A 110,237-nucleotide genomic window follows, 5' to 3' on the forward strand; every position below is an offset into this window, starting at 1 on the left:
TCAAAACACATGGATAGATTGCGCCGCAAGCGAAGCCCAGTGGAATACATAGCAGTAACACCGCTATATCACTGGAAAGCTGGGCGATGATTACGGTTATAGAAGGAATTGCTACTATTGCACCAATTAGTATTTGGTAAGCATGTTTAGCGTTATGGCCTACTAATACTCGCGATGGAATCATAACAATCCAAAACAGACTTAAGGCATATTTTCCTAAAGCAGATTTAAATTCATTAGCAAATAGAGTATCTACAAAGAAAGCAAATCCATTTTCATATCCAACATAAATACACATAACAACACAAAGCATGATGATTCCGGCCAGAATAAATGGACCAGCGGACGTAAATTCTTCCGTAGTGGTATCTGCCAATTCTCTGAATTCATTATTAGATGCAACTATGTCTATCAGTGCAGCAGCACTGGCTACACATAGAAAGACAAATAATATTTTCCAACTAAATCCCATATTCAAATACGCAGCAACAACTAGAGGCGCTACAAATGCGCCCAATGCATACATAGATGTGAGATAGCCTATTTTTTTGTGGTAACTGATAGGATAGTAGTCAGCAAGAGCTGCAATGGAAATAAACTGGAGGGCACTTGTAGTGAGTCCTAAAAAGAAGACTCCACCTACAAAGAGCACCTTCGATGTCAAAAGGCCAATCAGTAAAGCTGCTATCACTTGTATGGAAAGCAGGATTTTGATACATTTCAATTTATTAGTTTTATCTGCCCATGCACCAAGCAGTATCGGCGCAAGCATCGTGGCAAATAGCTCTACAGAGGCAAATAACCCCTTGGTTGTTGTAGATAAATCGTATGTATTTCCTATATTTAATAAACTGGCCTGATAACCTCCAGCTTCAAATCCATTGATAAAGATAATAAAAAAGAATACCAACCATAAAAAATCATTTCGATCTTTAGTTCTCATACTCAACACATCCCCAATAAAAGCTATAAAACGATACTAGAAAAGTATATCAAGAGAATGTGTCTATTTTGGGTGGTACTATAGTGTGTTTGCTCGATCAGCAATATTTTTTTGGAAGTTGATGACGTCGTGGTCGTAAGGTGTATCCATGAATGCTGATTTAATCATGAAATCAGCGGATGCCTTGTTGACTGCGATAGGAATGTCGTAAACCTGAGCGATTCGCATCAGCGCCTTTACATCTGGATCGTGTGGCTGAGCTGTGAGAGGGTCTGAGAAGAATACGATTAAATCGATTCTGCCTTCTACAACCTTTGCTCCGATTTGCTGATCACCGCCAAGAGGGCCTGAGTTGTAGCCTCTAACAGGAAGGCCTGTTTTGTCGGAAATCATTCTGGCTGTGGTTCCTGTACCGCATAAGAAATGATTCTTAAGAATTTCTTTGTTGTCCTCACACCACTGAATAAGAAGTGGCTTCTTTCCATCGTGAGCGATAAGAGCAATGTTTTTCTGTTTCCCAATAGTAAGTGTAATTTTATCTTCCATAAAAACCTCCAGTCATTATTTTTGCTAGTGTTATTTTAATGTTTGGGGAGGGATATCACAAGTGAAAAATTCCATTTGACGTAACCTAATTGGCTTGCTATGATATGCCTTATGAAATATAAAGCAATAGCACTAGATTTAGACGGAACTCTTTTAAATAGTAAAAAAGAGGTTAGTAACAAAAACAAAGAAATAATAATGAAAGCTGCAAAGGCAGGAGTAAAGATTATACTTGCATCTGGCCGTCCAGTACCAGGCATTAAAAAGATTGCAAAGCAGCTTCACCTGGAAGAGGTAGGAGGATACATACTGGCGTATAACGGTGGTATGATTATCGATTGCAAGACTGGAGAGGTTGTCCGCAGAGAAACTATTCCTGAAAAGTACTATACAGATATTCTTCGTTGCGCAAACAAATTCAATGTTGCCACACTTACATATGATTCAGAAGGCATCATTTCAAACGACGAGAATAATCAGTACGTGCAGCTGGAATCAAAAATCAATAACATTCCAATCAGACAGGTATTCCACCTGGATGAGGAAGCACAGCTTGATCCACCTGTTAAGTTTTTATGCGTGGGTGATCACAAGGTTCTTAGAAATGTAGAAGCAAAGCTTAATGAAAAGTTTAATGGCACTGTTAATGTTTTCTTCTCAGAGCCATTTTTCCTAGAGATAATGCCACAAGGAATTGAAAAGGCATCATCTCTAGAAATATTGTTAGGAAGTCTTGGCATTGATCGCAAGCATCTGATTGCCTGCGGCGATGGTTTCAACGACATTCCTATGATGCGTTACGCAGGTCTTTCGGTGGCCATGGCAAATGCACAGGATGAGACCAAGGAATGGGCTGATTATATTGCACCATCCAATGATGAAGATGGAGTAGCAGTAGCAATCGAAAAATTCATCGAGCTGAATTAATCGTTCTGCCACACCTCTTCAGCAATCTCTTTTACTAGCTTCAGCTTAGCCCACTGTTCTTCTTCGGTAAGCTTGTTGCCGATTTCGCAGGAAGCAAAGCCACACTGTGGGCTCAAAGCTAGACGCTCAAGTGGAATATATTTTGCTGCTTCGTAAATACGTTTTTTGATAGATTCTTTATCTTCAAGCTGAGGACGCTTTGTTGTAATAAGTCCCAGTACCACCTTCTTACCAGAAGATACCTTTGCAAGAGGAGCAAATCCACCAGAGCGAGCATCATCGTATTCAAGGAACAAAGCATCCACATTTTCTTTTGCAAATACATAGTCAGCAACTGTGTCGTATGGGCCACTTGTAAAGAAAGTAGAGTGGTAGTTTCCTCGGCAGATGTGTGATGTGATTGTCATATCTGCAGGCTTGTTTTCAAGTGCCAGATTATTAACTTCAAGAAGCTGTCGCTTCACTTCTTCAATATCAATTCCAAGGCTAGCATATCTCTGCTTTGCAGCAGTGCCGACAATAGCACCCCAAGTACAATCATCAAACTGAAGATTACGGCAACCAGCATCGTAGAATTGTTTAATAACATCCTGATAAGCAGCCGCAATATCATGAATCAATTCATCATTGTTAGCATAGAATTTTCTGGTAGATTCAAAGTTTACAGGAACAATCATCTGCTGGAAGGTCTGCGCAGGGGCAGGGATAGTATATTTCGCAACTGTATTTTCATCCTCAAATTGTTTTAAGAATTTATAATACTCAACAAATGGATGAGCCTTTGCTTTGATTTTGCCTACAAGGTAAGTGTCATCAAGCAAAGCGAGCTCGCCATCAAAATCAACTCCGCCGCCTGTGTTTTCATGGGCAACTCCCTCGAATCCCCACATAAAATCAAGGTGCCAGAATGATCTTCTGAACTCGCCATCGGTGATTACATGAAAACCAAGCTCTTTCTGCTTAGCAACTACCTTTGTAATTTCCTCATCAACCACCTTGTTGAATTCATCCTCGCTGATTTTGCCAGCTAAGAAATCAGCCTTTGCATCCTTAAGGGCCTGTGGGCGTAGAAAGCTTCCTACAAAATCGTATCTGTATGGTGTCTTAACATTACTCATTTTCTTATTCTCCTTTTGATTACTATAAAATATTGCGCAACGTTCATTAACTTATGTTGAGGATTATAGGCCTAGTTGATTAGTAGGTAAAATATAAAAAATAGCGGCTCAGCCATAGAAAAAATCTATTAAGAAAGTTATAATCATAAATAAATCTATTAACAATTATGAAGGGGCAATATTTGGAAAGGTTAGAAAATGACTTTAAAACAGCTTAGATACGTAGTAGAAGTAGCAGAAATAGGAAATATTACAGAAGCAGCAAAAAGGCTGTTTATCGCACAGCCAAGCTTAACATCTGCAATCAGGGAATTGGAAAATGAATATCACATCACCATATTCAACCGTTCCAATAAAGGAATAGAAATAACTCCAGAGGGAGATGAATTCTTAGGATACGCCAGACAGGTGCTGGAGCAAACAAATCTTATAGAAGAGAAGTACACAGGAGCTGGCCACAGCAAGCAGCGTTTTTGCGTATCAGCCCAGCATTATTCATTTGTAGTGGAAGCATTTGTTGAGTTGTTGAAGCAGTATGGTGGGGACAAATATGAGTTTCATATGAGAGAGACTCAGACCTACGATATTATCGAGGATGTGGCAAGGCTTAGAAGTGAAATAGGTATTCTGTATCTGAACAAATTCAACGAAACTGTCATAAAGAAAACTTTACGCGACAATGGCCTGGTATTTCATTCTTTATTTAAGGCGAAACCACATGTCTTCATTGGAAAGAACAGTCCACTTGCAAGGAAGAAAGCGCTGACGCTAGATGATTTGAAGGACTATCCGCGCCTTTCCTATGAGCAGGGAAGCCACAACTCCTTTTATTTTTCAGAGGAAATACTTAGCACCATCGATAGTGACAAGGAAATAATTGTAAGAGATAGAGCGACCCTATTTAACCTTCTAATCGGCCTTAACGGATATACCATATGCAGCGGTGTTATCAGTGAAGAATTAAATGGACCAAGCATCATCGCAAAGCCACTAAAGGTGGATGACTATATGGAGATTGGCTACATACTTCCTAATAATGTGCCACAGTCTCAGTTGACAAAAAACTACATTGAAATGCTTATGAAGTATACTAAATCTTAAGAAAAATGGAGAAAGAGCCAGTTCCTATAAAATACATAGCAACTGGCTCTTTTCGAATGTTATCAATCAATAAGTATGTTAACAGATATCTTGCAAAGGTCTATGGGTTTGGCATATCATGTCGATTTGAAGACATAAATGGTATACTTACATGAGAATACAACAAGGGGGATAGTAATGCTTAGAATTGCAATAGTAGAAGATGAAAAGGCTTGTCAGGCTAGCTTGATAGAGCATTTATCTAGATATGAGAAGGAACATGCAGACAATTTTATCGTCAGAACTTTTTTTGATGGAATTGATATCTTGGATGATTATACTTCAGAATACGATTTGATTTTCTTGGATATTCATATGAAGTATCAAGATGGAATGACTACGGCAAAAAAAATTAGAGAGCTTGATGATAGCGTAATCATTGTTTTTATCACAGCTCTTGCACAATATGCCATTGATGGATACAAGGTCAACGCATTAGATTTTATACTGAAGCCGGTGGTATATGAGCAATTCCAAGGAACCATGGACAAGGTTTTAAAGACTGCTGACAAATATCAAAAGAGCAAGGAACTAATTGTCGCAGAAGATGGAGCCAAAAGAAAAATAGATACAGAGGATGTCTATTACATAGAGGTAGTTGGGCATACTATTGTTATTCATAGTAAATCTGGCATCTTTGAAACTAGAAGTAAAAGTTTAAAAGCCATAGCGGAAGATTTAAAAGAATACGGATTTGTTCAAAGTGGACAATCCCATCTTATTAATCTTAAATATGTGGATAGAATAAAAGGTGATGTGGTTACTGTGGCAGGAGATGAGCTTTTTCTTAGCCGAAGCAGAAAAAAGGAATTCATCACAGCCTTTGGTGATTATGTAGGAATGGAGATATAGCTATGGATAATTCTTTCAATGTTGGATATCTTCTGGAAATGCTAATACCTGTTTTGGGAATATGTAGTGTACTTAATAAAAAGAAATATCCATTGATAAGAGGTGCGGCTTGTGTTTGTTTGGGGCTTCTTCTTGACGTTGCCATGACAGGAGTGCTTATGCTGTTTGGATATGAGGGGGCAGATTATTCGGATATAACTCCATCTACATATATAATCCTTTTGTTTTGGTTTATGGCGATATGGATAGCGGTGATATTTGGAATATATTTTGCTACAGAGGTAAATTTTCACGAGGCAATCTATCTGTTTGCAATTAGCTATTGTATTGAGCATATTTTTTACTGTATAAGAGAACTCTTTGATTATTGCACAGACGGCAGGATACCGGATAATCAACCAATACTATATACCGGCTGTCTTATAGGCTCTTTTATAATGGCTTATTTTTGGTTTGCTAAATCTACAGTAGTTGATGGCAAATATTTGATAGAGACTCTTTCTGCTACATCTGCCACAGTTGTAATTTTGCTTGTGGTTTGGTTTTTAAGCATTATTTCGAGTTTTAATAATATTGGCCATATCCATGCTGTGTATGCTATTTTAGCAAGTCTGTTTATTCTGATAAATCAAAGAGCTCAGCTTATCAATGAAAAAGAAAGAAGAGCATTTAGAATTAAAGAGCAGCTTTGGAAAGATACTCAGGTGAGATATCAGTTTTCAAAGGATGCCATGGCAGTAGTTAATCAACATTATCATGATATGAAACATCAGATTAATGCTTTGGCCAATATGGAAAGTGATGAGAAAAGACGAGGCATTCTATCTGAGATGGAAAACGACATAGCCATATATGATGCTGTAGTTCGCACAGGTAACGATCTTCTAGATACGGTTTTGACTGAAAAAAAGCTGATATGCCATAGCAAAGAAATAAGGATGAGCTGCATGGCGGATGGCGAGCAGCTCAAGTTTATGGATGAAATCGATTTGTACACATTGCTTGGTAATGCTTTAGACAATGCAATTGAAGCAAATGAAAAGATTTTAGATAGAGCCAAGAGATGGATATCAGTGCAGATTCAAAATAAAAAAGGGATTGTTCTGGTAGAAATCATTAATCCATACACGGGTACAATTAAAATGCAGCATGGCTTGCCTATCACATCTAAAAGTGACAAGTTAAGCCATGGATATGGCACCCAAAGTATCAAAGCTATTGTAGAAAAATATGATGGCAATTTAACTATTAAAACTGAAAATGATAAGTATTTACTTAGAATTATTTTTTCTGAGTAGAGATGCAGATTATGACAAAAAATGTGCAGGCTGTGACAAGGCCTGCATTTTTTTTAATGATTTTGTTATTCTCTCGATAAAGTTATCAATCGGGGTACGCCCCTAGAAAAGGAGAATGCAAATGAGCAAGGGAAGAAAAATTATTGGAACATGCATCCGCTCAATTCTTATTATCGTATTTGCGATTATAATTGTAGCGGTTAACAGCATCTTACCAAACTATGCCAGAATGGTAGACAGCATGCTGGGAGGCATTAACACAAAAATCGATAATTCGGATGTTGATACTACAGGTCTTGACTTGCAGTATAACAAAGCGGATTATGATGCAGATTCTATTAAGACTGCAGAGGCAGATCTTCATCAGAGAATTGCAGATGAAGGAACAATACTGCTTGAAAATGAGGATGGTTTTTTACCTCAGACAGCTGATGCTACATTTAGTTTCTTTAGTGTGAATTCAGCAACAGTAGCAGCAAATGATAGTATGATGGGTGGTAGAAGTCTTGCTGATATTTTTGATTCGGCAAATGTATCTATCAATAAGACGCTTTTTGATTACTACAAAGAGCAGTCTGAAAATTATGGTTTGGGGGCTGGTTCTATATCATTTGGTGATGGTGAGGATTTTTCGATAAATGAAGTACCACTTTCTGAACTTCAAGCCAATGATGAGGTAATGAATTCAATCAAAGATACAGTTCCTGTTTACTTCTTAAAGAGAGTAGCAGGTGAGGGAAGAGATATGCCTCGTTCTATGTACAATCATGCGGATAATGCGCAGGACCAGGCAAAAACATATCTTGAGCCAGACAGCACAGAGCTTGAAATCATCTCATATTTGAATGACAACTTTGATGGAGTTATTCTTGTGAGCAATTCAAATGCTGCACTTGATCTTGATTTTGTTAAAGATTATCCAAATATCAAGGCTGTAATCTCAGCAACAGCAATTGAGTCATTGCCTTATATTTTAACAGGTCAGGTTAATCCTTCAGGTAGAACAGTTGATACTTTTGCTGCAAATCCACTTGAATCACCAGCTGCTATGAACTTTGGTGATTATCAGTATTCTGATTCAAACGGTGACCTCACAAAGTACAACTATGTTACTTACGAAGAGGGAATCTACGTTGGATATAAGTACTATGAAACCAGATACGAGGATGTAACTCTAGGTCGTGAAAACGCTGGGGATTTTGACTACGATTCTGAAGTTGTTTATCCATTTGGATACGGATTGTCTTACACCACATTTGAATGGTCCGATATGAAGACATCATGGGATGGAGATACTTGTAACATTGAAATCACAGTTACTAACACAGGTGATGTGGCTGGTAAGGATGTAGTTGAAATCTATGCCCAGAGTCCATACACAGATTATGATATTGAAAATGGTGTAGAAAAGGCATCTGTTCAGCTTGTAGCATACGATAAGACAAATGAGCTTGCAGCAGGCGAGTCACAGACAATGTCACTTAGCTTCGATAAGTCTCAGTTAAAGGCATACGATGCTAATAACGCAAAGACTTATATATTTGATGCTGGTGATTACTATATTACTGCAGCAAAGAATGCACATGAGGCAGTAAATAATATAATCAATACAAAACTTGAGGATACAACAGATGAACCTACATCTGAGTTTGTATCAGTTTACACACCTGATATTACAGAGGTTGATACTGTTACATATTCAAAGGATAGCTATTCAGGTGAAGAAATCACTAATCAGCTTGATGATGCTAAAGGAGATGCTACATACATTACTAGAAACGATTGGGTAGGAACATTCCCTACACACGATGGTACAGCAAGTGCTCAGATAAGCACTTGGGGAAATGAAATCAATGGAGATGACGGTGCATCTTATACATATACTAAGACTGCATCTGATGATTTGATAGCCCAGTTAGATAGCTTTGATTCAGGAACTACAGTTGATCCTGAAACACTTTCTGATACTGAAATTGTTTACGACAAAGATAATGGCCTTAAGCTTATAGATATGCGTGGTCTGGATTATGATGACCCACTATGGGAAGATTTATTGGATGAGCTTTCAGCTGATGAAATCTACAATGCAATCGGCGTAAGCGGATATGGAATCGAGTATATCAAATCAATTGAAAAGCCATTTAATATCGATGCTGATACAGCAGCAGGACTTATCTACGGTGGTACAAGTGCAATGTTCCCAAGCGCCATGACTATGGCTCAATGCTGGAATCCATCACTTGCATTGGAATACGGCACAATGATTGGTAATGAAGGCTTACTAGGTGGAGCTGATGGTTGGTATGCACCATCAATGAACATTCACCGCACTCCATTCTCAGGAAGAAATGGTGAGTATTATTCAGAGGATGCATTCCTTTCTGGTACAGTTGCTTCTAATGAGGTAATGGGTGCAGCTTCTAAGGGAATGTATACATATATTAAGCATTTCGCATTTAACGACCAGGAGAATCACCGCGGTGATAGAGATGGTCAGTACAGTATTGCAACATGGCTTAACGAGCAAAGCGCTCGTGAGATTTACCTTCTTCCATTTGAAATGTGCATGAAGGCAGGAGATGTTACTCTCAATTATGTTGAAAAACAGGATGATGGTTCTTATGCAAATGCATCTAAGGAAATCAGAGCATCACAGGCAGTAATGACATCATTCAACAGAGTTGGTGCTACATGGGCAGGTGGCGATTACGGTCTTATCACAGGTATCCTCAGAAACGAGTGGGCTTTTGATGGTCTTGTTATGACAGATAATGCCAATACTGGTGTATTCATGGATGGTTACCAGATGACAGAGGCAGGAGCAGATGTGAAGCTTACCTCACTTCCTTCAGCGGCCAGATATGATTTTGATAAAAATGATGCTGCAACATACTATTATGCAAGACAAGCTATGCATCATATGCTTTATACTATTGCTAACTCAAAGGCAATGAATGGGGCAATGCCAGGAAGTCATATTAAAGATGGCACAAGAATCACAACTCACATTATGCGCGTTGTAACTGTTGTATTTGTTCTTCTTATTCTTCTTGAGATTTACAAGATATTTAGACTCTTTAAGCCTACTGCAAAAAAGCTAGCAAAGCTTCAGGCTAAGGCAGAGAAGAGAGCAGCAAAGAAAGCTAAATAATATTGTGCACTATAATTTTAAACTATCAGTGAACTATCTGTGAAAACGCGAAAATGTCAGAAAATAAATGCTATAGTAAGTGATGTAGTCACTATGCTAAGGAGGGGCTTTTACTATGGCAGGAGAAGCAAAGAAGAGGGGTAGTTTAAAAACAATACTTGTTGGAGTTGTAATGGCATCTGTAATGCTTTCTGCAGCTATTGTTTCGGTATTTTCTATTATCAATACCGTAAACACAAACAATACTCAGGTTGAAGTTTACAGATCGAGACTTGTTGAGGATGTTAAGCTTAAATTAAAGCATGAGACAGAAGAAGCAATGAGTATCTGTGCGGTTATGTATGGCAGATACCAGAATGGCGAAATGACACTGGCAGAGGCTGAAAAGGAGTCGGCTGATATTATTCGCGAGCTTAGATATGATGATGGAAATGGATATTTCTGGGTTGATACATCAAAAGGTGTCAACGTAGTTCTTTTGGGTAGAGATACAGAGGGACAGTCTAGATGGGATCTTACAGATTCTTCTGGAAACAAGTTCATTCAGCAGATGATTGAAAATGGTTTGCAAGAAGGTGGTGGCTATACCGAGCTTATGTTTGCAAAGCCAAATGAGACTGAAGAGCTTCCAAAAATCAACTATACAGCGTACTATGAGCCATTTGATTGGGTAATGGGTACTGGTGTATGGGTTGACGATTTGGATGTAGTAGTTGCTGAGTATCAGGCACACGCTCATGAAGCGCTGATGAAGAGCATCATAGAAACTGTAGTAATCATGCTAGTCCTTGTTATTATAGGTTCTGTTGCAGCCTTCCTGGCAGGAGGCAAAATTACACAGCCTATTACTAAAGCAGCTAATCAGATGATTCGAATGTCTAATAGAGACTTTACAGAAAATGAGGCGATGGAAGAGGTTCGAAAGTTGAAGAGCCATAATAATGAAATTGGCGCAATATCTGAGGCTTTGGATATGATGCATGAAAATATTCGTGATTTGATGATTCAGATTTCCGATACAACATCATCAGTTGCATCAGCATCAGAGGAGCTTTCTGCATCCGCTTCGCAGTCAGCTGAGGCTAGTGAGATGGTTGCAACTTCTTGTACAAATGTTGCAAACTCATGCTCAGGCCAGATTAGTGCAGTAACAGATGCTAGCTCAGAGACAGATTCATTTGTTACAAACATGAAGGAGTTCAAGGAAGCAATTAATCGTTCTTCTGAAATGATTAAGTCTACAAATGAAGCTGCTATCAACGGAGCAGCAGATATGACTAATGCAACAGATATGATGAACACAATCAAGGATTCAGTTGAAAACTCTGCAAGAGTAGTAGATGACCTTGGTGAGAGATTAAAGAGTATTGATGAATTCGTTGTAACAATCGCAGAAATCGCAAGCCAGACAAATCTTCTTTCATTGAACGCTTCAATTGAGGCTGCTCGTGCAGGAGAGATGGGTAAAGGATTTGCAGTTGTTGCTAGTGAAATTTCGAAGCTTGCTGATGAATCAAATCAGGCAGCTCAGAAGATTAACGAGCTTATTGCAGCTATCATGAACAATTCAAGAGAAGCTGTAGAGGCTATGAAACAGGGCGCTGAAGAGGTTATCAATGGTTCTGAGCTTGTAAACGAAGCTGGCGAAACATTCAATAATATTGTAAATATGGTTAACTCTATTTCTGAGGAATCCAATACAATGAGCACCATCGTAGAACAGCTTTCCGGTGGAACAGATACCATTGCAAAGAATATTCATGACATAGAGCAGATGAGTATTTCAGTTGCAGATGAGACTTCAAATGTATCGGCTGCATCGCAGGAGCAGACTGCATCATCTTACGAGGTTGCACAGGCTTCTGACCGTCTTGCGGGTAATGCACAAGAACTACAGGATTTCGTTGCACAATTCTCTTTATAATAGATATGTATATTTTAAGGCAGCTAGTTCACTCTAGCTGCCTTTTCTAGATTTAGTATTAATTTGTCTTTTAGTATACAAATTGTTGTGAAAAAGTGGTAAACTAAATTCAGGATAATACGCATAGAAGGGAGAAGTTTATGCAAAACGAATATAATGGAAAACCTATTTTTAGGCATCGTTATGTAAGCATGGACGAGGAATCCATTCGTGAGGAGATTAATAGACTTCAGGGAGAAATCTACGCTATGCAGCGAACTCTGGAGCTCTTTGGTCATGACAATAATGAAATCAAACAACAGGTAGCTGATAATCAAGAGAAGAACGAGAAATTACTTAAGTCTTTAGAGGTAAAAGTTAATGACCTGAAGGATTCACTGGACTATGGCACACCTTTGAAAAAGCAATTGGATAGTGTCACCAAGGATTTTTCAGCTAAAATAGAAGAGGTGTACAATGCTGACAGATTAAAAAAGCAAGAGAAAGGCATGTCCACTTTGACAAGTCTTACCATTATAAATACTGTTCTTTTGATTGTTCTAATAGGACTAGTTGGATATTCAATATTATTTATTTAACTTGGAGTAAATGATTTATGAATTGGGTTGCAGTTAATATTTGTGTTATTATTGTAGGCATTTCTGCTCTTGTAGGTTTGCCTTTCTACTTTAAAAGAAAGAACGCTTTGCAGGCGGCAAGAGAAGAATTTGAATACTATCTTAAGTTGATGGTGCAAATGGACAAACAGTACGCACCACATGTGAGATTACTTACAAACAATCTTAATACAATTAATTATTGGTTAAAGACAGGCAGGGATCCTAGCGAGAGTGAAGAGGATTCAGAAAAGGCGGAAAAAGAAAACAGATTCTTTGCTGGTCTGATGAATCCTGTAGAAGCCAAAAAATGGAAGGATGCCGTTAAAAAAGCAAAAGAGGATGACGAAGAGGACCTTGAAATGAAGTCGCTTCGTGTAAATGAATTCGAGGTTACTGGTATGGAGCCTTCGGATGTAGATCAAGCTAGCATGAAGTTTTGGTACTCTACCGATTTTGGAGAGAACATTTTCTACTGCGTTACTCCAAATGCACTCACAAAGCATCTATATAAGAATGTTTTGTTTTTTACTACAGCTAGACCAAGCAATATACCTTTAGTATATCCATACAAGTACGAGGGTGCCCAGATGCTTTCTTTATACAAGCATCCTGCTCAGACAGTTTGGTTTTTACAGAACTGGAAACTTATCAGAGAGGGGCTTGAAGGGGCAGGAGCTGATACTGTAGCTCTTGATGAGAGCATCACAAACGAATTTGATTTATAAGAGGATTTTAAATGGGAACAAAGGCTGAACAAGAGAAATTCACCAAAGAATTTCTTGAGAGAAAACCTAATAGATGTTCAAAATGCAAAGGTCGTATCCGCTATATCGGAGGAGGCCGATATGAATGTTTTGATTGTGGCAATCAGGAGATCGATGATTTCGGCAGAGTCAAGGAATATATCGATGAGCATGGTGCCACACCAGCTATTATTATTTCAGAACACACTGGCGTGCCAGTTGATATTATCAATGGTATGCTTCGCCAGGGCCGCTTGGAGATTCCAGAGGGAAGCCCTGTATATGTGCAGTGCGAAAGCTGTGGCTGTAGCATCCGCTACGGACGCTATTGTCCAGATTGCATTCGTTCTCGTACCAACAGCCTCAAGGGTGTTTTCTTCAACCCGGAGGTAGGAGAAAAGCCTCAGCGCGAGGTAAAGAAGGAAGATGGCCGCATGCACTTCCTAAAGTTTGACAAATAAATAGAAGACATTTAATAAAGCTAGCATGTAGTCGTAACATGCTAGCTTTTTATTAATTGGAATACTTTAGTCTGCTAATGCGTTACCGTGCTGTGCTGACAAATGTCCGCAAATGGTGTACAATCCATCCTGTTGCAAAAGATATAATCGCAAATAAATTAATTCAAAACAGGTGTGAAATGAAGCAGATATTAAAGACAGCATTGATTGTAGTACTTGGAAATTTTATTTATGCCTTGGGAGTTGCTTTTTTTATTGAGCCATCTGGCTTAATTACTGGCGGCGGCACCGGTATAGCATTGTTCTTTCACCATATGCTTGGTTGGAAGGTCCCTCATGTGGTATTTGTAATAAACACATGTCTATTCCTTATCGGATGGAAGGTGATGGGGCGCAGGTTTGCGGCCAATTCATTACTTTCAACTTTCTGTTTTCCAGTAGAACTTCATATAGCGGAAATACTTGCAGTTTATTTTAGGCCTACTGATGATATAGTGCTTTGCACTGTGTTTGGTGGACTTTTAATAGGTGTCAGCCTGGGAATAGTTATTCGTACAGGCGCATCCACTGGCGGAATGGATATTCCACCTATAGTTCTAAACAAGTTCTTTGGAACCCCTATTTCAGGTGCTATGTGGGTATTTGATATTTGCATTTTAGTATTGCAGGCTTTATTTACAGAAAAGACTTTAGTGCTTTATGGAATAATCCTTGTAATTATATATACAAACACTCTTGATAGAATGCTTATCCTTGGAAAGGCAAGAACTCAGATTAAGGTTGTCAGCAAGAAAAGCGATGATATTCGTAGAGCAATTCTTCAGGATATCGACCGTGGTGTTACTGTGATGTATGGTCGTACAGGCTACCTTGGCAAGGATACCGAAATCACTCTTTCAATTGTAACAGCAAGAGAGCTTGCAAAGACAGAACAGCTTGTTCATGAAATTGATCCAGAAGCATTTATTATTGTAAGTCGTGTTTCAGAAGTTAAAGGAAGAGGCTTTACAGAGCAAAAGAAATATTTATAATCATCTGATTATTATCAAATAATTAATATCATATTGTTGAAAGATAACATGTGGATAACTCATCAAATTTTATGATAAATTTTGGAGAGTTATCCACATTTTTTATGCAATAGCAAAATTTAGCCTCTAAATCCAAAATGGAATGCAAGTATACTTGCAAGATTCTTTCTGAGAACTCTTTACCATGCTAAAGAGTTTTGCTACAATCAAAAAGATAAAAATGGAGTTTAAGGAGAGAAAAATGCCAGTATTTGATTTTGCACAGGAAGAAAAAGACAACAGCGAGGCAGTGAAGACATACACTACTTTTCAATCTGATGAGCCTCAGGCCAGTCCAGAAAAGCCTATTATTATAATTGAAGATAAGGACGGCAAGCTGAGCCATCATGTAAATGGTGTGTTTACAAATCCTATTGCTAGAAGCAGCTTTGAAGCTGAGCTTGCAGATGGGGTTATTTCAAAGGATATATTGCGAGTGGATTCTCGTTTTGTCAGCTTGATTGGATGGCTTGGAGAGAATCACATTCCAGTTAGACTTTCCGGTGCAAACACTGAGGATGGCTATGCAGTTTATAAAATTCGTGAGACATCAACAGGAAACGGAAAACTATCATCAGAGGATGGTTTCCTACAGTTTATGATGGAACGTCTTTTTGCGTCCAATCCACCTTCAGAGGAAGAGCTGGATGAGGAGGATGCAGAAGACGGGGATGATATGAAGCTTACCAGCATTCAGTCTATCACCGATTTTATCACCTGCGCTGGCAGAACATTTCCTGACAATATTCGCCTTTGGGCTAGAAGAAATCTGGCTGTAGCAAAATCTGCTGAGGTTACAATTGAGGAGAGACGTCATGCTCAAAGAGCTCTTTCAATCATGACAAGCATCCAGTGGAAGAGTGATTATTTTGAGGCTATTGATCCGGTTGAGGCAAGACGAATTCTTGATGAGGAATTGTATGGTCTTGAATCAGTGAAGCAGCGAATTATGGAGACTGTAATTCAGGTTAACCGTACTCATACCTTGCCAAGCTATGGCTTGCTTTTGTGTGGGCCAGCTGGAGTTGGTAAATCTCAAATCGCATATGCGGTAGCACGTATTCTGAAATTGCCATGGACAACTCTTGATATGAGTTCAATCAATGATCCTGAGCAGCTTACTGGTAGCTCGCGAATTTATTCTAATGCTAAGCCAGGCATCATTATGGAAGCTTTTGCAAATTCCGGCACAAGCAACCTGGTGTTTATCATTAATGAGTTGGACAAAGCAAATTCCGGCAAGGGCAACGGCAATCCAGCGGATGTGCTTTTGACCCTTCTTGATAACCTTGGTTTCACAGATAATTATATGGAATGTATGATTCCAACTATGGGTGTTTATCCAATCGCTACAGCAAATGTTAAGGCTGATATTTCTGCACCACTTATGTCCAGATTTGCAGTAATTGATATTCCGGATTATACAGTGGAGGAGAAGAAAGAAATCTTCCGCAGATTCTCATTGCCAAAGGTTTTAAAGCGAATTGGAATGAGCCCAGAAGAGTGTCAGGTAACAGAAGACGGACTTGATGCTGTTATGGAAAAGTTTGTAATTTCAACAGGAATCAGAAACGTAGAACAGGCCGCAGAGCACCTTGCAGCAAACGCTTTATATCAGATAGAAGTTGATGGTGTAAAATCAGTAGTATTTAATAGAGAAATGGTTGAAAAACTTTGTTAAATGGGGTTTACAAAGTCTTGTTTTTTATGTTATGTTTTTTATGTAAAATTCAAACAATTAATTCAAATTAAAGAAAGGAGAACAGCTATGGATAAATCAGACAGTCATGGGCGATTATGCTGCGACGAGACATTTTTTATACATATGATTAGCTGTTCTTTTTGTTAATATCAAAAGAGCTTTGTTTTCATGTAAGTAAGGAATGTCATCGTCATTTAAATCAGACATGACATTCTTTTTTTATAGCGGAGAAAGTAACATGGAAACAAAGGATTTATTAGAGGACATCAAGTTACAAGAAATCATCGACCTGCTACGTTCTAATATCAGCGCGGAGGAGCTTATGGAGGCTCTGGACGATTATCATGAAAATGATATCGCTGAAGCGTATGAGGCGCTGGAGCCAGAGGACCGTAGAAGGTTGTTCGATATCTTGGGAGCTGAGCGTCTATCAGAGATTTTCCCTTATATTGAAGATGTAGGTGAATATTTAGCAGAGATTACACCAGAGCAGGCTGCTGACGTCCTGGAAAACATGGATGCCGATGATGCGGTTGATGCTTTGGAAGATATCGAGGATGAGGAAGAGAGAGAGAAGCTCATCGCCCTCATGGATAAGGATGCATCTGCCGATGTACGACTGATTAATTCTTACGATGAGGATGAAATCGGTAGCATGATGACTACCAACTTCATCGTTATCGCAAAGAACTTCACTGTTAAGCAGGCAATGCGTTCGCTGATTTCTCAGTCAAAGGACAACGACAACATCAACACTATTTATGTTGAGGACGAGGACAAGAAATACTACGGTGCTATCGAGCTTCGTGATCTTATTTTAGCTCGCGATTACACCCCATTGGACGATATCATCAGTCATAGCTATCCAAGCGTAAAAGCGGATGCCATGATTGCAGATACAATCGAAGATTTAAAGGATTACGCTGAGGATTCTATTCCAGTTCTTAATCCAAACGACGAAATCATTGGTGTTATCACATCTCAGGATATCATCGAAGCCGTAGATGATGAGATGGGTGAAGACTACGCTAAGTTGGCTGGTTTGACTGCAGAGGAAGATTTAAATGAGAGCTTGCCAGAGAGTATCAAAAAGCGTATTCCATGGCTATTGCTTTTACTTGGCCTTGGTCTTGTAACAAGCTCAGTTATCGGTATTTTTGATAAAGTAGTTGCATCTGTTGCAATTGTTGTTGTGTTCCAGTCATTGATTCTTGATATGGCAGGAAACGTTGGAACACAGTCACTGGCTGTTACCATTCGTGTGCTTATGGACGAGGAGATTTCTGGACTTGAAAAGGCTAAATTCGTTCTCAAGGAAATGCGTGTAGGTGGTACAAACGGATTGATTCTTGGTGTGTTGGCATTATTCTTCATAGCCGTATATTTACATGTATTTAAAGGCTATATTTGGTTTGCTGCCTTTAGAGTATCAAGTATCGTAGGATTTTCACTTTTTATTGCTATGATAGTATCAAGCTTTATCGGAACTATCATTCCAATTTTCTTCCACAAAATTAAAGTGGATCCAGCAGTTGCTTCAGGTCCACTTATCACAACAGTAAACGATTTGGTTGCTGTTGTTACATATTATGGTTTAGCTGGATTATTATTAGTTGGACATATTTAATTGTCTACGGGGGTGCTTATGAAGGTATTAAATTTCGGCTCACTTAATTTAGATTATACCTATCAGGTTCCACACATTGTCAGGGAAGGAGAGACTATTTCTTCTAACGATGTTCAGATGCATTTGGGAGGAAAGGGCTTCAACCAATCTGTGGCGTTAGCCAGAGCAGGAGTGCCTGTTTACCATGCAGGTTTGGTAGGAGAGGAAGGTCTGGATTTTTATGATGCATGCCAGGAATGCGGCATCAAAACTGACTATATCAAAACTGTAACCGGCAGATGTGGCCATACCATCATTCAGGTGGATGATGAGGGCCAAAACAGCATAGTTTTATTTGGCGGTGCAAATCAAAAGAACACAAAAGAATACGTGGATGAAGTTCTAAAGAACTTTGAAACAGGTGACATACTTCTTCTTCAAAATGAGGTAAATGAGCTACCATATATAATTGATCAGGCCTTTGCGAAAGGAATGACCATTGTTTTAAATCCATCACCTATGAATGAAATAATAGATGAATGCGATTTGGGCAAGGTTTCCATATTTGTTTTGAACGAGACAGAGGGCCAGCAGCTGACAGGGCAGACAACACCTACCACAATAGTTGCTGCAATGGAAGCAAGCTTTGCTAATGCAAAAATCGTTCTGACCCTTGGAAAGGGCGGTTCTATTTTCCACCACGGAGATGAGGAATTGTATCAAGCAGCTTTTGATGTGGATACAGTCGATACCACAGCGGCAGGCGATACATTTACAGGATATTTAATTGCTGGAATTCTTAAAAAACAGCCTATGAGAGATGTGCTTGTGAATGCATCTAAGGCAGCTGCTCTTGCAGTTAAAAAACAGGGAGCCGCACAGTCAATTCCATTTATGTCAGAGGTAGAATTATTCAATATGTAATGATAAAACTGGTGCTTTCGGGTGCCAGTTTTTTTATTTGGGACAGTTCTAGATGTGGTGTCTATTTTCACAAAGTTTACATACTTTAGCACAAAATATTGTAGAACTTAGTGCTTAATTGGTATAAAATTAGATTATACAAATTAATAAAGGAGCGTGACCCTATGAAGAAAAACTACGTACTCGACACAAACATCTTGATTCACTGCCCTACAGCACTTTTTGGTTTTGATGACAACAATGTCCTCATTACTACGACAACGTTGCAAGAGCTTGATTCAAAGAAAACTGCTTTTGCGGAAGTGGGCTATGGCGCCAGAGAGAGCATTCGAAACATCGAATCTGTTGAAGGTGATTATGTTAAGGGGGTTACGATGCCAAATGGCGGTACTTTTATCATCGCCAAAGAATCTGAATTTGAAAAGCTGATTCCAGCTGAGTTTTCTCTTGATAGGCCTGACAATAGAATAATCAACTGTGTACTAGGAATTGCAAAGCAATCTGAGCTTGAAACTATTCTGGTTACAAATGATATATCCATGAGAATTAATGCTACAATGTGTGGCTGCGTTGTACAGGGCTATCACAACGAAATGATTCTTGATAATGAGAATTACACAGGTAGAAGGGATATCACTCCAGAAGATATCGAAAGTCCTTTTAATAAGGGCTTTATAGAAAATGAATTTGGAATTTGCAAGGATGGAAGCAATTCTGCTCTTTATACATTTAAGACAGATGGATGGCACCTATTAAAGGATAGAGATTTTTATACACCTTATTGTCAGCCAAGAAACGTAGGTCAGCGATTTGCATTGTATGCGCTATTAGCAAGCCCAGATGTACTTCCACTTGTTATTTTGAAAGGTAGTGCAGGTACTGCTAAGACATTTCTTGCGCTGGCAGCAGGACTTCAGGGTTATTATCATAACGGATACGATCGAATCATGATTACTAGAAGTAATACACTATCTGACAATGATTTAGGTTTCCTTCCTGGTGATTTGGAAGAAAAAATGACTCCTTTAATTGCACCGTTCATGGATAACCTGCAGGTTCTTTTGAAGGGACAAAACGAGGAGAAAGAGCAAATTAAGATTCAAATAGAGGATATGTTTGAAACAGGTATCCTTGAGATTTGTTCATTGGCTTATATGAGAGGACGTTCGCTTGTTAATTCATATATTATTGTAGACGAAGCTCAAAACTGTACAATTGGCCAGATTTTGGAAATCATCACAAGAGCTGGCAAGGGGTCAAAGGTAGTTCTTCTTGGGGATCCTGATCAGATTGATTCTCCAAAGCTTGACAGAAAGAACAACGGTCTTACATTTGCGGCAGAAAGAATGAAGGGCTCAACACTATGTGCTCAAATCACTTTCGAAGAAAGTGAAACTGTTCGTAGCCCACTTGCTGCAGAGGGCGCAAAGAGACTGGTAGTTAAATAGTTTACTATTTCTTTTGTTACAATAAATCCTCCTTTCAAGATGGGATTCCCCAAGGGTGCTTGGGGGATCCTATTTTTGTATTTCTAAAGCAAATGTAAAGAATTCTAAAATCTTTACTGTACTACTTGATATAATACAGAGAATGTGTATACTGAACTTAAACATAGTTTTAGAGTTTTAGGTAATGCGGAGGAACGATTAATGAAAAAGAGAATAGCTATGCTTGCAATCTGTGCAGTTACAGTCACATCTATGTTGGCTTGTGCAAAAGATACAGATTCACAGGATTCAGATACATCAGAGGTTACAGAACAGACACAGGAGGAAGAGAATACAGAAAAAGAGTATTCTAGCGCTTCAGCACCAGAAATCGCATATACATCTGTCAAGGCCGAGGGCTATGATTATTTTGAAGGCCAGGTACAGTGCCTTGAGATTACAGATAACGATCATCCAGAGCTTAAGGCAGCTATCGATGATTATTTCTCAGGCGTAGTATCAAACTTTAATGCTGGCATTGATAGCATGAACGAAGATGCTAAACAGCAGAATGAAGAAATGGGTGACGAAGGATACGAAATGAAGTATTCTGATAATATCACAGTAGATATACAGCGCCGTGATAATAAAGTCCTTAGCTTCATTCTTAATGATTACACATACATGGGAGGTGCTCATGGCGGTGGTACATTTACAGGCGTTAGCTTCGATGTAGGAACAGGCGAGCAAATCACTTTAGATGACCTTGGTGATGCAGATTCTATCAGAGATACATCTAAGGAATACATATTAAACGCAATAGCAACATCTTCAGAAGAGGCTAGAGCAAACCTGTATGAAGATGATGTAATTGATTATAAAGAAGTAATCAATGAGCAGTTTTCAAATGGATATCAGCCAGAATTTTATTTAGATGATGTAGGAATAACATTTGTTTTCCAACAGTATGATATTGCACCATATGCAGCAGGTATGATTTCATTTACTGTTCCTTATTCCGAGTACGATGAAATTGCCGACAGATATACTCCACTTGAAGGTGCGTCATATGCAATTAGTCTTTCTAATGCAGGACTTAATAGCAGTGTTGATTTTGATGGTGATGGTGAGCTTGAAAACATCAGCGTAGTTAACACTTGGGATGAAGAATCTGACAAGAACTACTATATTTTAAGAGTAGACGATGAAGAGCTGAAAGAGGAGTCCGGCAATGGAAGCTGGATTACAGGATATTTCATTCACAATGATGAAGGTAATTTTGTTCTTCTTGTAAATGATGGAATCAGCGTAGATTTGTATGAAGTTTCAAATGGAATCGAAGCAAAAGGACATATGGATACGACACTTTACATAGAGGAAGTCACAGATTCAGGCTTTACACTTGGTGAGCATTTCTATGACGATAACAATGTAGGTTATTGGGATAACGAAGAACAGTACGGATTTGATTTTTAATAGCTAAATAAGGAGGGGGTTATGCGAAAAAGATTATTGACACTGGTAGTTGTAGGTATGATGCTGTTTGCTACATCCTGCGGTGGTGCAGATTCTAGCGGTACAACCGAATTTGCAGCTACCGAATCAAAGTCATCTGGATATGATAGCTTTGGCTTAACCGACAGTGGGGATTACGAGGCCTATGAAGAGACTGGTTACGCTAACGAGAGTGATAGTGAAGTAGATGTAGATTTAGAGGAATATGATACCAGTCGCAAGCTAATATACACATCATATATTAGTCTTGAGTCAAAGAGCTTTGACGATGATGTGGCTGCTATCAAGGAGCTTGTGAGCGCTAACGGAGGCTATTTCGAAAGCACTTCATCATATGGTAATGAGGAATATGGCAGCAGGAGTGCAAGCTTTACAGCACGTATTCCATCTGACAAATATGATTCATTTATGAGCAGTGTAGGTGAGGTTGGCTCGCTTGCATCTAAGAGCGAAAGTGTTGATGATATCACATCAAGCTATGTGGATGTACAGGCTAGACTAAAAAGCTTAAATACAAAGTTAGAACGCTTGCAGGAGCTTGAGGAGCAGGCTGAGAATCTGGAGGATTTACTGGAAATCGAAGACCGCATCAATGAGGTTCAGTATCAGATTGAAAGCTACACAGCTCAAAAGAAAGCTTATGATGACCAGATAGATTACAGTACAGTTTCTATCGATATTACTGAAGTTGCTACATATAGCGAAGTAAAAGCAGATACTGCGTGGAATCGTTTTGTGGAGGCTTTTAGTAGCTCATTTGCAGGATTTGTAGCTTTTATTCAGTGGGTGATTATTGCGATTATTTATCTTTTACCATATCTTCTTATTGCTGGAGTTATTCTTATTATTGTTTTAGTGGTAAGGAAGAATAAAGGTAAAGGAAAATTGTTCAAGAAAAAGGATAAGAAGACAGACCAAAGCTAAATAGGAATTAATGGAAGAGGACTATTAATAGTCCTCTTTTTTTGTTATAATACAGTAGTTTGATAGGTGATATTCTGCCACTAGTGCAGATTTCTTTATATTATTAGGAGGCAACATGAGAATAGGTACAGGTTATGATGTACATAAGCTTGTGGAGGGCCGCGATTTAATCATAGGTGGTGTTAAAATCGAGCATACACTTGGTCTTTTAGGTCACTCCGATGCAGATGTACTTTTACATGCAATATCAGATGCTGTTCTTGGAGCGGCAGGGCTTAAGGATATAGGGGCACATTTCCCAGACACTGATCCTAAATACAAGGGAGCTGATTCCCAGAAGCTTTTAGAAGAGGTTCGTGAGCTTGTTATGGACGAAGGTTATGTAGTTGGAAATGTGGATGCCACAGTTATTGCGCAAGCACCAAAGCTTCGACCATTCATTGACCAGATGGAAGAAAATGTAGCCAGGTGTCTTGGTATAGATGTTTCCCAGGTTAATATCAAAGCTACTACAGAGGAGCATTTAGGCTTCACAGGAAGAGAAGAAGGCATCAGCGCTCAGGCAGTCTGTTTACTATACGAATTTTATGATGGAAGCAATGTAGTGATGGACACAGGACGTAGCTGCGAAGGATGCGCAGGATGCAAAAGAGGAGAATAGTAATGGCAGGAAAATTTACATTTTACAATACTTTAGATAGACAGGTTGAGGAGTTTAAGTCAAACGAAGAGGGCAAGGTTAGCATGTACACATGCGGCCCTACAGTTTATCATTTCGCACATATCGGAAATATCCGTACATACATCATGCAGGATGCTCTTATTAAGTCATTAGAGTACGCAGGATACGATGTTCGCCGTGTTATGAACATCACTGATGTTGGACATCTTTCATCTGATGCAGATACAGGTGAGGACAAGATGGTAGCTGGCGCAAAGCGTGAGCACAAGACAGTTATGGAGATTGCAAAGTTCTACACAGATGCTTTCTTTAAGGATTTCGATGCAGTTGGAAATAAGCGTCCAGATGTTATCGAGCCGGCAACAAACTGCATTCCAGAGTTCATCCACATGGTAGAGGTCCTTCTTGAAAAGGGCTATGCATATGTAGCTGGTGGAAATGTTTACTTTGATACTAGCAAGCTTCAGGATTATTACGTATTCTCTTCATCAGTTGAAAAGGAAGCCCTTGAGGTTGGCGTTCGTGACGACGTAGAAGAGGATGTTAATAAGAAAAACAAGACTGACTTCGTTCTTTGGTTTACAAAGTCTAAGTTCGAGGATCAGGCTCTTAAGTGGGACAGCCCATGGGGCGTTGGTTACCCAGGATGGCACATTGAGTGCTCATGCATTTCAATGAAGCACCTTGGTGAATATATTGATATCCACTGTGGTGGTGTTGATAATATCTTCCCACATCATACAAACGAAATTGCTCAGTCAGAGGCATATCTTGGTCACAAGTGGTGCAATTACTGGTTCCACAGCAATCACCTTAATGACCAGTCAGGTAAGATGTCAAAGTCAAAGGGCGCAATCCTTACAGTTTCTGTACTTCAGGAAAAGGGATATGACCCACTTGTATACAGATTATTCTGCTTACAGTCACACTATCGTAAGCCACTTGTATTCTCTTGGGAGAATTTGGACAACACAGTTCAGGCTTACAACAAGCTTGTAAAGCGTGTTTCAGAGCTCAAGAATGATGGGGCAGTTGATGAGGCTGTTAAGGCTGAGTACGAGGCAAAGTTCCTTGAGGCAGTATCAAACGACTTAAATACATCAATGGCTATCACAGTTCTTTATGATGCTCTCAAGGCAGATACAAACGATGCAACAAAGCTTGCTCTTGTAGAGAGCTTCGATAAAGTTTTATCACTTGATTTGATTGGACATGCGAAGGCTTTAGCAGATGATGCAACATCTGTTGATGCAGAGCTTGAGGCATTCATCAATGATGCAATTGCTCGCCGTGCAGAAGCAAAGAAAGCAAAGGATTTTGCTACAGCAGATGCAATCAGAGCAGAGCTTTTAGAAAAAGGTGTAGAGATTAAGGATACTCGTGAGGGAGTAGTATGGCAGTTGATTTAAACAGCTATTTTAATGAACAGTTTGGCATAGAACAAAAGGATATTCGCACATATTCGCCTCTTACCCTTGCGTACATTGGCGATGCAGTGTTTGATATCATCATTCGTTCTATCCTTGTAAATAAGGGCAATACGCCCGTTAACAAGCTTCACCAAAGGGCAAGTCAGGTAGTCAAGGCTCAGACCCAGGCTGCTATGGTATTGGCCCTTATGGACCAGCTTACAGAAGCAGAGTCTGACTGGTATCGCCGTGGCCGCAATTCCAAGCCTCACACAAAGGCAAAGAATGCATCCACAATGGACTACCTGGAGGCTACAGGCTTTGAAGCGGTGCTTGGATACCTTTATCTCACAGGAGATATGGACCGTATATGTGAGCTTGTGACACGCGGTGTGGAAGCCGTGGAGTTGGATATTCTATAATTGTAGTTATTAGAAAGAGTGAGTTTTTGCAGATAACAATCTATTAGGTTTCTGGAAGAGACGTTCTAGTCGATGGAAGAAATCTAATGATTGTGATTGTAGCAAAAACGTAGGTTTTAGAAAAATGGAAGAAAGTAGAATTGTAGAAGGCCGTAATGCTGTATTAGAGGCCTTTAGATCTGGAAAAACTATCGATAAGTTGTTTGTTTTGGAAGGCTGCAAGGATGGCCCAATCCAGACAATACTTAGAGAAGCAAAGAAGAGCAAAGACACAGTTATCAGCTTTGTTAAGAAGGAGCGCTTAGATCAGCTTTCAGAGACTGGCAAGCATCAGGGTGTTCTTGCATATGCTGCTAGCTATGACTATGTTGAGCTTGATGAAATCATGGAGAGAGCAAAGGCTAAAGGCGAGGCTCCATTCCTTATCATCCTTGATAACATCGAGGATCCACACAACCTTGGAGCAATCATTCGTACTGCAAACCAGGTTGGTGCTCACGGCGTAGTTATTCCAAAGCACAGAGCAGTTGGTCTTACAGCAACAGTTGCAAAGGCTTCAGCTGGTGCTATCAACTACACACCAGTAGCAAAGGTTACAAACATCAGCAAGACAATGGAAGAGCTCAAGGAGCAGGGAATGTGGTTTGTATGTGCCGATATGGGTGGCACAACAATGTACGACCTTAATCTTACAGGTTCAATCGGTCTTGTAATTGGAAATGAAGGACATGGGGTTTCTGACTTAGTTAAAAAGAACTGTGACATGATTGCATCAATTCCTATGTTTGGTGATATCGATTCACTTAATGCATCAGTTGCTTGTGGAGTTTTAGCTTATGAAATCGTTAGACAAAGAATACAGTAATTTATCGGACGAAGAGTTAATCATAAAATATCGGGATGGCGATCAAGCCATCCTGAATTTTATATGTGAAAAGTATAAGCCTCTCGTTTTAAAGAATTCCAAAAAGTACTTTTTGGTTGGCGGAGAAAACGAGGATCTTATTCAAGAGGGAATGATAGGGCTTTTCAGCGCTATTGGCGACTATGATATTTCCTCGGATGTTACATTCTTCCATTTTGCGCAGATGTGTATTGATCGCCAGATGATTAAGGCTATCGAGGCCAGCAATCGTAAAAAGCATTCGCCATTAAACGCCTATGTTTCACTTTATGATGAGGATGGCTCGGAGAGAGAAGAGCCTGCATTTACTACCGATGATCCTGCCGAGATTGTTATCGAAGCAGAGGAAAATCTTGACCTTATAGACAGACTGAAAAAAGCCTTGTCTCCTATGGAAAAGCAAGTCTTTGAGTTATATATGCAGGATTATGACTATAGAGAAATAGCTGCAAAATTGGGAAAAACGGAGAAGTCCGTAGACAACACCTTGACCCGTATAAAGGCCAAGGCGCGTGGAATTTAATATAGAATACCTTTGGTGTAGATCTCGTATAGTTCGGGGTCTACATTTTCTTTTATGCTGTCATATACTGGTGTGGCTGCTTCACGAATCTGCTCACGAATATCATCGGAAAGAGGAATGATTTCTGTACCACTTTCTTCGATAGTAGCGATTCTTGATGCAATACGGTCATCAGATTGCTGACGGGCATATTCTGTAGCGATTGTAGCAGCCTGACTAATTATTTCTTGCTGCTCAGGTGTCAGGGTGTTCATAAACTCATCACTGGCTACAAGGGAGATTAAATGAGGCAGGTGATTGGTTTCAACAACATAATCCTGCTGCTCATATAATCTGTTTGAAACAATAACTTCATATGGGTTTTCCTGAGCATCAATTGTGCCTTGCTGTAATCCAATGTATACCTCGGAGAAAGTCATTGGAGTAGGAGAGGCTGAAAGGCATTTCCAAAAGGCTAAGTGATATGAGTTTTCCATTGTTCTGATTTTTTGTCCCTTGAAGTCTGAGAGGGAATATACAGGAGAGTTTGTAGTCATGACTCTGAAGCCCTGATCAGCGTATCCAAGTAATTGATAACCGCCTTCTACATAAACTTCTGATATTTTATCCATAAATTCAGGATTATCTACCTTTTCTCGGACATCATCGATTGTGCTGAAAAGACATGGCATATCGAATATAGCAACATCAGGAAGGAATGTTACCTGAGGTGCTGTGTTTTGTACGATAAAAGGAATATCACCATCTTTGCAGGATTCCAGTAACTCTCTATCGCCACCTAAAACGCTGTTAGGATACACCTGGATAACCATTTGGCCATCACTAAGCTCGTATACTTCTTCAGCGAATTTTTCAGCATATATCTGAGTGACTGTATCCTCTGGGCTGGATGTGCCAAGAGGCCAAGCGTAAGTCTGGGTTTCAGATACAGCTGTGGATTTTCCGCAAGATGTAAATGATAAAACAATCATTAATGATGTTGATAAAGCTAGTAGTTGTTTAAATCTCATATTGTTTCTCCTGATACGGTTTATAAAAGAACTAAGCTGATGGCTGGAATGAATGTGATAAGTAACAAAGCAACTAAGAACATTAAAATCATAGGCATTGCCTTCTTAGCAATATCCATAACAGGCACATCTGTAAGTGAACTTGCAACGAAAAGATTTACACCAATTGGAGGTGTTACAAATCCAATTGCAAGGTTAACAACCATCATAATACCGAAGTGAACGCCATCCATGCCTACAGCCTGAACTATAGGAAGCAGGATAGGAGATAAAATAAGGATGGCAGGAGTTGTATCCATAACCATTCCTACAATGAGAAGGAATAGGTTGATTACAAGTAAAAGGATAATCTTGTTTGTAAAATTATCCAGAATATATCCGCTTACAAGCTGTGGTACCTGCATTAATGTAAGCACTCGTGAGAATGCAGTTGATGCAGCAAGAATGAAAAGGATTGGTGCGTAAGTTTTCATTGCTTCCACAAAAATATTCCATATATCGGAAATGCGAATTGTCTTGTAAACAAATAAGCTGACTACCAATGCATAAAATACTGAGATAACGGCAGCTTCTGTAGGTGATGCTATGCCGGCATAAATACATCCAAGTACGATGATTGGACTAAGTATTGCAAAGAAGCTGTCTTTGAAGATTTTTCCAAATCCCTTTGCATGAAGTGCGTCGATTTCAGCGTTAATCTTTTCTTTATCTTCACCACAGCATTTGCAGTGAATGTAAGCGTAAAGCATTAAAAGTGCACTTATAAGGATTCCAGGAATGATACCTGCAATAAACAGGTTGCCTACTGATTCGCCTGAAGCCATTGCATACATAATAAAAGGAATACTAGGTGGAATGATAACACCAAGTCCACCGGCAACAGCGACAATTGCTGTAGAAAACTTTTTATCATATCCCATATTAAGTAGGAGAGGGATAGTCATGGAGCCAACGGCAGCAACTGTAGCAGGTGCAGAACCGGAAATAGCACCATAGAAAAGACATGTGATGATTACAGCACATGGAACGCCTGCAGTTTTCTTACCAATAAAATACGAGAACACGTCAAATAACTTTTTGGAAATCTGACCATGAGCCATAATGATTCCTGATAAAACAAACATTGGAACTGCAAGAAGAGGGAAGCTGTCGATACCGCCCACCATGGAACGGATTACATAGCTTGCACTTGCAGTAAATGAAGGATCAAATGCTCCTGGAAGAACAGCAACTATACCAAGTGAGATTGATACAGGAATGGCTATAATTAAGCAAATTACAAAAAGAATAAGTACAGTGATTGCGCTCATGCTTAATTTCCTCCTTCCTTGTTGCTGGTATTGTCATGTTCGAGTATTTCTTTATTAAAGTTTTCCTGTGAAAGGAGATTACTCATAGAATTCTTGAGATTTGCACGTCTTTCAAGCTCTGCCAAGTGAGATGGCCAATCCTTGAGCTCTTCCTGATGGATGACATTATGCCACTCTAAAAACCATCTTTCCAAGATTCGGATAGCACATAGTGTGAAGCACACAAGTGGAGCTGACTGTACGTAATACATAGGAATTCCGCAGGCAGGAGAAACCTGACCGCTTTCTATAGTTGCCATAAGGTATCTGTAGGCAAAAGGTATTAAATATACAAAGAAAACAAATTCTACTGTAAGATTTAATACTTTAACGGATGCCTTTTTTCTTGGCTTGAGATTTCGGATGAACTGGTCGATTTTAATTGAAATACATTTTTTGGTGCATAAGCTTACACTGAAAAATGCTGACCAGATAAATAGATATCTAGTGATTTCTTCTGACCAAGAGAGAGAAGCGCCTAGAATGTAGCGGCAGAAAATCTGAATGCCCATAATGACACTCATTGCAATAAGAAGAACGACCATGATGAATTCTTCAAGGTATTCATCTACAAAGAAAAAAATACGTTTGATTCCAGTCATATAATGGTACCCCTTTGGCTAGTTTGTATGATATAAGTATAAACATTATGAAATACTTTAGCAAAGTAAAGTTAAAATAATTCAGAATATTTACACTAAATTCTTAAAATTAAAGGGCAATTTGTGCTAAGCACAAACCGCCCTTATAAGACTTAATAATTACATTGAACCATGTATAAGATTAAGTATTGTAGAAAGGTCTGATGCGTTCATCTGGCCTGGTGCAGAAGCCTTTCCAACAGCACCGAATGTGAGAGCAGAGCCGAATGCTTCGCCGCAAAGACGGCTAACAAGTCCTGTGCCTGCCATAGACATTGTGATGATTGGACAATCTGCATAATTGCTTGCCATTTCTTCTGTTGCAGCAAGGAGTGTAACTACATCCTTTTTGCAAGTAGGCATAACAGCAATCTTTGGGATATCTGCGCCAAGTTCCTGCATTTTACGAAGACGAGAAACGATATCGTCCTTGTCAGGAGTCTTGTCGAAGTCATGATTAGAAGCTACAACCTTTACTCCGTTTGCATGAGCACTAGCAACAATATCCTTAACAATATCATCACCTGTGAAAACTTCTACATCAACTAAATCTACCATACCAGTTGCAGCTGCATTCTTATTAAGTGTAGCGTAAGCATCTTTCTCGATAGATTTTTCTCCACCTTCGTTGCTTGTTCTGAAAGTGAAGAGGAGAGGTGTGTCACCAAGAGCAGCTCTTAAATCCTTAAGAACGTCCTCAACCTTTGAAAAATCAAATACATCATCAAACCAGTCAACACGCCATTCAACTACATCATGTGCAACGCCGTTGAATGAAGCAGCTGCTGCGAGGATGTCTTCTTTTGTTTTTCCAACGATGGGAACGCAAATCTTTGGTACACCTTCGCCAATAACAACATTTCTAACTTTTACTGTATTCATATTATTTTCCTCTGTTTTATGAATTTGCCTCTACCATCTTAGTGTATCTAAGATTTACAAATAATCCAAGTAATACGCCAACAGCTGTAAGTACAATGTTCATAACCATAACGCCTGATGGTGTCATCTGTGAAGCAGCTGTAAGGATAGTGTAGTTGCAAAGTGATGAAGCAATCATTACAAGTGCTGTAACTGTACCCTTAATCTTAGGGAAGAGCATGTTACATACTGATGTAGCAATCTGAAGAAGTCCGCCGGCACCAGCCCAACCGATAACGAATGCTGCAACCTTACATAATCCAACTGAAGGAGCTGAAAGAACTAAAATCAATGTTACAAGGCAGATAACTGGGTATGCAACGATGAAACGAACGTCCTTAATCTTACGTGTAAGAAGAGCAGTAACGATAAGAGCAAGGATTGTACCCATTGAGTAGTATGTCTGCATGATTGAAGGATCTTCCCAACCAACATTTGTCTTAGCAAAGTTCTGTGCACAGTTAAGCCATAACTGGAATGTACCTGTACATGTGAAACCGATAAGAATCATAGCAACTGACTCGATAGAGAAGTGAGTGTGCTTTAAGCTATCGATAAGACCTTCCTTCTTTTCAGCTGCAGCTGCATCTGAATCTGGAAGTGGAAGGATAAGGATAAGTACAAGTAATACGATGTAAGCAACGCCGCAAACATAGAAGAGTCTGTTGTAAGAAACAAGACCTGCTGCGTTTGTTGCAACTGTCATTCCAAGGAAGAATGGAAGTAACATCTGTGAAATAGCGATAAAGAACTTAATTCCCATTGTAGCTACACCAGGAGCATCGCTGATAATCTCAGCAACAGCTGGGTAAATACCAGTATCAAGGAATGAGTTTGCAATACCACCAACGATAGCACATACGTAAGCAATCTGATAACCACCGTTAACGCCAGCATTGAATGCCATAGCAAGACCGATGAGGTAGATAGCATATGAAGCTCCACCGATCATAACTGAAATACGACGACCTAACTTATCAGAAAGAGGTCCAGCGAATGGAAGAGCAATAAGTCTACCAAGACCAAGTGCTGCTGAAATAGCAGTGATTGACATTACCTCTACGCCCCAACTTGTTGCAAGAGCTTCCTTAATTACTGATTGTCCTAAGATTGAGCAACCAACTCCGTGAATAAAGTAATTCAAATAAAGAATTAAAGCTGCTGGAAAATATTTCTTGTTCATATTTTTCTCCTTAAATTTACTCGTACTTAATTCCAAGTACTTCTTTCATGTGTTCGATTGGCATTTCTTTGCCTGTCCAAAGCTTGAATGCTGCAGCGCCCTGGAATAACATCATTCCAAAACCGTTCATTCTCTTACATCCAACTTCCTCAGCCATCTCAAGGAACTTTGTCTTAGCTGGTGCGTAAACTGTATCAGTTACGATAAGGTCTGGACGAAGATATGAAGTATCTGGTAACCATGTCTGTCCTTCAAGTGGCTTCATACCCATACCTGTTGCGTTTGCAAGAAGGTAAGAATCAGCGATTTCTCTTCTAAGAGCATCAAGGTCTGCTAAGTCATAAAGTGTAGCCTTGCAGTTTGTTCTCTCGTTGATTTTGTTAACTGTTTCCTGAGCGTTATCCCAGAAAGCATCCTTTACGTTGAAGATAGACATTTCTTTAACGCCATCAAGTGCAGCCTGGATCTGGATAGCAGTACCAGCACCGCCGCAACCAACGATTGTCATTTTCTTTCCGATAACATCGATATCGTAGTCCTTAAGTGACTGCATGTAACCGATACCGTCTGTGATGTGACCTGTAAGAACACCGTTCTCATTTACGATTGTGTTTACAGCTCCGCAAAGCTCAGCAGCAGGAGATAACTTATCAAGATACTTACCTACTACAGTCTTGTTAGGCATAGAAACGTTTGAGCCTACAAGCTTAAGTGCTCTGATACCTTTTACAGCATCCTCGAGTGTGCTATTATCTACCTCAAATGCGAGATAAGCATAATCGAGACCAAGATATGCAAATGCTTCATTGTGCATAGCTGGTGAGCTTGAGTGTCTGATTGGATAAGCCATAAGTCCGATAAGCTCTGTGTGTCCTGTAATTCTTTCTGCCATAATTTTAATTCCTCCATAAATTCTTTAAGATTTTGCATGCCCTTTGTTAAAATCTTAACAGTCTTTATACATATATTTTAATGTGTATTACTGTATAATTCCAATACTTCTATTGCATATTATTAATAGCTTTTAGCTATCAATTGTGGTAAAATTGATAATAAGTAATAAAAATACAACAATTATATTGTGCAAAACGGAGAGAGGAGAACTATGACTCTAAATCAAATGATGTATTTTTATGAGGCCGCTAGATTACAGCATTTCAATCAGGCTGCAGAAAAGCTTCATATATCAGAACCATCCCTTAGCCGCTCAATAAATGCCCTTGAATCAGAGCTGGGAGTAGTCTTATTTGAAAGAACTGGACGAAACGTAGTTCTGACCAAAACAGGAGATATTTTTTACGAGCACGTTGATAGAATTCTAAATGAAATCAACTTGGCTGATCGAAAAATGCATCAATTGACAGGTTCAGGAGGGCATATTGATTTAGCATATGTGGCTCCACTTGCTGGTTCGTTTATTCCGAATGTTTGTAGAGCTTTCCTATTAGAAGATAAAAATAGCGAAGTAACATTCAATTTCCATCAGGATATCACTTCTAAAAATATAGAAGGTTTAAAGTCGGGTAACTACGATATTATATTTGGTTCCTTTGTGAAGGATGAGCCAAATATAAAGTTTATTCCTATATTACAACAGGAACTTGTAGTAATCATTCCTAAGGGACACCCATTAGCAGAAAACGATACAGTGGATGCATCAATCTTTGAAGAATATCCTGTTTTGGGGTACACACGCAAATCAGGCTTAGGTCGTTTGACCAGGGACTTCTTTTTGCAGAATAAGGTTGAGCCTAACTTTATCTGTGAATCACCTGATGAAAATGGTATAGCAGCCCTTGTTGCAGCTAACTTTGGAATAGCCCTTGTTGCGGATGTAGATAGTATTCACAGAGATGACGTTATAATAAAGAAGCTTTCCACAGAATATAGTCTTTCACACACTGTTTATATGGCATATATGAAAGGAAGATATCAGATGCCTGCCGTAAAACGTATGATTGACTTCATATTGGTACATTCTATGCACTAATTAATTACAAAAAATGAATTGGATTTTGATATTAAAGCGGGATTATACTTTTCTTATAAAAAAGGAAAGCATGCCCGCTTTTCATCTTGACAGCTCTTATCACGTAAATTTTGTTTGTAAATAGGAGCATTCTATAATGAGAAATAAGTATCCACACATTTTTGAACCACTTACAATTCGTCGTATGACACTTAAGAATCGTATCATGATGACACCAATGGGAACTAACTACGGTGATCAGAATGGCGAGATGACATTTGTTCATATTGATTACTATGAGCAGAGAGCTAAGGGTGGTACAGGATTATTAATGGTTGAAAATGCTAGTGTCTTTTCACCACAGGGTTCTAATGGTACAACCCAGCTTCGAATCGATCATGACAATTTCATTCCACGTTTGTATTACTTTACAGAGAGAATGCATAAGCATGGCGCTTGTGTAGGTATTCAGATTAACCACGCTGGTGCATCAGCTGTTTCTGCTCGTACAGGAGAGCAGCCTGTATCTGCATCAGATATCCCTTCAAAGGCAGGCGGAGAGATTCCACGTCCGCTTGAGAAGGAAGAAATCTACAATATTGTAAAGAAATATGGTGAGGCAGCAAAGCGTGCACAGACAGCCGGTTTTGACTGTGTTGAAATTCATGCTGGTCACTCATATCTTTTGAGCCAGTTCCTTTCACCTACTACTAACAAGCGTACAGATGAGTTTGGCGGATCACCAGAGAATCGCGCTAGATTTACAAAGCTTGTTGTAGAAGAAGTAAGAAAGCAGGTAGGACCATTCTTCCCAATTTTTGTCCGTATTAGTGCTGATGAGTTTGTTGAGGGAGGAAACACACTAGAGGACGCAATTGAGTATTTACAGTACTTCCAGGAAGAAGTAGACGTATTTGACGTTTCTGCTGGTCTTAATAGTTCTATTCAGTTCCAGATTGATGCAAACTATCTTCCAGATGGATGGCGTTCATACATGGCAAAGGCTGTTAAGGAAAAATATGGCAAGCCATGTGTGACAATGGGAAATATTCGTGATCCTAAGGTCGCTGAGGAAATTCTTGAAAGAGGAGATGCTGATATCATCGGTATGGGCCGTGGTCTTATCGCAGATCCTAACTGGGTAAATAAAGTAGAGTTCAACCGTGAGGATGAGCTTCGTAAGTGTATTTCATGTAACGTAGGTTGTGCAGGCCACAGAATTGGTCTTAACCTTCCAATTCGTTGTACAGTAAACCCAGCTGTTAACGCTAATGACGAATACTACAAGAGAAAGGTTAACAAGCCTTGCAACGTTGTAGTTATCGGTGGTGGTACAGCAGGTCTTGAAGCTGCTTGTACAGCTGCAGAGGTTGGATGTACAACATTCCTTCTTGAGAAGAAGGCAGAGCTTGGCGGTCTTTCTGTTCAGATTTCAAAGATTCCTGACAAGAAGAGACTTGCTGATTTCCCTAAGTACATGATTAACCGTGCTAGCAAATTAAGAAATCTCTTCATATTTAAGAACAACGATACTACAGTTGATCAGATTAAGAGCTTGAATCCTGATATCATCGTAAATGCTACAGGTTCAAACCCTACATTACCACCTATCAAGGGATTATTAGACCTTGTTGATAAGGATGATTCAAATGTAGCTACAGTTATTAAGATGATTGAGCGTCTTGATACATATCCAGCGGATATGACAGGTAAGAAGGTTGCTGTTGTTGGTGGCGGTGCTGTAGGTCTTGATGTTATGGAATACTTCACAGAAAGAGGTGCTGAAGTTACTATCATCGAGATGTTACCTATTATTGGTAACGGACTTGATCCAATCACAAAGTGCGATACAGCTGCAAAGATGGCTAAGTACAATGTTCGTCAGATGACAAATACAGCACTTCAGGAAGTATGCAACGACAAGTTTATCGTTAAGAATCCAGAAGGCGAAATCGAAAACATTGACTTTGATTTAGGATTCATCTGCCTTGGTATGCGCTCTAACACACCTATCATCGATGAGTTAAATACTGCATTTGAAGACACAAATGTTGAGATTTACAATATTGGTGATTCTAAGCGTGCTCGTCGTATTATCGAAGGTACAGAAGAAGGTCGTGATATTATCAAGGTTCTTGAGAGACATGATTTTCTTTAAGATTTAACTTCCTTATTAATTTAATCTAAAATTTATTTATCAGACAGAAGGAAAAAGTGGTTTCTTTCTGTCTGATTTTTTAGTATGATACTATTCAAAACAAAGTATCAAAGGGGAATAAGACATGGAACAGCTCAAAATGTTAAGAGAGCATCTTGCTCAGAACGACGAAATTATTCTTAATGCACTGCTTATGAGAAATGCCATTGTTGAGGAAATTATGGCATACAAAGAAGAGAATGGTTTACAGATTTTACAGCCAGAACAGGACGAAAAAAGAGACCGCTGGTTAGACAAGAGCTTGGAAGGGAAACGTCACGGCAAGGAAGTAAAGGACATTTACAGTTCGATTGTAAAAAATGCTAAGCGTATTCAAGCTAGACACTTGTTCAATTACAATATTGTACTTATTGGATTTATGGGAGCAGGTAAAACTACAATCTCTGATTATTTGAGCACATGCTTTGCCATGGAAGTGGTAGAGATGGATCAGGTTATTTCTGATAGAGAGGGCATGTCTATTTCTGATATTTTTGAGGTATATGGAGAAGAGCACTTCAGAAATGCCGAGACAAACCTGTTGAAGGAAATGCAGTCAAAGCGTAATGTTGTAATTTCATGTGGTGGTGGTACACCAATGCGTGATGTAAATGTTCAGGAAATGAAGAAGAATGGACGTGTTGTTCTTTTAACCGCAAAGCCAGAGACAATCCTTGAGAGAGTAAAGGATAGCCACGATAGACCTCTTATCGAAAATAATAAGAGCGTTGAATTTATAGAAGAGTTGATGCTTAAAAGAAGAGAGAAATATGTTGCTGCAGCTGATATCATAATTGAAACTGATGGTAAGTCAGAGTTGGAAATTTGCGAGGAACTTGTTAATTCTCTTTTAAAATTAGATAACGATTAAGAAAAAGCCTGAAGCTTTATCTCAATGGATAAGCTTCAGGCTTTCTGTTTTTAAATACATAATATTCATGGAAGCCACAATCATTTAATAAGTCAGGTAGCTTATCAAAATCTGCAGCAACATCCTCAGGAGTATGTGCGTCGGCACCGAGTGTAATCATTTTACCGCCCAATTCTTTGTATCTTTTGATAATAGATGGAGCAGGATTGGGAGCACCCATTCCTTTTCTGAATGCGGCAGTGTTTACCTCCAATGCCTTATCTAGCTTTATAATTTGCTGAAGGATGGCATCAATGATTTCTGCATATGGTTGATGTGTGTTGTGCTTTGTCTCCTGGTTACGTGCATATCTAAATGCGTAATCCAAATGACCAACTGTATCAAAATTCGTAAATGCGGTAATGTTCTCAAGAATAGATTCGTAATAGCGGTTTAGCAAAGCGCTTTCTGTATCACGTTCCCAAAAGCTGTCGAAGTATGGGTCCCATTTATCCACAAGGTGAGTACTTCCTATTATGAAGTCATATGGATGAGCATTAACAGCTTCATTGCATTTATCAGCAACATGTGGCTGAATGCCAACCTCTAGTCCATTCAATATGGTAAATTTATCAGTTGATTCCTGCTTGGCAAGTTTGTGCAGGGTAGGATAGTAGTTCTCTAAATCTAAATCGAAGAATCCAAACTGCTTAGGATAGTCGATATCTAAATGGTCTGTAAAAGTAATACCTAGCAGGCCTTTTGATTTTGCAGAGTTTATCATATCAATAGGAGAAGCGTCGGAGTCTCCTGAAAAATTACAGTGCATGTGATTGTCCCAAAACATTGTTGTAGCCTCCTTTGTATAAGTAACTAAATATTAATTGATGATACTGGCAGGCGCAAGAAATATTGTTTGAAAATACAAATAATATAAGTACATTGAGAAAATTTTAACAATATTTCAATTTGGGGTTGAATTATAGATTGATGTTGTATAAAATAAAGTGCATACGGGGCTCTTTGAGAGCTTCAAAGAAAATTTTAAAAGAATCTTTAGGAGGATTTAAAAATGGCAGTAAGAGTAGCAATCAACGGTTTTGGCCGTATCGGACGTCTTGCATTCCGTCAGATGTTCGGAGCAGAAGGTTACGAAGTAGTAGCAATCAACGACTTAACTAGCCCAAAGATGTTAGCACATCTTTTAAAGTATGATTCATCACAGGGAAAGTATGAGCATGCAGATGAGGTTTCTTGCACAGATGATTCAATCATCGTTTGCGGTAAGGAAATCAAGATCTATGCATTCCCAGATGCAAACAATTGCCCATGGGGTGACCTTAAGGTTGACGTAGTTCTTGAGTGCTCAGGATTCTACACATCAAAGGAAAAGGCACAGGCTCATATCAATGCAGGTGCTAGAAAGGTTGTTATCTCTGCACCAGCAGGAAACGATCTTCCTACAATCGTTTACAATACAAACCATGAGACACTTAAGGCTTCTGATACAATCATTTCAGCAGCTTCATGTACAACAAACTGCTTAGCACCAATGGCTGACGCACTTAACAAGTACGCTCCAATCCAGTCTGGTATCATGGTAACAATCCACGCTTACACAGGTGATCAGATGACACTTGATGGCCCACAGAGAAAGGGTGATCTTCGTCGTTCACGTGCAGCAGCAGTTAACATCGTTCCTAACTCAACAGGTGCAGCAAAGGCTATCGGTCTTGTTATCCCAGAGCTTAACGGAAAGCTTATCGGATCTGCTCAGCGTGTTCCTACACCAACAGGTTCTACAACAATCCTTACAGCAGTTGTAAACAAGAAGGACGTTACAGTTGAGGGTATCAACGCAGCTATGAAGGCAGCAGCTAACGAGTCATTCGGTTACAACGAGGATGAAATCGTTTCTTCAGATATCGTAGGTATGAGATTTGGTTCTCTCTTCGATGCTACACAGACAATGGTTTCTAAGGTTTCTGATGATCAGTACGAAGTACAGGTTGTTTCTTGGTATGATAACGAGAACAGCTACACATCTCAGATGGTTCGTACTATTAAGTACTTCTCAGAGTTAGCATAAAAATTGTCTATTTACTCATATGCGTCGTTGCATTTCGCTTGCAGTACTTAGTACAGCTTCGCTTATGCGCCTTGCCTATGAGCAAATATCCTAATTTTTAGGTTTCAACAGTCCAGTCCTATTATGGACTGGGCTGTTTTTAATTATATGGAGGATAAAATTATGGCATTAAATAAGAAGACAGTAGATGACATTAATGTTAAGGGTCGTCGTGTACTTGTTCGTTGCGATTTCAACGTACCTCTTAAGGCTGGTGAAATCACAGATGATACACGTATCAAGGCAGCTCTTCCTACAATCAACAAGCTTATTGCTGATGGTGGAAAGGTTATTCTTTGCTCACATCTTGGAAAGGTAAAGAATGGTCCTAACGAGGGCGAGTCACTTGCTCCAGTTGCAAAGCGTCTTTCAGAGAAGCTTGGTAAGGAAGTAACATTCGTTTCTGATTACAACGTAACAGGCGAAGCTGCTACAAAGGCAGTTGAGGCTATGAAGGAAGGAGATGTAGTTCTTCTTCAGAATACTCGTTTCCGTGGCGAGGAAGAGACAAAGAACGGTGAGGCATTCTCTAAGGAGCTTGCTGATCTTGCAGATGATTATGTATGCGATGCTTTCGGTTCATCACACAGAGCTCACGCTTCTGTAGCTGGTGTTACAAAGTTCATCACAGCTAAGGGTGGTTCAAACGTAGTTGGATACCTTATGCAGAAGGAAATCGACTTCCTTGGCAACGCTGTTGAGAATCCTGTACGTCCATTCGTAGCAATTCTTGGTGGTGCAAAGGTAGCTGATAAGCTTAACGTTATCAACAACCTTCTTGAGAAGTGTGACACACTTATCATCGGTGGTGGTATGTCTTACACATTCCAGAAGGCTATGGGTTACGAAATCGGTAAGTCACTTTGCGACGATACAAAGCTTGATTACTGTAAGGAAATGCTTGAGAAGGCTAAGAGCATGGGCAAGGAAATTCTCCTTCCACTTGATGCTGTTACAATCGCAGGCTTCCCAGATCCAATCGACGCTCCAGTAGAGTGCGAGACATATGATACAGAGAACATGCCAGCTGACAGAGAGGGTTGCGATATCGGACCTAAGACAGTTGCTCTTTTCTCTGAGAAGGTTAAGACAGCTAAGACAGTTCTTTGGAACGGACCAATGGGTCTTTTCGAGAACCCAGCACTTGCTGTAGGTACAGAAGCAGTTGCTAAGGCACTTGCTGAGACAGATGCTACAACAATCATCGGTGGTGGTGATTCAGCAGCAGCTGTTAACCAGATGGGATTCGCTGACAAGATGAGCCACATCTCTACAGGTGGTGGAGCATCACTTGAGTTCCTTGAGGGTAAGGAGCTTCCAGGCGTTTACGCAGCAGATGATAAATAAGAAAAGAGGAAATTAAAATGGCAAGAAGAAGAATTATTGCCGGCAACTGGAAGATGAACATGACACCTTCTGAGGCTGTAAAGCTTGTTGCTGAGCTTAAGGATTTAGTAAAGAACGATGATGTAGACGTAGTATATTGCGTACCTGCAATCGATATCGTTCCTGTAGTAGAGGCTGTAAAGGGCACAAACGTAAACGTTGGTGCTGAGAACTTCTACATTGAGGATAAGGGTGCTTTCACAGGCGAGATTTCAGCTCCTATGCTTGTAGATGCTGGTGTTAAGTACGTTATCATGGGTCACTCTGAGAGACGTGACATCTTTGGTGAGAATGATATTCTTATCAACGCTAAGGTTAAGAAGGCATTTGCTGCTGGTCTTACACCAATCCTTTGCTGTGGTGAGTCACTTGCACTTCGCAAGGCTGGCACATACAAGGAGTGGATCGAGCGTCAGATTACTTGGGATCTTTCAGGCGTTACAGCTGACCAGGTAAAGAACCTTGTTATCGCTTACGAGCCAATCTGGGCTATCGGTACAGGTGAGACAGCTACAGCTGATCAGGCAGAAGAAGTTTGTGCATTCATCCGTGAGCTTATTGCTAAGCTTTATGATGGTGCTACAGCAGAGGCTGTTCGTATTCAGTACGGCGGATCTATGAATGCTTCTAACGCAGCTGAGCTTCTTAGCAAGCCAAACATTGATGGTGGTCTTATCGGCGGTGCTTCACTTAAGCCAGACTTCGGTAAAATCGTTAATGCTTAATAAAATCGGGTTTTAGGAAAGACTTTGTTGAAATTGTCAATTATAAGTAGTAAAAACTCCTAAAGTTTTACATGCGCACCAGTTTCTGGTGCGCTATTTTTGTTTTAAATAAGTTCATTTTATGATATAATTTGCGCTGATGGACGTTTTGTCCTTGGAGGAATTTATGAAACGAAAATTTCGTTTATACTTTATGCTAGGCCTTTGCTCACTTTCACTTATTGCCTGCGGCAAGAAAGAGGAAGAGGAAGTAGAGGATACAGTAGATACTACTGAACAGGTCGCATTTGACGACGTGGAAGTTGAGGACTACACAGTTCTTTCATATAGTGAGCTTGAAGTTCTTGCATATGAGGACGACACTGACGCACAGGTTATGCTTGGCCGTATGCTAGAGTACGGCACAGAGGATGTTAAGCAGGATTTTGCTGAGGCAATTTCCTGGTATCAAATGGCATCTGATTCAGGAAATGTTGACGGTACATGTGCACTTGGTTATTTCTATTTAACAGGCACAGGTGTTGAGCAGGATTTAGAAAAAGCAGAGGAGCTTTTTGATACTGCCATTGAGGGTGGCTCAGATAATGCTTACGTTGGCAAGGCCAGAGTTATAATGGCTTCATTACCAGAAGCATTTTTCACTGATGAATCTGATGAGGATATCGATATCACTGACACAGAAGAATCAGAAGAAGTAGAAATATCCACAGAAGACGAAGAAAAAGCAGAAGAAGCTTACGATTACATATACAAGGCACAGATTGCCGGAGATATAGATGGTACATACTATCTAGGTTATGCATATGAGCATGGTATTGGCATTGCTCAGGATTACAAAAAGGCTTTTGATTACTATTCAAGAGTTACCAAATCAGACAGCACAGATTTAGCAGATCAATATGCTATCAATCTTGCGAATACAGCAGTTGGTCTTCTTTACGTAGAAGGCAATGGAGTAGAAGCAGATACAGAAAAGGCTATCGAGTATTTTACAGCTGCTTCTGACAACGGCTATGCTAAGGCTAGCTATTACCTAGGCCAGATTTATGAAAATGGCTTAGATGTAGATAGAGATTATGAAAAAGCGATGGAGTATTATCTTATCGCGGCAGATGCAGACTACGCACCAGCACTTAACCAGATTGGTTACATGTATTACAATGGATTTGGTGTAGATGTAGATTTTGCATCGGCAGTTTATTACCAAAAGCTTGCAGCATTGCAGGGTTATGCAATTGCTCAGGTTAATTTAGGTTTTCTTTATGAAAACGGGTACGGGGTTGAGAGGAATTTGGAAACAGCTTTGTCGTATTATGAAATGGCGGCTGATTCGGGTTATGAAGGCGCTATGGAGGCTGTTGTCCGAGTAAAGGCACAGATTAATGAAGAAATGTAACTTTTGCATAGCGATAGTTACGGTTGTTATCTCTTTACTAACAGGATGCGGACACAAAACAATTGAGGTTGATACCGTAAATCTTGAAGCTAGCGAGCCGGAAATCATTGAGATTGCGGATTTGACGGACGCGTGGGATACGATTTTAAACAATAGTACAATCGAGTTTATAGGAGGTCATCCTATAGACGAGTCTTTTCTTGCGATGATTACATCTGAATATGGTGAGGATGTAATAGAGGAAATTGCAAGTTATGCAAATTTCCAAACGCCAGAAATTTGGTATCAACTTACTGGCAAGAGTATTCATGTACTTTGGTACGAGTATTGTATGGATACAGGCTTGCAGAGTTATTCCTATGACAAAACATACGTAATAGATAAGCCAGTCTATGGAGACATAGTTCTTGATTTTACCGGCGATTTGTCATTTGCAGAAGGAATAGCTACAACAGAATTTATGGACAGCCAAATTAATGGAATAGAAGATTGCTTTTCGGCAGATTTGTTAGAAGAAATGCGAGAAGCTGATATTCTTCTTGTTAATAATGAGTTTGCCTATACAAATAGAGGGGCTCCTCTTGCTGGAAAGGCATATACATTTAAAGCAGATCCAAGTCGAGTTTCTTTGCTCGAAGAGCTTGGAGTTGACGCAGTTAGTGTGGCCAACAATCATGTCTATGACTATGATGAAATTGGATTTTTAGATACATTAAATACCCTAAATTTACAAGGCATTCCTTATGTAGGGGCCGGAGTTAATCTTGAGGAAGCCAAAAAGCCGATATACTTTATTGTCGGTGGCAGAAAGATAGCCATTGTGGCAGCTACTCAAATAGAAAGAACTCTTAATTACACAAAGGAAGCTACAGGCGTTACGCCAGGTGTTATGAAATGCTTGCACCCGGAAGCTTTTTGTGAAACTATATCAGAGGCGAAAGCAAATGCAGATTATGTTATTGTTTTTCCTCATTGGGGTACAGAAGGCACTGCCAATTATGGTGGTGATCAGATGGCACTTGCTCGAGCATTTGTGGAGGCTGGTGCAGATGTAATAATAGGAGGGCATACACATTGCCTTCAAACAATTGAGTATATGGATGATGTTCCTATCTACTACAGCTTGGGCAACTATTGGTTCTCTACAACCAGCAACATGCCAACATCATACGATACAGGATTAGCACAGATTCGTATAAAACAAGATGGAAGTGTAGATTCTTACTTTATTCCATGTAATTTTAACGCAGGAGTTACAAGCCTGCTTGGTTCAGAAGATATGGCTTACAGCAATATCATAGATGGTCTGAATTCCTTATCATCATCAGCAAAGATTGATAAGGACGGACGTATTAGTAAAAAATAAATAGTTTTTTCTGGCGTTTGCCAGATATAAGGAGGATTTACTATGAGTAAGAAACCTGTAGTACTTATGGTTCTCGATGGATATGGTCTTAATGACAATCCAAAGGGAAATGCCATTGCAATGGCAAAGACACCTGTTATGGACAAACTTATGGCTGAATGTCCATTCGTAGCAGGTCAAGCATCTGGAATGTTTGTTGGACTTCCAGACGGACAGATGGGTAACTCAGAAGTTGGACATATGAACATCGGCGCAGGCCGCATTATTTACCAGGATTTAACACGTATTACAAAAGCTATCAATGACGGCGAGTTCTTCGAGAACAAGGTTTTACTTGAAGCTATCGACAATGCTAAAAAGACTGGCGGAGACATTCATCTTTGGGGTCTTCTTTCAGACGGTGGTGTACATAGCCACATCGAGCACCTTTACGGTATGCTTGAGATGTGCAAGAAGAACGGCCTTACAAATGTATTCGTTCACGCATTCCTTGATGGACGTGATACTCCACCAGCTTCTGGTAAGGATTTCTTAGCAGCACTTCAGTCAAAGATGGACGAAATCGGAGTTGGTAAGATTGCATCACTTTCTGGTCGTTACTACGCAATGGACCGTGATAACAACTGGGATCGTGTTGAGAAGGCTTACAATTCACTTGTTAAGGGTGAAGGCGTTCAGGCTACTTCAGTACCTGATGCTATGCAGGCATCTTATGATGATGGTGTAACTGATGAGTTCGTTCTTCCTACAGTTATTACAGATGCTGATGGAAAGCCTCTTTCAGTTGTTAAGAATGGCGATTCAGTTGTATTCTTTAACTTCCGTCCAGACCGTGCTCGTGAAATTACTAGAGCATTCTGTGATGACAAGTTCACAGGCTTCGATAGAGAGTTCTTAAATCTCTATTATGCTTGCTTCAAGGATTACGATGAGACAATCCCTAACAAGCACATTGCTTTCGAAAAGGAGAGCATTTCAAATACATTCGGTGAGTTCTTAGCTAACAATGGTTTAAAGCAGCTTAGACTTGCTGAGACAGAAAAATACGCACACGTTACATTCTTCTTCAACGGTGGTGTTGAGGAGCCTAACAAGGACGAGGAAAGAATCCTTGTAAACTCTCCAAAGGATGTAGCTACATATGACCTTAAGCCTGAAATGTCGGCACCAGAGGTTGGAGCAAAGCTTGTAGATGCTATTAAGTCTAACAAGTACGATGTTATCGTTATCAACTTTGCTAACCCAGACATGGTTGGTCATACTGGCGTCATAGAGGCAGCTGTTGCAGCTGTAGAGCGTGTTGACTCACTTGTAGGTGAAGCCGTAGAGGCAGTTAAGGAGATGGATGGAGCATTATTCATCTGTGCTGACCACGGTAATGCAGAAAAGATGATTGATTATGAGACAGGAGAGCCACACACAGCTCACACAACAAATCCTGTTCCATTTATCTTAGTTAACTACGATAGTGACTATACACTCCGCGAGGGCGGTGCTCTTTGTGATATCGCTCCTACACTTATCGAGATCATGGGTCTTGAGCAGCCAAAGGAGATGACTGGAAAGTCACTTTTAGTTAGAAAGTAGTCATTAGCCCCCTCAGGGGGCGACATGATTATAAATAAAATAGAATAAAAAGAGAGAGGATTTGATTATGAAACCAATTAAAGAAGGAAAAGTAAGAGAAGTATACGATAATGGCGATAGCATTATTATGGTAGCAACAGATCGTATATCTGCATTCGATGTAATTCTCAAAAACAAAATTGTCAACAAGGGTGCAGTGCTTACACAGATGTCTAAGTTCTGGTTTGAACTTACAAAAGACATTGTTCCAAATCACATGCTTTCAACTGATGTAAAAGACATGCCAGAGTTCTTCCAGAACGATGAGTATAAGGGCAAGTCAATGATGTGCAAGAAGCTTACAATGCTTCCAATCGAGTGCATCGTACGTGGTTACATCACAGGCTCTGGATGGGCCAGCTACAAAGAGAACGGTACTGTTTGTGGCATTAAACTTCCAGAAGGGTTAAAGGAATCAGATAAACTTCCTGAACCTATCTATACTCCTTCTACTAAAGCTGAAATTGGTGATCATGATGAAAATATCTCTTTCGAGCGTTCCATTGAAGTTCTTGAAAAGGAATTCCCTGGTCATGGCTTAGAATACGCAACTGCACTTCGTGATAACACAATCGCTCTTTATAAGAAGTGTGCAGATTATGCACTTACTAAGGGCATTATTATTGCTGATACAAAGTTTGAGTTCGGTCTTGATGAGGATGGTAACATTGTTTTAGCAGATGAGATGCTTACTCCAGATAGCTCACGTTTCTGGCCACTTGAGGGTTATGAAGCAGGTCATGGACAGCCATCATTTGATAAGCAGTTCGTACGTGATTGGCTTAAGGCTAATCCAGATTCAGATTACCTTCTTCCACAGGATGTTATCGATAAGACAATCGACAAATATCTTGAAGCTTACAAGCTATTAACTGGCAAAGCACTTGAAGTGTAAAATACCTTATAGCGTAGATTATGTATTAGGAGATTTTATGACAGATTTGAAAGTAAAGGACATGCCATGGGACGATTTGCACGAGGAGTGCGGCGTCTTTGCTATGTACGATTTTGACGGTGGAGATGTTGCCTCCTCGATTTATTATGGCCTTTTTGCCTTGCAGCACAGAGGACAGGAGAGTTGTGGTATTGCAGTATCTGACACTAATGGTCCAAAACGCAATTTTGCCCTTCACAAAGATATGGGATTAGTAAATGAAGTATTCAATCAGGAAATACTTGAGGGCATGCACGGAGATATTGGTGTAGGACATACTCGTTATTCTACAGCAGGCTCTTCTACAAGAGAGAACGCACAGCCACTTGTTTTATCTTATATAAAGGGTATTCTTGGAATGGCCCACAATGGTAACCTAATCAATGCAGAGGAGCTTAGAGATGAGCTTTCTATGACAGGTGCCATTTTCCAAACAACAATCGATTCAGAAACAATCGCATATCTTATTGCAAGAGAGCGTTTAAAAAGTGCAACAGTTGAGGAAGCGGTTGCAAGAGCTTGTGACAAAATCAAAGGAGCATATTCACTTGTTGTTATGTCACCTAGAAAGCTTATTGCTGCCCGTGATCCTCAGGGATTCAGACCACTTTGCATTGGAAAACGTGATAATGCATATGTAATTGCATCAGAGACATGTGCTCTTGATACAATCGGTGCTGAATACATCAGAGATGTAGAGCCAGGAGAAATCGTAACTATTTCACCTGAGTTTGGTATCAAATCTGATAAGAGCAGATGTATTGATAAGAGTAATCATGGTAGATGCATTTTCGAATATATCTATTTTGCCAGACCAGATAGTATTATTGATGGGCAGTCTGTATATGATGCTCGTATCAGAGCTGGTCGATTCTTGGCACAGGATTCACCAGTTGAAGCTGACCTTGTAGTTGGTGTTCCAGAATCTGGAAATGCAGCTGCACAGGGATATTCATTAGAATCAGGTATTCCATACGGAACAGCATTTATCAAGAACAGCTATGTAGGACGTACTTTCATAAAGCCTAAGCAGGCAAGCAGACAGTCGTCAGTACAGGTAAAACTTAATGCTCTTAAAGAAGTAGTTAAGGGCAAACGAATTATCATGATTGATGATTCAATTGTACGAGGCACTACATCAGATCGTATTGTAAAGATGCTTCGTGATGCTGGGGCTACAGAAGTACATGTTCGTATTTCATCACCACCATTTTTGTGGCCTTGCTACTTTGGTACTGATGTGCCATGTCGCGAGCAGCTTATTGCCTACAATCATTCAGTAGATGAAATAAAGGATATCATCGGAGCCGATTCGTTAGCGTACCTTGACTTCAATCGTCTTCCACAGATGGTAGATGGTCTCGAAATCTGTCACGGATGCTTCGATGGCGAATACCCAATGGAGCCACCAACTGAAGATATACGTGGTGAATATGAGAAGTAATAAGGAGGGACCCATTTATGGGAGGAGCCTTATTACCACGACGCACCCATCCCGAAGGGATATATGATGGTGCGTCTTCCCGATTGATATTTTGATAGAGGAGAATTAATTTATGTCAGATACAAGCAGATATACAAGCCCACTTAGCGAGAGATATGCAAGCAAGGAGATGCAGTACATCTTTTCACAGGATAAGAAGTTTTCAACCTGGAGAAGACTTTGGATTGCCCTTGCAGAAACTGAGATGGAGTTAGGTCTTTCACAGGATGGAAAGCCAGTTATCACTCAGGATATGATTGATGAGATGAAGCAGCACATTGAGGATATCAATTATGATGTTGCAAAGGCTCGTGAGAAAGAGGTTAGACATGATGTAATGAGTCATGTATATGCATACGGACAGCAGTGCCCAAAGGCAGCAGGTATTATTCACCTTGGCGCTACAAGCTGCTATGTTGGTGACAACACTGATATCATCATTATGAGAGATGCTTTACAGCTTATTCGTACAAAGCTTGTGAATGTTATTGCTGAGCTTGCAGCATTCGCTGACAAGTACAAGGCACAGCCTACACTTGCATTTACACATTTTCAGCCTGCACAGCCAACCACAGTTGGTAAGCGTGCAACACTTTGGCTTAACGAGTTTGTAATGGATCTTGAGGATCTTGATTATGTACTTTCTACTCTTAAGCTTCTTGGCTCAAAGGGTACAACTGGTACACAGGCTAGTTTCCTTGAGCTCTTCAACGGAGACAATGAGACAATTGACAAGATTGATCCAATGATAGCTGAGAAGATGGGATTCAAGGCATGCTATCCAGTTTCAGGTCAGACATATTCTAGAAAGGTAGATACTAGAGTTTGCAATATCTTAGCAGGTATTGCAGCATCTGCTCACAAGATGTCAAACGATATTCGTTTGCTTCAGCATCTTAAGGAAGTAGAGGAACCATTCGAGAAGAGTCAGATTGGTTCTTCAGCTATGGCTTACAAGCGTAACCCAATGCGTTCAGAGCGTATTGCATCACTTTCTCGTTATGTAATGATTGATGCACTTAACCCTGCAATCACATCAGCGACTCAGTGGTTTGAACGTACACTTGATGATTCAGCAAACAAGCGTCTTTCTATTGCTGAGGGCTTCCTTGCAACAGATGGTGTTCTTGATCTTTGCTTGAACGTAGTAGATGGTCTTGTTGTATATGACAAGGTTATTACAAAGCGTCTTATGTCTGAGCTTCCATTCATGGCTACAGAAAACATTATGATGGATGCTGTTAAGCTTGGTGGAAATAGACAGGAGCTTCACGAGAAGATTCGTACACTTTCTATGGAGGCAGGCAAGAACGTTAAGGTAGAGGGTAAGGACAATAACCTTCTTGAACTTATTGCTGCTGACGATGAATTCCCAATGGGACTTGAGGAACTTGAGGCTACTATGGAGCCTGCAAGATACGTAGGACGTAGCCCACGTCAGGTTGAGGTTTACCTTCGTGATGTTATCAATCCTATTCTTGAGGCAAACAAAGAAGTACTTGGTGTAAAAGCTGAGATTAACGTATAAACGATATGATTATTAGAGCTCACATATGTGGGCTCTTTTTTTTCACTTACATTTCACATAGATGTCAGATAGACGTAATATTCATGTTCTACAGTACTATAGACTAAAAATAAAGGAGAATATGCGAAAATGATAACTGTAGAACATCTATCGAAACGCTATGGTGATGTACTTGCCGTAGATGATTTGTCATTTACCATCGAAGATGGTCATATTTATGGCTTCCTTGGACCAAACGGTGCAGGTAAATCTACTACACTAAATATTATAACTGGCTGTCTCGCTGCAACCAGTGGTGATATTAAAATAGACGGACATGATATTTATGAGGAGGAGAAGGAAGCGAAAAAGCTTATTGGCTACCTTCCTGAAATCCCACCTCTTTATGTTGAACAGACTCCAAGAGAATATCTAAAGTTTGTAGCAGAGGCAAAGGGGATAGCAAAAGCGGAGCTGGAGTCAGAAATAGACAGAGTAATACAAGAAACCCATATCGAAGAGATGCAAAACAGACTTATAAAGCATCTTTCTAAAGGATATAGACAAAGAGTCGGTATAGCTCAGGCACTCCTTGGAAATCCTTCTGTAATTATTCTAGATGAGCCAACAGTTGGCTTGGATCCAATGCAGATTATTGAGATTAGAGATCTTATATCTGAGCTAGGAAAGAAACATACAGTAATTCTTAGTTCTCATATTCTTTCTGAGATACAAGCGATTTGTGAAAAGGTACTTATTATCTACAAGGGAAAGCTTGTGGTATACGATGACATAACAAATCTTGGCAAGTCATTGTCATCCGAAAATGAAATTGAAATCATGACAGAAGCTACAGAAGAAAAAGTGTCAGAAGTGATTAATCACATTGATGCCATCTCTAGCTTTCAGCAGACAGAGAATTTTGAAAAGTATCATTGCTATAAGTTATCTACTGCAATGGAAAATCCTTATGAAGTATGTGAACTTGTATTTAGAGCTTTTGTTGCCAATTCAATTCCACTTGTAAAGCTCAATCCAGTTCAGACATCACTTGAAGATATCTTTATCGAACTGACTTCTTCTGAACAGGATAGTGAGTTAGAAGAGATGGATTCAGACTACGAAGAATATGAAGAAGAGGAGGAAGAGTAAGATGGTGGCAGTATTAAAGCACGAGTTGTCATTGTATTATCACAGCCTTACAGGGTATGTTTTTGGCGCCTTCCTACTTGCCTTTACAGGAATAGGAGCACTTATATATAACATCAATGCATCGGTGGCGAATTTTGAGTACGTATTAAGCTTTATCCAAATTGTATTTATTATCATTGTTCCAATACTTACTATGAGGATAATAGCAGATGAGAAGAAGCAGAAAACAGACCAGCTTCTATATTCATTGCCTATTAGCACAACAGAAATTGTGGCAGGTAAGTTTATGGCACTTCTTGTAGTTTTTGTAGTGCCTATGATTTTTATCTGCGCCTATCCATTAATTTTTTCTATGTACGGAGAGGTATATTTGCCAACAAGCTATGGTACTATATTTGCTTTTATATTTTTAGGACTTGCCCTTATCAGCATAGGAATGTTTATATCTTCATTGACAGAGTCCCAGGGAATGGCAGCAGGTATCTGCGTTGTTGTAATGCTATTTAACTATTACTGTACAACGCTTGCTGACGCAGTATCATCATCTGCAGTTGGTTCTGTAATTACGATAGTAGTAATAATGATAATCCTTGGCCTTATTATCCGATACATGACAAAGTCTGATGTGATGGGATATGGCTTTTCATTTATTACATGCTTAGTTGCAATCATCCTTTTCTTTGCAAAGCCAGAGTTACTTGAGGACTTGCTTCCAAAGGTAATGAATCAGATTTCATTATTTGAAAGATTTACTATGTTTTACAATGGCGTGTTCGATTTGACTGCAATAGTTTATTACATAAGTATCATAGCCTTCTTCTTGTTCTTATGTGTGCAATCATTAGAGAAGAGGAGGTATAACGGATAATGAAGATTAAGAAACCTGATTTTAAAAAGTTTATAGATAAAAATAAACAGCAATTAAATACTAAGTCTGCCAAAATCGGTGGTTACAGTTTTGTTATTTCCGTTATAGTTCTTGCTATTGTAATTGCTATAAATGTGTTTATGTCATTACTACCAGCCACAGTTACTCAGTATGATATATCAGCTGCACAGCTATATTCCCTTACATCTTCAAGTAAGGCGGTAGTTGGTAACTTGGAGGACGACGTTACTATCTACTGGATATGTCAGTCTGGCCAGGAGTCGACAGTTATAGAAAAGCTATTGGATGTTTACGATTCCCTTTCAGATAAACTTACAGTAGAAAAGAAAGACCCAGATACTTATCCAACATTTGCGTCTAACTATACATCAGAAACTGTTACAAATAATTCTTTGATTGTAGTATCAGGGGACAAGAGTAGATATATAAGCTATGAATCAATGTATGAGGTAGACAGTAGCTCTTACTATACAACAGGTTCTGTCTCTCAGTCCTTTGATGGTGAGAGCCAGATTACAACAGCAATTGATTATGTAGTATCGGATGAGCTTCCACAGGTTTACGTCCTGACAGGACACGGTGAGGCGGATATGTCTACAACTATGGAATCTGCTCTTGAAAGCGGCAATATGGAGACAACAGAGTTCTCATTACTTAATGAGGATGAAATACCTGAGGATGCTGATGTAATCCTAATCAATTCCCCTTCAAGCGACTTATCTGAAGAAGAGGTAACAATACTTGAAGAATACATCGATAATGGTGGTCATATTGTAGTGCTTTCTGGTACACAGCAGGAGGGTGAGCTTACAAACTTTGAGACCTTGTTAGCCTATGTAGGTGTATCTATGACAGATGGTATTGTCATAGATACAAACAGAGATAATTATGCATTTGATTATCCATATTTCCTTCTTCCAACAATTGAGTCTTCTGATATTACAGATGCACTCATAGAGGAGAATAGTAATGTAATTATGCCAATTGCAGCAGGTTTAACTATCGATAATGCAGCAGGCGCATATACAGTAACATCACTTCTTGATACATCTTCTTCAGCATATTCAAAGGCTGCAGGCTACGATATCAGCACATATGAGAAAGAAGATGGGGATGTTGATGGACCATTCTCACTTGCAATTGCAGCAGAAAACAGCAATGATGGTTCACTTGTATGGATTGCTTCTGACTACTTGTTAGAGGACCAGTACAACTCTTATTCATCAGGTGCAAATGAGGACTTCTTCATGAACGCTATGTCATGGAAGATGACTGATACAGAATCACTTTCTATCAGATCAAAGTCACTTGATTACAACTATCTGACAATCAGTGCTTCAGCAGCAACACTTCTTAAGGTAATTATGATTGGTGTATTACCAGTAGGATACTTACTATATGGAATCGATGAAGTGGTAAGACGAAGAAAGGTTAGCCTGGAATAGGGAGGATTAGCAAATGAAAAGAGGAAAAACACTGCTTATTCTATGTGCCATTCTGGTTATTGCAATTGTGGCCATCATAGTTGAAAAGGCAGTAAAGCAGCATATAGATACGGTAAATACTATAGACGAAGAGGTATTTACAATTGATGAGGATGACCTGACACAGGTAGAGGTAGAGTATAACGATGATAGTGTGACACTTGTTCAGAATGATTCCACATGGCAGATTTCAGATGATACCGATTTTCCTGTAGATCAGGATTACGTAGCTGATATGCTTTCTTATTTTGAATCGGTGCACGCAAGCTTTATTATCGATGACGTAGAGAATTACGCTCAGTATGGATTGGATAGTCCAGAGGCTACCATTACATTTTCTACTGCAGATGGAGACAGCGTTATCACATTCGGTGATTTCTCTACAATCGATGAAAAGCGATATATCTGCGTCGATAAAAAGAGCGTATATCTTATAGATGAGGACATCCTTCAATATGTATCAGGCAGCCAGGACGATTTCCTTGATAGAGATGAAGTCTATGACTACTCACAGATAACATCAGTTGTTGTAGCTGGTGATGGGGAAGCTAATGTTGTATATGACCCTGATGGTGAATACACATATACAGATGACTATGATTTCTATTATGTTGATGGAGATGACTATAGTCCTGTATCAGAGTCTAAGGTTACATCATTTGTAGAGAAGCTTTCATCTATGGATTTAACAGAGTATGAAACTTACAAGGCAACTGATGATGACTTAGCAGATTACGGATTAGATAATCCAACACTTACAGTGACAATTACTGGTGAGATTCCTGCAGATGATTCAGAGGAGGAATCTGATGATGCAGCAGTTGAGTCACAGACACAGACGATTTATTTTGCCAAGGCAGATGATGCCGATACAGCATATCTTTACTTTGAAGGCTCTACTATCGTATATGCAATAACAGCAGATGATTATGATGATATAGCTGATGTTAGCTACGGAACACTTCGACCTACAGAGGTTGTTTCTATAGATTGGACAAATGTGGCACAGCTTTCAGTAGATATTGATGATGAGACTTACATTGTAAATGTTGAGTATGATGAGAAGGATGGAAATACTTATACAGTTGATGACGAGACAGTAGATTTTGTTACAGCAACATCTCTTATCGATAGTTTATCTTTGACAGAAGTTGGAGATGATTACAGTAAGGGAACAGAAGAGTTGGCATTTGCTATCACTCTTAACGATGAAGATGCTACTGTGGTCAATGTTGTTCTTTATCAGTATGATGGCGACTCATGTGTGGTTGCTGTGGATGGCAAGACTGTTGGTCTTTGCAGCAGGACATCAATGTCTTCACTTCGTGAGGAAATCACAAGCTCTATTTTAAATAAGGGCAAGGAAGTGGAAGAGACAGAAGAGGATTCTACAACAGATGATTAACAACAGATTATAATTATTAAAATTATGTAAAGAAAATGGTTTTCAGATGATTCTGGAAACCATTTTTTGTATACTGTTTTTAAAAGTCATAGTTTACATAAGGAGGAAGTATATGCTGAAAAGGTTCTGGTCATCACTGGATAAGAAGTATGCAAAGATATGTTTATATGCAAGTGTAACTGTAATAGTAACGCTGATAGTGGTATGTCTTTTGTACTGGACCACAGGTTTTTGGTCTAGACTATGGACTATATTTACTGCAGTATTAAAGCCATTGGTTGTAGGTGGAATAATAAGCTTTCTGCTTTCTCCTATTGTGGATAGAATCGAAGGATTATTCAGCAGGAAAAAGACTCACAAGTGGGATAGACCGGTTGCTATTTTACTGAGCTTTGTAATTGTGCTTGCTGTTATTGCGTGTATTTTAATCATACTTATTCTTACCATTTACAAGAACATTTCAGCTATTAACTTTGAATCCCTTTTATCAATTGCAGATTTAGTTCAGAGCGATGTGAAAAGCTTGATTTCTACTATAGAGGAGCAGTTGAAAAATATTGGTATTTCCATGAATCAGCTTGGTGGATATGTAACAGGCTTTTTAAGTGGTGTGAAGAATGTTGTTACAACCTTGTTCTTTGGATGCATTTTCTCTGTTTATTTCATGATTGATGGAGCAAGAATCAATAGATACTGGAAGAGAGCATTTAGAATCATCACAAGCAAAAAGGAAGAAGAGCGATTTGAAAGATTCTGGAATGATGCGGATAGAATCTTTTCAGGATATCTTAGAGGCCAATTTATAGATGCATTGTTGGTTTCAGTAATCACTGGGGTTGTATTTTTAATTCTAGGCATCCCTGATGCTTTATTAATTGCATTATTGGTAGGTATTGGAAATCTCATTCCTTATGTGGGACCAATTGTAGGCTACGGGTCTCTTTTATTGATTTGTATTCCACAGCAGGCATTTACGGAGCTTATCTCTGGAATGATAGCCCTTGTTGTAATAATGATTATAGATGGCAATGTAATTAATCCTCGCCTGCTTAGCTCAAATATTAAAATACATCCACTGCTTGTGGTTGCCGCATTGATAGGTGGAAGTGCTTTGGGAGGATTTGTTGGAATGCTTGTTGCAGTTCCTGTAGCAGCTCTTTTAAAACTGGAATTTGACCGCTTTTTAAAGGATAAAGAAAAAGACGCTTTTTAAGTACAAAATTATGAAAAACTTTATTGCATTAAAGTGCTGAATGCAGTAAAATCTTTTCTAGATTGTGTCGGGTGGCAAGAGTCGGCATTTTCTGAACGACATATTCTGAAAGGAGATTTTGTAATGAATTTTAAGAGTAGTTATTTACAGCGTGTCTATGACGGACTTGAGTCTAGAAACGCAGAGCAGAAGGAATTCCTTCAGGCAGTTAGCGAGGTTTTAGAGTCTTTAGAGCCAGTTGTAGCTGCAAATCCAAAGCTTGAGGAGCTTGGCGTTATTGAGCGTATCGTTGAGCCAGAGCGTATTATCCAGTTCAGAGTATCTTGGGTTGATGATCAGGGCAAGGTTCAGGTAAACCGTGGATACAGAGTTCAGTTTAATTCAGCCATCGGACCATACAAGGGAGGTCTTAGACTTCACCCTTCAGTAAACTTATCAGTTATTAAGTTCTTAGGCTTCGAGCAGATTTTCAAGAACTCACTTACAACACTTCCAATCGGTGGTGGTAAAGGTGGTTCTGACTTCGATCCTAAGGGCAAGTCAGATATGGAAATCATGAGATTCTGTCAGTCATTCATGACAGAGCTTGCAAAGCACATCGGTGCTGATACAGACGTTCCAGCTGGTGATATCGGTGTAGGTGCTCGTGAAATCGGTTATATGTATGGTCAGTACAAGAGACTTCGCAACGAGTTCACAGGCGTTCTTACAGGTAAGGGACTTTCTTACGGCGGTTCACTTGCTCGTACACAGGCAACAGGTTACGGCGTATGCTACTTCACACAGGAAATGCTTAAGTCTACAAAGGGCGAGTCATTCGAGGGTAAGACAGTAGCTGTTTCAGGTGCTGGTAACGTTGCTATCTACGCTATCGAAAAGGCATATCAGCTTGGCGCTAAGCCAGTTACATGTTCAGATTCTACAGGTTGGATTTATGATCCAGAGGGAATCGACCTTGACCTTCTTAAGGAAATCAAGGAAGTTAAGAGAGCACGTCTTTCTGAGTACGCTGCAGCTAGACCATCAGCTGAGTACCACGAGAAGAAGAACGGCGAGCACGGTGTATGGCAGTACAAGGTAGACATCGCTCTTCCATGTGCTACACAGAACGAGCTTAACGAAGAAGATGCAAAGATGCTTATCGCTAACGGCGTTACAGCAGTAGCAGAAGGTGCTAACATGCCTTCAACTCCAGAAGCTGTTGCAGCATTCCAGGCAGCTGGCGTTCTCTTTGGACCAGCTAAGGCTGCAAATGCAGGTGGTGTTGCTACATCAGCTCTTGAGATGTCACAGAACTCTGAGAGACTTCACTGGACATTCGAAGAAGTTGATTCTAAGCTTAAGGGAATCATGGAAGGAATCTTCCACGCATGTGATGATGCTTCTAAGAAGTACGGTATGGAAGGCAACTTCGTTGCTGGTGCTAACATCGCAGGCTTCGAAAAAGTAGCTGACGCTATGATGGCACAGGGTATCGCTTACTAAATTATAACTTAAATCAAAAATTATTTTGATTTAAGTTATACTGGAGCAGCTTTTGCCGAAGGCAAATATCCAATAGCTGCGACTGTCCTTGTTTATTAAAAAAGCTAGTCATGAGTATTCATGGCTAGCTTTTACTTTACGTTTTAATCTATTTTACGGTCTTCGATTGGAATGTATTTTTTGTGTGGGCATACTGTCATGTATGCAGGACGCATGATTTTGCCCTTGTGGCAAACTTCTTCCATGCGGTGAGCACTCCAACCAGCGATACGTGCGATGGCGAAAATAGGAGTGAAGAGCTCTCCTGGAATGCCAAGCATCTGATAAACGAAGCCTGAGTAGAAATCCACGTTTGGTGAAACACCTTTGTAAATCTTGCGCTCCTCGGCGATTATCTTTGGAGCAAGACGAGCGACTGTTTCGTAGAGGTTGTATTCCTTTTCCATGCCTTTTTCAACGGCAAGCTTTTCTACGAAAGAGTGGAAGGTGATGGCACGAGGATCAGATACTGAGTAAATAGCATGTCCCATACCATAGATAAGACCTGCGTTATCAAATGCTTCACCGTGAAGTAAGGCACGCAAGTATGTGCTAACTTCTTCTTCGTCTTCCCAATTATTAAGATGAGCTTTCATATCTTCAAACATGCGGACAACTTTGATGTTGGCACCACCGTGCTTTGGTCCCTTAAGAGAACCTAAAGCAGCTGCAATAGCAGCGTATGTATCTGTACCAGATGATGATACCAAGTGAGTGGTGAATGTAGAGTTGTTACCACCACCGTGCTCCATATGAAGAATAAGAGCAACATCAAGAAGCTTTGCCTCAAGTGGAGTGAACTTGCTATCAGGTCTCAGACAATGAAGAATATTCTCTGCAGTAGAGTATTCTGGCTTTGGCTGATGAATGATTAATGATGCGTCGTTGTAGTAATAGTCGTAGGCAGCATAGCTGTATACTGATAACAATGGGAAGCTGGCAATCAACTGCAAACATTGTCTAAGAACGTTTGGTTCAGATGTATCGTCTGCCTTCTCATCATTTGAATATAAAGCAAGTACTGATCTTGCAAGTGAGTTCATCATATCTTTAGATGGGCTCTTCATAATCATATCTCTTACGAAGTTTGGTGGAAGAGAGCGATAGCTTGCAAGAAGAGCTTTGAATTCTTCTAATTGTTCTTTGGTTGGGAGAGTGCCAAACAATAATAAGTATGTGCACTCTTCAAATCCGAAGTGCTGCTCTAATGGAAGATTTTTAACTAAATCTTGAACATTGTAGCCTCTATAAAAAAGCTGACCATCACAAGGAACTTCTTTTCCGTCTACAAATTTCTTTGAGTTAACCTCAGATATTTCTGTAATACCTACAAGTACACCCTTACCATTAAGATCACGAAGACCTCTTTTGACATCGTAGGTCGTATATAAATCAGGATCTATATATGAGGATTTTTTCGAAAGCTCCGCAAGCTTTTCAAGCTCTGGAGTAATCTCGCTGAAATTATCAATTGCCATAAACATTTTCCTCCTTGTTTTTATCGGGTTCAGTTTCACACTTTAGTTTACTAAACTGTCTTTTATAACTCAAGGTTTATTGTGACATTTTTTTCAACAAGATTTCAAGAAAATATAGGCATATTTAAGAAAAAATTAATACATGGCAATCTGCCAAAAAATATCTCAGAAAATTGTATAGATTTGAAAACAATTTTTGCTCAAAAAGATTGACTTTATTTTAACAAAAATTTAAAATGATAATCAGCGAAAATTAGTTTTTATCCAATAAACAAATTGGGGGGACTAATAATTTAAATTAGAAAAGTGAGGTAAGACAGATGGCTAATGTTGATTTGACAAAGTATGGTATCACAGGGGCAACAGAAGTTGTATATAACCCATCATACGAGCAGTTGTTTGAAGACGAGACAAAATCAGATCTTACAGGCTACGAAGTAGGTAAGGTTACAGAGCTTGGCGCTGTAAATGTTATGACAGGTATTTATACAGGTCGTTCACCTAAAGACAAATTTATCGTAATGGATGAGACATCAAAGGATACAGTATGGTGGACAACACCAGAATATCCTAACGACAACCACCCAGCTTCAGAGGAAGCTTGGAAGGCATGTAAGGAACTTGCAGTTAAGGAACTTTCTAATAAGAAACTCTACGTTGTAGATGGTTTCTGTGGAGCTAACAAGGACACACGTCTTGCGGTTAGATTTATTATGGAAGTTGCTTGGCAGGCACACTTTGTAAAGAACATGTTCATCCGTCCTACAGAGGAAGAGCTTGCAAACTTTGAGCCAGATTTCATCGTTTACAATGCATCAAAGGCTAAGGTTGAGAACTTCAAGGAGCTTGGACTTAACTCTGAGACAGCAGTTCTTTTCAACGTAACAAGCAAAGAGCAGGTTATTCTTAATACATGGTATGGTGGAGAGATGAAGAAGGGTCTCTTCTCTATGCAGAACTACTTCCTTCCACTTAAGGGCATGGCTTCAATGCACTGCTCAGCTAACACAGATATGGATGGAAAGCACACAGCTATTTTCTTCGGTCTTTCTGGTACAGGTAAGACTACACTTTCTACAGATCCAAAGCGTCTCCTTATTGGTGATGATGAGCATGGTTGGGATGACAACGGTGTATTCAACCTTGAGGGTGGATGCTATGCAAAGGTTATCGGACTTGACAAAGAGTCTGAGCCAGATATCTACAACGCAATCAAGAGAAATGCTCTTCTTGAGAACGTTACAGTTGCTGATGATGGCAAGATTGATTTTGATGACAAGAGCGTTACAGAGAACACTCGTGTATCTTACCCAATCGAGTTCATCGACAAGATTGCACAGAAGGTAAACAAGGTTTCTTCTGGTCCAGATGCTGACAATGTTATCTTCCTTTCAGCAGATGCATTCGGAGTACTTCCTCCAGTATCTATTCTTACACCAGAGCAGACTAAGTATTACTTCCTTTCAGGATTTACAGCTAAGCTTGCTGGTACAGAGCGTGGTATCACAGAGCCAACACCTACATTCTCAGCTTGCTTCGGACAGGCATTCCTTGAGTTACATCCTACAAAGTACGCTGAGGAGCTTGTTAAGAAGATGGAGAAGTCTGGTGCAAAGGCTTACCTTGTTAACACAGGTTGGAACGGAACAGGCAAGAGAATCTCTATCAAAGATACAAGAGGTATCATCGATGCAATCCTTTCTGGCGATGTTCTTAAGGCACCTACAAAGAAGATTCCATTCTTCGATTTCGAGGTACCAACAGAGCTTCCAGGAGTTGATCCAGCAATCCTTGATCCTAGAGATACATATGCAAATGCTTCTGAGTGGGAAGAGAAGGCTAAGGACTTAGCTGCACGTTTCCAGAAGAACTTCAAGAAGTATGAGACAAACGAAGCTGGTAAGGCACTTGTTTCTGCAGGTCCACAGTTATAGAATATAATCTATATTTAATAAACAAAGGTCCAGAGTTAAAAAACACTCTGGACCTCTTTTTGTGAAAAATCAGTTCTTTATTTTATCACAAATCTGTTGTAATATAATTTCAGGTAGTAAACATACCGACTTTATTTCTAACCTGGGATGTACGATTTAACTTATCCTTTTTGAACCTACATTTACTTTAAACGGAATGCCTATATTTCTAATTGGCTGTCAGGCCTTCATTGCGCAGAGGAAGACAAAAAATTAGTTGCGGCGATCCACCTAGCTAGAGCTAGGAGTCAATTGATAGGCCCGGCACTCTGGGTTAGATTCTTTAGAATTTAAAACACCTTGTGTATCACAAGGTGTTTTTTATTTTGCGTTTAAACTACTCCCTGTCATCAATGAGATTGAGTGCAGCTCCCTGACCCCTTGCGGGCCGTGGCCCCCTGGCTCCCCCTGGGACGATTTCGCGAATATTATAGTTTTTCTTAGCACAAGAGGTGAACATACAGCAGGTGTCTTATTGAGGGATGAACTTTTTCTGAATCTGTATAGGATGGGACGGACACTTCATAACTACAAATATGGATTCAAAAAGCTATGGTACCTTGGGTTCATATTACATTCGTTAAGCAGAACTTAAAAAGAGATATTTGTATAGATGAGCACCGTGGCACATTCAACGTCCTGTTTCAAGTGACCACTGCTGCCGCCGTCCTAGCGGCAGCTGCTCATCTATATCAAATATCTCTTTTTGTTCTACTAAACTCATTCCAAAATCACCCAAAGGTTACCATAGTTTTTTGAATCCATATATATACCAAGAGCTGAGTGTCCGTCCTTATACATACAGATTCAGAAAATGTACAGACCTGCAAAAGACTCCTGCAAGTAATGTATGTGAACCTTGTGCTTAGAAAAACATAATATTCATGCGATGTCCCAGGGGGAGCCAGGGGGCCACGGCCCGCAAGGGGTCAGGGAGCTGGAGCCATTGTGTGGAAATGACAGGGAGTAGTTTAAATACATATTAACCTCTTTTAAAAGGGGCGCGGGTTTGGTAAAATTTGGGATTAAGAGGAGATTATTATGTGGACTTTTTTAGGTTATGGAAAGACATATTTAGATAAATGCGGAAGGGATAATATCGGTGCCTATGCGGCGCAGACGGCATATTTTATGATTATGTCGGCTATTCCTTTTATGATGCTTTTGGTTTGGATTGCAGGTTATGTGCCTTCCATAAATGAGTACATGAATGAGCTTGTTTTTGATGTGCTTCCAGAAACATTTCTGCCATATATGGAAAGGGTTATCAGGCTTGTTACACAGGCGTCAGTTGGTGCTATTTCTATTTCTGCGGTGATGGCAATCTGGTCATCAGGAAAAGCTTTTCAGAATCTTATGGTAGGCCTTAATCAGGTGAACAAAATAGAAGAGACTAGAAATTGGTTCGGAAGAAGATTAAGAGCAGTTTTTTATACTCTTGTTTTGTTGTTTGTGATTGTTGTAATCATGCTTATGCTTGTATTTACACAAAAGCTTCAGTACTATGCTAAAAACTATTATGGTTTCCTTGCATATGTAGTTGGTATTCGTCCGTTATTCAGAGGGATATTTGTATTTATCTTTTTGGTTATCGTATTTACGTTTTTATTTACCGTGTTACCAAATAAAAACCTTACATTCTTTAGTCAGCTGCCAGGAGGTATTATTTGTGCCGCTAGTTGGTATGTATTCAGTATGCTGCTTGCTATATGGGTTAAGATATTCAATAACTTTTCAATGTATGGCGCCTTTGCAACTATGATGATGTTTATGTTCTGGCTGTATTTTTGTATGTATTTCATGCTGATGGCTGCTGAGGCAAATGTTTTCTTCAAAGAAGCATTTGGATTGGCGTGGGATAATTTTATAAGGAAAATTAAAGAAGGATCTTTATAAAAAAGAAGGACAGTGATTAATCACTGTCCCTTTCTTTTTATTCGTCCATTTGGAATTGATTTACAATGTCTGTTAAAGCGTCGATAGCCTGCTTTGTGTCGCCGACCTTGTCGTTTACATCCACTGTACCATTTACAATATTTGTTGTTTTCTCTGCAATGTCGTATACGCCGTTTGCAGATTCATTTACTGTCGCGTTGATGTGTTCGATTGTTTCTGAAATGTGAGCAATAGAACCTGTAAGCTGTTCAACACCCTCGCTGATTGAGCTCATGCTAGAGTGGAATACTTCTGCGTCAGCGTAGTACTGTTCGGATACCTTACTGAATCCTTCGTAATCAACCAATACGTTTTCCTCAAGGAAAGTAGTGGTTTCTTCGAGGCAGTTTGACATGTCTGCTACAGCATTATTTACTGCGGATACAATATTATCGATGTTTGACACAGCATCGCTGGTTTGATTTGCAAGATTTCCGATTTCTGTAGCTACAACTGAGAAACCGCGTCCTGCATCACCAGCACGGGCAGCTTCAATGGAAGCGTTAAGTGCTAGAAGAGAAGTCTGAGACGAAATCTGCATGATTGTGCTTGTAAGCTCGTTTATCTTTTCTACAGCCTTTGCATTTTCCATAGCTGTGTTAGTTTGCTGTCTAACATTGTTGTAAGTTTCTTTTGTCTTGTTTGAAGCTTGAATTGTGGAAGCTTGTAACTGCTGGGCTCTAGACATAATATCCTGAGAAAGGTTAGCGCCGTACTGAGCCATAGAATCAATGCTTGCAGCTTCATCTTTAATAGTAATTACATTCTGATTAATTTCATCTGTAGCAGCAGAAGTTTCTTCCATAGATGCTGCAATTTCCTGTGTAGTAGCAGAGTTGTCGGAGCACATTGTGTTAACATTATTGGCTGTTGATGTGAGTCCGTCTACATTATCATTGATACGACTTTCTGTATCAGTGATGTTTACAACCATATCTCTAAGGGAATTGCGCATAAGGCTAACTGAACGAGTGATTTCACCTATTTCGTCCTTTCGTTTCATAAGCGCATCGGCATTACCTGTCTTTCTGAAATCAAGATGGGCTGTATGGTCAATAATGTCAGTAATAGTTGCAAGTGGGCTAAGCATTGTTCTAATAAGGATAAAGAACAATACTGCAGACGCAATAATTACTATAATAAGTAGTAATGACATAGCTGAAATAAGCTTGTTAACTGGAGCCATAATTAAATCATAGTCACCAGTTACAACAACAATATTTCCTGCGGCAGTAAAAGCGTAGCCTGCATAATGCTTAGTTCCTTCATAATTATATTTGAGAGAACCACTTCCAATTTCTTCTGGAGTCTCACCAGCCTGAATTCGCGCTACTAAATCATCGATTGCTGTGTTATCGATTGGATTGCCAATCTTATCTAAGGTTGGGTGATATAGCATTAAGCCTTCATTGGATACATAGTAAGCATAAGAACCGTCAACACCAGTGATGTTGACTGTGCCTAATGCCACATCAAGAGTATCGAACATAGATTGCTTCTTTTCAGTAGGGTAAGATTTTAGCTGAGAAATAAGATATTTTTCAACTACGATACCATTTAAATCGCTATAACCTTCAATAGTAGTGTTGTGAGCTGTAGTTTCCATTGTAGTGTTAATTGCAATGGCTGCCACCTCTGCAAGGTTTTGTGTGTAGTTATCGTAGGTATTTGTTAGAGTAGACCTTGAGTTGTTAAGAGTGAGGATTCCAATCACGCTCAAAATAACCGTAAGAGCAGTGATAATAGTTAGAACCATTTTAAAAACCATTGAATGAACAAAGGAAAACCTTTTTGTTGACTTTTTCATTTTACATTCCTCCTAAAAACAGTAAACAATTCGGAATTATAGCACAAAACAAAATAGAAATAAATTATATTGTGTGAAATATAACGCTTTTTGTAATAGAATTTTTTTATAATAGATTTTTGCTTATAAGGTGTATTTATGCTATTATCTATTGGAAAAATAAGATTTAGTTTTAAGGATTTATCATGAAAGTAAAGGATTTTGATTACGATCTTCCTGAGGAGCTTATCGCTCAGGATCCACTTGAAAAAAGAAGTAATTCAAGGCTTATGGTCTTGGATAAAAATACTGGAGAAACATTTCATCGTCATTTCTATGACATCAAAGATTATTTAAAGCCAGGTGATTGCCTGGTTATCAATAACACAAAAGTTATCCCAGCAAGATTATATGGTGCCAGAGTTGGTTCTGGCGGAAAAGTTGAGATTCTCCTTTTGAAGCGCATTAGCGACAATCAGTGGGAGTGTCTTGTAAAGCCAGGCAAAAAGGCTCGTCCAGGAATGGAAATATCATTTGGCGATGGACTTTTAATGGGTAAGATTATCGATATCGTTGATGAGGGTAATCGTATTATTGAGTTTTCATATGAGGGAATATTTGAGGAGATTCTCGACAAATTAGGAGAGATGCCACTTCCACCATACATTACTCATAAGCTTCAGGACAGGGACAGATATCAGACTGTCTATGCTAAGTACGATGGCTCGGCAGCTGCTCCTACAGCAGGCCTTCACTTCACACCGGAGCTTCTTGATGAAGTGAGAGCTATGGGGGTTAAGATTGCTGAGGTTACTCTTCATGTAGGTCTCGGTACATTCCGTCCTGTAAAAGAGGAGGAAGTTCTTGAGCATCATATGCATTCTGAGTACTATGAGCTCAATCAGGAAGCCTGCGATATTATTAATGAAACAAAGGCTAACGGAGGCAGAATTATTTCTGTTGGAACAACAAGTACACGTACACTTGAGTCTGCAGCTGAGGCAGGAAAGCCTCTTACACCAAAGAGCGGTTGGACTCAGATTTTCATTTATCCTGGATACGAGTTTAAGGTAATAGATGGACTTATCACTAATTTCCATCTTCCACAGTCAACACTTATCATGCTTGTTTCGGCTTTAGCAGGCAGAGAGCATGTGCTTAAAGCATACGAAGAAGCAGTTCAGGAAAGATACAGATTTTTCTCTTTTGGAGATGCGATGTTAATTACAGATTTATCTAAATAATTAAGCGCATTTTCCTTGAATTCAAGAGAAATAAAAGCTAAAATTTTGATTTAGTAGTATTGGCCACAGGCCAAAATTTAGTTTACGGAGGAAGCCATGATAGATATCATATCTGAATTGAGCACAAAGTTTGAAGAAGAGCTTCAGAACATCAAAAATTCTGAAGAACTTGAAAATATACGTGTTTCATACTTAGGTAAAAAAGGTAGTGTTACAGCTGCAATGAAGGAAATGGGCAAGCTTTCTGTTGAAGAAAAGAAAGAGTTTGGCCAGAAGATTAACGTATTAAAAAATACTGTTGCTGACAAGATTGCTGAAAAGAAAGAAGAAATCGCAGCACTTGAGCTCCAAAAGGAAATTGACAAGGTTCCTGAGTTTGATATTTCACTTCCAGAGCATTTTGAGCAGGGAAGTTATCATCCAATCACACTTGTACAGCGTCAGTGCGAAACTATCTTTAAGTCTATGGGCTTTACTGTTGAGGATTATAGCGAAGTAGTTACTGATTATGAGTGTTTCGAATCTGTAAATATTCCAAAGTATCACCCAGCTCGTGATATGCAGGATACATATTATCTTGAAAATGGACAGCTTCTTAAGTCTCAGACAACAGCTGCACAGAACGCTATCTATAAAAAGTATCGTAAGCAGCTTATCGAGGATGGTACACCTATCAAGGCTATCTTCCCAGGACGTTGCTTCAGAAACGAGGCTACAGATGCTTGCCACGAAAACACATTCTTCCAGATGGAAGGTGTTATGGTTGGAAAGGATATCTCTATTTCAAACCTTATCTACTTCATGAAGACAATGCTTTCAGAAGTATTTAGACGTGATATAAAGGTTCGTCTTCGTCCAGGATTCTTCCCATTTGTGGAGCCTGGTTTCGAGCTTGATATCAACTGCCTTAACTGTGGCGGTAAGGGCTGCCCATCATGCAAGCACTCTGGATGGCTTGAGCTTTGCCCATGCGGTATGGTTCATCCAAAGGTTCTTGAAGAGGGTGGTATCGATCCTGACAAGTACACTGGCTTTGCTTTTGGACTTGGTCTTACAAGACTTGCAATGATGAAATACGGAATTAAAGACATTCGTGATCTGAACAGCGGAAATCTTTCAAGCTTAGCTCAGTTCACTGATGATGAGCAGTAAGGGAGGACTATAACCATGTTTATTTCAATGAATTGGATCTCTGATTTCGTTGACCTTGAAGGTCTCGACAAGATGGAGCTTATTTCAAAGTTCTCTCTTGCAACAGCAGAGGTTGAAAATGATATTTTCCATAAAGGCGAGGATTTATCTGGAGTTGTTGTTGCTGAAATCAAGTCAGTAGAGGAGCATCCAGAGTCTAAGAAACTCCACCTTCTTAAGGTAGATGCTGGAGATGGCAAGCTTACAGATGTTGTCTGTGGTGCACCTAATGTACGCGTTGGTATGAAGACTGCTTTTGCTAAGGTGGGAGCACAGATTGGCGACATCACAATCGCTCCAAGACCACTTGCTGGTTATGATTCATTCGGAATGTGCTGTTCTGAAAAGGAAATTGGCATTTCTGATAACAATGACGGTATCATGGATATTCTTGATGATGCTCCAAACGGAACAGATATCAAGGATTTATATGAAATCGATGATATTATTTTTGAGGTTGATAACAAGTCACTTACAAACCGTCCTGACCTTTGGGGTCACTACGGAATTGCAAGAGAGTTTGCTACAATTGCAAAGCGTCCTCTTAAGGAGCTTCCTACACTTGACCTTAGCAAATATGACAATCTTGAAAAGATTGATTTAAAAATCGAAGATGAGCTCTGCCAGAGATATTCATCATTAAAGGTAGAGAATATTAATACAAATGTTGCTCCTGTTAACATGCGAATCAGACTTTTCTACTGTGGCATGAGAGCAATCAACCTTCTTGCAGACCTTACAAATTACATCATGCTTGAAATGGGACAGCCTATGCATGCATTTGATTCACGTAAGGTTGAAAAGATTCGTATCAAGAGATTTGATAAGCCTTTCACTTTCACAACTCTTGATGGCATTGAAAGAAATATCGACGAGAACACTCTTATGATTTGCAACGACAACACACCTGTTGCTATTGCTGGTATCATGGGTGGTCTTGATTCTGAAATTGTAGAAGATACAACTACACTTACTCTTGAATCAGCTACATTCAATGCAGCTTCTATTAGAAAGAGTGCAGTTCGTCTTTCTCACAGAACAGATGCTTCAGCTCGTTATGAAAAGAGCCTTGATCCAGAGATGACTACAGTAGCTATCGCTCGTTTTATGAAGCTTCTTTCTGATATTGATGATGGTGTAAAGGTTGTATCCGCACTTACAGATGAATATGCATTCCATTATCCACAGGTATCTCTTGATTTTGACAAGGATTTTGTGGATAAGTATACAGGAATTGAAATCAGTGATGAGCATATTGTGGATACACTTACATCACTCGGTTTTGGCGTTTCTCAGGATGGAGCAAACTTCCATGTTGAGGTTCCTTCATATCGTGCTACAAAGGACATCAGTCTTAAGGCGGATATTATTGAGGAAATCACACGTATCTACGGATATGATAACTTTGAACTTTCTACAACAAATGCGCCTCTTTACCCAGTACGCATGGCTGAGGACAAAAATGTAGAAGATAGAATTAAGGATATCCTTGTTAAGAGATTCCAGCTTCATGAGGTTCATTCATATGTATGGCAGTATGCTGATGAGTACAAGAAGCTTGGTATGGAAGTAGAGGAGAACATTAAGCTTGCTAACTCTACAAACCCTAATATCGAAACACTTCGTCGCTCAATTATTCCTACACAGCTTTGCCAGGTAAACTACAACACTGGTTATGCTACTGACTTTGGTATTTTCGAGGTTGGTCGTGTAGTTGAAGGCTTAAAAGAAGATGGCCTTTGTGATGAGCACAAGAAGCTTTGCATTACATTATTCTCAAAGACAAAGTCACTTGAGACTCTTTACTTTGAGCTTCGCGATATGATTGCTGAGACAATTGCTGATGTTAGACATAAGTCTCTTACATACAAGAAGCTTGAGGCTACTCATTCATATGAACATCCAAAGAATCTTTACAGCTTAGTTCTTGATGATGTAGTAATCGGTGAGATGGGCGTTGCACATCCACTTGTTTCAAAGAAAATTGATAAGAAGGCTGCTATCGTATTTGCGGAAATCGATGTTGAAGCACTTGCTGATATCAAGCAGGAGAACATTTCATATGTTGAGCCTTCAAAATATCCTTCAATTGAAGTAGATTTATCATTTGTAGCAGAGAAATTTTCTGAGATAAATGATACAATAAAAGAGAGCGCACAGGATATATTGAAAAAGGTAGGAGTTGCCGATGTATATTCTGATAGCACTGGAAAGTCGATTACAGTTAGACTTCTCTTTGGTGATGATGAGAGAACTCTTACACATGACGAAGTACAGAAGGTAGTCGATGATATAATTGAAAAGCTTAAGAACAAAGGTATTAATCTTAAGATGTAATCTACAAAATAAGATTGGGAGGTCAGGAGCATGGAAGAGAAGAGAAAAAATAAGCGTTTGGATATTGACGTAAAGGTTGAAATCGAACGTATCGATGAGGCCAACATTACCACCGTTAAATACATGGAGGTAGAAGTTACCAATATCTCAAAGACTGGTTTAGCTTTTAGAGTAAAAGACGTTGAATTTGAGGATGGAGCATGCTTTGATGCTAGAATTCAGATTTGGACAAAAGAAACAATCGATACAGTGTTCAAGGTTGTTCGTGTAAATAAGCTTGAAGACGGCATGTATGAGTATGGATGTATCTTTGTTGGAATGACAGATACTGATGCACTCAAGATTGAAATCTATCAGTTATTTAGCAACGCAGAGTAATTATTAACAGGGAGAATTGCTGTGAATACAAGTATTATTTTCCCTAATTTGCATATTACATTAGATAATGTTGGAAAAGGATTCTATATTGGATCCTTTTTCATTGCTTTTTACGGAGTTATTATCGCAATTGGTATGCTGGTTGGGGTAGGTTTTATTTTAAAAGAGGCAAAACGAGTTGGATTTGATGAAGATTCATTTCTAGATATTTGCATTATCACTATTATAGTGGGCGTTATCGGTGCTCGTATTTATTATGTTATATTCGCCTGGGATTACTACAAGGACAATCCTATTAGTGCACTCAATATCAGGCAGGGCGGTCTTGCAATTTATGGTGGTGTGCTTGCTGGTATAGCTTGTGTGTATATCCTTTCTAAAAGAAAGAAGCTTGATTTTCTCAAGGTAATGGATGTAGCTATCTTTGGCGTAATCATCGGCCAGATTTTTGGTAGATGGGGCAATTTCTTTAATAGAGAAGTTTTTGGTCAATACACAGATGGCTTGTTTGCAATGTTACTTCCTATCGATGCAATTCGTTCGCAGAGCGATGTGACTGCTGAAATGCTTGCTAATCTGGTGCAGATTGATGGTGTTACTTATATAAGTGTTCATCCAACATTTTTGTATGAGTCATTGTGGAATCTTGCCTTATTAATCTTTTTACTGCTTACTAGAAAAAAGAAAACATTTAATGGTTATGTATTCTTTACATACCTCATAGTATATGGTGCTGGTCGTTTCTGGATAGAAGGAGTTAGAACAGACCAGCTTAAGCTCTGGGGAACAAATCTTGCAGTATCTCAGCTTATAGCTGCTGTATGTATTGTTCTTGGTAGTGGATTGTTTTTTTACTATAAAAAGAATCATCCACTTTCCACCCCACAGGAGATAAATTTATAAGAAATTGTATTTTTTTAAAGACATTGGAGTTTCCAATGTCTTTTTTTATGCCTTTTTTTATCAAAAATTGCACTTTTTGTGGTCTGGCCCTCCACCTTATACCACATATAGAAAATGCCGAAAAACATTGATTTTTCACGGTTTTTGGGTTGCGCAATAAGGAAAAATAGTATAAAATGTATTTAAAAGTGGAGGAAAGTGGAAGAAAAGTGTCACAAAGTGGTGGAAAGGAGGAACGGCTTTCATGTTCATGGGTGAATACAGTCACAATATAGACGCGAAGAACCGTCTTATTATGCCTGCAAAGTTTCGTGAACAGTTGGGAGAGCACTTCGTAGCCACTAAGGGACTTGATGGATGCTTGTTCGTTTATCCTATGAGCGAATGGAAAACCATCGAAGAAAAATTTAGAGAGATTCCACTTACCACCAAAGATGCTAGAAAGTTCTCTCGTTTCTTCTTCGCAGGAGCGGCAGAATGCGATATCGACAAACAGGGAAGAGTACTTATTCCTGGTAATCTTAAGGAATACGCAGGAATTGATAAGGAAGTTGTTTCTGTTGGTGTCTTGAACCGAATTGAAATCTGGTCTAAGGAGAGATGGACAGATGAAGGCACTTACGATGATATGGATGAGATAGCAGAACACATGGCTGAGCTTGGCCTTGGAATTTAGGAGTCAAATGGAATTTAATCATTATTCAGTTCTCTTAAATGAGACAATTGATAATTTAAATATTAAGCCTGACGGAATCTACGTTGATGGAACGCTGGGAGGTGGCGGTCATTCTTATGAAATAGCAAAACGCCTCACCACTGGTCATCTTTACGGATTTGATCAGGATACAGATGCTCTTAAAGCAGCTGGTGAAAGACTTAAAGAGTTTGGTGACAAAGTCACTAGAATTCATAGCAACTATGAATTCATGAAAGAAAAGCTTTTAGAGCAGGGCGTCACAAAGGTAGACGGAATCATGCTTGACCTTGGAGTATCAAGCTTCCAGCTTGATGAAGCAGACAGAGGATTCACCTACAGAGTTGACGATGCACCACTTGATATGAGAATGGACAAGGATAATCCTATGACGGCAGCTGATATAGTTAATACTTATTCAGCTGAGGATTTGACCAGAGTCCTGTTTACATATGGCGAGGAAAAATTTTCCAAGCAAATTGTTAAAAACATTATTAAACAGCGAGAAATCGCACCAATACTTACAGCCGGACAGTTAAATAAAATAATAGCTGAAAGTATTCCGAAGAAGGCTCAGGTAGGTCAGGGTCATCCTTCTAAAAGAACCTACCAGGCACTTCGAATTGAGCTCAACAGAGAGCTTACTGTTTTAGAAGACCACATCGATGACATGATCGATTTGCTTAATCCAGATGGAAGGTTATGCATCATCACTTTCCATTCGCTGGAAGATAGAATCACGAAAGTGGCATTTAAAAGAAATGAAGATCCGTGCACATGTCCAAAGGATTTTCCTGTATGTGTATGTGGTAAGAAATCAAAAGGTAAGGTGGTTACGAGAAAGCCAATCTTACCTAGTGAGAAGGAGCTGGAAGAGAATTCCAGATCAAAGAGCGCAAAGCTCAGGGTTTTTGAGAGAAAAGATAGCTAATCGGATAAGACAAAAGTAATGGGGAATAATGCTAGTTTTAATTGCGAGAATGAGGAGTTAGAGAATGCAACAGTTACAGACATATTATTACAACCAGGGAAATGCAGTACGCAAGGAAGTTGATCCTTACGCACAGCCATATCGTCCAGTTCGTGTTTTACCTACAAGAGAGCAGCGCGAGCGTGAGAAGCGCGAGGATGCTATCCGTCGCCAGAAGATTACAGACAGAAAACGCGCAGCAGCCCTTAGAAAGAACAGATTATTAACTGGTTATATGATTGTAGCAGTTATGTTAACATGTGTTATGCTTGTTGGATATGTAGCATTACAGACAAACGTTACTACTAGAATGAGCAGAATCGCAGATTTAGAGAACGAGCTTTCAACATTAAACGCTGACAACAGCGCAGCAGAGAGCAGAATTGCAACAACTACCAATCTTTCAGATATTAAGGATAAAGCCATAAATGACCTTGGTATGGTGTATGCAACTAGCAGCCAAATAGTGTATTATAGTGTAGATGGTTCGGACTACATGAGTCAGTACCAGGATATTCCATAAGAATAGAGATACAAAATGGCTGAGAATAAAAGACGAAGAGTAAAACCGAATAATAAGATTTTAAAAAGAATGCAACGCAAGCTCTGGGTAGTATTTGGAATTGTTTGTATTCTTTTTGTCGTTCTGATAGGCAGAGTAATGTACATTCAGCACACTAGTGGTGATAAATACGAAAAAATCGTTCTTGCTCAGCAGGATTACGATAGTACAACTATCCCTTTTCAGCGAGGCAATATTATTGATGCAAGAGGAACAGTTCTTGCCACCAGCGTAGATGTTTACAATGTAATTCTGGATTGTAAGGTGCTTAACGCAAATGAGGATGCTATCAGTACTACAATCAGTGCTATTACAGAATGTTTCGACGAAATAGATGCGGATACAGTTAAAACACAGCTTACAGACAATCCGACATCTCAGTATTATATCCTTGCTAAGAAAGTTTCCTATGAAGAGATGGCAGCTTTCGAAGAGCTCAAAACAACAGAGTCATACAAAGGCAAGGTTTTTGGTATTTGGTTTGAAAAGGAATACATCAGGCAGTATCCATATGGCAGCTTGGCTGCAGCTACAATCGGATATGCCAGTGGTGGTAATGTAGGCGTTATCGGTCTGGAAAATAAATATTCCAGTGTTCTTAATGGAGTTAATGGTCGTACCTATGGCTATTTAAATTCTGATAGCAATCTTGAACAGACTACGATAGATGCTACAAATGGTAATAACATTGTTCTTTCCCTGGATGTTAATATCCAGACAATAGTCGAGAAGGCTGTTGCAGATTGGAACAATGAAACAATGACTGCTTACAATGCGGAGCATCCTGATGAGCCAGAATCATTTGGATCTAAACACACGGCAGTGCTTGTTATGAATCCAAACAATGGCGAGATTCTTGCCATGGCTCAGTATCCAACATTCGATTTGAACAATCCTAGAGATTTGACAGGTTATTATTCAGACGAAGATTTGGAAGTGATGACTACAGATGAAAAGATGGATGCATTGAACCAAATCTGGCAGAACTTCTGTATCACATACACATACGAACCAGGTTCTACTTTCAAGCCTTTCACTGTTGCAATGGGACTTGAGACTGGCGCTCTTACAGGAGATGAGACATACTTCTGTGATGGTGGAGAGATGATTACAGGCTATCCAAAGATTGTAAAGTGCGTTGCTTACAACAGTGGTGGACATGGAACTCAGACTATTGCAGATGCCCTTTCAAATTCTTGCAACGATGCATTGATGCAGATGGTTAGAGTTATAGGCCCAGAGACTTTTGCTGATTACCAGTCAATCTTTGGATTTGGTCAAAAGACTGGTATCGATCTTACAGGTGAGGCTAGCACAGCAGGTCTTATCTATAGCGAAGAGGATTTAAATTCATCTATCAACCTTGCAACAAATTCATTCGGCCAGAACTTTAATACTACAATGGTTCAGTTGGCAAGTGGCTTTAGTTCGCTTATCAATGGTGGATATCTCTATGAACCTCACCTTGTTACAAAGATTACCGACCCTAACGGTAATACAGTAGAAGAGGTTGAACCTACTATTTTAAAGAGAACTATTTCAGAGGAGACTGGTGATCTTATTAAGAGCTACCTTGAGTACGTAGTTTCTGATGGTACAGGAAAGACTGCTGGTGTTGATGGTTATCGCATTGGTGGTAAGACAGGTACTGCTGAGAAACTTCCTCGTGGTAACCACAAATATTTAGTTTCATTCATTGGTTTTGCACCTGCGGATAATCCACAGGTTGTAGTATATGTAATTGTTGATGAACCTGGAGTTGGCGCTGTTGGTAATAATCAGGCCCACAGTAGTTTCGCTCAGCAGATTTGTCATAATATTTTTGAACAGATTCTTCCTTACATGGGAATCGAATCTTCTTTGACAGAGGAAGAGGAGGCTGCAGCTGCAGCTAGTCTTACTGAAGCTGCTCAGGCAACAGGAGACGAAGGTGGAACAGAGGATACACCAGAAGGCTCAGAATCTACAGCAGATCCTGCAGAGACTCCCGAAGTCGAAGAAGAACAACAATAGAGAATTTTTAGAGAATTAAAGTTAGAGAATTGGAGTTTTATTATGTTAGAAGTTTTTTTACCAATGTTGGTATCTTTTGTTATTGTGCTTATTTTAGGACCAATATGCATGCCTGTTTTAAGACGCCTTAAGATGGGAAATACAGAAAGAGAGTATATCAAAGAGCACAAGGTAAAAAATGGAACACCTTCTATGGGTGGAATTATGATTCTTATTGCGTTTGCAATTGTAGGACTTTACTATGCACCAAAGGCACCTCATATTTATCCAGTGGTATTGTTGACATTAGGGTTTGGTGTTTTAGGCTTCGTTGATGATTTATTAAAAGCCCTCAAGAAAAGCTCAGACGGCTTAAAGGCTTGGCAGAAAATGCTTGGTCAAATCGGTCTTACTACTTGCTTCGCCGTATATATGGTTAAGTTTTCAGATGTTTCACTTGAGCTCAGAATTCCAGTTACAGGAGCATTTGTTGACATCAGTTGGGTTGCTATCGCACTTTTATATCTTGCAGTTCTTGGTACAGTAAATGGTGCTAACTTTACAGATGGCATGGATGGTCTTGCTACATCTGTAACTCTTGCAATTGCAGCATTCTTTGGAATTGCTTCAGTACAGCTTTATTCAGATATCACACCAGCAATAGCTGCCATGATTGGTGCATTGTTTGGTTTTTTAATGTTTAATGTTCATCCAGCAAAAATCTTTATGGGTGACACAGGTTCTTTAGCACTTGGTGCTTTTGTTGCAAGCTGCGCTTATATGCTTCAGATGCCTATTTTTATTATTATTGTTGCTATTATCTATTTAGTAGAAGTTCTATCTGTAATTCTTCAGGTAGGTTATTTCAAGCTTACTCATGGTAAAAGAATATTTAGAATGGCTCCAATTCATCATCACTATGAATTAGGTGGCTGGTCTGAAGTAAAGGTAGTTGCTGTATTTACTACCGTTACTATTTTCTTGTGCGTGCTTGCATATTACATGGTCTAAAGGGATGGGGAAGAGTTTATGGTAAGAGAACAAGAGCTGGTTGCTTCCAGAAAAGAAGCAAAGCGGCGTAAGAAAATTAAAAAGCTATTAAACTTTGACTATACGCTTTTATTAATCATAATATTCATCCTTGCATTAGGACTGGTTATGCTTTACAGCACTTCAGCTTATGCTGCATCTTTGAAAAGAGGAGATTCGGCATATTATCTTAAGCGTCAGATGTTTGCCTCTGGCTTAGGATTTGTAGGTATGTTTTTTTCTACAAAGATAGACTACCGTAGATGGTCTCATTTTGTTTGGCCATTTTATATTGGTTCAATGGTTCTTTGCGTCATGGTTATCTTTGTAGGTACAACAATCAATGGTCAGGCACGTTGGCTTAGCATTGGTGGACTTTCAGTTCAGCCATCGGAGATTGCGAAGGTTGCAGTTATTTTGCTTTTGGCCAATGTAATAGACAGAGCTCCGAAAGCTCAAAGAACATTTGAAGGTTCCATCAAGACTATGTGTCTTGTCCTTCCAATTTTCGCAGTAGTTGCTTATAACAACCTTTCTACAGCTATTATCATTATGGGTATTTCTTTCATAATGGTATTTATTGCATCTCCAAAGTTTTGGTACTTTGTGGGGGCAGCTGCAGGAGGAGTTTTACTCATTATTTTATATATTTCATTAGCAAGTTATCGTTCTGATCGTGTTGCCACATGGCTTCATCCTGAGGATTATGTTACAGGTTCTGGTTTCCAGACACTTCAGGGACTTTATGCTATTGGTAGCGGCGGTCTTTTTGGAAAGGGCTTAGGAGAGAGTATGCAAAAGTACATTGTTCCAGAAGCCCAAAACGATATGATTTTTTCTATCATTTGCGAAGAGCTAGGTGTATTTGGAGCTGTTTGTATTATTCTTCTTTATATTTTGCTCCTGTACAGACTTTTATATATTGCCAATCATTCAAAGGACATGTTTGGTTCTTACATTTGTATTGGTATTATGAGTCATATTGCTCTTCAAGTTATTTTAAATCTTGCCGTTGTTACAAATTCAATACCTAACACAGGTGTTATTTTGCCTTTGATTAGTTATGGTGGTACATCGGTAGCTATTCTTTTAACAGAGTTGGGATTGGCGCTTAGCGTATCAAAGAATATGGAATTCGAAGGTGATGAAGATGTCTAGACGCCGTAAAAACAGAAAAAGCCATGTACTGGCTATTATTGAGATTTTATTTTCGTTGATATTACTGTTGGTGATACTTGGCGTTTTAGCCTATTTCTTATGTCCTTTAACTGATGTAGCAGTAGAAGGAACTGATTTGTACACTTCAGATCAGATTTCAGAATATATTTTAGATGACAAGTACTCAACTAATACGATATATGCATTTTTAAAAAACAAGCTGTTTCCAAAGGGAGACGCTGAGTTTATTGAGTCATTTGATGTAAAAATTACAGGAATGCATAGTATTACAATTGTTTGTAATGAAAAGCCAATCTTAGGCTACATTAGCGAAGAAGATGGCAATTATATATATTTCAACTACGATGGTTCCATTACAGAAATCAGTGCAAGCTATATTGACCGAGGATATATGCAGGTAGAAGGTGTTACCTGCGAGAAACCAGAAGTAGGAATGACACTCCCTATCGGTGATGATCAAATAGGATATCTTACATCGCTGATAAAGATTCTTCAAAAAAATGATATTATGCCTAATGTGGTTTCATATGATGAAAATAGCCACATTACGCTTAAATATGACACATACAATATTTCACTGGGAAGTAGTGTTTACCTGGAAGAGAAGATAGACCGCGCATTAAAGATTCTTCCACAAATCGAAGGTTTGCAAGGTACACTACATCTTGAGAATTACTCAACCCAAAACACAGATATTGTATTCGAAAAAGATACTGAGGTGGTCGAATAAAATGCAATTTTTGGTAAAAAACAGTTGCGAAATAAGGTGAAAAACTATAATATGTTATTAGTGTACAAGTATAGTATGCTTTTTTGGTATTAGAGATTTTCGACCTCCCTTCGAGGTTTAATAAAAGGAGGATATGGTTTTGATTAACATTACGACTGACGAGACAGGGGCTCCTGTCAGAATCATTGTTGTTGGTGTCGGCGGAGCTGGCAACAATGCAGTAAAGCGTATGGTTGAAGAGGGTATTGGGGGAGTTGAGTTCATTGGAATCAACACTGATAAGCAGGCACTTGATTTATGTAAAGCGCCTACTCTTTTAGCTATAGGTGAGAAGACTACAGGTGGAAAGGGTGCTGGTGCTAACCCAGAGGTTGGCATGCGTTCTGCAGAGGAGAGTGCAGAGGATATTTCTGCAGCTATCAAGGGCGCAGATATGGTATTCGTTACTTGTGGTATGGGTGGCGGCACTGGTACAGGTGCAGCTCCAGTTGTTGCTAAAATTGCAAAGGAGCAGGGTATCCTTACTGTAGGTATCGTTACAAAGCCTTTCCAGTTTGAAGGAAAGCCACGTATGAACAATGCCTTAAATGGTATTGAGAGATTAAAAGAAAATGTTGATACACTTATCGTAATTCCTAACCAGAAGCTTGTTGAAATTACAAACAAGAGCATGGGAATCGGTGAGAGCTTCCGTATTGCAGATCAGGTACTTCACCAGTCTGTACAGGGTATCACAGATCTTATCACAAAGAATTCGCTTATTAACCTTGACTTCGCTGATGTTCAGACAGTTATGAAGGACAAGGGTCTTGCACATATTGGTATCGGTTCAGCTAAGGGTGACGAAAAAGCTCTTGAGGCTGTTAAGCAGGCTGTTGCTTCACCTCTTCTTGAGACAAGCATTCAGGGTGCTACTGATGTCATCGTCAACATCTGTGGTGATGTTGGACTTAACGACACATCAGAGGCTACATCTTATGTTCAGGATATGACTGGTGCTGACGCTAACATCATCCTCGGTGTTACAGAAGATGACACAATGGACGATGAAGTTACAGTTACAGTTATCGCTACTGGACTTGGCGAGCCAAACACAGCTACAACAGGCGCATTCCGCAGCTCAACAGGTATGGTTTATGGCTCACAGCCTAGACAGTCAAGCGCTGACTTACTTGCAGGCATGAGAGGAGCAGCTGCTCCAGCTAGCCAGTCAGGTGTTACAAATACACCTCCTGTAGTTAACAGACCTGTTACACCTACACCTGTTGCTACAACTCCAATTCAGCGTCCAACAGCTCCAACTGTACCTACAGAGAGCACTGTACCTGAATTAAACATCAAAATGCCAGACTTCATGAATTCAATCAAAAAATAATAATCAAACCTTACAGGCACTGCATTACGCAGTGCCTTTTTTATTACCCGTACGCCCCAAGTCAACCCCAACCAGGTCTACATTCCATCCCTCCATAGCCTAATCATTCTAGTGACTTCCTACTTTATGTAGTAACCGAGCGCCCTTACTTATTTACTTGCATCGTCTGCGGATTATGTTTTTCTAAGCATCACGTGTCGCATTTTTTATGGTGCGTGTTCTTTAAATTCTTTGCACTTCTAACACCACAGTAGGTAGAATGGGCAGACACACACTATTTATAAGTATTAATCTCCGCAACAAGCTTAGGAATAATTGCCGCGACATTTGTAGTGAGCCTAGAAAAATAGAAGCAGGTTTTGTTAAGTTTATATACGGGTTGCCATGGACGGCAACCCGAGCCTGATAGTGAAATGGACTGAACTTGAAGGCGGTATATAAAATTACAAAACCTGCTTCGTTATTTTCCTTGGCAAACGGAGTATGAGCGCAATTATCCTAAGCCTTGTGCGGAGATTAATATGTAGACTTTATGTGTCTGCCCTCTACCTACAGTGGCTTCGAAGTGCAAAACCAATTAAAGGACACGCACTTAATGCTCCCTTGTGATGCTAAGAAAAACTATAATCCTTGCGCTGTCGGCGTAAATAAGTAAGTGCGCTCGGTTACATAAAGTAGGAGGTCATATACCTATATTGCTATGGAGGGATGGAAATTTTTTGTGAAAGGGGTTGACATACTTCGACAGTCGTAGTATATTTACTACATCAAACGTACTACGACAGACGTAGTACGGCAGACATAGTACGATAGACGTAGGAGGATTATATGGGTGAAATAAGTAGTGATGTAATTAGAGGCTACAATGACACCATGATACTTTCCATTCTTATGAAGGAGCCTTCTTATGGTTATGAGATTTCTAAGCAGATAAAGAGTATTTCGGAAGAGAAATATGTTATTAAAGAAACGACTCTGTATTCGGCTTTTACCAGAATGGAAAAGAATGGTTTTATCGAATCATTTGTGGCTGATCCAGATCCTGAAGGGAATGGAAAGAAAAGGACCTATTATAGAATCACGGATAAAGGTAAAGAGTATTACATTGATAAATGTGATGAGTGGGAGCTTACAAAAGAAGTAGTTGAAAAGTTTATTTCAAAATAGGAGAGAAGATATGGAAACAATTAAGAGCTATTTAGATGCAATGTTTAGTAGTATGCCAAATACTCCTGAGGTTAAGAAAGCAAAGGCTGAGCTTTTTTCAATGATGGAGGATAAGTATAACGAGCTTATTGCAGAGGGTGTTAGTGAGAATACTGCTGTTGGTACAGTAATCTCAGAGTTTGGTAATCTTGATGAGTTGGCTGAGGATTTAGGGCTTACTAAAGAGGTTGAGGAAGTTCACGAGAGAGAGCAGCAGCCTAAGAGATTTGTTTCAATGGATGAGGCTATTGAGTTTATTAAGGCTGAGAAAAAGAGAGCTCTTCTTGTTGCAACAGGTGTTTTGCTTTGTATCACATGCGTTTGCTGGCCAATAGTTTCAGATTCAGTTTTTGGTTTTATGGATATGGAGAATTATGCCGTAGCTATGATGTTTGTATGGATTGCAGTTGGCGTGGGATTGTTCATTTATAGTAGTTTTGTTAGTTCTGATTTCGCTTTTCTTAGAAAAGAGCCATGCCAGATGGACATGGCCACAACAGATTTGATTAAGGAAAAGAAAGCTGAGTTTAAGCCTATTACAGCAGCTGCAATAACACTCGGATGTGCTTTGTGCATATGCGCTGTTGTGCCGGTTATTATTTTTGATTTCGATATATTTGCATACTTCATATTTATCATGGTTGGTATAGGTGTATGGTTGTTTGTATATTCTGGAATTATTAATGGTAGCTTTGATACTTTGTTGGATGCAGGCAATGTTGTTCGCAAAGACAGAAATTCAAATGGAAATGAGGAAGATGTGGAATATGTAAGCAAAGGTGCAAAGATTCTTATGGAATCATATTGGTCAATAGTTACATGCTTATATCTTATTATCAGTTTCACAACTTTTAATTGGGGTTCTACATGGATAATTTGGGTTATAGCAGCAATTGCTCATAAAGTATTTAAGATAGCACTTGTAAAGGAGGATTAAGAAATGACTACAAAGAAATTTCAGTTAATAATATGGATTTTTACTCTGATTATTGTTGTTGGCTCTTGCATTATTCGATTTGCTCCTTTTTCAAGTGGTCGTAGTGAAGAGTCAGAATATGATTTTTCTAAATACAGTGTAGCAACTGTAAAAGTGGATGCAGATGCCGCAGATTTATATATTGAATATGGTGATGAGTTTAAGGTAAATACAAACTATCAAAAGAATGTTGAACCAAAGGTTACATTGGAAGACGAATGTTTAACAATCGAGCAGAAATATTCTGTTAACGTAAGAAATCTGAAAGATTGCTACATCAAAATTACTTTACCTAAGGGTACAGTGATTGACACAGCTGATATTACTGCTAGCGCAGGAGATATTGATATTGACGGAGTTAACTTCGATACATTGAAGATTGATGCTGATGCTGGGGATATCGATATCAATGAGGTTACTGCAAATGACTTTGTTATAGAAGCAGATGCAGGTGATATAGATGTTAGTAAATCTGTTTTTGACACAGTAAAGGTAACCACAGATGCAGGGGCTGTAGAAATGGAAGATGTTACTGCAACAAATGGCACATTTGATGCCGATATGGGAAGCATTGATATTGACGGAGATTTTGAAAAGATTACAGCTAGCTGTGAGATGGGAGACATTGATATTACAGTTCCTGATGCAAATAAAGTAGATTTTGATTTAGATTGTGAGCTTGGTAGCATCAAAGTAAATGGATCTAGATGGAAAAATTAGTTGTTGACAACAGAATTGCAGAATGGTAGTATTACTTCAACACAATAAAGTAATAAACCGATGAGGGGGAGGAGTACCTCTTTGTGATTCATAGGAGAGAGCCGCGATGGTGGGATGCGGTATGATAGCAATTTGGGAATGGACTCCTGAGGGCGTGAGGAAATGACTTTGGTCAGAGTATTGCACGACGTAAGGCATACGTTAGTTGCCAGGGATATGATGGTATCCTGTTAAGCGCATAGGATTATCCTATGAATTCAAGGTGGCACCGCGGAAAAGAATTTTCGTCCTTGATGGAAACTATTAATGGTTTCTGTCAGGGACTTTTTTTATTTCCCAAGTTTCTGACAGAAGGGAAGGAGATTACGAGATGATTAAAGAAGCGATTGAGAAAATTGTTAACAAGGGGGACCTTACATACGAGGAAGCCTACACTGTAATGAATGAGATTATGAATGGTGAAAGCTCACCAACACAGAACGCAGCATTTTTGGCAGCCCTTTCTACAAAAAGTGCAAGAGCGGAGACAACTGATGAAATTGCTGGTTGTGCTGCTGCTATGAGAGAGCATGCTACAAAGGTTGAAACAGGAATGGAAGTATTTGAAATCGTTGGAACAGGTGGAGACAATGCACATAGCTTCAACATTTCAACAACATCAGCACTAGTGGCAGCGGCCGGTGGAATGAAGGTAGCAAAGCATGGAAACAGAGCGGCCTCTTCACTATGTGGTACAGCTGATTGCTTGGAAGCATTGGGAGTTAACATTAGCCAGGACCCAGAAAAGTGCGTAGAACTTCTTAAGGAAGTAGGCATGTGTTTCTTCTTTGCTCAGAAGTATCACACATCAATGAAATACGTAGGGGCAATTAGAAAAGAGCTTGGATTTAGAACAGTATTTAATATCCTGGGACCTCTTACAAATCCAGCTGTTCCAACAATGCAGTTGCTTGGAGTTTACGACGAATATTTAGTTGAGCCACTTGCGCAGGTACTTATCAACCTTGGAGTTAAGCGTGGCATGGTAGTTTATGGTCAGGACAAACTTGATGAGATTTCTTTAAGCAGTCCAACAAAGATTTGTGAGATTAGAGATGGATGGTATAAAACTTACATCATTGAGCCAGAGGATTTTGGATTTGAAAAATGCGCTAAAGAAGATTTGAGGGGTGGTACTCCAGAAGAAAATGCAAAGATTACAAGGGACATTCTAAATGGAGTAAAGGGACATAAAAGAAATGCAGTTCTTCTTAATGCAGGAGCAGCTCTTTACATCGGTGGAAAAGCTGAATGCTTTAAAGCTGGAGTAGAGCTTGCAGGAGAAATAATTGATTCTGGAAAAGCACTTGAGACATTGGAGAAATTCATACTATTAAGCAACAAGATTGCAGAGGACAATAGCGATGAACATACTGGAGCAGTTAGCGGAGCATGCTAGGTTTCGTGTTGAAGAAAATAAAAAGAATAAGTCACTTGAAGAAATAAAAGCAGAAGCATTAACTCTTCCAAAGGGAGCGTTTGAATTTGAAAAAGCATTGGCAATGCCAGGTATGAGCTTCATTTGTGAGTGCAAAAAGGCATCCCCTTCAAAGGGAATCATAGCTGAGAAATTCGACTATTTGGATATAGCCAGGGCATATGAAGAAGCAGGAGCTGATTGCATATCTGTTTTGACTGAACCAAAGTGGTTTTTGGGAAGTGACAAGTATCTAGAGGATATCGCAAATGCGGTTTCAATTCCGATTATAAGAAAAGATTTCACTGTAGATGAGTACATGATATACGAGGCAAAGGTATTAGGTGCTAGCGCTGTACTTCTAATCTGTAGCATCCTGACAGAAGAGCAAATCAAAGATTATATTCGTATATGCGATAGTCTTGGAATCAGTGCTTTGGTGGAGGCCCATGATGATGCGGAAGTAAAGATGGCAGCGAGTGCAGGGGCTAGAATAATAGGTGTAAACAACAGAAATCTTAAGGATTTTTCAGTAGATACGGGAAATAGCAGGAGATTAAAAGCACTTGTAGATGACAAGGTGATATTTGTATCAGAGAGTGGAATTAAAACAGCAGAGGATATATTCCAACTTAAAGAAGCAGGTGTTGATGCAGTTTTAATTGGTGAAACACTTATGAAAGCAACTGACAAGAAGGGAAAGCTTAAAGAATTAAGAGGTGATGAAGATGACAACAATTAAACTATGTGGTCTTACAAGAGAAGAAGATATCATAAAGGCAAATGAGCTTAAGCCTGAGTATGTTGGATTTGTTTTTTGTGAGAAAAGCAAAAGAAACGTTAGTCGAAAGCAGGCAAAAAAGTTAAAGAGTATGTTAAATCCTGAAATAAAAGCTGTAGGTGTATTTGTTGATGCACCAGAGCAGGAAGTTGAAAGCTTATTTGAGGAAAACATAATTGATGTGGCTCAGCTTCATGGAAATGAGGATGAAGACTACATTAAATCACTTATGGATAACAATATTCCTGTTATCAAAACTTTCAAGGTTACATCTGCAGAGGAGCTTATAAAGGCAGAAAAGTCCAGCGCAGACATGATTATGTTTGATGCAGGAAATGGAGAGGGTAATCGAATCAAGGATTTAAATCTTCTCACCTATATAGATAGACCTTTTATTCTTGCAGGTGGATTAAACCAGGAGAACGTTGCTGAAGCAATTGATACTGTAAAACCATATGGCGTTGATGTTAGCTCTGGTATTGAGACAGATCATCTTAAAGATGGATACAAAATGGATCAATTCGTAAAAGCGGTAAGAGAGGATGTAGTTCCAGCAAAGAGCAAAGGTAGATTTGGTGTTCACGGTGGCCAGTATATTCCAGAGACTCTTATGAATGCGGTTATGGAGCTTGAGGAAGCTTACAATCACTACAAGGATGATCCAGAGTTTAACAGAGAGTTGAAGGAGCTTCTTGATGAGTATGCGGGAAGACCAAGCCTTTTATACTACGCAAAGAAGATGACTGAAGACCTAGGCGGAGCCAAAATCTATCTTAAGCGTGAGGATCTAAATCATACTGGAAGCCACAAAATTAACAATGTATTGGGACAGGCTCTTCTTGCTAAAAAGATGGGCAAGACAAGACTCATTGCAGAAACAGGAGCTGGACAGCATGGTGTGGCAACCGCCACAGCTGCGGCACTTCTTGGAATGGAGTGCGTTGTATTTATGGGCAAGGAAGATACTGAGCGTCAGGCACTTAATGTATATAGAATGAGACTTCTTGGAGCAGAAGTTATCCCTGTAACAAGCGGTACTGCCACATTGAAGGATGCAGTTTCAGAGGCCATGAGAGAATGGACAACACGTATTGATGATACTCATTATTGTCTTGGTTCAGTAATGGGACCTCATCCATTTCCTACAATTGTTAGAGATTTCCAGGCAGTTATTTCCAGGGAAAGCAGAGCTCAGATTCTTGAGAAAGAGGGAAGACTTCCAGATGCTGTTATTGCTTGCGTAGGTGGTGGAAGCAATGCTATTGGAAGCTTTTATCACTATATCAATGACAAGGACGTGGAGTTGATAGGCTGTGAGGCAGCAGGTAGAGGAATAGATACATTTGAAACAGCTGCAACAGTAAATACAGGAAAAGTTGGTATTTTCCATGGTATGAAATCATATTTCTGCCAGGATGAATATGGTCAGATTGCTCCTGTATATTCTATTTCTGCAGGCCTTGATTATCCTGGTGTTGGTCCAGAGCATGCTTATCTGCACGATATTGGACGTGCAAAATATGTACCAGTTACTGATGATGAGGCTGTTGATGCTTTCGAGTATATTGCAAAGACAGAGGGAATAATTGCTGCTATAGAGTCAAGTCACGCTATCGCATATGCGAAGAAGCTTGCTCCAACAATGAGAAAAGACCAGATTATTATAGTTACCGTTTCAGGTAGAGGTGATAAGGATTGCGCAGCAATCGCACGTTACAGAGGGGAGGATATCCATGAGTAAGATTTCAGAAGCATTCAAAAACAAAAAAGCATTTATTCCATTCATTACATGTGGAGATCCTGATTTAGAGACAACAAAAGAAATAATCAAGGAGCTTGAGATAAACGGCGCAGACTTGATTGAACTTGGAATACCTTTTTCTGATCCAACTGCTGAAGGTCCTGTAATACAGGGTGCAAATATTAGAGCTTTGAAGAATAAAATCACAACAGATGATGTATTTGAAATGGTAAGAGAGGTCAGAAAGGAAGTGAAGATTCCGCTTTGCTTTATGACTTATGCAAATGTTGTTTTTTCTTATGGTTCAGACAGATTTTTTGGAAAGTGCCAGGAGGTTGGAATTGATGGCATCATCCTTCCGGATGTTCCTTTCGAAGAGAAGGAAGAGTTTGAAGGAGTGGCATCTGAATATGGCGTAGACTTTATATCGATGGTTGCACCTACTTCTGAGGATAGAATTGATATGATTACGAAAGAAGCAAAGGGATTTATCTATATTGTTTCCAGCCTTGGGGTGACAGGTACAAGAAGCGAGCTTAATGAAGGCATCAAAACAGTAGTTGATAGAGTTAGAAAAAACACAGATGTACCTTGTGCGGTAGGATTTGGTATATCAACTCCAGAGCAGGCTGCCAAGATGGCTGATATATCGGATGGAGCCATTGTTGGTTCTGCAATTGTTAGAGTTGTAGAGGAGTACGGTAAAGAGGCTCCAAAACATGTGGGAGAGTTTGTTAAGTCAATGAAGGAGGCATATCATGCATCCTAGTTTAGAGCAGGTTAAAGAACTTGCGAAAAGTGGTGATTACAGAAGGATTCCTGTAATGATAGAAATGCTTTCCGATAGTTTCACACCAATAGAAATGGTACGAATACTGAAAGCTGCCAGTCATCAGTGTTATTTATTGGAGAGTGCAAGTCAGACAGAAACCTGGGGAAGATATTCGTTTCTTGGATTCAATCCTAATTTAGAGGTGACCTGTCAAGACGGACACCTTTTTATAAAGGAAAATAAGGGAGACAGTAAAGTCTTAATTCAGGAAAAAACAGTAGCACATCCAGGTGAAACACTACGTGAAATTATTAGGATGTATAAAAGTCCAGTGTTATCGGATTTTCCAACTTTTACAGGTGGATTAGTAGGTTATTTTTCATACGATTACATCAAATATGCTGAGCCAAAGCTAAAGCTTGAAAATCATGGAGAAGACGATTTTAAAGATATGGATTTGATGCTTTTTAACGATGTAATTGTATTTGATAATTTCAAGCAAAAAATCTATTTGATTACAGGTGTTATGTTAGATGAATCTGATAATCTAGAAAGCCTATATAACGAAGCAAATGAGCGACTTGAAAATATAAGGAACCTATTGATAAGTGGGACAAAGGAAAAGTTTGAGCCACTATCCCTTTTATCAGAAATAAAGCCAAAGTTTACATCAGAAGAGTATGGAGAGATGGTAAAAAAGGCAAAGAATTACATAAAAGAAGGTGATATTTTTCAGGTTGTTCTTTCAAATCCCCTTACGGCAAAAGCAAAGGGAAGTCTGTTTGATACATACCGTCTTCTAAGAGCCAGCAATCCATCTCCATATATGTTTTATTTTTCAAGTGATGATATCGAAATTGCTGGTGCATCGCCAGAGACACTGGTCAAGGTAGAACAAAAGCAGGTGAGCACATTTCCTCTTGCTGGAACAAGACCAAGAGGGAAAAATCAGGCAGAGGACATAGCTCTTGAAAAAGAGCTTTTGGCAGATGATAAGGAACGTGCAGAACATAATATGCTTGTTGATTTAGGTAGAAATGACATTGGAAAAATTAGCAGTATTGGTTCTGTAAATGTTGAAAAATATATGGAAATAGAAAGGTATTCCCATGTAATGCATATAGGTTCCACAGTTGTTGGACACCTGGCAGATGATAAGGATGCTATTGATGCAGTAGATGCGATTTTGCCAGCGGGAACCTTATCTGGTGCGCCAAAGTTTAGAGCCTGCCAGATAATCGAAGAGCTAGAACAGAGCAAACGTGGCATATACGGAGGCGCCCTTGGCTATATAGATTTCTCGGGAAATTTGGATGTGTGCATAGCAATAAGACTTGTATATAAAAAGAACGATAAAATTTGTATTCGTTCAGGAGCAGGCATTGTCTATGATTCAGTTCCAGAAAACGAAGCAATTGAATGCATCAATAAGGCAAAGGCTGTAGTAAATGCTGTTAGCCTGGCCGAGGGAGGTTTGGCATGATTTTACTAATAGATAACTATGATAGTTTTTCATACAATCTTTTTCAGCTGGTAGGGGAAATTGAGCCAGATATTAAGGTTTGCCGAAATGATGAAATTCGTATTTCCGATATTGAAAAACTAAATCCTAGCCATATTATTATTTCACCGGGACCAGGTAAGCCTAGTGAAGCCGGAATTTGCGAGGAGATTGTCACCCATTTTGCAGGAAAGATACCAATTCTGGGGGTGTGTTTGGGACATCAGGCTATCTGCGAAGCCTTTGGCGCAAATGTTACCTATGCAAAAGAATTAATGCATGGTAAACAATCAAAGGTTCAGGTTGACAATAGCTGCAAGTTATTTAAGGGGCTTCCAGATACAGTGGATGTTGCTAGATATCACTCGTTAGCTGCAGATAAAGACTCTTTACCAGAGATGCTTAAAGCCGTTGCAATCACTAAAGATGGGGAGATTATGGCTGTTGCTCATAAGGAATATGAAGTATATGGATTGCAGTTTCATCCAGAATCAATTTTGACTTCTAATGGAAAAAATATGATTGAAAACTTCATTGCTTAATGCAGATTGTCAACCTCAACTATATATATGGTTGACAATGAGCTGGTGTTTTGATATTGTTATTCAGGTGAAAAAATTAAAGTATTACAGGGAGGCAATATGGATAACACAAGCACATTAACAACAAAAGAATCAGCATTTAAAACACTTGATATTGCATATATTGCTCTTGGAGCAGCACTTATTGCAGTATGCTCATGGATTAGCATTCCTACAACAGTGCCATTTACTCTACAGACATTTGCAGTATTTGCTATGCTTTCCCTTCTTGGGGGCAAGAGAGGAACACTCTCAGTATTGGTTTACATTTTAATCGGAGCAGTAGGTGCTCCAGTATTTGCTGGTTTTTCGGGGGGAATTGGTGTAGTTCTTGGTTCAACAGGTGGCTATATTATTGGTTTCTTGCTTACAGGTCTTGTATACATTGTGGCTACTAAGCTCTTCAAGAAGACACTTGTAGTTGAAATCGTAGCACTTGTCATTGGACTTGCAGCTTGCTATGCACTTGGAACAGTATGGTTCATGGTTGTTTACTCTAGGGATGCTGGTGCAATTGGGGCAATGACAGCACTTTCATGGTGTGTTTTCCCATTCATCATTCCTGATTTAGTAAAGCTTGCACTTGCACTTGTACTTGCAAGAAGAGTTAGACCAGTAATTAAATAAGTTATGAAATAAATTTGGGTTGAAATCCTTTCTAAAAAAAGGTATATTATTGCGTAACGAAGACAAAGGCGTCTGCTATAGGTTTAGCAGGCGCTTTTTCTAAAATTAGCAATAGTAGTGCATTAAAGCTACAAAAATGCTAAAATAATTTCTGTGTTTATTAACACAGTTTTCAGGAAGGAGATTTTGAAATGAAGAAAAAGTCACTAGCATTATTAATGGCATTTGCAACAATGTTTGCAATGGTTGGATGTGGAAACGCATCAGGACAGGGCGCAACTGAACAAGGTGCAGATGCTGCTACTAGTTCAGATAAGAAATGGGTTATCGCTACAGATACTTCATTCAAGCCATTTGAGTACACAGATGACAATGGGGATTTCGTAGGTATTGATGTAGATATCCTTGCAGCTATCGCTGAGGATCAGGGATTCGATTATGAGCTTAAGTCTCTTGGATGGGATGCTTCAATTGCAGCATGCCAGGCAGGACAGGCTGATGGAATGATTGCAGGTGCTTCTATTACAGATGAAAGAAAGGCATCTGGATGGGTTTTCTCTGATGGATATTATGATGCAAATCAGTCTATGGCTGTAGAGGCATCATCTGATATTACAGGTTTTGAAGATTTAAAGGGACAGTCAGTTGCAGTTAAGACAGGTACAATGAGTGCTTCTTATGCTGAGAGCCTTTCAAGTGAGTATGGCTTCACTGTTACATACTTTGAGGATTCTCCTACAATGTATCAGGCAGTTGTAGGTGGTCAGGTTGCAGCTTGCTTCGATGACACTCCAATTATGGCTTCAAATATTAAAGATACTGGTATCTCAATGAAGATTCTTGAGAACACTGGTAACGATCCTGCTGAATACGGATTTGCAATTTTCAACTCAGACAACCAGGAGCTTATTGATATGTTTAATGCAGGTCTTGCAAATATCAAGGCAAACGGCACATACGATGAAATCATTGCAAAGTACTTAGGCGAATAGTATTAGATTAAAGGGGCAGGGGTTTACCTGCCCTTATTATTTATAAAACCAGTTAGAAAGGGTTTATTATTTATGTTAACTATTATTTCAGTTTATGGTCCTATGCTTCTAATTGCTATGGGCAGAACATTGCTTCTTGCATTACTAGGCTTATTCTTTGCCTGCATTATCGGTATGCTTTTCGGTATTATGGGTGTAGTTAAGAACAGAGTAAGCAATGTAATCTCACAGATTTTCGTTGATGTAATCAGAGGAGTTCCGATGATTGTATTAGCCTTCTTTGTATATTTTGGTATTCCATACTTATTTAATACCATCATTGGAGGTTTCTCTGTTAGTTTGACAGCGCTTCAGGCAGGTACAATCTGTCTTGCTTTAAACTGTGGTGCTTATATGGCAGAAATTATTAGAGCAGGTATTCAGTCTGTTGATAAAGGTCAGATGGAAGCTGCCAGATCTCTTGGTCTTACATATGGACAGGCTATGCGCAAGGTCGTATTACCTCAGGCCATCAAGACAATGATTCCTACATTCATTAATCAGTTCATTATTACACTTAAGGATACATCAATTCTTTCAGTTATCGGTTTCCCAGAACTTGTTAACACAGCAAAGAACGTACAGGCAAACACATTCATGTCATTCCAGACATGGGCTATAGTTGGTGTTATGTATCTTATAGTTATTACAATCCTTTCACGTAGTGCAAAGGTTCTTGAAAGGAGATTAAACGTTGGCAGATAAAGAAATTAAAATCAGTGTTAAAAATCTTAAGAAGTGCTATGGCGACTTAGAGGTATTAAAGGATATCTCCACAGATGTTACTAAGGGCGAGGTTGTTTGTGTAATTGGTCCTTCAGGCTCTGGTAAGTCTACATTCTTACGTTGCTTAAATAGACTTGAGACTGTTACTGCAGGCTCAATTGTTGTTGACGGAAACAACATCACAGATAAACATATCAATATCAATAAAGTTAGAGAAAATATTGGAATGGTATTCCAGCATTTCAACCTTTTCAATAACCTAAACATACTTGATAACCTTACACTTGCTCCAGTTCAGCTTAAGAAGTGTTCTAAGGCTGAGGCAGAGGAGCGTGCTAAAAAGATGCTTGCAAAGGTTGGTCTTGAAGACAAGGCATCAAGCTTCCCTAGTCAGCTTTCAGGTGGACAGAAGCAGCGTGTTGCTATCGCTCGTGCACTTTGCATGGAGCCAGATATTATGCTTTTCGATGAGCCAACATCAGCTCTTGATCCAGAAATGGTAGGAGAGGTTCTTCAGGTTATGAAGGATTTGGCTGCAGATGGTATGACAATGGTTATTGTTACTCATGAGATGGGATTTGCTAGAGAAGTAGCAGATAGAGTAATTTTTATGGATGGTGGCTACATCATTGAGGAGGGCATACCTTCAGAGGTATTGCTTAATCCAAAGGAAGCTAGAACCATCGATTTCTTAAATAAAGTATTATAAGAGGGGCGTATGAAAAACATAATTACAATCAGCCGTCAGTTTGGTGCTGGCGGCGGAACAATCGGTAAAGAGGTAGCTGAGCGTTTAGGCTACTATTACTGTGATAAGGATATGATTATCAGAGCAGCAATCGAATCAGGTAATCTTAGTCCTGAAGAAGTTAGATACTTTGATGAGAAGGTACCAAGAGAGTTTGGCTTGGGACAGAGTCTATTTGACTTCTACAATAAGCCACTTGATGAGCGTCTTTACAATGCTCAAAAGGAAGCAATCAGAAAGGTTGCTGAAAAAGGCAATTGTGTAATAGTCGGCAGAAATGCCAACATCATTCTTAAGGAATTTGATCATTCTCTTCATGTATTCGTTTCAGGTACAGAGCATTTCCGTGTTAAGCGAATGATGGAGAAAATGCCAGGCACCACAGAGGAAAAGGTTCGTGAGGAGCTTCACAATGTGGACAAGGCAAGAAAGAAATACTGCAAGCACTACACTGGAACAGAATTCGGCAATGCTGAGTTTTATGATTTGTGCTTAAAGAGCTCAACACTTGGGCTTGAAAAATGCGTTGATATCATTTGTGATACAGCGAAGTTTTAATATTGTTTAATAGACAAAGGCGTCTGCTAATAAATAGCAGGCGCCTATTTTTATGGAGATTATTATGAAACCTATTATTGGACTAATACCTTTATATGATGATGAAAAGGATAGCTATTGGATGCTGCCTGGATATTTGAAGGCAATTGAAAAATCTGGAGGAGTGCCTATAGTTCTTCCTTTTTCGCAGGATAAAGAAGAGCTTGCAGTCGCTTATGGATTATGTGATGGAATCTTGTTTACTGGAGGACATGATGTTAATCCTACAATTTATGGTCAGGTCATATCAGATAAGTGCGGAATATCTTGTGAAACAAGAGATGTAATGGAAGGATTTTTGTTAGATTTATGCGTATCTGACAATAAGCCATTACTAGGAATCTGCAGAGGATTACAGTTCATAAATGCTCATCTAGGAGGGACTCTTTATCAGGATTTGCCTACAGAGTATAAAAGTGATGTAGAGCATCATATGAAGCCACCTTATGATAATGTGATTCACAATATTGACGTAAGAGGAAATACCAAATTGGCGAACATTATTGGTGCAGGTGTACATGGAGTTAATAGCTATCATCACCAAGCAATTAAAGAGTTGGCAGATGGACTTGATGCTATGGCAATATCAGAGGATGGCCTGGTGGAATCTATAGCAATCAAAAATCAGAAATTCGCAATTGCGGTACAATGGCATCCAGAATTTTCATATGACAGTAGTGATGACAGTAAAAAGATTATGAAGGCTTTTGTAGATTCATGTATGTAAGAGAACAATTTATGAATAAAACAGCAAAAATCCCCAAAATTGGGATGAGAATAATTAAATCGGCAGTAGCAGTTTTTATATGCTTTTTGATTGATGATTTGAGGAATGAGGCTGGTATAGTTTTTTACTCACAGCTTTCAGCTTTATGGTGTATGCAGGCTAATAAGAAAAACACTATAAAAAATGCAAAGCAAAGGTTCATAGGCACTATTATTGGTACTATTTTTGGCTTTATATATATAGTTGTTAAAATAAATCTGCTTAGGAATTTTAATCTTGACTATGATTACATAGCGGCAGCAGTAATTTCAGTAATGATTGTTGTAATAATATATACAACAGTTCTGGTGAATAAAAAACAAGCATCATATTTCTCATGTGTGGTTTTTTTAAGTATTGCTGTAAACCATATAGGAGATATGCAACCATATCTATTTGTTTGGAATAGGTTTCTTGATACTGCAATTGGAATATTAGTTGGAGTAGGTGTGAATTTGTTGATTAATATAAAAGGAAGGGAACAATATGACTGATGGATTTATTAAAGTTGCAAGTGCAACATGTGATATAAAAGTAGCGGATACAAAACATAATGCAGATGCGATTGTTGAAAAGATAAAGGAGGCTACAGATGGAGGTGTAAAAATTATCTGTTTTCCTGAACTTTGTGTTACAGGATATACCTGTGGAGACTTATTTTTGCAGGATAACCTACTTAGAGGTGCAAAGGAGGCTGTTGAACATATAGCTTATGCAACTAAACATTTAGACATAGTGGCTATTGTGGGACTTCCTTGTGTTATCAATCAAAAGTTATATAACATTGCAGTTGTAATCAATCATGGAGAAGTGCTTGGTGGAACTGCAAAACAGAACTTGCCTAACTATAATGAATTTTACGAATTGAGACATTTCACTGCAGCAGATTGTGATTTTAAGGAAGAAGTATCTTTTGGTAAAGGGAAGTCTTCGTATATTTGTTGTAATCAGATTTTTTCTATTGAGGACATGCCTAATTTGAAATTTGGCATTGAAATCTGCGAAGATCTTTGGGTTGCAGACACTCCGTCTGTTAGATTAGCAGAAAACGGGGCTACAATTATTTTTAATCTATCGGCTAGCGACGAGGTTATAGGAAAGAGAGATTATAGAAAAAATTTGATAAAAGCTAAATCTGGCAGTTTGTGTTGTGGATACGTATATGCGGATGCCGGAATTGGAGAATCCACTCAGGACATGGTTTTTGCCGGACATAATATTATTGTCGAAAATGGTACTGTTCTAGCTGAATCGGAACTATTTGAAAACGATATGATTATTGCAGATATAGATGTAGATAAGCTTGTTTATGAAAGAAGGAGAATGAATACCTTTAAGGCTGGTGTGAGGGCTGAAGAAATCAAATGTGTTTTAGCAAAAACTAATACTGTACTAGAGCATACGACCACAAAGCTTCCATTTGTGCCAGCTGAACAAAGTAATCTAAACAATCGATGTAAAGAAATCCTTACAATGCAATCTGTAGGACTTGCCACACGAATAAAGCATATTGGTTGTAAAGATGTTGTGATTGGGCTATCTGGAGGATTGGATTCTACTTTAGCTCTTATAGTAGCAGTCCATGCATTTGACAGATTAGGGTTAGATAGGTCTGGTATTAGAGCTATAACCATGCCGTGCTTTGGAACTACGGATAGGACATACAATAATGCTTGTAAGCTGGCTTTAGAGTATCGCACATCCCTTGAGGAGATTAATATTAAGGACAGTGTATTGCAACATTTCAAGGATATAGGTCAGAGTGAGAACATTCACGATGTAACCTATGAGAACTCCCAGGCTAGGGAACGTACACAAATTTTAATGGATAAGGCTAATATGTACGGAGGAATCGTTGTTGGAACAGGGGACCTATCTGAGCTTGCTCTTGGATGGGCCACTTACAATGGAGACCATATGTCCATGTATGCAGTAAATGCATCTATTCCAAAGACTCTCGTAAGATGGTTGGTTGATTATGAATCAAGAAATGCAACTGATAATCTTAGAATGATTCTTAATGATATATTAGATACACCTGTAAGTCCTGAATTACTTCCACCCGATGAGAAGGGGAATATTGCACAGAGGACAGAAGATTTAGTAGGACCATATGAACTGCACGACTTTTTCCTATATTACATGTTACGTTTCGGCTTCACTCCTAAGAAGATATATAGACTTGCAACTTTTTCTTTTGCAGAGGACTATAGCAAGGAGTTTATACTTAAGTGGATGAAGACCTTCTATAGGAGATTCTTTAGCCAGCAGTTTAAAAGAAGCTGTATGCCAGATGCACCTAAAGTGGGAACAGTTACCCTTTCCCCAAGGGGCGATTTCAGAATGCCAAGTGATGCAAGCTATAGTATTTGGATGAAGGAGTTAGAGGAGATATAATAAGTGAATAAATACCAGTAGTTAAATCTAGACTAAGCTTTTTAAAAGGTGTATTCTATATTCCTAAGAAAAAGGAGATAAATCATTGAGTAGGAACATACTTATTATTAATACTGGCGGAACTTTGTCTTCGGTAATGAAGGAAAGTGGTCTGGCACCAGGACTTTCCACACAGGATATGAAACGTGAATTGCACGTGGTGTCAGGTGATATTAATTTTGAAATAGAAGATTTTATGGCTGTTGATAGTGCCAATATTTTCCCTGAGGATTGGAGTAAGTTGGCTGAGCATATTGGTGGTATACGTAATGACTATGATGGCATTGTTGTAATCCACGGAACAGATACACTTGCATATACATCTTCTATGCTTTCTTTTATGCTTCAAAACATAAATATTCCGGTTGTAATTACTGGCTCACAGCTTTCTATTACAAATCCAATTGCAGATGCTATGGAAAATTTACGCTGTGCCATCCATATGGCAGCAAGTGGCAGAGCAGGAGTGTTTGTTGCATTCAATCGCAAGGTAATGCTTGGCTGTCGTGCTTCAAAGGTTCGTTCTCTTAGCTTTGATGCTTTTGAGAGCATCAACTATCCCAATGTAGCTGAAATCAGCTCACTAGGAATGAATATTGATGACAGCACAATCCCTGTTAGAAACGGTGTATTCCATTTGGAAAACAATTATTCTACAGAAGTTTGTATGCTGAAAATGTTCCCAGGCATTCATAGAAGCCTTGTTGAATCAATTGCGGCGCAGGGATATAAGGGACTTTACATTGAGGCATTCGGAATCGGTGGCATGCCATTTTTGAAGCATGATTTTATCAGCACAATCGAGAAGGTTATTGCTGATGGTATGACTGTTGTAGTTGGTACTCAGTGTAGATACGAAGGCTCAAAGATGGATGTTTATGAGACTGGTAAAAGAGCTCTTGAAAGTGGTGTACTCCAGGCTCAGGACATGACCAGTGAAGCAGCTCTTACAAAGCTAATGTGGATTCTTGGAAAGACTAGCAATCCATCTGAAATAAAGGATTATTTTTCTCTAAATATTGCAGGTGAGCTTAAAAACTATTAGGAGATTTTTAATGAATCTATTTGATATTATCGGACCGGTTATGGTAGGTCCATCCAGCTCTCATACAGCAGGAGCAGCCAAAATTGGAAATGTCTGCAATAAACTTATGGCAGAAAAGATAGAAAGTGCTGAGATTTATTTGCATGGCTCTTTTGCAGAAACAGGCAAAGGACATGGTACTGACAAGGCTATCGTTGGCGGCTTGATAGGAATGGCATGTGATGATGAAAGGCTACCAGAAAGCTTTGATGTAGCGCAGGAGATGGGATTTAAATTCACAATTCAGGCAGCTGACTTGGGAGATGTTCATCCAAACACAGCAAAGGTAATTATGCATGGAGTGTCAGGCCATAGCTTAGAGGTAGTGGCATCATCTATTGGTGGCGGACGTATTCAGGTAGTTATGCTTGATGGTGTGAAGGCCAACTTCTCTGGAGAAAGCCCTACACTTATAGTTCATAATGTTGATAAGCCAGGATATATTACTGAGGTTACAAGGCTTCTTGGCATAGAACATATTAATATTGCTACTATGCAGCTCTATCGTAAAAAGCGTGGTGGAGAAGCTGTTATGGTAATTGAGTGTGATGAGTGTGTACCAGAGAGCACAATCAAGGAATTAGAAAAACTAGAAGGTATTATGAAGGTTTCATATTACTGTCCAGAGTAGAGGATTATAGATGTTTGATTCAGTAGAAGAGATTTGTAAATTAGAAGAGAATAGCGGAGTTCCTTTCTGGAAGATAGTTCAGCAGGACGATTGCAAAGAACGCGCAGTTTCAGAGGAAGAATCCTTTGAAAACATGAAGCGCATGTACACGGCAATGAAGGAGTCTGCTCTTAATTACGACAAGACAGTTAAAAGTAACAGTGGTTTAGTAGGTGGTGAAGCAGGTCTTCTTAGAGAATACCTTGATGGAGGCAATGCTTTAGTAGGAGACTTTGCAGGACGTGTTATGGAATTGGCTCTTCGTGTTGCTGAGGGGAATGCATGTATGAAGCGAATTGTAGCTGCACCTACTGCCGGTTCATGTGGTGTAGTACCAGCTGTGTTCATTGCTACTCAGGAAAAGCTTGGCCTTTCAGATGATAAAATGACAGAAGCACTTTTTGTTGCGGCAGGCTTTGGTGAGGTAATAGCAGCCAGAGCATCACTTGCCGGTGCTGAAGGTGGCTGTCAGGCGGAAATCGGAGCAGCCAGCTCAATGGCAGCAGCAGGACTTGTATATCTTCGTGGTGGAAGTGGAAGAAATAGTGCAAACGCTGCAGCACTTGCTCTTAAAAATCTTCTGGGACTAGCTTGCGATCCTGTTGCAGGCCTGGTAGAGGTTCCATGTGTTAAACGAAATGTTTGTGGTGCTATGAATGCAGTTACATCAGCAGAGCTTACTATGGCTGGTATTGAAAGTCGAATTCCTGCAGATGAAGTGTTTGATGCTATGAGTGCTGTAGGTAAAGACATGAATCCTAATATAAAGGAAACTGGTAAAGGTGGAGTCGCTGGAACAGCAACTGGACAGAAAATTAAGGATGCTTTAGTGCATTAAATTGAAAAAGTGCTTGCATTATCTTTTAAATAGTTGTATATTTTTTCTCAGGACAAAGGCGTCTAAAGAAATTCCCTTATGGGGAGTCTCTTTAGATGCCTTTTCTTTTTTTGTTTATTAAAACTACTATGTGGAAGGAGTAGCTAACATGGGTAATCAAATGCAAGGTCTTTACGACCCATCTTTTGAGCATGACAACTGTGGTATAGGTGCAGTTGTATCTATTAAGGGAATCAAGACCCATCAGACTGTGTCAGATGCATTAAAGATTGTAGAAAACTTGGAGCATCGAGCTGGCAAGGATGCATCAGGTGAGACTGGCGATGGTGTTGGAATTCTTCTTCAGATTTCTCATAAATTTTTCAAGAAGGTTTGTGAAAAAGAAAAGATTGCAATCGGCAATGAGCGAGAATATGGAATTGGTATGTTTTTCTTCCCTCAGGATGAGTTGAAGAGAAAACAGGCAATGAAGATGTTTGAAATCATTGTTGAGAAGGAAGGACTTGAGTTCTTAGGATGGCGTAAAGTTCCTACTAAATCTGAAATATTAGGAAAGATGGCCTTAGACTGTATGCCATATATCTGCCAGGCATTTATCAAAAAACCATCAGATTGTGAAAAGGGATTGGCTTTTGATAGAAGGCTTTATGTGGCAAGACGTGTATTTGAACAGACAGCAGAGGATACTTATGTAGCATCTCTTTCTAGTAGAACTATTGTATATAAGGGAATGTTCCTTGTTAATCAGCTTAGACTGTTTTTCGAAGATCTTGAGGATCCAGATTACGAGTCTGCAATTGCAACAGTACATTCACGTTTCTCAACCAATACAAATCCATCATGGGAGAGAGCACATCCAAACAGATTTATAGTTCACAATGGTGAGATTAATACTATCAAGGGTAACGCAGATAAAATGCTTTCCCGTGAGGAGACAATGGTATCTCAGGTACTTGAGCCAGAAATGTCAAAGATTACACCAGTTTGTAATCAGGCAGGATCCGACTCTGCAATGCTTGATAATGCGTTAGAGTTTTTGGTAATGAATGGCATGCCACTTCCTCTTGCGGTAATGATTACTATTCCTGAGCCTTGGTATAAAAATAAGGCTATGGACCAGGCAAGACGAGATTTCTATCAGTACTATTCAACAATGATGGAGCCATGGGATGGCCCAGCGTCTATCCTGTTTTCTGATGGCGATATTATGGGTGCTGTCCTTGATAGAAATGGTCTTCGTCCAAGCCGCTATTATATTACAAACGACGATTATCTAATTCTTTCTTCAGAAGTTGGTGTACTTCCTGTTGAGGAGGAGAGAATAGTTAAGAAGGATAGACTTCGTCCAGGAAAAATGCTTCTTGTTGATACTGTAGCAGGTAAGCTTATTGATGATGCAAAGCTAAAGGAGAAATATGCTAACAGCCAGCCTTATGGTCAGTGGCTTGATGCAAATCTTGCTCATTTAGCTGATATCAAGATTCCTAACGAGCCTGTTCCTAAGCATTCACAGGAAGAGCGTGACAGACTTCAGAAGGCATTTGGATATGGATATGGTGAGGTGAAGGAATCAATCCTTCCAATGGCTCTTAATGGTGTGGAAAGCACAGCTGCTATGGGTATTGATACTCCTCTTGCAGTTCTTTCAAATCAGCATCAGCCATTATTTAACTACTTCAAGCAGCTTTTTGCACAGGTAACAAATCCACCTATCGATTCAATCCGTGAGGAGATTGTTACAGCCACAACTGTATACATCGGTACAGCTGGCAATGTATTGGAGGAAAAAGAAGAAAACTGCAATATGTTGCAGATTAACAACCCTATTCTTACAGTTACCGATTTAATGAAGATTAAATCTATGAAGGTACCAGGACTAAAGGCAGAAACTGTACCTATCACATATTACAAAAATACATCTTTGGCTAAGGCTATCGAGCACTTGTATGTAGAGGTGGATAGAGTAAATAGAGAGGGTGCAAATATTATCATCCTATCTGATAGAGGTGTGGATGAGAATCATGTTGCAATTCCATCACTTCTTGCAGTAGCAGCAGTGCAGCATCATTTGGTTCAGACCAAAAAGAGAACAAGCCTTTCACTTATTCTCGAGTCGGGCGAGCCAAGAGAGGTGCATCATTTTGCAACCTTGCTTGGTTACGGTGCATCTGCAATCAATCCATACCTTGCCCAGGAAACAATCGAAGAGCTTGTGGAGAAGGGCCAGTTGCAGAAGGATGTACATGCGGCCATTGATTCATACAACGAGGCTATTATTACAGGCATCATTAAGATAGCATCAAAGATGGGTATTTCTACAGTACAGTCATATCAAGGTGCAAAGATATTTGAGGCAATAGGAATCAGCTCAGATGTAATCGATAAGTATTTCACTGGCACAATCAGCCGTATTGGTGGAATCACTATTGAGGATATTCAGGCTGATGTGGAAAGACAGCATTCTATGGCCTTTGATCCACTTGGATTGTCTGTAGATAAGACACTTGATTCGAAGGGTGTACATAAGATGAGATCGGGAGCTGAGGAACACTTATATAATCCTGCTACCATTCATTTGCTTCAGCTTGCTACAAGAACAGGTGACTATAACACATTCAAAGAGTATACAGCTTTAATTAACGATGAAGGTGCAGTTCGAAATCTTCGTGGCCTTATAGACTTTAAATACCCTAAGAAGGGAATCAGCATCGATGAAGTTGAGTCAGTAGATTCAATTGTAAAGAGATTTAAAACTGGTGCTATGAGTTACGGCTCGATTTCTAAGGAAGCCCATGAGACAATGGCTATCGCCATGAATATGCTTCACGGAAAATCAAATTCTGGTGAAGGTGGTGAAGAGGAAGCTAGATATGAGGTTGGTCCTGATGGTCTTAACCGTTGCTCTGCTATTAAGCAGGTTGCATCAGGTCGATTTGGTGTTACAAGCAAATACCTGGTATCTGCAAAGGAAATACAGATTAAAATGGCTCAGGGTGCAAAGCCAGGTGAAGGTGGACATCTACCAGGAAAGAAGGTATATCCATGGATAGCAAAGACTCGTCTTTCTACACCGGGTGTAGCTCTTATTTCGCCACCACCTCATCACGATATTTATTCAATCGAAGATTTGGCTGAGCTCATATATGATTTAAAGAATGCCAACAAGGATGCACGTATATCAGTAAAGCTTGTATCAGAGGCAGGAGTAGGTACAATTGCCAGCGGTGTAGCCAAGGCAGGAGCTCAGGTTATCCTTATCTCTGGATACGACGGTGGTACAGGTGCAGCTCCTAAGTCATCTATTCATAATGCAGGACTTCCATGGGAATTAGGTTTGGCTGAAGCACATCAGACACTTGCACAGAATGGATTGCGCAATAAGGTTGTTATCGAGACAGATGGTAAGCTTATGAGCGGCCGTGACGTTGCTATTGCCTGTGCACTTGGAGCAGAAGAATTTGGCTTTGCTACAGCACCACTTGTAACTATGGGATGTGTAATGATGAGAGTATGTAACTTGGATACTTGTCCTGTTGGTGTTGCAACTCAGAACCCAGAGCTTAGAAAGAGATTTACAGGTAAGCCAGAATACGTGGTTAACTTTATGCGCTTTATAGCTCAGGAGCTACGTGAATACATGGCAGAGCTTGGATGCAAAACTGTTGATGAGCTTTGTGGTAGATATGATTTGCTTACTCTTAAGAATGTGGCTGGAAGTGGACGAAGAGAAAAGGTAGATTTATCTGCTGTAATCTCTAATCCAAATCCTTATGAGAAGATTGAATATGATAAAAAGAATGTATTCAACTTTGAGTTAGAAAAGACACTTGATGAAAAGGTTCTTCTTAAAAAGCTTAAGAGTGCGGTAGCCTCTGGAAAGAAGGGAGAGGTAAGTCTTGATGTTTCAAATGTGGACCGTTCATTTGGTACATTGTTTGGAGCAGAGATTACCAGAAACCATGGAGAAAATCTGGAGGAAGATACCTATGTAATTAACTGCCAGGGTGCAGGTGGACAGTCCTTTGGTGCATTTATACCTAAGGGACTTACACTTAACCTGGAGGGAGATTCTAACGACTACTTTGGTAAGGGATTATCAGGCGGAAAGCTTGTTGTATACCCATCTGCTAAGGCGACCTACAAGCAGGATGAGAATATCATCATAGGTAATGTGGCTTTGTATGGTGCAACCAGCGGTAAAGCTTTTATCAACGGTGTAGCAGGCGAGCGTTTCGCAGTACGTAATTCAGGTGCTACTGCAGTAGTAGAAGGCTGTGGAGATCACGGTTGCGAATATATGACAGGTGGACGAGTTGTAGTACTTGGTGAGACTGGCAAGAACTTTGCAGCAGGTATGTCTGGTGGTATTGCATATGTGCTTGATGAAGACGCATCTTTATACAAGAGACTAAACAAATCTATGGTTTCACTGGAGACAGTTACTGACAAATACGATGTATTAGAGCTTAAGGAGATTATTGCTGAGCACGTGGCTGCTACTGGCTCCGCAAAGGGCAAGGAAATTTACGACAACTTTAGCGAGTATCTACCTAAGTTCAAGCGTATTGTACCTTTTGATTACAAAAAGATGATGCAGACAATTGTGCAAATGGAGGAAAAGGGATTATCTTCTGAGCAGGCACAAATCGAAGCATTTAATTTATTAAACAAGTAGGAGGGAACCATGGGAAAGCCAACTGGATTTTTAGAGTATGAGCGAGTAGAGGCTGAAGCGGTTAGCCCTCTTGCCAGAATAAAGAATTTTAATGAGTTTCATGAGCCTCTTTCAAAGGAGGAGCAGAGAAGACAAGGCGGAAGATGCATGGATTGTGGTGTACCATTCTGCCAGTCAGGTATGACAATTAAGGGGATGACTTCTGGTTGTCCTCTGAACAACCTTATTCCTGAGTGGAATGAGCTTGTATATCAGGGAAATTATGAGATGGCCTATAAGAGGCTTCACAAGACTAGCAATTTCCCTGAGTTTACATGCAGGGTATGTCCTGCACTTTGTGAGAAGGCCTGTACCTGTGGACTAAATGGAGATGCTGTATCTACAAGGGAAAATGAGAAGGCCATTATTGAGTATGCCTATGCCAATGGATTGGCAGACGCAAAGACTGTAGAGGTTTGTACAGGTAAATCTGTTGCGGTAATTGGCTCAGGCCCATCTGGTCTTGCAGTGGCAGATCAATTAAACAGACGCGGTCACAATGTAACTGTATATGAGCGCAATGACAATGTTGGTGGATTACTTCGTTACGGTATTCCTAACATGAAGCTCGAAAAGCAGATTATTGACCGTAAAATCAAAATCATGGAGGAGGAAGGTGTAAGCTTTGTAGTTAATGCCAATGTAGGTGTTGATGTTAAGGCGTCCGATTTGACAAAGAAGTACGATGCGGTAGTTCTTTGTTGCGGTTCATCTAATCCACGTGATATTCAGGCTACAGGTAGAAAAGAGGCTAAGGGTATCTATTTTGCTGTGGATTTCCTTACATCTACTACAAAATGCCTCTGGGCAAATGATATGAAGCTTGTAGAGGGACAGTATATTTCTGCCAAAGGCAAGGATGTAATCATTATAGGCGGTGGTGACACAGGTAACGATTGTGTTGGTACTGCAATACGTCATGGATGTAAGTCTGTAACACAGCTTGAAATGATGCCAAAGGCACCAGATGTGAGAGCTGAATCAAATCCATGGCCTCAGTGGCCTCTTGTATGTAAAACTGACTATGGTCAGGAGGAGGCTATTGCCAAGTTCGGTCATGATCCTAGAATCTACACTACAACTGTCAAGGAATTCAAGACAGATAAGAATGGTGATTTGAAGTCTGTCGTTTTAGTTTCACTTGAGTCTAAAACTGACAAAAAAACTGGACGCAGAATGATGGTGCCAGTAGAAGGTACTGAGAAAGAAGTGCCTTGCCAGCTTTGTCTGATTGCAGCAGGATTTCTTGGAGCGCAGAAATATGTGGCAGACGCTTTCAAGGTAGAGCTGGATGGACGCACCAATGTTGCATCCGTAAATACGAATTCATTCGCTACAAATGTGCCTAAGGTATTTACTGCAGGTGATATGCACACAGGACAGTCACTGGTTGTAAAGGCTATTAGACAGGGCCGCGATTGTGCTCGGGAAGTAGATGAGTTCTTGATGGGTTATACAAATCTATAATTCTAGGTTTGAAAAATTTAATCCAAAATTTATTTTAAAAAATATAAAAATTGTTATTGACAAACAATTGTCAAAAGAATATTATTCTTAACAAATAAAAATCAATGGAACGACAAAGGCGTCGTAGTTTTAGCTAAATCAGCTAGATCTACGGCGCCTTTCTTGTTCCTATGGGAAGGTGATTTTATGTGTTCGATTATGGCTTTGAGTAAATGCCACATGGAAATGAAAGATTTCGAGGCGGCATTTTCAAAAACGGTTTCTAGAGGGCCAGATATGCAACGAGTTATAACCGTAAATGATTCGGTGCTGGGCTTTCAAAGATTATCAATTATGGGTTTAACAGAAGCAGGAATGCAACCCTTTGAGCTTGATGGCGATTATGTAATATGCAACGGAGAGTTGTATGGATTCAAAACAGAGCGAGAGAGTTTGAAAGCAGAGGGATACAAATTCTTAAGCGACAGTGATTGCGAAATCATTTTACCAATGTATCGTAAATACGGAACAAAGATGTTCGAAAAACTTGATGCAGAATTTGCAATGGTTATTTACGACAAGGAAATAGATGATTTGGTAGCAGCAAGAGATCCAATCGGAATTAGACCTTTGTTTTACGGATACGACAGTGAAGGTTCAATAATGTTTGCATCAGAAGCAAAGAACTTGGTTGGTCTTACAGATGAGGTTAAGCCATTTCCACCAGGACATTATTATTACAAGGGTGTGTTTACATGCTACAGAGATTTGGCGAAGCGACAGACATACAGATTAGACGGTGTGGAGGAGGTTGCAGCAAACATTAAAGAAAAGCTTGTAGCTGGTGTTGAGAAACGACTTGATGCAGATGCTCCTGTAGGATTTCTTCTTTCTGGTGGACTTGATTCATCACTTGTTTGTGCAATAGCGCAAAAGATGATGGATAAGCCAATTAAAACATTTGCAATCGGCATGAACGAGGATGCAATCGATTTAAAGTATGCAAAGGAAGTTGCAGATTACATTGGTTCAGAGCATCACGAAATCATAATCAATAAAGACATCGTTATTGAGTCTTTGGAGGAAGTTGTTGCAGCACTTGGTACATACGACATAACAACAATCCGAGCCAGCATGGGAATGTATTTAATCTGCAAGGGAATCAAGAAACAGTTCCCAGAGATAAGAGTTCTTCTTACTGGTGAGATATCAGATGAAATCTTCGGTTATAAATACACAGATTTTGCTCCAAATGCAGAAGAGTTTCAGAAGGAAGCAGAAAAGAGACTTAGAGAGCTTTACATGTACGATGTACTGAGGGCTGACAGATGTATCTCAGTTCATTCAATGGAGGCAAGAGTTCCATTTGGTGATTTAGATTTTGTGGATTATGTAATGAGCGTAAATCCTGAAATCAAGATGAATAAATACAACAAAGGCAAGTATTTATTGAGACATGCATTTGAGGAGGGCGATTACTTACCACATGACATTTTGTTTAGAGAAAAAGCAGCGTTCTCAGATGCAGTTGGACATTCAATGGTAGATTACCTGAAAGAATATGCTAATAGCTTATACAGTGATGAGGATGTAAAGAATGCGTATCGCAAATACGAATTTGCAACACCTTTTACAAAGGAATCACTTTTGTATAGAGATTTATTTGAGAAGTACTATCCAGGCCAGGCACAGATGGTTGTAGACTTCTGGATGCCAAACAAGGCTTGGGAGGGATGCGATGTTGATGATCCATCCGCACGCGTGTTAGCAAACTACGGTGCTAGTGGAGTATAAGAGGAGGATAAGAAATGAGCAAGGTTACAGAGATTTTCGGAAGCAAAGTATTTAATGATGAGACTATGAAAGAGCGCCTTCCAAAGGATGCTTACAAAGCTCTTAAGAAGACGATTGAAGAGGGACGTCCTCTTGACAGAGAGCTTGCAAATGTAATTGCACATGCTATGAAGGAATGGGCAATTGAACTTGGAGCTACACATTTCACACATTGGTTCCAGCCAATGACAGGTGTTACAGCTGAAAAGCATGATTCATTTATTCAGCCTGAAGAAGGTGGCAAGGTTATCATGACTTTCTCAGGAAAGGAATTAATCAAAGGTGAGCCTGATGCATCTTCATTTCCATCAGGTGGTTTAAGAGCTACATTTGAAGCAAGAGGATATACAGCATGGGACCCAACAAGCTATGTATTTATCAAGGATGATACTCTTTGTATTCCAACAGCCTTTTGTTCATACTCAGGTGAAGCACTTGATAAAAAGACTCCATTACTTCGTTCAATGGAAGCACTTGATAAATCAGCAGTTAGAGCACTTAAGCTTTTTGGTCACGAGGATGTAAAGAGAGTTATTACAACAGTTGGACCAGAGCAGGAATACTTTTTAATTGATACAGAAATGTATAACAAGCGTCCAGATTTGATTTATACAGGACGTACATTATTTGGAGCTAAGCCTCCAAAGGGACAGGAACTTGAGGATCACTATTTTGGAACTATTAAGCCAAGAGTTTCTGCTTACATGAAAGAGTTAGACGAGGAGTTGTGGAAACTAGGTGTACTTGCAAAGACAAAGCATAATGAAGTTGCGCCAGCTCAGCATGAGCTTGCACCAGTGTACTCAACCACTAATATAGCAACAGATCATAACCAGCTTACAATGGAGATGATGAAGGTTGTAGCTGGACGTCATGGAATGACATGCTTACTTCATGAAAAGCCTTTTGCAGGTGTAAATGGTTCGGGCAAGCACAACAACTGGTCTATATCAACCGATACCGGAGTAAACCTGTTAGAACCAGGTGCTACTCCTTCCCAGAACACTCAGTTCTTGTTGTTCTTAACAGCAGTAATTAAGGCTGTAGACGAGTATCAGGAATTACTCCGAGTATCGGTTGCTTCTGCTGGAAATGATCATAGACTTGGAGCAAACGAGGCACCACCAGCAATCATTTCAATGTTCCTTGGAGATGAGCTTGAGGCTATTGTAGAGTCAATCATCGATGGAACTGATTATGAAGACATTAAAAAGAAGAAGATGTCAATTGGTGCAGCTGTTATTCCTAGCATCTCACAGGATACAACTGATAGAAACAGAACATCACCATTTGCCTTTACAGGTAACAAGTTTGAGTTTAGATCACTTGGTTCTGCAGCATCTATTTCAGGTCCAAACGTTGTATTAAATACAATTGTTGCAGAGGAGCTTGATAAGTTCTCAGAAGAGCTTGAAAAGGCAGCTGATTTCGATAAGGCACTTGCAGAGCTCCTTAAGAGAGAGCTTACAGCCCACAAGAGAATCATCTTCAATGGTAACGGATATTCTGATGAGTGGGTAAAGGAAGCAGAGAGAAGAGGACTTAAGAACCTCAAGTCTACAGTAGATGCGCTTCCAGCATTCGTAGATAAGAAAGCAATTGATGTATTTACAAAGCATAACGTATTTACGGAGCAGGAGCTTTATAGCCGTTATGATATCCAGCTTGAGAATTACTATAAGGTAATTGATATCGAAGCCCTTACAATGGATGCTATGGTTAAGAAAGACATTATGGCAGCTGCTAGTGATTATCAGTTTACACTTGCAGAAACTCTTAACGCAAAGGCAGCTACAGGACTTCCAGTTGATTCTTCAGTGGAAAAGAAGAGATTGGAGCAGGCAGCTAAGTTAACAACATCAATGGATGAAAGACTTGAGAAGCTTGAAGCAGACATTGATAAGGCTAAAGAATTAACTGAGACATATGATTTGGCTAAGTTCCATCATGATGTGATTTTTGCAGATATGAATGAGCTTAGAGAGGTGGTTGATGAGCTTGAAACAGTAGTACCAAGTGATATCTGGCCATACCCAACATACGGAGAAATCCTTTATAGCGTAAAATAAGCGTAATTAGAAGGTAGCACAAAGGCGTGCAGTATTTGAAAAAATACTGCGCGCCTTTTTATATAAATAATAATAAACCCCAAGGAGGAAAATATTATGGAAGCTTATTCAAGCATGTTATTTGGAGTCTGGTTCCTTATAGGAGCTGCCCTTGTATTTTGGATGCAAGCGGGATTTGCAATGGTAGAGGCAGGTTTTACCAGAGCAAAAAATACAGGAAACATCATTATGAAAAACCTGATGGATTTCTGTATTGGTACAGTAATGTTTATTGTTTTAGGATTTGGTCTTATGTTTGGAGAGGATTGCCTCTTTGGATTAGTAGGAAGACCAACACTTGGCATATTTACAGACTACGCAAACTTCGATTGGAGTAATTTTGTATTCAACCTTGTGTTCTGTGCTACAACAGCAACAATCGTCAGTGGTGCCATGGCAGAAAGAACAAAGTTTATCAGCTACTGTGTATATTCTGGAATTATTTCACTTGTAATTTATCCAATTGAGGCTCATTGGATTTGGGGTGGTGGCTGGCTTTCTCAGATTGGCTTCCATGATTTTGCAGGTTCATGTGCAATCCATATGGTTGGTGGTATTTGTGCACTTATTGGTGCAAAAATTCTTGGACCTAGAATTGGTAAGTTTACACGTGACAGCAAAGGCAAGATTAAGAAGGTAAATGCATTCCCAGGTCACAACATTGCACTTGGAGCACTTGGTGTATTTATCCTTTGGCTTGGCTGGTATGGCTTCAACGGAGCAGCTGCAACATCACTTGAGCAGTTAGCATCAATTTTTGTAACTACAACAATTGCACCAGCCGTTGCAACAGTAACAACAATGTCTTATACATGGATTAAATATGGTAAGCCTGATGTATCTATGTCTTTAAATGCATCACTTGCTGGTCTTGTAGCAATCACAGCTCCATGCGACGTAACAGATGCACTTGGTGCAATTATCATCGGTATTGTTTCTGGATTTTTAGTAGTTTTCGGTGTGTGGCTTTTAGACAACAAGATTCGTGTTGATGATCCAGTTGGAGCTGTTGCAGTCCACATGATGAATGGTATTTGGGGAACAATTGCAGTTGGACTTTTCGCAACAACATCAGCACCACAAAGCGAATTAGCTGGTCTTTTTTACGGGGGAGGATTTAAGTTATTAGGAATACAGTTACTTGGTGTTTTATCAGTAGGCGCTTGGGCAGCCGTAACAATCACTATCGCATTTTCGGTAATCAAAGCTACAATCGGTCTTCGTGCATCAGCAGAAGAGGAAATCGTAGGCTTAGACAGAACAGAGCATGGTTTACCATCTGCATACTCTGGATTCAACATGCTTGAAGACGACTTTGATACTGATGAGCTTGACGATGAGACAGCTAACCTTATCACAGAAACACTTGAAGCAGCAGGACTTGCTTCACTTGATGAAGCAGTGGAAGTAGAGTACGCTCCATCACAAATCACTGCAGCTGGCAAGCCTAGAATGACTAAGATTGAAATTCTTTGCAAGGAACGCAACCTTGAAAAGCTTAAGAATTCACTTATGAAGTTAGGTATCACAGGAATGACTGTATCTCATGTTATGGGATGTGGTGTCCAGAAAGGCGCACCAGAGTACTACAGAGGCGTAGCCCTTGAGCCAGCCCTTCTACCAAAAATCCGTGTAGACGTAGTAGTATGCAAAGTACCTGTACAGCAGGTAATCGACACCGCCAAGAAGGTCCTTTACACTGGCCACATCGGTGACGGCAAAATATTCGTATACGACGTGGAGCAGGTAGTCAAAATCCGCACCGGCGAAGAAGACTTTGCCGCCCTCCAAGACGTAGAGTAAAACCTTAAGGTACCCGCCGCACCCTGGGGCCCCGCGCCCCTTTCATGGGTGGGTACGTCACAGATTTTGGATTATCTAAATGTGTAGTCGCCCATATTTATTAGTAGGTGTTCTTACAAAGTTTTACAATTCTATCGGTAAGGTATGGGTGGAGACGGACAAACACTACACT

91 protein-coding genes, 1 other RNA gene, 1 pseudogene and 1 other annotated feature (1 of these 94 cut by a window edge) are annotated in these 110,237 nt (G+C 39.5%); of the genes and pseudogenes, 81 read left to right on the forward strand and 12 right to left on the reverse strand.

Features of this window, described 5'->3' with window-relative positions; all coding sequences use genetic code 11:
- Both CRN97_RS03070 and CRN97_RS03075 read right to left on the reverse strand, forming a co-directional pair.
- On the reverse strand, positions 1 to 943 hold the 5' portion of the coding sequence (locus CRN97_RS03070; RefSeq protein WP_097075827.1) for an MFS transporter. The gene continues 215 nt to the left of window position 1, outside the view; the window shows 943 of its 1,158 coding nt (coding positions 1-943); the start codon lies at positions 941 to 943; its stop codon lies off the left edge, out of view.
- A gap of 78 nt (positions 944 to 1,021) precedes the next feature.
- Entirely contained in the window at positions 1,022 to 1,489 is a 468-nt protein-coding gene (locus tag CRN97_RS03075) for a methylglyoxal synthase (protein WP_097075828.1), read from the reverse strand.
- 111 nt (positions 1,490 to 1,600) lie between these two features.
- Here CRN97_RS03075 and CRN97_RS03080 point away from each other — a divergent pair, with 111 nt between their 5' ends.
- Positions 1,601 to 2,416: a Cof-type HAD-IIB family hydrolase gene (locus tag CRN97_RS03080; RefSeq protein WP_097075829.1), complete on the forward strand. Its 816-nt coding sequence runs from the start codon at positions 1,601 to 1,603 to the stop codon at positions 2,414 to 2,416.
- On the opposite strand, the gene CRN97_RS03085 is transcribed toward CRN97_RS03080, so the two are convergent.
- Entirely contained in the window at positions 2,413 to 3,534 is a 1,122-nt protein-coding gene (locus CRN97_RS03085; protein WP_097075830.1) for a 5-methyltetrahydropteroyltriglutamate--homocysteine S-methyltransferase, read from the reverse strand. The genes CRN97_RS03080 and CRN97_RS03085 overlap by 4 nt on opposite strands.
- Before the next feature lie 198 nt (positions 3,535 to 3,732).
- Between CRN97_RS03085 and CRN97_RS03090 the strand changes: the two genes are divergently transcribed.
- From CRN97_RS03090 to CRN97_RS03185, 20 genes are all read left to right on the forward strand, one after another.
- Positions 3,733 to 4,635 (forward strand): LysR family transcriptional regulator, encoded by a 903-nt coding sequence (locus CRN97_RS03090; protein WP_097075831.1) that lies wholly within the window; start codon positions 3,733 to 3,735, stop codon positions 4,633 to 4,635.
- A gap of 177 nt (positions 4,636 to 4,812) precedes the next feature.
- Positions 4,813 to 5,526, forward strand: a complete 714-nt coding sequence (locus CRN97_RS03095) for a LytR/AlgR family response regulator transcription factor (protein ID WP_179670661.1) — start codon at positions 4,813 to 4,815, stop codon at positions 5,524 to 5,526.
- 2 nt (positions 5,527 to 5,528) lie between these two features.
- Positions 5,529 to 6,824 (forward strand): ATP-binding protein, encoded by a 1,296-nt coding sequence (locus CRN97_RS03100; RefSeq protein WP_097075833.1) that lies wholly within the window; start codon positions 5,529 to 5,531, stop codon positions 6,822 to 6,824.
- A 121-nt stretch (positions 6,825 to 6,945) separates the two neighbouring features.
- Complete coding sequence (locus CRN97_RS03105) at positions 6,946 to 9,975, forward strand: glycoside hydrolase family 3 N-terminal domain-containing protein (protein WP_097075834.1); 3,030 nt, start codon at positions 6,946 to 6,948, stop codon at positions 9,973 to 9,975.
- A 115-nt stretch (positions 9,976 to 10,090) separates the two neighbouring features.
- A complete protein-coding gene (locus CRN97_RS03110; RefSeq protein ID WP_074790690.1) occupies positions 10,091 to 11,899 on the forward strand; it encodes a methyl-accepting chemotaxis protein in 1,809 nt (602 codons plus the stop codon).
- Positions 11,900 to 12,039: 140 nt separating this feature from the next.
- Positions 12,040 to 12,477, forward strand: coding sequence for a hypothetical protein (locus CRN97_RS03115; RefSeq protein ID WP_074790687.1), 438 nt, complete (start codon positions 12,040 to 12,042; stop codon positions 12,475 to 12,477).
- Positions 12,478 to 12,494: 17 nt separating this feature from the next.
- Positions 12,495 to 13,223: a hypothetical protein gene (locus CRN97_RS03120; RefSeq protein WP_097075835.1), complete on the forward strand. Its 729-nt coding sequence runs from the start codon at positions 12,495 to 12,497 to the stop codon at positions 13,221 to 13,223.
- An 11-nt stretch (positions 13,224 to 13,234) separates the two neighbouring features.
- On the forward strand, positions 13,235 to 13,702 hold the full coding sequence (locus CRN97_RS03125; protein ID WP_049960228.1) for a hypothetical protein: 468 nt from the start codon (positions 13,235 to 13,237) through the stop codon (positions 13,700 to 13,702).
- Between the two features lie 179 nt (positions 13,703 to 13,881).
- The gene (locus tag CRN97_RS03130) at positions 13,882 to 14,733 is read left to right on the forward strand and encodes a YitT family protein (RefSeq protein WP_044933882.1); all 852 of its coding nucleotides are present in this window, start codon (positions 13,882 to 13,884) and stop codon (positions 14,731 to 14,733) included.
- Positions 14,734 to 14,974: 241 nt separating this feature from the next.
- A complete protein-coding gene (locus CRN97_RS03135; RefSeq protein ID WP_090394103.1) occupies positions 14,975 to 16,453 on the forward strand; it encodes an AAA family ATPase in 1,479 nt (492 codons plus the stop codon).
- Positions 16,454 to 16,712: 259 nt separating this feature from the next.
- Entirely contained in the window at positions 16,713 to 18,101 is a 1,389-nt protein-coding gene (gene mgtE / locus CRN97_RS03140) for a magnesium transporter (RefSeq protein ID WP_097075836.1), read from the forward strand.
- 18 nt (positions 18,102 to 18,119) lie between these two features.
- Complete coding sequence (locus CRN97_RS03145; RefSeq protein WP_097075837.1) at positions 18,120 to 19,004, forward strand: ribokinase; 885 nt, start codon at positions 18,120 to 18,122, stop codon at positions 19,002 to 19,004.
- A gap of 164 nt (positions 19,005 to 19,168) precedes the next feature.
- Positions 19,169 to 20,452: a PhoH family protein gene (locus tag CRN97_RS03150; protein ID WP_074790674.1), complete on the forward strand. Its 1,284-nt coding sequence runs from the start codon at positions 19,169 to 19,171 to the stop codon at positions 20,450 to 20,452.
- Positions 20,453 to 20,653: 201 nt separating this feature from the next.
- The gene (locus CRN97_RS03155) at positions 20,654 to 21,907 is read left to right on the forward strand and encodes a DUF3298 and DUF4163 domain-containing protein (protein ID WP_097075838.1); all 1,254 of its coding nucleotides are present in this window, start codon (positions 20,654 to 20,656) and stop codon (positions 21,905 to 21,907) included.
- 21 nt (positions 21,908 to 21,928) lie between these two features.
- Positions 21,929 to 22,870, forward strand: a complete 942-nt coding sequence (locus tag CRN97_RS03160) for a DUF4349 domain-containing protein (RefSeq protein ID WP_097075839.1) — start codon at positions 21,929 to 21,931, stop codon at positions 22,868 to 22,870.
- 115 nt (positions 22,871 to 22,985) lie between these two features.
- On the forward strand, positions 22,986 to 23,531 hold the full coding sequence (gene ispF, locus CRN97_RS03165) for a 2-C-methyl-D-erythritol 2,4-cyclodiphosphate synthase (RefSeq protein ID WP_090480042.1): 546 nt from the start codon (positions 22,986 to 22,988) through the stop codon (positions 23,529 to 23,531).
- Between the two features lie 2 nt (positions 23,532 to 23,533).
- Positions 23,534 to 24,961 carry a cysteine--tRNA ligase gene (gene cysS / locus CRN97_RS03170; RefSeq protein ID WP_090480044.1) on the forward strand — a complete coding sequence of 476 codons (1,428 nt, stop codon included), beginning with the start codon at positions 23,534 to 23,536 and terminating at the stop codon, positions 24,959 to 24,961.
- Positions 24,946 to 25,383, forward strand: coding sequence for a Mini-ribonuclease 3 (locus CRN97_RS03175; protein ID WP_044933898.1), 438 nt, complete (start codon positions 24,946 to 24,948; stop codon positions 25,381 to 25,383). Before cysS ends, CRN97_RS03175 begins: the two co-directional genes overlap by 16 nt.
- A 124-nt stretch (positions 25,384 to 25,507) precedes the next feature.
- On the forward strand, positions 25,508 to 26,248 hold the full coding sequence (gene rlmB, locus CRN97_RS03180; protein WP_033153880.1) for a 23S rRNA (guanosine(2251)-2'-O)-methyltransferase RlmB: 741 nt from the start codon (positions 25,508 to 25,510) through the stop codon (positions 26,246 to 26,248).
- Positions 26,220 to 26,810: a sigma-70 family RNA polymerase sigma factor gene (locus CRN97_RS03185; protein WP_097075840.1), complete on the forward strand. Its 591-nt coding sequence runs from the start codon at positions 26,220 to 26,222 to the stop codon at positions 26,808 to 26,810. Before rlmB ends, CRN97_RS03185 begins: the two co-directional genes overlap by 29 nt.
- Here the strand turns inward: CRN97_RS03185 and CRN97_RS03190 are convergent.
- The 6 genes from CRN97_RS03190 to CRN97_RS03215 all read right to left on the reverse strand — a co-directional run bounded on the left by CRN97_RS03190 (position 26,807) and on the right by CRN97_RS03215 (position 32,806).
- Positions 26,807 to 27,781: a TRAP transporter substrate-binding protein gene (locus CRN97_RS03190; protein ID WP_408633905.1), complete on the reverse strand. Its 975-nt coding sequence runs from the start codon at positions 27,779 to 27,781 to the stop codon at positions 26,807 to 26,809. The two genes, CRN97_RS03185 and CRN97_RS03190, sit on opposite strands and share 4 nt — an antisense overlap.
- A 59-nt stretch (positions 27,782 to 27,840) precedes the next feature.
- A complete protein-coding gene (locus CRN97_RS03195) occupies positions 27,841 to 29,130 on the reverse strand; it encodes a TRAP transporter large permease (protein ID WP_097075842.1) in 1,290 nt (429 codons plus the stop codon).
- A gap of 2 nt (positions 29,131 to 29,132) precedes the next feature.
- Positions 29,133 to 29,771 (reverse strand): TRAP transporter small permease, encoded by a 639-nt coding sequence (locus CRN97_RS03200; RefSeq protein WP_330371721.1) that lies wholly within the window; start codon positions 29,769 to 29,771, stop codon positions 29,133 to 29,135.
- A gap of 159 nt (positions 29,772 to 29,930) precedes the next feature.
- A complete protein-coding gene (gene aroD, locus CRN97_RS03205; protein WP_097075843.1) occupies positions 29,931 to 30,692 on the reverse strand; it encodes a type I 3-dehydroquinate dehydratase in 762 nt (253 codons plus the stop codon).
- Between the two features lie 16 nt (positions 30,693 to 30,708).
- A complete protein-coding gene (locus CRN97_RS03210; RefSeq protein ID WP_097075844.1) occupies positions 30,709 to 31,914 on the reverse strand; it encodes an MFS transporter in 1,206 nt (401 codons plus the stop codon).
- A gap of 16 nt (positions 31,915 to 31,930) precedes the next feature.
- Positions 31,931 to 32,806, reverse strand: a complete 876-nt coding sequence (locus CRN97_RS03215; protein WP_044933910.1) for a shikimate dehydrogenase — start codon at positions 32,804 to 32,806, stop codon at positions 31,931 to 31,933.
- Between the two features lie 213 nt (positions 32,807 to 33,019).
- Between CRN97_RS03215 and CRN97_RS03220 the strand changes: the two genes are divergently transcribed.
- From CRN97_RS03220 to CRN97_RS03230, 3 genes are all read left to right on the forward strand, one after another.
- Entirely contained in the window at positions 33,020 to 33,904 is an 885-nt protein-coding gene (locus tag CRN97_RS03220; RefSeq protein ID WP_097075845.1) for a LysR family transcriptional regulator, read from the forward strand.
- Between the two features lie 136 nt (positions 33,905 to 34,040).
- The gene (locus tag CRN97_RS03225; protein WP_074790644.1) at positions 34,041 to 36,041 is read left to right on the forward strand and encodes an oxidoreductase; all 2,001 of its coding nucleotides are present in this window, start codon (positions 34,041 to 34,043) and stop codon (positions 36,039 to 36,041) included.
- A gap of 124 nt (positions 36,042 to 36,165) precedes the next feature.
- Positions 36,166 to 36,951 (forward strand): shikimate kinase, encoded by a 786-nt coding sequence (locus CRN97_RS03230; RefSeq protein ID WP_044933915.1) that lies wholly within the window; start codon positions 36,166 to 36,168, stop codon positions 36,949 to 36,951.
- A gap of 16 nt (positions 36,952 to 36,967) precedes the next feature.
- Here the strand turns inward: CRN97_RS03230 and CRN97_RS03235 are convergent, their stop codons facing one another.
- A complete protein-coding gene (locus tag CRN97_RS03235) occupies positions 36,968 to 37,777 on the reverse strand; it encodes a histidinol-phosphatase HisJ family protein (protein ID WP_097075846.1) in 810 nt (269 codons plus the stop codon).
- Between the two features lie 225 nt (positions 37,778 to 38,002).
- On the opposite strand from CRN97_RS03235, the gene gap reads away from it, so the two are divergent.
- The 15 genes from gap to gdhA all read left to right on the forward strand — a co-directional run bounded on the left by gap (position 38,003) and on the right by gdhA (position 57,109).
- Positions 38,003 to 39,019: a type I glyceraldehyde-3-phosphate dehydrogenase gene (gap, locus tag CRN97_RS03240; RefSeq protein WP_015549339.1), complete on the forward strand. Its 1,017-nt coding sequence runs from the start codon at positions 38,003 to 38,005 to the stop codon at positions 39,017 to 39,019.
- A 162-nt stretch (positions 39,020 to 39,181) separates the two neighbouring features.
- Complete coding sequence (locus CRN97_RS03245; protein WP_044933920.1) at positions 39,182 to 40,405, forward strand: phosphoglycerate kinase; 1,224 nt, start codon at positions 39,182 to 39,184, stop codon at positions 40,403 to 40,405.
- A 17-nt stretch (positions 40,406 to 40,422) separates the two neighbouring features.
- Complete coding sequence (gene tpiA, locus CRN97_RS03250) at positions 40,423 to 41,169, forward strand: triose-phosphate isomerase (RefSeq protein WP_074790640.1); 747 nt, start codon at positions 40,423 to 40,425, stop codon at positions 41,167 to 41,169.
- Between the two features lie 166 nt (positions 41,170 to 41,335).
- Complete coding sequence (locus tag CRN97_RS03255) at positions 41,336 to 42,565, forward strand: SEL1-like repeat protein (RefSeq protein WP_179670662.1); 1,230 nt, start codon at positions 41,336 to 41,338, stop codon at positions 42,563 to 42,565.
- Positions 42,552 to 43,931 (forward strand): CapA family protein, encoded by a 1,380-nt coding sequence (locus tag CRN97_RS03260; RefSeq protein ID WP_097075848.1) that lies wholly within the window; start codon positions 42,552 to 42,554, stop codon positions 43,929 to 43,931. The genes CRN97_RS03255 and CRN97_RS03260 overlap by 14 nt, the downstream gene beginning before the upstream one ends.
- 42 nt (positions 43,932 to 43,973) lie before the next feature.
- On the forward strand, positions 43,974 to 45,518 hold the full coding sequence (gpmI, locus tag CRN97_RS03265) for a 2,3-bisphosphoglycerate-independent phosphoglycerate mutase (RefSeq protein WP_044933925.1): 1,545 nt from the start codon (positions 43,974 to 43,976) through the stop codon (positions 45,516 to 45,518).
- 67 nt (positions 45,519 to 45,585) lie between these two features.
- A complete protein-coding gene (locus CRN97_RS03270; protein ID WP_033153895.1) occupies positions 45,586 to 46,452 on the forward strand; it encodes a phosphoribosylaminoimidazolesuccinocarboxamide synthase in 867 nt (288 codons plus the stop codon).
- 37 nt (positions 46,453 to 46,489) lie between these two features.
- Positions 46,490 to 47,935, forward strand: coding sequence for an amidophosphoribosyltransferase (purF, locus tag CRN97_RS03275; protein ID WP_074790634.1), 1,446 nt, complete (start codon positions 46,490 to 46,492; stop codon positions 47,933 to 47,935).
- A gap of 112 nt (positions 47,936 to 48,047) precedes the next feature.
- Positions 48,048 to 49,502, forward strand: coding sequence for an adenylosuccinate lyase (gene purB, locus CRN97_RS03280; protein WP_097075849.1), 1,455 nt, complete (start codon positions 48,048 to 48,050; stop codon positions 49,500 to 49,502).
- 129 nt (positions 49,503 to 49,631) lie between these two features.
- A complete protein-coding gene (locus tag CRN97_RS03285; RefSeq protein WP_097075850.1) occupies positions 49,632 to 50,633 on the forward strand; it encodes an ABC transporter ATP-binding protein in 1,002 nt (333 codons plus the stop codon).
- Between the two features lies 1 nt (position 50,634).
- The gene (locus tag CRN97_RS03290; RefSeq protein WP_097075851.1) at positions 50,635 to 51,501 is read left to right on the forward strand and encodes an ABC transporter permease; all 867 of its coding nucleotides are present in this window, start codon (positions 50,635 to 50,637) and stop codon (positions 51,499 to 51,501) included.
- Positions 51,501 to 52,967: a GldG family protein gene (locus CRN97_RS03295; protein ID WP_097075852.1), complete on the forward strand. Its 1,467-nt coding sequence runs from the start codon at positions 51,501 to 51,503 to the stop codon at positions 52,965 to 52,967. The genes CRN97_RS03290 and CRN97_RS03295 overlap by 1 nt, the downstream gene beginning before the upstream one ends.
- Positions 52,968 to 52,980: 13 nt before the next feature.
- The gene (locus tag CRN97_RS03300; protein WP_097075853.1) at positions 52,981 to 54,411 is read left to right on the forward strand and encodes a DUF4340 domain-containing protein; all 1,431 of its coding nucleotides are present in this window, start codon (positions 52,981 to 52,983) and stop codon (positions 54,409 to 54,411) included.
- Between the two features lie 112 nt (positions 54,412 to 54,523).
- The gene (locus CRN97_RS03305; RefSeq protein WP_179670663.1) at positions 54,524 to 55,624 is read left to right on the forward strand and encodes an AI-2E family transporter; all 1,101 of its coding nucleotides are present in this window, start codon (positions 54,524 to 54,526) and stop codon (positions 55,622 to 55,624) included.
- Positions 55,625 to 55,747: 123 nt separating this feature from the next.
- Positions 55,748 to 57,109 (forward strand): NADP-specific glutamate dehydrogenase, encoded by a 1,362-nt coding sequence (gene gdhA, locus CRN97_RS03310; protein WP_074790623.1) that lies wholly within the window; start codon positions 55,748 to 55,750, stop codon positions 57,107 to 57,109.
- Between the two features lie 143 nt (positions 57,110 to 57,252).
- Here gdhA and CRN97_RS03315 read toward each other — a convergent pair whose 3' ends face one another.
- Entirely contained in the window at positions 57,253 to 58,626 is a 1,374-nt protein-coding gene (locus CRN97_RS03315) for a citrate/2-methylcitrate synthase (protein WP_097075855.1), read from the reverse strand.
- 320 nt (positions 58,627 to 58,946) lie between these two features.
- Here CRN97_RS03315 and pckA point away from each other — a divergent pair, with 320 nt between their 5' ends.
- From pckA to CRN97_RS03330, 3 genes are all read left to right on the forward strand, one after another.
- On the forward strand, positions 58,947 to 60,560 hold the full coding sequence (gene pckA / locus CRN97_RS03320) for a phosphoenolpyruvate carboxykinase (ATP) (RefSeq protein ID WP_097075856.1): 1,614 nt from the start codon (positions 58,947 to 58,949) through the stop codon (positions 60,558 to 60,560).
- Between the two features lie 136 nt (positions 60,561 to 60,696).
- Positions 60,697 to 60,879: non-coding RNA, 6S RNA (gene ssrS, locus CRN97_RS03325), on the forward strand.
- A gap of 761 nt (positions 60,880 to 61,640) precedes the next feature.
- Positions 61,641 to 62,495: a YihY/virulence factor BrkB family protein gene (locus tag CRN97_RS03330; RefSeq protein WP_097075857.1), complete on the forward strand. Its 855-nt coding sequence runs from the start codon at positions 61,641 to 61,643 to the stop codon at positions 62,493 to 62,495.
- A gap of 37 nt (positions 62,496 to 62,532) precedes the next feature.
- Here the strand turns inward: CRN97_RS03330 and CRN97_RS03335 are convergent, their stop codons facing one another.
- A complete protein-coding gene (locus CRN97_RS03335) occupies positions 62,533 to 64,341 on the reverse strand; it encodes a methyl-accepting chemotaxis protein (RefSeq protein ID WP_097075858.1) in 1,809 nt (602 codons plus the stop codon).
- 185 nt (positions 64,342 to 64,526) lie between these two features.
- Between CRN97_RS03335 and queA the strand changes: the two genes are divergently transcribed.
- The 39 genes and pseudogenes from queA (at position 64,527) to CRN97_RS03525 (ending at position 110,065) form a co-directional block, all read left to right on the forward strand.
- The gene (gene queA, locus CRN97_RS03340) at positions 64,527 to 65,564 is read left to right on the forward strand and encodes a tRNA preQ1(34) S-adenosylmethionine ribosyltransferase-isomerase QueA (protein WP_097075859.1); all 1,038 of its coding nucleotides are present in this window, start codon (positions 64,527 to 64,529) and stop codon (positions 65,562 to 65,564) included.
- 96 nt (positions 65,565 to 65,660) lie between these two features.
- Complete coding sequence (locus CRN97_RS03345) at positions 65,661 to 66,716, forward strand: phenylalanine--tRNA ligase subunit alpha (protein WP_090394082.1); 1,056 nt, start codon at positions 65,661 to 65,663, stop codon at positions 66,714 to 66,716.
- A 15-nt stretch (positions 66,717 to 66,731) separates the two neighbouring features.
- Positions 66,732 to 69,092 (forward strand): phenylalanine--tRNA ligase subunit beta, encoded by a 2,361-nt coding sequence (gene pheT, locus CRN97_RS03350; RefSeq protein ID WP_097075860.1) that lies wholly within the window; start codon positions 66,732 to 66,734, stop codon positions 69,090 to 69,092.
- 30 nt (positions 69,093 to 69,122) lie between these two features.
- Positions 69,123 to 69,470, forward strand: coding sequence for a PilZ domain-containing protein (locus tag CRN97_RS03355; RefSeq protein WP_074790613.1), 348 nt, complete (start codon positions 69,123 to 69,125; stop codon positions 69,468 to 69,470).
- 21 nt (positions 69,471 to 69,491) lie between these two features.
- On the forward strand, positions 69,492 to 70,373 hold the full coding sequence (gene lgt, locus CRN97_RS03360) for a prolipoprotein diacylglyceryl transferase (RefSeq protein WP_097075861.1): 882 nt from the start codon (positions 69,492 to 69,494) through the stop codon (positions 70,371 to 70,373).
- Positions 70,374 to 70,617: 244 nt separating this feature from the next.
- Positions 70,618 to 71,049, forward strand: coding sequence for a division/cell wall cluster transcriptional repressor MraZ (gene mraZ / locus CRN97_RS03365; RefSeq protein ID WP_033153908.1), 432 nt, complete (start codon positions 70,618 to 70,620; stop codon positions 71,047 to 71,049).
- Between the two features lie 7 nt (positions 71,050 to 71,056).
- Positions 71,057 to 71,998 (forward strand): 16S rRNA (cytosine(1402)-N(4))-methyltransferase RsmH, encoded by a 942-nt coding sequence (rsmH, locus tag CRN97_RS03370; RefSeq protein ID WP_044933963.1) that lies wholly within the window; start codon positions 71,057 to 71,059, stop codon positions 71,996 to 71,998.
- 64 nt (positions 71,999 to 72,062) lie between these two features.
- A complete protein-coding gene (locus tag CRN97_RS03375; RefSeq protein WP_044933965.1) occupies positions 72,063 to 72,560 on the forward strand; it encodes a hypothetical protein in 498 nt (165 codons plus the stop codon).
- A 15-nt stretch (positions 72,561 to 72,575) separates the two neighbouring features.
- Entirely contained in the window at positions 72,576 to 74,612 is a 2,037-nt protein-coding gene (locus CRN97_RS03380) for a peptidoglycan D,D-transpeptidase FtsI family protein (protein ID WP_097075862.1), read from the forward strand.
- Between the two features lie 42 nt (positions 74,613 to 74,654).
- On the forward strand, positions 74,655 to 75,602 hold the full coding sequence (gene mraY / locus CRN97_RS03385; RefSeq protein ID WP_330400068.1) for a phospho-N-acetylmuramoyl-pentapeptide-transferase: 948 nt from the start codon (positions 74,655 to 74,657) through the stop codon (positions 75,600 to 75,602).
- 18 nt (positions 75,603 to 75,620) lie between these two features.
- Positions 75,621 to 76,778: an FtsW/RodA/SpoVE family cell cycle protein gene (locus CRN97_RS03390; protein ID WP_179670664.1), complete on the forward strand. Its 1,158-nt coding sequence runs from the start codon at positions 75,621 to 75,623 to the stop codon at positions 76,776 to 76,778.
- Positions 76,771 to 77,529: a cell division protein FtsQ/DivIB gene (locus CRN97_RS03395; RefSeq protein ID WP_097075864.1), complete on the forward strand. Its 759-nt coding sequence runs from the start codon at positions 76,771 to 76,773 to the stop codon at positions 77,527 to 77,529. The genes CRN97_RS03390 and CRN97_RS03395 overlap by 8 nt, the downstream gene beginning before the upstream one ends.
- A 139-nt stretch (positions 77,530 to 77,668) precedes the next feature.
- Positions 77,669 to 78,904, forward strand: a complete 1,236-nt coding sequence (gene ftsZ / locus CRN97_RS03400; protein WP_074790819.1) for a cell division protein FtsZ — start codon at positions 77,669 to 77,671, stop codon at positions 78,902 to 78,904.
- Positions 78,905 to 79,732: 828 nt separating this feature from the next.
- Entirely contained in the window at positions 79,733 to 80,071 is a 339-nt protein-coding gene (locus tag CRN97_RS03405; protein WP_097075865.1) for a PadR family transcriptional regulator, read from the forward strand.
- A 10-nt stretch (positions 80,072 to 80,081) separates the two neighbouring features.
- The gene (locus CRN97_RS03410) at positions 80,082 to 81,047 is read left to right on the forward strand and encodes a permease prefix domain 1-containing protein (protein ID WP_097075866.1); all 966 of its coding nucleotides are present in this window, start codon (positions 80,082 to 80,084) and stop codon (positions 81,045 to 81,047) included.
- 3 nt (positions 81,048 to 81,050) lie between these two features.
- On the forward strand, positions 81,051 to 81,806 hold the full coding sequence (locus CRN97_RS03415) for a DUF4097 family beta strand repeat-containing protein (protein ID WP_097075867.1): 756 nt from the start codon (positions 81,051 to 81,053) through the stop codon (positions 81,804 to 81,806).
- A 51-nt stretch (positions 81,807 to 81,857) separates the two neighbouring features.
- Positions 81,858 to 82,101 (forward strand) — a binding site (T-box leader).
- Between the two features lie 75 nt (positions 82,102 to 82,176).
- Complete coding sequence (gene trpD / locus CRN97_RS03420; protein WP_097075868.1) at positions 82,177 to 83,244, forward strand: anthranilate phosphoribosyltransferase; 1,068 nt, start codon at positions 82,177 to 82,179, stop codon at positions 83,242 to 83,244.
- Positions 83,210 to 84,004 carry an indole-3-glycerol phosphate synthase TrpC gene (trpC, locus tag CRN97_RS03425; RefSeq protein WP_097075869.1) on the forward strand — a complete coding sequence of 265 codons (795 nt, stop codon included), beginning with the start codon at positions 83,210 to 83,212 and terminating at the stop codon, positions 84,002 to 84,004. Before trpD ends, trpC begins: the two co-directional genes overlap by 35 nt.
- Positions 83,991 to 84,560, forward strand: a pseudogene (locus tag CRN97_RS14340) (phosphoribosylanthranilate isomerase); the annotation flags it as partial. The gene trpC and the pseudogene CRN97_RS14340, both read left to right, overlap by 14 nt.
- Positions 84,555 to 85,784, forward strand: coding sequence for a tryptophan synthase subunit beta (trpB, locus tag CRN97_RS03430; RefSeq protein ID WP_044934926.1), 1,230 nt, complete (start codon positions 84,555 to 84,557; stop codon positions 85,782 to 85,784). The pseudogene CRN97_RS14340 and the gene trpB, both read left to right, overlap by 6 nt.
- Entirely contained in the window at positions 85,777 to 86,553 is a 777-nt protein-coding gene (trpA, locus tag CRN97_RS03435) for a tryptophan synthase subunit alpha (RefSeq protein ID WP_097075870.1), read from the forward strand. The genes trpB and trpA overlap by 8 nt, the downstream gene beginning before the upstream one ends.
- Positions 86,543 to 88,039, forward strand: a complete 1,497-nt coding sequence (gene trpE, locus CRN97_RS03440; protein ID WP_097075871.1) for an anthranilate synthase component I — start codon at positions 86,543 to 86,545, stop codon at positions 88,037 to 88,039. Before trpA ends, trpE begins: the two co-directional genes overlap by 11 nt.
- Entirely contained in the window at positions 88,036 to 88,599 is a 564-nt protein-coding gene (locus CRN97_RS03445; protein WP_097075872.1) for an anthranilate synthase component II, read from the forward strand. The genes trpE and CRN97_RS03445 overlap by 4 nt, the downstream gene beginning before the upstream one ends.
- A 99-nt stretch (positions 88,600 to 88,698) precedes the next feature.
- Positions 88,699 to 89,265 carry a biotin transporter BioY gene (locus CRN97_RS03450; protein ID WP_074790583.1) on the forward strand — a complete coding sequence of 189 codons (567 nt, stop codon included), beginning with the start codon at positions 88,699 to 88,701 and terminating at the stop codon, positions 89,263 to 89,265.
- 191 nt (positions 89,266 to 89,456) lie between these two features.
- The gene (locus CRN97_RS03455) at positions 89,457 to 90,257 is read left to right on the forward strand and encodes a transporter substrate-binding domain-containing protein (protein WP_097075873.1); all 801 of its coding nucleotides are present in this window, start codon (positions 89,457 to 89,459) and stop codon (positions 90,255 to 90,257) included.
- A 72-nt stretch (positions 90,258 to 90,329) separates the two neighbouring features.
- Positions 90,330 to 91,001, forward strand: coding sequence for an amino acid ABC transporter permease (locus tag CRN97_RS03460; protein WP_033153923.1), 672 nt, complete (start codon positions 90,330 to 90,332; stop codon positions 90,999 to 91,001).
- Complete coding sequence (locus CRN97_RS03465) at positions 90,991 to 91,731, forward strand: amino acid ABC transporter ATP-binding protein (RefSeq protein WP_097075874.1); 741 nt, start codon at positions 90,991 to 90,993, stop codon at positions 91,729 to 91,731. The genes CRN97_RS03460 and CRN97_RS03465 overlap by 11 nt, the downstream gene beginning before the upstream one ends.
- 9 nt (positions 91,732 to 91,740) lie before the next feature.
- Positions 91,741 to 92,328 (forward strand): cytidylate kinase-like family protein, encoded by a 588-nt coding sequence (locus CRN97_RS03470; RefSeq protein ID WP_074790577.1) that lies wholly within the window; start codon positions 91,741 to 91,743, stop codon positions 92,326 to 92,328.
- Between the two features lie 64 nt (positions 92,329 to 92,392).
- Positions 92,393 to 93,094 carry a gamma-glutamyl-gamma-aminobutyrate hydrolase family protein gene (locus tag CRN97_RS03475; RefSeq protein ID WP_097075875.1) on the forward strand — a complete coding sequence of 234 codons (702 nt, stop codon included), beginning with the start codon at positions 92,393 to 92,395 and terminating at the stop codon, positions 93,092 to 93,094.
- A gap of 11 nt (positions 93,095 to 93,105) precedes the next feature.
- Positions 93,106 to 93,627, forward strand: coding sequence for an FUSC family protein (locus CRN97_RS03480; protein WP_179670665.1), 522 nt, complete (start codon positions 93,106 to 93,108; stop codon positions 93,625 to 93,627).
- Positions 93,620 to 95,530: an NAD(+) synthase gene (locus CRN97_RS03485; RefSeq protein ID WP_097075877.1), complete on the forward strand. Its 1,911-nt coding sequence runs from the start codon at positions 93,620 to 93,622 to the stop codon at positions 95,528 to 95,530. The genes CRN97_RS03480 and CRN97_RS03485 overlap by 8 nt, the downstream gene beginning before the upstream one ends.
- A gap of 85 nt (positions 95,531 to 95,615) precedes the next feature.
- Positions 95,616 to 96,614, forward strand: a complete 999-nt coding sequence (locus tag CRN97_RS03490; protein ID WP_044933997.1) for an asparaginase — start codon at positions 95,616 to 95,618, stop codon at positions 96,612 to 96,614.
- Positions 96,615 to 96,624: 10 nt separating this feature from the next.
- Positions 96,625 to 97,284, forward strand: a complete 660-nt coding sequence (sdaAB, locus tag CRN97_RS03495; RefSeq protein ID WP_097075878.1) for an L-serine ammonia-lyase, iron-sulfur-dependent subunit beta — start codon at positions 96,625 to 96,627, stop codon at positions 97,282 to 97,284.
- A gap of 10 nt (positions 97,285 to 97,294) precedes the next feature.
- Positions 97,295 to 98,161, forward strand: coding sequence for an L-serine ammonia-lyase, iron-sulfur-dependent, subunit alpha (gene sdaAA, locus CRN97_RS03500; RefSeq protein WP_097075879.1), 867 nt, complete (start codon positions 97,295 to 97,297; stop codon positions 98,159 to 98,161).
- A 148-nt stretch (positions 98,162 to 98,309) separates the two neighbouring features.
- Positions 98,310 to 102,836: a glutamate synthase large subunit gene (gene gltB, locus CRN97_RS03505; RefSeq protein ID WP_097075880.1), complete on the forward strand. Its 4,527-nt coding sequence runs from the start codon at positions 98,310 to 98,312 to the stop codon at positions 102,834 to 102,836.
- A gap of 9 nt (positions 102,837 to 102,845) precedes the next feature.
- Positions 102,846 to 104,342, forward strand: coding sequence for a glutamate synthase subunit beta (locus CRN97_RS03510; protein WP_097075881.1), 1,497 nt, complete (start codon positions 102,846 to 102,848; stop codon positions 104,340 to 104,342).
- 186 nt (positions 104,343 to 104,528) lie between these two features.
- Complete coding sequence (gene asnB, locus CRN97_RS03515) at positions 104,529 to 106,115, forward strand: asparagine synthase B (protein ID WP_097075882.1); 1,587 nt, start codon at positions 104,529 to 104,531, stop codon at positions 106,113 to 106,115.
- Positions 106,116 to 106,129: 14 nt separating this feature from the next.
- Entirely contained in the window at positions 106,130 to 108,223 is a 2,094-nt protein-coding gene (locus CRN97_RS03520; RefSeq protein ID WP_097075883.1) for a glutamine synthetase III family protein, read from the forward strand.
- 96 nt (positions 108,224 to 108,319) lie between these two features.
- Positions 108,320 to 110,065: an ammonium transporter gene (locus CRN97_RS03525; protein ID WP_097075884.1), complete on the forward strand. Its 1,746-nt coding sequence runs from the start codon at positions 108,320 to 108,322 to the stop codon at positions 110,063 to 110,065.
- Positions 110,066 to 110,237 lie beyond the last annotated feature (172 nt).

The sequence above is a fragment of the Pseudobutyrivibrio ruminis DSM 9787 genome (assembly GCF_900218035.1).
GTDB lineage: Bacteria > Bacillota > Clostridia > Lachnospirales > Lachnospiraceae > Pseudobutyrivibrio > Pseudobutyrivibrio ruminis.

Excerpts from the sequence above, each read along its gene's own strand:
- CRN97_RS03075 (WP_097075828.1), bottom strand. The coding sequence starts at position 1,489 with ATGGAAGATAAAATTACACTTACTATTGGGAAACAGAAAAACATTGCT.
- CRN97_RS03080 (WP_097075829.1), top strand. The coding sequence starts at position 1,601 with ATGAAATATAAAGCAATAGCACTAGATTTAGACGGAACTCTTTTAAAT.
- CRN97_RS03085 (WP_097075830.1), bottom strand. The coding sequence starts at position 3,534 with ATGAGTAATGTTAAGACACCATACAGATACGATTTTGTAGGAAGCTTT.
- CRN97_RS03090 (WP_097075831.1), top strand. The coding sequence starts at position 3,733 with ATGACTTTAAAACAGCTTAGATACGTAGTAGAAGTAGCAGAAATAGGA.
- CRN97_RS03095 (WP_179670661.1), top strand. The coding sequence starts at position 4,813 with ATGCTTAGAATTGCAATAGTAGAAGATGAAAAGGCTTGTCAGGCTAGC.
- CRN97_RS03100 (WP_097075833.1), top strand. The coding sequence starts at position 5,529 with ATGGATAATTCTTTCAATGTTGGATATCTTCTGGAAATGCTAATACCT.
- CRN97_RS03105 (WP_097075834.1), top strand. The coding sequence starts at position 6,946 with ATGAGCAAGGGAAGAAAAATTATTGGAACATGCATCCGCTCAATTCTT.
- CRN97_RS03110 (WP_074790690.1), top strand. The coding sequence starts at position 10,091 with ATGGCAGGAGAAGCAAAGAAGAGGGGTAGTTTAAAAACAATACTTGTT.
- CRN97_RS03115 (WP_074790687.1), top strand. The coding sequence starts at position 12,040 with ATGCAAAACGAATATAATGGAAAACCTATTTTTAGGCATCGTTATGTA.
- CRN97_RS03120 (WP_097075835.1), top strand. The coding sequence starts at position 12,495 with ATGAATTGGGTTGCAGTTAATATTTGTGTTATTATTGTAGGCATTTCT.
- CRN97_RS03125 (WP_049960228.1), top strand. The coding sequence starts at position 13,235 with ATGGGAACAAAGGCTGAACAAGAGAAATTCACCAAAGAATTTCTTGAG.
- CRN97_RS03130 (WP_044933882.1), top strand. The coding sequence starts at position 13,882 with ATGAAGCAGATATTAAAGACAGCATTGATTGTAGTACTTGGAAATTTT.
- CRN97_RS03135 (WP_090394103.1), top strand. The coding sequence starts at position 14,975 with ATGCCAGTATTTGATTTTGCACAGGAAGAAAAAGACAACAGCGAGGCA.
- mgtE (WP_097075836.1), top strand. The coding sequence starts at position 16,713 with ATGGAAACAAAGGATTTATTAGAGGACATCAAGTTACAAGAAATCATC.
- CRN97_RS03145 (WP_097075837.1), top strand. The coding sequence starts at position 18,120 with ATGAAGGTATTAAATTTCGGCTCACTTAATTTAGATTATACCTATCAG.
- CRN97_RS03150 (WP_074790674.1), top strand. The coding sequence starts at position 19,169 with ATGAAGAAAAACTACGTACTCGACACAAACATCTTGATTCACTGCCCT.
- CRN97_RS03155 (WP_097075838.1), top strand. The coding sequence starts at position 20,654 with ATGAAAAAGAGAATAGCTATGCTTGCAATCTGTGCAGTTACAGTCACA.
- CRN97_RS03160 (WP_097075839.1), top strand. The coding sequence starts at position 21,929 with ATGCGAAAAAGATTATTGACACTGGTAGTTGTAGGTATGATGCTGTTT.
- ispF (WP_090480042.1), top strand. The coding sequence starts at position 22,986 with ATGAGAATAGGTACAGGTTATGATGTACATAAGCTTGTGGAGGGCCGC.
- cysS (WP_090480044.1), top strand. The coding sequence starts at position 23,534 with ATGGCAGGAAAATTTACATTTTACAATACTTTAGATAGACAGGTTGAG.
- CRN97_RS03175 (WP_044933898.1), top strand. The coding sequence starts at position 24,946 with ATGGCAGTTGATTTAAACAGCTATTTTAATGAACAGTTTGGCATAGAA.
- rlmB (WP_033153880.1), top strand. The coding sequence starts at position 25,508 with ATGGAAGAAAGTAGAATTGTAGAAGGCCGTAATGCTGTATTAGAGGCC.
- CRN97_RS03185 (WP_097075840.1), top strand. The coding sequence starts at position 26,220 with ATGAAATCGTTAGACAAAGAATACAGTAATTTATCGGACGAAGAGTTA.
- CRN97_RS03190 (WP_408633905.1), bottom strand. The coding sequence starts at position 27,781 with ATGATTGTTTTATCATTTACATCTTGCGGAAAATCCACAGCTGTATCT.
- CRN97_RS03195 (WP_097075842.1), bottom strand. The coding sequence starts at position 29,130 with ATGAGCGCAATCACTGTACTTATTCTTTTTGTAATTTGCTTAATTATA.
- CRN97_RS03200 (WP_330371721.1), bottom strand. The coding sequence starts at position 29,771 with ATGACTGGAATCAAACGTATTTTTTTCTTTGTAGATGAATACCTTGAA.
- aroD (WP_097075843.1), bottom strand. The coding sequence starts at position 30,692 with ATGAATACAGTAAAAGTTAGAAATGTTGTTATTGGCGAAGGTGTACCA.
- CRN97_RS03210 (WP_097075844.1), bottom strand. The coding sequence starts at position 31,914 with ATGAACAAGAAATATTTTCCAGCAGCTTTAATTCTTTATTTGAATTAC.
- CRN97_RS03215 (WP_044933910.1), bottom strand. The coding sequence starts at position 32,806 with ATGGCAGAAAGAATTACAGGACACACAGAGCTTATCGGACTTATGGCT.
- CRN97_RS03220 (WP_097075845.1), top strand. The coding sequence starts at position 33,020 with ATGACTCTAAATCAAATGATGTATTTTTATGAGGCCGCTAGATTACAG.
- CRN97_RS03225 (WP_074790644.1), top strand. The coding sequence starts at position 34,041 with ATGAGAAATAAGTATCCACACATTTTTGAACCACTTACAATTCGTCGT.
- CRN97_RS03230 (WP_044933915.1), top strand. The coding sequence starts at position 36,166 with ATGGAACAGCTCAAAATGTTAAGAGAGCATCTTGCTCAGAACGACGAA.
- CRN97_RS03235 (WP_097075846.1), bottom strand. The coding sequence starts at position 37,777 with ATGTTTTGGGACAATCACATGCACTGTAATTTTTCAGGAGACTCCGAC.
- gap (WP_015549339.1), top strand. The coding sequence starts at position 38,003 with ATGGCAGTAAGAGTAGCAATCAACGGTTTTGGCCGTATCGGACGTCTT.
- CRN97_RS03245 (WP_044933920.1), top strand. The coding sequence starts at position 39,182 with ATGGCATTAAATAAGAAGACAGTAGATGACATTAATGTTAAGGGTCGT.
- tpiA (WP_074790640.1), top strand. The coding sequence starts at position 40,423 with ATGGCAAGAAGAAGAATTATTGCCGGCAACTGGAAGATGAACATGACA.
- CRN97_RS03255 (WP_179670662.1), top strand. The coding sequence starts at position 41,336 with ATGAAACGAAAATTTCGTTTATACTTTATGCTAGGCCTTTGCTCACTT.
- CRN97_RS03260 (WP_097075848.1), top strand. The coding sequence starts at position 42,552 with ATGAAGAAATGTAACTTTTGCATAGCGATAGTTACGGTTGTTATCTCT.
- gpmI (WP_044933925.1), top strand. The coding sequence starts at position 43,974 with ATGAGTAAGAAACCTGTAGTACTTATGGTTCTCGATGGATATGGTCTT.
- CRN97_RS03270 (WP_033153895.1), top strand. The coding sequence starts at position 45,586 with ATGAAACCAATTAAAGAAGGAAAAGTAAGAGAAGTATACGATAATGGC.
- purF (WP_074790634.1), top strand. The coding sequence starts at position 46,490 with ATGACAGATTTGAAAGTAAAGGACATGCCATGGGACGATTTGCACGAG.
- purB (WP_097075849.1), top strand. The coding sequence starts at position 48,048 with ATGTCAGATACAAGCAGATATACAAGCCCACTTAGCGAGAGATATGCA.
- CRN97_RS03285 (WP_097075850.1), top strand. The coding sequence starts at position 49,632 with ATGATAACTGTAGAACATCTATCGAAACGCTATGGTGATGTACTTGCC.
- CRN97_RS03290 (WP_097075851.1), top strand. The coding sequence starts at position 50,635 with ATGGTGGCAGTATTAAAGCACGAGTTGTCATTGTATTATCACAGCCTT.
- CRN97_RS03295 (WP_097075852.1), top strand. The coding sequence starts at position 51,501 with ATGAAGATTAAGAAACCTGATTTTAAAAAGTTTATAGATAAAAATAAA.
- CRN97_RS03300 (WP_097075853.1), top strand. The coding sequence starts at position 52,981 with ATGAAAAGAGGAAAAACACTGCTTATTCTATGTGCCATTCTGGTTATT.
- CRN97_RS03305 (WP_179670663.1), top strand. The coding sequence starts at position 54,524 with ATGCTGAAAAGGTTCTGGTCATCACTGGATAAGAAGTATGCAAAGATA.
- gdhA (WP_074790623.1), top strand. The coding sequence starts at position 55,748 with ATGAATTTTAAGAGTAGTTATTTACAGCGTGTCTATGACGGACTTGAG.
- CRN97_RS03315 (WP_097075855.1), bottom strand. The coding sequence starts at position 58,626 with ATGGCAATTGATAATTTCAGCGAGATTACTCCAGAGCTTGAAAAGCTT.
- pckA (WP_097075856.1), top strand. The coding sequence starts at position 58,947 with ATGGCTAATGTTGATTTGACAAAGTATGGTATCACAGGGGCAACAGAA.
- CRN97_RS03330 (WP_097075857.1), top strand. The coding sequence starts at position 61,641 with ATGTGGACTTTTTTAGGTTATGGAAAGACATATTTAGATAAATGCGGA.
- CRN97_RS03335 (WP_097075858.1), bottom strand. The coding sequence starts at position 64,341 with ATGAAAAAGTCAACAAAAAGGTTTTCCTTTGTTCATTCAATGGTTTTT.
- queA (WP_097075859.1), top strand. The coding sequence starts at position 64,527 with ATGAAAGTAAAGGATTTTGATTACGATCTTCCTGAGGAGCTTATCGCT.
- CRN97_RS03345 (WP_090394082.1), top strand. The coding sequence starts at position 65,661 with ATGATAGATATCATATCTGAATTGAGCACAAAGTTTGAAGAAGAGCTT.
- pheT (WP_097075860.1), top strand. The coding sequence starts at position 66,732 with ATGTTTATTTCAATGAATTGGATCTCTGATTTCGTTGACCTTGAAGGT.
- CRN97_RS03355 (WP_074790613.1), top strand. The coding sequence starts at position 69,123 with ATGGAAGAGAAGAGAAAAAATAAGCGTTTGGATATTGACGTAAAGGTT.
- mraZ (WP_033153908.1), top strand. The coding sequence starts at position 70,618 with ATGTTCATGGGTGAATACAGTCACAATATAGACGCGAAGAACCGTCTT.
- rsmH (WP_044933963.1), top strand. The coding sequence starts at position 71,057 with ATGGAATTTAATCATTATTCAGTTCTCTTAAATGAGACAATTGATAAT.
- CRN97_RS03375 (WP_044933965.1), top strand. The coding sequence starts at position 72,063 with ATGCAACAGTTACAGACATATTATTACAACCAGGGAAATGCAGTACGC.
- CRN97_RS03380 (WP_097075862.1), top strand. The coding sequence starts at position 72,576 with ATGGCTGAGAATAAAAGACGAAGAGTAAAACCGAATAATAAGATTTTA.
- mraY (WP_330400068.1), top strand. The coding sequence starts at position 74,655 with ATGTTAGAAGTTTTTTTACCAATGTTGGTATCTTTTGTTATTGTGCTT.
- CRN97_RS03390 (WP_179670664.1), top strand. The coding sequence starts at position 75,621 with ATGGTAAGAGAACAAGAGCTGGTTGCTTCCAGAAAAGAAGCAAAGCGG.
- CRN97_RS03395 (WP_097075864.1), top strand. The coding sequence starts at position 76,771 with ATGTCTAGACGCCGTAAAAACAGAAAAAGCCATGTACTGGCTATTATT.
- CRN97_RS03405 (WP_097075865.1), top strand. The coding sequence starts at position 79,733 with ATGGGTGAAATAAGTAGTGATGTAATTAGAGGCTACAATGACACCATG.
- CRN97_RS03410 (WP_097075866.1), top strand. The coding sequence starts at position 80,082 with ATGGAAACAATTAAGAGCTATTTAGATGCAATGTTTAGTAGTATGCCA.
- CRN97_RS03415 (WP_097075867.1), top strand. The coding sequence starts at position 81,051 with ATGACTACAAAGAAATTTCAGTTAATAATATGGATTTTTACTCTGATT.
- trpD (WP_097075868.1), top strand. The coding sequence starts at position 82,177 with ATGATTAAAGAAGCGATTGAGAAAATTGTTAACAAGGGGGACCTTACA.
- trpC (WP_097075869.1), top strand. The coding sequence starts at position 83,210 with ATGAACATACTGGAGCAGTTAGCGGAGCATGCTAGGTTTCGTGTTGAA.
- trpB (WP_044934926.1), top strand. The coding sequence starts at position 84,555 with ATGGATCAATTCGTAAAAGCGGTAAGAGAGGATGTAGTTCCAGCAAAG.
- trpA (WP_097075870.1), top strand. The coding sequence starts at position 85,777 with ATGAGTAAGATTTCAGAAGCATTCAAAAACAAAAAAGCATTTATTCCA.
- trpE (WP_097075871.1), top strand. The coding sequence starts at position 86,543 with ATGCATCCTAGTTTAGAGCAGGTTAAAGAACTTGCGAAAAGTGGTGAT.
- CRN97_RS03445 (WP_097075872.1), top strand. The coding sequence starts at position 88,036 with ATGATTTTACTAATAGATAACTATGATAGTTTTTCATACAATCTTTTT.
- CRN97_RS03450 (WP_074790583.1), top strand. The coding sequence starts at position 88,699 with ATGGATAACACAAGCACATTAACAACAAAAGAATCAGCATTTAAAACA.
- CRN97_RS03455 (WP_097075873.1), top strand. The coding sequence starts at position 89,457 with ATGAAGAAAAAGTCACTAGCATTATTAATGGCATTTGCAACAATGTTT.
- CRN97_RS03460 (WP_033153923.1), top strand. The coding sequence starts at position 90,330 with ATGTTAACTATTATTTCAGTTTATGGTCCTATGCTTCTAATTGCTATG.
- CRN97_RS03470 (WP_074790577.1), top strand. The coding sequence starts at position 91,741 with ATGAAAAACATAATTACAATCAGCCGTCAGTTTGGTGCTGGCGGCGGA.
- CRN97_RS03475 (WP_097075875.1), top strand. The coding sequence starts at position 92,393 with ATGAAACCTATTATTGGACTAATACCTTTATATGATGATGAAAAGGAT.
- CRN97_RS03480 (WP_179670665.1), top strand. The coding sequence starts at position 93,106 with ATGAATAAAACAGCAAAAATCCCCAAAATTGGGATGAGAATAATTAAA.
- CRN97_RS03485 (WP_097075877.1), top strand. The coding sequence starts at position 93,620 with ATGACTGATGGATTTATTAAAGTTGCAAGTGCAACATGTGATATAAAA.
- sdaAB (WP_097075878.1), top strand. The coding sequence starts at position 96,625 with ATGAATCTATTTGATATTATCGGACCGGTTATGGTAGGTCCATCCAGC.
- sdaAA (WP_097075879.1), top strand. The coding sequence starts at position 97,295 with ATGTTTGATTCAGTAGAAGAGATTTGTAAATTAGAAGAGAATAGCGGA.
- gltB (WP_097075880.1), top strand. The coding sequence starts at position 98,310 with ATGGGTAATCAAATGCAAGGTCTTTACGACCCATCTTTTGAGCATGAC.
- CRN97_RS03510 (WP_097075881.1), top strand. The coding sequence starts at position 102,846 with ATGGGAAAGCCAACTGGATTTTTAGAGTATGAGCGAGTAGAGGCTGAA.
- asnB (WP_097075882.1), top strand. The coding sequence starts at position 104,529 with ATGTGTTCGATTATGGCTTTGAGTAAATGCCACATGGAAATGAAAGAT.
- CRN97_RS03520 (WP_097075883.1), top strand. The coding sequence starts at position 106,130 with ATGAGCAAGGTTACAGAGATTTTCGGAAGCAAAGTATTTAATGATGAG.
- CRN97_RS03525 (WP_097075884.1), top strand. The coding sequence starts at position 108,320 with ATGGAAGCTTATTCAAGCATGTTATTTGGAGTCTGGTTCCTTATAGGA.